Genomic DNA, 115343 nt, shown 5'->3' on the forward strand with positions numbered 1-115343 from the left:
AGGGCGACCCAGGCGTTCCAGAAGGCGCAGGGCTGGTCGGGGAGCGACGCCGACGGCATACCCGGCCGGGCCACCTGGGACTACCTGGTGAACGGCAAGGGCAAGAACATCGGCGGCTCCGGCGGGTCCGGCGGCAACCAGGGCGGGACAAAGGCGCCCGCCTACCCGGGCGCGGCTTCGTTCCGCCCCGGCCAGTCCAACCCGTACGTCGCACAGCTCGGCAAGCAGCTGGTCAAAAAGGGCTACGGCAAGCACTACTCACAGGGCCCCGGCCCCCGGTGGAGCGAGAGCGACCGCCGAAACGTCGAGGCTTTCCAGCGGGCGCAGGGCTGGAGCGGCCGCGACGCCGACGGTTATCCCGGCCCCGAGACCTGGCGGCGGCTCTTCGCATGACGGAGCGGAAAATGAAGAAGGACAGCAAGGAGCCGGGGCCCTCAGCGGGCGCGGCGAACCCCCGCAAGCAGGGGGACCACCACGACCGGCGCGGCCAGGGCGGCCAGGGGGGAGAGGACGGTGGTGCCGCCGGGCCGCACACGGGCGCGCCCGGCGGATCTCACGGGGGCGCGCGCCCCGGGCCGAACACTGGGCCGCACGCCGGGCCGCATGCCGGGCCGCACGCCGGCCCGTCCACCGGCACCCGGATGCGCGCCATCTGGCACGGCGAGGGCATCCCCATGGACATGCTCTTCCGCGATGACCGCGACGGACACGGGCACGGCCCCGCGCCCGTCGAGGACCGGGACGCGGCCGGTCCGCGCCAGGCCGACCGGCCGGGGCCCCGGGTGGCCGTCATCGAGGGCGGCCGGGGCCCGGCGGTCGAACCCGGGGAGACCGGTGGCGAGGCGACGGCGGGGGAGGGCGCGCAGCCGCCCGACGACGACACGACCGAGCAGCCGCTCATCCTCGTGCCGCTGATCGACCCCGACACCGGGAAGGAGTTCGTCTACCCGGCCGACCTCGCCGACCCGGCGCCGCCTAGGCGCTCCGGCCCCGCGACGACGGCACCGTCCGCCACCGCGTCCGGGGCCTTGCCTGACGCCCCGTCCGACGGCTCGCCCGGGCCCGCGGCCGCTCCGGTGCCTGCTCCGGCCGCCGCGAGCGGCGGCGCCCCCGCCCGTACGGAGGACACCGCCACGGCCATCGCGGGCATCGCGGCGGCCACCGCGCTCGCCGACGCCGCGGGCCGTCCGGGCTCGCGCGACACCGCTCGTACGGACCGGGGCGACCGTACGGACCGGGGCGCTCGTACGGGCCGTGGCGACCATGCCGGCCGGGGCGTGCGTACCGACGGCGGGGCGGGCGCGTTCGGTGGCCGCGACCGGCGGCGGGCCGAGCCCCGCGCCGAGACGCGCGAGGCCCCCGAGGGCGACGCCGACCTCGTCGAACGGTCCGGCCCCGCGCTCTCCGGCTGGTGGGCGATCCTCGTCGGGCTGCTGGCCCTCGGCGGCTGCGGCTGGCTGCTGTGGCGTGCGGGCGTACTGCCCGAACAGGCCCTGCGGGCCGTCCGGCTGCCGGTCCGCGAGCGCACGGAGGTGCTGCCCTGGCAGTGGGCGGCCGTCGCGGCGGGCGGCGTGGTCGCGCTGCTGGCGTTCGGCGGACTGACCCGCGGCCGGGTGGGCTGCGCCTGGGTGCTGTCGCTCTTCGGCCGGTACCGGGGGAGCGTGCGGCGCACCGGACTGGTGTGGATCAGCCCGCTGGTACTGCGCCGCCGGGTGGACGTGCGGCTGCGGCACTGGCGCAGCGAACCCATGGCCGCCGTGGACGCCAAGGGCGTCGCGCTGCGCGTCGTGGTCCTGGTGGTGTGGCGGGTGCGCGACACGGCGCGGGCCACGCTCGCGGTCGACGACTACGCCGGCTATCTGAGCGAACAGGTCGAGGCGGCCATGGCCCGCGTCCTGTCCCAGCTCCCGGCGGACGCCTTCCACGACGACGCGCCGACGCTGCGCGACGCGGAGGCCGTCGGCGACGCGCTGACCCAGGTCCTCTCCGAACAGGTCCGCTCCATCGGCGTGCAGGTCTTCTCGGCGCAGCCGACGCGCATCGAGTACGCGCCCGAGGTCGCGGTGGCGATGCAGCGCAGCCAGATCGCGGCCATCGACGCCAAGCACCGCGACTCGGTGCTGACCTCGGTCGTGGACGCGGTGGACGACACGGTCAGCCGGCTGACCGCGCGCGGGCTCGTGGAGCTGGACGACTACGAACGCAAGGCGCTGGTCAAGGACCTGACCGTCGCCTTCTACACGGCGCGCGGCAGCTCGGCCGCCAAGCACTGACGGGGCGGGCGGCCTGTAGGGGCCGCGGCACCGTCGGCTCACAGCAGCTACAGCAGCTACCGCAGCTACAGCAGCTACAGCAACTACGGCAGCCATGGCAGGCGCAGCAGCAGCAACGGCGAGCACCGCACCCACAGCGCACACAGAAGCCACAGCGCACACAAAAAGCCACAGCCCATCGCATCGCATCGCATCCAGAGACCGCAGCACCTAGAGAAAGGCGGGAAAGAGTGCGTACACCGGCATTCAGCGAGGAGATACCCACCGACTGCGCGTGCGCGTTCTGCACGGGCGCGGCGGTCGAGTCGGCACGGCGCAACGGCGGCACCCCGCAGCGGTGCACGGTGCGCGGCGCCATCGCGGCGGCGGTGGGCGCCGCGGCCCTGGTCGGCGCGGGTGCGGGCACGGCCGCGGCGGAACCGGCCCCGAGCCACGCGGGCTGGGACGGCTCCAAGTACTGGTACAAGGACGGCACCGGCTGGTGGCGCTGGACCAGCCACTACGACAAGTACAAGGCGCACGCGGGCGGTTCAGCGTCGGCGTCGTCCGGCGGGTCGTCGTCCTCTTCTTCGGCCGGGCGCTCGACGGCGGGTCACTCGGCCAACCCCACGTTCCGGGGCAAGGCGGGCTGGGACTCCACGGACCGCGTGTACTGGTACAAGAAGAACGGCAGCTGGTGGTGGACGAGCCACCAGGACAGATACGAGCGGTACGCGGGTGGTTCAGCGTCGGCGTCGTCCGGTGGGTCGTCGTCCTCTTCCTCGGCCGGGCGCTCGACGGCGGGTCACTCCACCAACCCCACGTTCCGGGGCAAGGCGGGCTGGGACTCCACCGACCGCGTGTACTGGTACCAGAGCAACGGCAGCTGGTGGTGGACGAGCCACCAGGACCGCTACGAAGCCCGCAGCGGGAAGTCCGGCGGTTCCTCCTCGCACGGCTCCAGCTCCAGCTCCAGCTCCGGTTCCAGCTCCGGTTCCGGCTCGTCCTCCTCCGGCCGCGGTACGGAGGCCGCGATCTCGTACGCCATGGCGCAGCTCGGCGACCCCTACGTCTGGGGCGGTAACGGCCCGGACGCCTGGGACTGCTCCGGCCTCGTCCAGCAGGCGTACCGCCGGGCGGGCATCAGCGTGCCGCGCGTCGCCGACGACCAGTACCGCGCGTCCAAGAAGATCTCGCGCGGCGACCTGCGCCGCGGTGACCTCGTCTTCTGGTCCAGCGACGGCACGGTCTCGGGCATCCACCACGTGGCGATCTATCTGGGCGGCGGCCAGTACTTGGAGGCGCCCCGGCCCGGGAAGACGGTCCGTATCTCTTCCTTCGCCTACTACAACCCCAACATGTACGGCCGCGTCGGCTGACGCGTGGTGTGGACCGGTTCTCATTGAGAGAAGGTTGCTCGCAGTGGCCACGACAGCGAACCGCACTCTGATGCTGGAGCTCCTCCCCGGGCCCGGGGAGGGAAGCTGCCCGCCCCTCCCGGTGCTCGGCCGCTTCAGCTATCGCAGTGACCGCCCGTACGAGGTCGCCGTCGTCTTCTCCTGCCGGGGCGAGACGGTCGCGAGCTGGCTCTTCGCCCGCGAGCTGCTGCTGCGCGGGGCGCGGGAGCGGGTCGGCGAGGGCGATGTGTCGGTGTGGCCGGTCCACCGCCGGGGGCACCCCGCGCGGGTGCACCTTCAGCTCAGTACGGATGAGGGGCGCTGCGTGCTGGCGGTGCGCGCGGCGGACCTCACCGCCTGGACGGACGCGACGACGCGGCTGGTGCGGCCGGGCACGGAGCACCGCCACCTCGATCTCGACGGCGACGTGGCGCGACTCCTGATGGGGGCCCGGCCGTGACGAGGCGGGCGGCGGTTGTGCGGCGGTGGCACGGACGGCTTTATCAGGAGCTGATGGAACGTCTGGTGCCTCTCGGACGTTTGGGGTGAGTGGGACGATAGGGATGGCTGGTACGAGAGGGATGGCCGCAATGACGACCGCGACCGAGACCGCGCCGCAGGACCCGCGCCTTCACGGGTTTCTGCCGCCACGCACACCCGTACGCACCATGATCGGCACCTGGGTGCGGCTGGACGCGCTCGCCGCCGAGGCCGCCACCGCCGCCGACAGCGGCACCGCCCGCGAACTGGTCGAACGGGCCGCCCGCGGCGGGGACCTGGCCGCCCTGCGGATCCGCGTCTCCCGGCTGTCGCCGCGCAACGCCGAGGCCGCCGGGATGCGCGTCGCGGTCATCGCGGCGGCCTGCGGCTGGGCCCACCTCGACCCCGAAGCGCCCGCGTCGGCGCAGGACGCCGACGCGGCCTTCCTCGACCTGTGGGCGGCCGTCGCGCACCGCCTGGACCGGCCGCACTTCGTGGCCCTGCCCACGCTCGCCCTCCTCAACTGGGGCCCGGCCCGCAAGCCGCGCCGCCAGATCTCCATCGACCAGCTCGCCCGCAGCGAGGAACTGGTGCCGGTCGTCCGCTGGTCGGCCGACGGGCAGCGGCTCAGCCGCCTCGACCACCTGATGCTCGCCGCCACCCGGCTGGAGGCGCACGGCATCTGGCTGTTCCGCCTCGCCGACACCCTCGCCGAGGACGGGCCGCAGGCCGCCACGGCGACGGCGCTGCGCCGCCTCACCCGCATCCAGCACACGCTCCGTGCCCAACTGCACGCCGAGCAGAGCACCTTGGAACTCGCCCCCAGTACCCCGCAGCAGCGCGCCGTACTGACCGCGCTCGCCGCCGACGGCCAGGGCCACGGCGCCATCGGCGGCCGGTCCGGCACCGGGCTGCCGGGCGCGCTGGAGCCGCCCGTACTCCAGGCCGCCGAGGCCGTACTCGGCATGGGCGCCCGCCGGCTCGGCGAAGGCGGCCGCCAACTGGTCCGCCGCCACCTGCCCGCACCGCAGCGCGCCTGGCTCACCGCGATGGACCGCCACTGCGCGCCCGTACGCACCCTGGCCCACCGCGGCGGCTCGGCCTCCATGGCGTACCGCGAGGCCCAGGAATCCCTCATCGCCCTCCGCCACGCCTACGCGGGCCTCCTCCGCACAGCGACAGAACCCCAGCCACCGGCCGCCCGCCTGGGGACCGCCGCGTAACCCGCGCCGGGGCGGGGCGTTTCGGGGCGTCGCGAAGCCAGGGTGAACCAGGTGCGTGGGCACCGGGCCGCCTTCGGCCAACTTGGCCGGTACGGGAGGGGCCCGTCGGACGTGCGGAGTGTCCGCCGGCGCGCCGTGCGCCGGTCCGGGGCCGAGGCGCGTCGGGGCGAAGCTCCGAGGGATGGGGCCGCTCATCAGGCGGTTGACGGGCGGCCGGGACGGCCCAGGTGGCCGGGTCCCGGTGGACGCCGGGGGCGCGTTCGGCGGCGGGCGGGTGAAGGGGGTGCGTACGCACTGCGACCGGATCCGGGCCTTCATTGGTCTGGACATGATGAACGGCCGGTACTAGCCTCCCACTTGGTCTAGACCGCACTTCACTCGACTCACGGAACCCCCCACGTTCTCAGGGAGCGAAGCATGCGTAAGAAGATCAGTGCCGCCGTCATCGGCCTGTCCATCACCGGCGTCTCACTGTTCGCCACCGGCAGTGCGTCCAGTCACGGCTATGTCGACTCACCCACCAGTCGGCAGTCCTACTGCGCCAAGGGCACCGTGAAGAATTGCGGAGCGATCCAGTACGAGCCGCAGAGCGTCGAGGGCCCCAAGGGCTTCCCGAAGAGCGGTCCCGCCGACGGCAAGATCTGTGCCGGCGGCAACGATACGTTCACGGAACTCGACGACCCGCGCGGTGGCAAGTGGCCCGCCACCAAGGTCACCGCCGGTCAGGGGTTCCAGTTCCGCTGGAAGCTCACCGCCCGGCACGCCACCACCGACTTCAGGTACTACATCACCAAGGACAGCTACAACCCGAACAAGCCCCTCACCCGGGCCGATCTGGAGCCGCAGCCCTTCGTGACCGTCCCCTTCGGCGGCCGGATCCCGGAAGCCACCGTCACCCACCAGGGCACCATCCCCACCCAGAAGACCGGCAAGCACCTCATCCTCGGTGTCTGGAACATCGCCGACACCGGTAACGCCTTCTACGCCTGCTCGGACGTACAGTTCTGAGCCTCAGCAGCCGCTCGCTCTGACCGCTCCACAGGGCGCACGGCACCACGAAGGGCCTCCCTCCCACCCCCGGGGAGGCCCTTCGCCCACTCGACGTTGTCGAGATTCCAACGCTCCCCGGCTTCGCGCACCCGCGGTCGTCTCGTAAGATCCACAAACACAGCAGCCAACTCTTCGCGGCCGGGGGCGAGTAGGAGGAGCCATGTCCACCATGGCCGAAAACCCCACGCAGCGTTTCGAGCAGCAACTCGTCGCTCAGCCACGGGCGTTCGCGCGCGTACGGCGCACCGTCGCGTCCCAGCTCCGGCTGTGGGGCCGTACGGACCTCGTGCCCGGCGCCGCCATGTGCGTCACCGAACTCCTCAGCAACGTCCACAAACACACCGCGACCGCCGAGTGCGTGCTGACCATCGACAACCTTCCCAGCGGCATACGGGCCGCGGTCAGCGACGCCGACGCCGGAATACCGACGGTCAAGGAGCCCGACTACTTCGCCGAGAGCGGCCGTGGCATGTTCCTGCTCTCCGAGACCGCCCACACCTGGGGCGTGGACCTCAACTCCACCGGAAAGACGGTGTGGTTCAGGCTGGACGCCGAGGTGACGTGAGGCGCGGCCGACACGGCTCATGAGCCCGTCTGCGCCCCCGCCTTCTCCTCACCGTCCCCGGCCCGGCCATCGTCCCCGGCCTTGCCGTCGACCTCGGCCCCGGCACCGTTCTCGGCCCCGCCACCGTCCCCGGCCTTGCCGTCGCCCCCGGCCTCGTCATCGTCCCCGGCCTCGGCCGTCTTCTTCCCGGGCGGCGGCTTCAGCGCGATCCGGCCCAGGACGGCGGCCACGGCCAGGGCGACGATCGCCAGCAGCACGTAGTCGGGAACGGCGTTCCCGATGCGCGAGGCGACCTCCTCCAGGTGGAACTCCTGGTCGGCGTCGAGGATTCCGGGCAGCCCGGTCGTACCGTCGAAGGCCAGGAAGAGCGCCCCGATGCCGATGAAGAACAGCCCGGAGACCAGCGACGTGGTGTGCAGCTCAAGGCGGCCCAGCCGGAACGCGCGCCCGCGCAGCCAGCCCCGCCGGCCGAGCTGGAAGCGGTCCCAGAAGAGGGCGAGCACGAAGAGCGGCAGCGCCATCCCGAGGGCGTAGACGGCCAGCATCGACGCCCCGTACACCGGGTTGCCCTGCACGGCGGTCACCGTCAGCACCGCCCCGAGGATCGGGCCCGCGCAGAACCCGGCCAGCCCGTACACGCAGCCCAGCAGGAACGTGGACGCCGCCGAACGCGGCGTGATGCGCCCCGCCGCGGCCTGCGCCCGCTTCGACGCGAAGCCGAGGCCGACGATCTGCGCCGCGCCCAGCGCGATGACCACCCAGCCGCCGACGGTGATCAGCAGATCGCGGTGGCCGTTGAAGAGCCTGCTGGCTGCGGTGGAGGCCGCGCCGAGCGGCACCAGGGTGGTGGCGAGCCCGAGGTAGAAGACCCCGGTACGGGCCAGCAGCTTGCCCGGGCTGGCGAGCGAGTACGCGAAGAACGCCGGCAGCAGCAGCGCGCTGCACGGGCTGAGCAGGGCGAGGGCGCCGCCCAGGAAGGCGGCGAGATAGCCGATGTCGTTCACTTGGCGGCCGCCTTCGCGTGGTCGCGCGCCGCCTTGATGGCCTCCTCGAAGGCGCTCATCGGCTGGGCCCCGGCGATGGGGCGACCGCCGATGACGAAGGAAGGAGTGGACTGGACGCCGAGGCTGTACGCCTCGTTCTGGTCCTTCTTGACGGCGGCAGCGGCGGCCGAGCCCTTCAGATCCTCGCGGAACCGGTCGGCGTCGCCGACGCCGCTCTTGCGCGCGAGGTCGACGAGCTTGTCCTCGGCGAGGGCGTCGCCCTTGCGGAGCTTGGCGTACAGCTCGTCGTGGAACGCCCAGAACTTGCCCTGCCGGCCCGCCGCCCAGGAGGCGCGGGCGGCCCGCTCGGAGTCCTTGCCGAAGATCGGGAAGTTGCGGAACTCGATGCGCAGCGTGCCGTCGTCCACGTACTTCTTGACCAGCTCGGGCTGCGTCTCACGGGTGAACCGGCCGCAGTACGAGCACTGGTAGTCGGCGTACTCGACGAGCACGACGGGCGCGTCCTTCTTGCCGAGGGCGAGCGCGTCGCCGTCCTCGCGGCGCACGGTCGCCTTGTCGAACTGGTCGTACATCTTCTGCTGCTCGGGGTCGGCCGCGGGGGCATCGCCCTGCTTGCCGGCGCCGGTTCCGGCCGACGCGTCGGAGGAGGCGGCCGAGTCGGACCCGCCGCCGTCGTTGATGTTCTCGCCGACGGCGATACCGGTGGCGACGAGCGCCACGATCAGCGCGAAGACCGCGCCGATGGCCGCGACGCGGCGGGAGGGGGTGGTGATACGGGAGGACATGGGTGATCGGGCTCCAGGGCTCGAAGGGCTCGATGGGTTCGTCAGGATCGTCGGACGGTGAGGACCGCCAACGCCGCAAGAATCGGCACATGCCGAAGTCCGGCCTGGTCACAGGCCGGGTGGCGTGTCGATACGGCTAGATCCGCAGAACCGGCAGGAGCTCGGCGCAGCCCGCGACGGGCAGCGGCGGGGCCCGCGGGCCACCGGCCTGGGGCAGCGGCGGCGCCGTGTACGGGAGGGGCTCGACACCCGGCCCGGGGAGCGGGTCGGAGTGCGGGTGGGCGATGGCGGCGTCGGTGCCGGGGTGCGCGGGCGCGTGGTCCGGCGCGCACTTGCCGGGGACCGAGGCCGCCGGGGCCGGCTCCTCGGCGACGACGGCGAAGGCCGTCCGCGCGGCGGGCTCGGAGTGGGCGGCCGCGAGCGCGCAGGGCTTCGGCACGAAGAGCACGGCGAGGAGAAACAGCAGCGCTGTGACGGCGAGCGGCCGGCGGGAGCGCGGCATGCGGCTTCTCCTCTCTGCTGTCCTCTACTGCCCGGGGCTCTGCTGCCGGGCCCTCGTCTGGTGTGCTGTCCGGTCCGGGCTCGGGCCCGCCCGGCAGCCACCCATGCTACGGGCCGCTCCCGCGATCAGGCGGCAGTGCGGGCGTCGTCGCGCTCGATGGCGCGCAGCGCGGTCCGCTGGGCGTACCAGAGCAGGGCGACGGTGGTGGCCGACATCAGCACGGCGAAGAGCAGATGGCCGTACGTCCCGGCGACGGCCAGCCCGAGCACCCCCAGCACCGCGTGCTCATGTCCTCCGCCTACGACCTGCTGCACGCCTACCCGCGGGCGATGTACCCGCTGATCGCCGTGGCCGTGGTCAACATCGGGATCTCGCTGACCGTGCTGCGCCCCCGGGTGCGGCTCGCCAAGCGGCTGTGGCGCGGCAAGGGGACCCGGAAGGTGGCCGTCGCGCTGGTGCTGCTGCGGGTCGGGGCGCACCTCGAAGGCGAAGAACCAGACCGGGAGCGGCTTGACGGGCCGGCTGCCGGCGGCCTTCGCCGGGGCGGCCTGCTGCGGGGCCTGCGGGATGTCGGACGTCGTCATGGTCATACGGATGAGTCTGCTGACCGGGGCCGCCGCGGAGCAGAGCCGCCGATCACCGCCTGCCGATGACATAAGTCATCGCGGACGTACGGGCAGGTCCCAGCCCGGCCCGTTCGGTCGCCCAGCTCAAAGCGTGACGAGGACGGCCCGCCGGGAAACGCCGGGCGCACGAGAAAGGGCCCCTCACCGTAAGTGAGGGGCCCTTCTCTGTCTGTGCGCCGCCAGGGACTCGAACCCCGGACCCGCTGATTAAGAGTCAGCTGCTCTAACCAACTGAGCTAGCGGCGCCTGCTGACGAAAGAAATACTACCTGCTTCCCGGGGGTGCTCCTGACACCCGGCGTCACAGCGTGAGCGACAGCAGCAGCGGAGCCGCCGAGCGGTTCAGGGTGTCGGCCGCCTGGCGCAGCCGGTGGGCGTGTTCCAGGGGGAGGGAGAGGGCCAGGCAGCCGACCGCGTGCCCGGCCGTGATGGGGACCGCGGCGCAGACGGTGCCCACCGCGTACTCCTGGAGGTCGAGGACGGGGACGGTCGCGGGCTGGCTGTCGAGCTTGGAGAAGAGGACCTTCTCGTTGGTGATCGTGCGGGACGTGAGCCGCGCGGTCTTGTGGCGCGAGAGGTGGTCGCGGCGGTCGTCGTAGTCGAGCTGGGTGAGCAGGCACTTGCCCACCGCGCTGGCGTGCGCCGCGGAGCGGAAGTCGACCCACTCGTTGACCTTGGGGGTGCACGGGCCGTCCGCGTACTGCGTGATCTTGACTTCGCCGTCGATGTAGCGGCTGATATAGACGGCCGCGCCCAGGGAGTCGCGCAGCGCGTCCAGGGACTGCTGGAGTTTGCCCTCCAGGGCCGCGCGCCGGTCGCCGTTGCCGGAGCCGAGCAGGAGCAGCGCCTCGCCGACGGCATACGTGCTGTCGGAGACCTGCTCCACATAGCCCTCGCGGCGGAGCATGCGCAGCAGGTGGGCGAGGTGGCCGATGGGGAGCCCGGTCTCGCGGGCTATCTGTGCGTCGGTGACGCCGCCGACGTGTTTGGCGACCGTTTCGAGCACGCGCAGGGCGTACTGAACCGAGTGGAACGGCGCGGTCGGCTCGGGCTTGAGCGCCACGGATTCCCCCTAGCAGTTTCCAGCAGGTTGCCGCTTGCGCCACCACGATAGCCGCCAAGAGGGGGAAATGGGGCGGTTGTTGGCGAGAATTGTGGCGCGCTCCGGGGCCCTGTTCAGGAGCGCGCCACTCTGGCATATGTCAGGGGGATAAAAGTGGGGGTCCGGGCTCCCGCGATGGCGGCCCAGGGCGGCCGGCGGCGCCCCGAAGAATGGTGCTGTTCTCGCCGCGGTCAGAGCACCGCACTCAGGAATTCCCGCGTCCGTTCGTGCTCCGGCTCGGTGAAGATCTTCTCAGGCGATCCGGTCTCGATGACCCGGCCCGAGTCGAACATCAGCACGTCGTCGGAGATGTCGCGGGCGAAGTTCATCTCGTGCGTCACGCACAGCATCGTGATGTCCGTCGTGTGCGCGATGTCGCGCAGCACGTCCAGCACGCCCGCCACCAGCTCGGGGTCGAGCGCCGACGTCACCTCGTCCAGCAGCAGCACCTGCGGCCGCATCGCCAGCGCCCGCGCGATGGCCACCCGCTGCTGCTGGCCGCCGGACAGCTGCGTCGGGTACGCGTCGCACCGGTCGCCGAGCCCCACCAGGTCCAGCAGTCCGCGCGCCCGCTCCTCGGCCGCGTCCTTGCCGAGCCCCAGTACGTGCACCGGGGCCTCCATCACATTGCGCAGCACCCGCATATTGGGGAAGAGGTTGAACTGCTGGAAGACCATGCCGATGTTCTTGCGGATCTCGCGGGTGTGCTTCTCGCCGGCCGGGACCAGCCTGCCGCCCTTCTCCTCGTGCGTGAGGTAGTCGCCGGCCACCTTGATCGTGCCCTCGTCCGGCCGCAGCAGGGTCATCAGCAGCCGCAGGATCGTGGTCTTGCCCGACCCGGACGGCCCGATGAGGGTCACGTGCTTGCCGGGCGCGACCGTGAAGTCGAGGCCGTCGAGGACCGTGTTGGCGCCGAAGCGCTTGGTGACGCCGTCGAAGCGGATGAGTTCGCGGCCCTCGGCGGGCGCCGCGTCCGGGGTGTCGGATTCAGTGGCCAAGACGTCGCTCCAGGGCTCGCATCAGTAGAGATGCCGGATAGGCGATGACGATGAAGGCGATGCCGACCATCGTGAACGGCTCCACGTACTGGAAGGTCCGGGCGCCCTCCAGGCGGGCGTTCTGCAGCATGTCCAGGACGCCGATGATCGCCAGGATCGGGGTGTCCTTGAGCATCGCGATGACGTAGTTGCCGAGCGCCGGGACCACGCGGCGGATCGCCTGCGGCAGGATCACCGCGGTCCAGGTGCGGGTCCGGGAGAGGCTGAGCGCGGTCGCGGCCTCCCACTGGCCCGCGGGCACCCCGTCGATGCCGGCCCGGTAGACCTCGGCGGTGTACGTCGAATAGTGCAGGCCGAGCGCGATCACCCCGGTGGTCAGCGCCGAGAACGTGATGTCCCAGGTCGGCAGGACGTAGAAGAAGAAGAACAGCTGCACCAGCAGCGGGGTGTTGCGCACGAACTCGACGACCCCTGTCACCGGCCAGCGCACCCAGCGCGTCGGCGAGCGGAAGGCCAGCGCCCACACCAGGCCCATGGCGAAGGCCAGCAGCGCGCCGAGCGCCGTCGCCTCCAGCGTGACGCCCAGCCCGTGCAGCAGCTCCGGCCAGAACTTCCGGGCGGCTTCCCAGTCCCAGCTCACCGCTCACCTCCGGCGGGCAGGGGCGCTGCCGGCCGCGCCCCGCGCCGCGGGAACGCGCCCTTCTCGGGGGCCCGGCCGATGCCCGCCTTGGCCTTGCGCTCCAGCATCCGCATCAGCCGGGTCAGCACGAAGGCCAGCACGAAGTAGATGGCCAGGATGATCGCGTAGATCTCCAGGCTGGCCCCGGTCGCCAGCCGGGAGAGCTGGGCGGCGAAGGCGATGTCGGCGACGCTCATCACCGACACCAGCGCCGTGCCCTTGAGCAGCTCGATCAGCAGATTGTTGAACGGCGGGATCATCTCCGGGATCGCCTGCGGCAGGATCACCCGCCGCATCCGCTGCGCGGGCGTGAAGTTCAGCGCCACGGCCGCCTCGCGCTGTGCCGGGGCGACCGCGCCCAGCGCGCCGCGCACGATCTCCGCGCCGTACGCGCCGTACGACAGGCCCAGCGCGAGGACCGCCGCCCACATCGGGACGAGCTGCAACCCGAAGGCCAGCGGCATCACGAAGAACAGCCAGAACATCAGCACCAGCGCCGAGGTGCCGCGGAAGATCTCGACGTAGACGCCGGTGGCGAACCGGACGATCCACAGCCGGGACGTACGGGCGATGCCGACGCCGAAGGCGACGACCGCCGCGAATACCGCGCTGTACACGGTCAGCTGGATGGTCACCCAGATACCGGGCAGCAGCCAGTGCTGCCAGAGTCCCGTTGTCATTTCCCGCACAACTCCTCTGCGGTCAGCTGGGTCATCTCGGTTCTGGTGAAGCCGAACGGCCGGATCACGCGGAGCAGTTCCCCGGACTTCTTCATCTTGTGCAGCTCGGCGTTGAAAGCGTCGCGGAGCTCCGTCTCGCCCGGCCGGAAGGCGAAGGCGCCCGCGCCGTGCACATCCTTGCCGTCCATTTGCGGAAGGAATGGTTCCGAGGATTCGACCCTGGCGCCGGGGTTCTGCCGAATGACGTTGCGCACGGTCAGGGTCGTACCGGCGAAGGCGTCGACCCGGCCCTGTTCGACGGCGAGCAGTCCGGCCAACTGGTCCGGATACACCTGGATATCGATGACGCCCGCGTTCTTCGCGTAGGTCAGCTCGGCATAGGCGCTGCCGCTGCCCAGCCTGGCCCCGGTCCGCTTGACGTCGGCGTAGGTGCGCAGCTTCTTCGGATTTCCCTTGCGGACGATGAACGCGTCCAGGACCTCGTAGTCGGGGTCGGCGAAGACGACCTGCGCGCAGCGGTCGGGGTTGATGAACATGCCCGCGGATATCCCGTCGAACTGCTGTGAGTTCAGGCCGGGTATCAGCGAGTTGAACTCGGTCGGCACCGGCTGGACGCGGGGCACCCCCAGGCGCGGGAATATCACCTTCGCCAGTTCCGGTGCCTCGCCGGTGAAATCGCCGTTCTTGTCGATATAGCCGAAGGGAATCTCCCCCGCGATTCCCAACCGGACCGTGCCCTGCGACTTCAGCCGCTCCAGCAGGTTCCCCCCGTCTTCGGCGTCCGCGGTCGGCACCCGGCCGCAGCCGACGGCGCCCAGCAGACCCATTGCCGTACCGCCCGCGAGGAGCGAGCGGCGGCCGATCACCATTCTCCTGTTGTTCTCCATTGATGGAGCCATAGGCGCGCGGCTACCCCGCTCCGTCGAATATATGCAGATCGTTTTCGGACCTTGATGCAGCTGTTGTGCGGCGGGTCATTGCGCCGCAATCGGCGGCTGAGTCAGGCAAGCTGAACCACAGGGAGGCTGAACCACCGGATAACTGATTCACCGTCAAACGGAACCACCGGCAAGCAGAAACACCGGCAAGAACCACCGGCAAGAACCACCGGCGAGCGGAAGCAGGAGAGGAACGGCGATGAGTGATCAATTCATTGAAGTCTCGCTCGACAAGCGAGGCGTGAGCTGCACGGCCCGGCTGCTGACCGACCGGGCCCCGCTGACCTGCGCGGCCGTGTGGGACGCGCTGCCACTGGGCGGCGACGTCTACCACGCGAAGTACGCGCGCAACGAGATCTACGCGCTGCTGCCGACGTTCGCCCTCGAAGAACCGCCGCTGGAGAACCCGACGGTCACCCCCATCCCGGGCGACCTCTGCTATTTCACCTTCTCCGAGACCGAGTTGGGTACGAAGGCGTACGGCTACGAGAGCCGGGCCAAGCACCAGGGCCGCTCCCAGGTCGTCGACCTCGCGCTCTTCTACGAGCGCAACAACCTCCTGATCAACGGCGACGCGGGATGGGTCCCGGGCATCGTCTGGGGCACGGTCGTCGACGGCCTCGACCGTATGGCCGACGCCTGCCAGGACCTGTGGCGGGCCGGGGCGTTGGGGGAGACCCTCAACTTCCGCAGGGCCTGACGCGAGCGCGGCAGGGCCTGACGCGAGTTCCGCAGGGCCTGTAACGAACGCCGCGTACGGGCCGCCGCGCGCAATCCGCTGGCGGCCCGTACGGCCCCTTCGCGGGCTCCTACCGCCCCGGCGCCACCCGCTCCGCCACCCCCGCCTCGTACAGCGCGTGCGCCGCGCGCAGCAGCAGGGCGTCCCCGTGGCGGGCCGCCACCAACTGCGCGCCGATCGGCATCCCTTCCTCCGACAGCCCGCACGGAACCGTCGCGGCGGGCTGCTGCGTGAGGTTGAAGGGGTACGTGAACGGCGTCCACCCCGTCCACCGGGTGTGCTTCGAGTCCGGCGGCACCTCGTGCCCCGCGTCGAACGCCGTGATCGGCAGCGTCGGCGTGAGCAGCAGGTCGTACGTGCTGTGGAAGCGCCCCATGGCCTGGCCGAGCACCATCCGCGCGTCCACCGCCGCGAGGTAGTCCAACGCGCTGTACGACTCGCCCAGTTCGACGACCTCCCGCAGCCCGGGGTCCAGCAGCTTCCGCTCCGCCGCGCCCAGCGGCTCCACGACGCGCGCCGCGCCGCTGAACCACAGCGTGTGGAACGCCTCCACCGGATCCGCGAACCCCGGATCGGCCTCCTCCACCCGCGCGCCCAGCCGCTCGAACAGCTCCGCCACCCGCCGTACCGCCGCCGTCACCTCCGGGTCGACCACGCCGTGCCCGTCCGGCCCGCCCGCCCCCAGGCTCGGGCTGTACGCGATCCGCAGCTCCCGCACACCGCCGCGCAGCGACTCCTGGAACGTCGTGCCGTGCGGCCCCAGCCCCGACCAGTCCCGCCAGTCCGGGCCGCTGATCACATCCATCAGCAGCGCCGCGTCCGCCGCGTCCCGCGTCATTGGCCCGACGTGCGAGAGCGTCCCGAAGGGGCTCGCCGGATACAGCGGAACCCTCCCATAGGTGGGTTTGAGACCGAAGATCCCGCAGAAGGACGCGGGAATGCGGACCGAGCCCCCGCCGTCCGTCCCCAGGCTCAGCGGCCCGGCCCCCAGCGCCACCGCCGCGGCGCTGCCGCCGCTGGAGCCGCCCGCGGTGCGCGAGGGGTTGTACGGGTTGCCGGTGACCCCGCTCAGCGGGCTGTCCGTGACGCCCTTCCATCCGAACTCCGGCGTGGTCGTCTTCGCCAGGAAGACCGCCCCGTGCTCGCGCAGCCGCGCCACCGAGGGGGCGTCCTCGTCCCAGGCCGGCCCCTCGGCCCGTACGGTCCGCGAGCCGCGCAGCGTCGGCCCGCCGCGCATCAGCAGCAGGTCCTTGACGGTCACCGGCACGCCGTCCAGCAGCCCCGACGGCTCGCCGCGCAGCCACCGCGCCGCCGACGCCTCGGCCTCCCGCAGCGCGTCCTCGGCGGCCACCCGGGTGAAGGCGTTGACGGCGGGCGGAGCCGCCTCGATACGGGCCAGGTTGGCGCGCACCACTTCCACCGGGGAGAACGCGCCCGAGCCGTATCCGGCGAGCAGCTGGAGGGCCGTGAGGTCGGCCAGTGAAGTCATACGGTCCTCCGCGAGGGATCGGTCGTGCCTGGCGTCCCGGGTGTGGCAGGGACGTAGCCGAGCTGCTTGTCCACGACGTTGAGCAGCGGTTCGCCCGCCGCCCAGCGGTCGAAGTTGTCCTGGAACTGCTCGGCGAGATCGTCCCGCCAGCCCACCGTGTCCGCGCTCATGTGCGGCGAGACGAACAGCCCCGGCACGTCCCACATCCGGCTCTCCACGCTCAGCGGCTCGCTCTCGAACACATCGAGGGCCGCGCCCGCGATCCGCCGTTCGATCAGCGCCTCCACGAGGTCCTCCTCGACGACGAGCGGGCCGCGCCCGACGTTGACGAAGCGGGCGCCGGGCTTCATCCGGGCGAACGCGTCCCGGTCGAACATCCCCCGGGTGGCCGCGGTCAGGGGCGCCGCGCACACCACCCAGTCGGCGGCCGGCAGCAGCCCGGCCAGCTCCTCCGCGCCGCGCACGCCCGCCCGGGCCGTACGCCCGACCAGCTCGGTGGCGATGCCCAGCGCCGAGAGCGTACGGGCCACGGCCTGCCCGATCGGCCCGCCGCCGACCACCACGGCGCGCGTGCCGGCCAGCCGCATCGTCTCCCGGTGGCGCCAGCGGCGCTGCCGCTGCAATTCCCAACTGCCCGGAAAATCCTTGGCCATGGCTATCACCAGTCCGGCGACGTACTCGGCGATCGGCTGCTCGAAGAGGCCGCGAGCGTTGGTCACCAGCGTCGCACAGGCGGCCAGTTCGGGGCAGAGCAGATGGTCCACCCCGGCGCTCGCGGTGTGCACCCAGCCGGGCCGCGCGCCCGCGCCGGGCCACGCCTCCCGTACGGCCCGGGTGCCGAAGTCCCAGACCAGCAGCACGTCGGCGGCCGGCAGCAGGTCGGGCAGGGAGGCTTCGTCGCAGACCACCACGGAGGCGCGGCCTTCGAGGCGGGAGAGCCGGACGGGCGGTTCGGTGCCGAGGACGAGAACGGTGCTATCGGACATAGGCGGGAAACCGTTTCGAAATGGGGGTCCGCTTGAGTGTCTGGGGACAGTCGACAAGTAGTCGTAGATATGAGGATTGACCACGCTAGGGACCTGAAACTACCGTCGTCAATAAGGCGCTGATTATGCCGACGGAACACCCTCTGTCCCGACGTCCCGGCGCAGGCCGGCCCCCTGTCTCCCCAGGCCAATGGCCCTGCTCTCCGATGTATTGGAGCGCGATATGGACGTCTCCTCCTTTCTGGGCGGCCCTCGGCCGCAGTGCGGCGTGGGGGTGGTGGCCCCCTTCGATTTCGCACTCGACCGCGAACTGTGGCGGTGGGTCCCCGACGAGGTCTCCCTGCATCTGACCCGGACCCCCTTCGTGCCCGTGGAGGTCAGTCTCGACCTCGCCCGGCTCGTCAGCGAGCACGAGACCCTGCGCCACGCCGTGCGGGCGCTGTCCGCCGTCGAACCGGACGTGGTCGCCTACGCCTGCACCTCCGGCAGCTTCGTGGGCGGCGTCGCCGGCGAGCGCGCGATGTGCGCGGCCATGACGCAGGCCGGCGAGGTGCCCGCGGTGACGACCTCCGGGGCGCTGCTCGACGCGCTGCACGAGATCGGCGCCCGGCGCATCGCCGTGGTCACCCCCTACACCAAGTCGGTGACCGACTCGCTGGAGGAGTATCTGGCGGGCGCGGGCATCACGGTCACCGGCCGCGCGTATCTCGGGCTCACCCGGCACATCTGGAAGGTGGCCTACCGGGACGTCGTCGACATGGCGCGGCAGGCGGTGGTGGGCGCGGCCGACGCGCTCTTCATCAGCTGCACGAACCTGCCGACGTACGACGTGATCCCGCAGTTGGAGGCCGAGTTGCGGATGCCGGTGCTCTCCGCCAACCAGGTGACGGTCTGGGGGGCGCTGCGCCTGATGGGGGCGCGGGCCGTGGGCCCGTACCAGGCGCTGCTGGACCCTGTCGCGAGAGCGGGCCCGGCGGGGATGTGCTCGGCGCCGCCGACGGCGGCCGTCCCGTTGGCACCGTCGGTGCCGTCCCCGCCTCCCACGCCGGCCGCCTCTTCGGCGCCGCCGGTGCCGGCCGTGTCCGAGGCCGCGTTGACGGGCCCGGCGGCCGTGCCGGACGGGGAGCCCGGCGACGGGTTCGTCCCGCCGGGGCAGGCATGGGCGGAGGACCCCGGATAGCCGCACCGCGCCACCCTCCATCCCGCTCTATCCCGCTTCAGTCAGGAGCCGCAGATGCCTCACGTGCCGCAGCCGGAGCAGCCGGAGCAGCCGAAGCACCTGCCCACGGCCGGGTTCCTCTACCCCGGGCATTCGGCGGAGGACGACTATCCGCGCCTCGCCTCACTCATCGGCGGCGTCCGGCTGCCGCTGGTCCACACCGACATCGGCGAGGACGCCCACCGGGTGGACGCGCTGCTGGAGATGGGCTCCGCGGCGCGGCTCGTGGCGGGGGCGGCCGAGCTGCGGCGGCAGGGCGCGGGCGCCGTGGTCTGGGCCTGTACGAGCGCGAGCTTCGTCTTCGGCTGGGAGGGCGCGCACGACCAGGTCCGCGAGCTGTCGGCCGCGGCGGGCCTGCCGGCGTCCAGCACCTCGTTCGCCTTCGCCCACGCGGTACGGGCCGTGGGCGCGGAGCGCGTCGCGGTGGCGGCGACGTACCCGGCGGACGTGGCCGAGTACTTCACGGCCTTCCTGAAGTCCGCGGGCGTCGAGGTCGTCGCGGCCCGCGGCAGCGGCATCATCACGGCCGCCGAGGTCGGCACATGGGGCCGCGAGGAGGTGCTGGACCTGGCGCGCGCGGGCGACCACCCCGCGGCCCAGGCGGTCCTCCTCCCGGACACGGCCCTGCACACCGCGGCCCACCTGCCCGCGCTGGAAGCGGCCCTGGGCAAGCCCGTGCTCACCGCCAACCAGGTCACGGCCTGGGAGGGGCTGCGCCTCATCCACCATTCGGCGGCCTGCCGGGACCTGGGCACGCTCTTCGGGGGCCCGGCGCGGGCGTGATCGGAGGCCGGTCCGGGTGCGGCTCCATGAGCCACCGGGAATAAACGGAGAGATTCTCCGGTTATCTCGCTGCGACAGACAGAGCGACCGGAGAGGCGGGCCACCGTGGCCGACGCAGTGGACCAGGGCAACACCGACGACACCGTCCGAGGGAGGGCCCACGGCAGCGCGCCCGTACCGCTGTCCGTACTGGACCTCGCGACGGTCGGCAGCGGGCTGACCGCGAGCCAGGCGCTGCGCACCACGGTCCGGCTGGCACAGCTGACCGAGCGGCGCGGGTTCCAGCGGTTCTGGGTGGCCGAGCACCACTCCATGCCCGGCGTCGCGTCGTCCTCCCCGGCCGTCATCCTCGCCCACCTCGCCGCGCACACGGACCGCATCCGCCTCGGCTCCGGCGGCGTGATGCTCCCCAACCACGCGCCGCTCGTCATCGCCGAGCAGTTCGGCACCCTCGAAGCCCTCGCACCGGGCCGTATCGACCTCGGCCTCGGCCGCGCCCCCGGCACGGACGGCGCGACCGCCGCCGCGCTGCGCCGCACCGACCGGCTCCACGAGGGCGCCGACGACTTCCCGCAGCAGCTGGCCGAGCTGACCCGGTTCCTGGACGACGACTTCCCCGGCGGCCACCGCTACGCCCGTATCCACGCGGTCCCCGGCCCCGTGCAGGGCAGCGTCCCGGGCGGCGTGCAGTCGCCGGACCGGCCCGTCGTCTGGCTGCTGGGCTCCTCCGGGTTCAGCGCGCGCCTCGCCGGGGCGCTCGGGCTGCCGTTCTCCTTCGCCCACCACTTCTCGGCCGCCAATACCATCCCCGCGCTCGACCTCTATCGCGAGTCCTTCCGCCCCTCGGAGGTCCTCGACCGGCCGTACGCGAAGATCGGCGTGCAGGCGTTCGCCGCCGAGGACGAGAAGGAGGCGCTCCGCCAGGTGCGGACGGGCGCGCTGTCGATGCTCCGGCTGCGCACCGGCCGGCCGGGCCTGGTGCCCTCCCCCGAGGAGGCGGCCGCGTATGAATACAGCCCGGCGGAGCGGGAGTTCGTCGACAGCTGGCTCGCCGACGTCGTGCACGGCACGCCCGACGAGGTACGCGCGGGGCTCGACGGGCTCGTCAAGCGGACCGGCGTGGACGAGCTGATGATCACGGCCAACGCGCACGGGCGGGAGGCGCGGCTGCACTCGTACGAGCTGATCGCCGACGCGTACGAGCTGCCGCACATCCCGGCCCCGGACCGCGCGCCCGACGCGGGCTAGTCCGTTTCTGATGGCTCCTGGCCGCCCGTCCGGTGACCGATCGGCCTGGCGCAAGCGCCCCGTGAGGCGCCGAACGGCTCGGTGAGCGCGTCCTCATCCGGCCCGGAGAGGGCTTCCAGAGCCGTCAGGAGCGGGCCAGGAGCGGGCCAAGAGCCGATGCCGGGCGACTGGCAGGCACGCTCGCGGCGTTGCCGAAGGTCCTGGTAGTGGAGCTGCCAGGACCTTCGGCACCTGGCCGGATCGCACGCACCGGACGCCGCGCGCCGATCCGGCCAGGGACGCGCCGACCCGGCCAGGGAGCCGGCACCGGCGCTAACCGTCGTCGGCCGGATGGCTTTCGTCGGCCGGCCGGCTGTCCTGCGCGGCCGGGTCCGCGTCGGCCGGGTGGCCCTCGGAGATCACCAGCGCGGAGATCAGCTCCGGCGTCACCGGCCTGGAGTAGAACCACCCCTGCCCGGTGTCGCAGCCGATCCGCCGCAGCCTGCGCGCCTGTTCGGCGCTCTCCACGCACTCCGCCGTGACCTTGAGCCCCAGCCGGTGCGCGAGTTCGACCAGCGCCTCGACGATCGTCTCGTCGGCCGGGTTCGGGTGCTCGTCGGTCCGGAAGCCCCGTACGAACGAGCCGTCCAGCTTGAGGGCGGAGACCGGCAGCCGGCTGAGATAGGCGAGGTTGGAGTAGCCGGTGCCGAAGTCGTCGATGGCGATGGCCACCCCCATGTCGCTGAGCTGCTGGAGCTGTTGCAGCGGCCGGCCGGCCGAGCCCATCACGGCGGACTCGGTCAGCTCCAGCTGGAGGAGGCGGGAGGGCAGCCCGGTCTCCCGCAGCACGGTCGCGACATCGGCGACCAGGTCCGAGTCCCAGACCTGGCGCACCGCCACATTGACGCTGACGGTGATCGGCGCCTCGGGGTGCGCGAGCTGCCAGCGGCGGGCCTGGCGGCAGGCGGTCGCCAGCACCCAGCGGCCCAGCGGGACGATCGCGCCATTCTCTTCAGCAAGTCCGATGAACCGATTCGGCGCCAGCGTGCCGAACTGCGGATGGCGCCAGCGCACCAGCGCCTCCACGCCGTGTACGGCACCGTCGTCCAGCCCCACCAGGGGCTGGTACTCCAGCACGAACTCGTCCCGGTCCACCGCCGGCCGCAGCGTGCTGGACAGCGCCTGGCGCGTCATCCGGTGCGCGTTGCGCTCCGGGTCGAAGAGGGTCCAGCGCGCCTTGCCGTCCTCCTTCGCCCAGTACAGCGTGGTGTCCGCGGCCTGCATCAGCTCGGTGGCGTGGGTGCCCACGGACGGCCGCTCCACGACGCCGATGGACGCCGAGACGGCGAGCCGCTGCCCCGCCACGTCGAACGGCCGCTGGAGCGCGGCCAGCACGGCCGCCGCGAGGTCCGAGACCTGATCGGTCCCGGAGGAGCCCTCCACCAGGAGCGCGAACTCGTCGCCGCCGAGCCGCGCCACCAGATGGCCGCCGGGCGCCGCGCACTCGGTCAGCCGGTGCGCGACCTCGGTCAGCAGCCGGTCGCCCACCCGGTGGCCGAGCGTGTCGTTGACGGCCTTGAAGCCGTCGAGATCGAGGTAGCAGAGCCCGATCCGGCCGCTGCCGCCGAGCTCGTACGTCGCCGCCTCCAGCGCCATGGACAGCCGCTCGAAGAAGAGGCCGCGGTTGGGCAGCAGGGTCACCGGGTCGTGCATCTGGAGGTGGCGCAGCCGGGCCCGGAGGTCGTGCCGCTCGCTGATGTCGGACACCGACAGCAGCGTGTTGCAGCTGTCGGGGAGCGGTGCGACGACGATCTCGGCCCACAGGGAGCCGCCGTCGGGCTGGGCGAGCCGCCGGGTGCAGCGCAGCCGGTCGCGGCGGCCGTGCAGCACCTCGCGGTACGCGGCCCAGGTGCGCGGGTCCGCGCGCAGGTCGGCCAGGTCCGCGGCGGGGGTGGCGGTGAGCCGGGCGGGCTCGGCGCCGAGCAGCGCGCCGAGCGCCGCGTTCGCGGTGAGGATGAAGCCGCCCCGGTCGACGACGGCCATCGCCAGGTGCGCGCCGTTGAAGGCGGCGCGGTAGTCGGCGAGACAGTCGGGCCGGTACTCGGCGCGGTAACCGGCGCGGTAGTCGCCGGAGGATGCGCTACGTTCAGTGATCGTTGGCAGCGCCGTTGAGGGCACGCTGCCCTGGCCGTCGGGGGTTCCGCTCACCGCTCGCTCCCGCGTGGCTGTGCTGGAAATGTGGCGATCATAGAGCTTCACGCGAGGGCCGTTCCAGTGACGCATCCGTGATCAACGGCACTCAGGGTGAGCGTTTGACCGGTTCCGATCGGTTGATTGAGGACTGTGTCGACTGGCTGATCGCACGTGACTGAGTGTTACTTACCCCGTAAAGGGCCGAGTCACTCGACTGGGGCAGTGGAACAGGGCGTACCACCGCGAACCGCCACAGGGTGGGTGGGTGTCCCGATTCCAGCCCGGGAGGTCGACGTGGTGCGTTCGCAGCCACCCGAGGGAGTGCACCGGTCACGGCTGCGCCGCGCCGCCGCCCTGCTCTCCTCCCTCTGCGCGGTGATCGCGTCCAATGTCGTCGCGGCCCCCGTCCAGGCGGCCACGGCCGCCGGACCGTGCGCGCTGCCGCGCAGCGAGGCCCACCACTCCGAGGGCCTGGACTCCTGGGACCCCGCCTACCCCCGCCCCCGCGGCCGCCTCAACGCCGTCATGGTCTTCCTGTCCTTCCCCGACGCGGCCCCCGCCACCAGCCCCGGCGACCTGGCCGCCGACCACTTCCCCGGCACCTCCCGGTTCTTCGAGCGCGCCTCGTACGGGAAGTTCCGGCTGAACGTGCACCCGGTGAAGCGCTGGCTGCGGATGCCGCGGAAATCGACCTCGTACCGGATACAGCGGGACTGGGACGCCCAGCACCGCTCCACCTACCTGCGCGACGCCGTCGCCGCCGCCGACCCCGCCGTGGACTTCAGCCGCTATGACGTCGTCTACCTGGTCGCCGACCCCGACGCGCCCGGCGTCGTCTCGGACGCGACCAAGGTCATAAACCTCGACGAGCCGATCTCCGTCGACGGCGCCGGGCTGAGCCGCATCGTCACGGTCTTCGAGCACCACCCGCCCGACCGCAACGTGCTCGCACACGAGACCCTGCACGTCTTCGACCTCCCCGACCTCTACCACCGGCCGGACGACGGCAAGGGGGACTGGGACACCCACGTCGGCGACTGGGACCTCATGGGCAGCCAGTTCGGACTGGCCTCCGAACCCTTCGGCTGGCACAAGTGGAAGCTCGGCTGGCTATCCGGGCGCCAGGTCGACTGCGTCCGCGGCCCCGGCACCGGCCTGCACGTCCTGGAGCCGCTGGAGGCCCCGATGCGGCCGGGCGCCGACTACCGCACCCGGCTCGTGGTGGTCCGTACGAGCTCCACCGAGGCCGTGGCCGTGGAGGCGCGCGGCGTGGGGGGCAACGACGCCGGGGCCTGCGCGGAAGGGGTGCTCGTCTACCGCGTACGCAGCGACACCGCGTCCGGCGGCGGACCGGTCCAGGTGCTGGACGGGCACCCCCGGACCGACGCGTGCGTGGGTGCCTCGGTCTACCCGCCGCTCGCCGACGCCCCGCTGGACATCGGGGAGAGCTTCGGGTCGAAGGCGGACGGGGTGCGGGTGACGGTGGAGGGCCGCACGACCTCGGGGGCGTGGACGGTGAAGGTGACCACGGGGTGAGCCCGCGCCGGCGCCCAGGGGCATGACGCAGGCTCTGATACGGGACGACGGAGGGCCCCTCGCTTCCGCGAGGGGCCCTCCGTCTGTCTGTGCGCCGCCAGGGACTCGAACCCCGGACCCGCTGATTAAGAGTCAGCTGCTCTAACCAACTGAGCTAGCGGCGCGTGCTGACGTAGAAGACCTTAGCACCCCCGCGCGGGGAAGCGAAAATCGATGGGTTTCAGCTCGGTGCAAGTGCGTGTTGGCTGGTCGCAGGGGTGTCGGCGAGGGCGGAGAGGTCCATGCGCGCCGCCCGTACGCACCCCCACAGCAGCACTTCGGGCCCCGGCAGCCAGGGGTGCCGTACGTCGGGGGCGACCAGCCAGCGGGACGGCGGCCCGGGCTTCGTGTCGGCCTCCGGGGCATCGAGGAGATCGACGGGGAACAGCGGCGGCACGGTCACCGCGTCCCCCTTGCCGTGGCACAGCGGCGGCGGCACCATCGCGCGCCACTCCTCCCAGTCCAGCAGCGCGGGCAGCCGCTGCGCCGTGCCGGTCGCGGCGAACAGCAGGACGCGCCCGCGCTGCGCGGCGATGGGCCCCGAGCCGGGCCCGTGCGACCACAGCTGGTTGGCGAGCCGGCGGCCGAAGAGCGCGGGGACGCTGATCACGTCGAAGGCGGTGCCGCAGGGCAGCACGACGGGCGCGGCCGGATCGGCGGCCCAGAGCGCGTGCACGCTGCGCGGGAACGGGCTGGACGAGGCGAGCCAGTCGGCGCCCGCGAGGGTGACGTAGGCGGCGGTGTGGCGCGGGTGGTGGGGCCGGCTCTGCTGGTGGGACTGGTGGATCTGGCGGATCTGGTGGGGTCGTCGGGGGAGGTGAGAGCGGGTGGGACGGATGGGGGACGGATCGCGGGGCCAGGTGTTCATGTCCGACAGGTTTACCGGTACATGGAGTTCCGTTTTTGTGGATTGGTGGAAATCGGGACGGGGCGGGGGGTGGTGCAGTACCGTCCGCCCTCGCATATGCCAGCGGCTCATGATCGCGGGGATCATGAGCCGGAGTGGGCGGGGGTGCGGCCTCGGGCGGTCGGCCGGGACGGCCGGGGCGGCCGGGGTGGGCGGCCGGGGCGGACGGCCCGCGGGCGTGGGCCCCGCGCCCGGCCCGTTCCCGCGGCCGGGCGCGTACGGCCGTCGGCGGGCCCGTACCGCGCGGGCCGCGCCGTCAGGCCGTGGGCGGTGTGCCGCCGCGCAGCAGGCCGCGGCCGAACTCGATCATCTTCTGCGCGTAGTCCTCGGTCCAGTCGGCGCGCTCGCCGATCGAGGACGCGGAGAGGCGGTCGAAGCGCTTGGGGTCGGCGAGGTGGGCGGCGGCCAGCGCCTGGAACTCCGTGGCCCGGTCCGCGGCCGCGCGAAAGGCCAGCGTCAGCTCCGTGGCGCGGGAGAGCAGCTCGCGCGGATCATCGATCGATTCGAGGTCGAAGAAGTGCTCGGCCTCCGCGACCGACTCCGGCGGCTCGAAGAGCAGGGGCGCGGGTTTCATGCGCCGCGGCGCGGCCTCGCGCGCTTCGGCTGCCGACTGCGGCTCGGACATGTGCCTACCTCCAGAATCGTGTGCCGCGTTCCATTGTCCCGCCCCGCGCAAGTGCGCCCTGGGGCAACGGTGCGTTTTGTACGCCTCACCGGACCGTTCAGCCCAGGCCACAGGGTTGTTCCGCTCGTATCACCGCGATGCCGGGGGAGCGCGGCCGCGCGGCGGAGGCCGCCCTCGTCACGTGTCGGCCGCGGGCTCGGAGAGCCATCGGCGCCGCTCCCGGGTGAGCAGGTCAATCCCCGTATGCGGCGGGAATGCCAGGTTCCGCAGCGGCCCGTGCCCTCCGCTCGTCTCGCGCACCGCATCGCCCTGTCGCGGCCCACGCGCGGACGACGCGCGGCCCACGCGCGGAGCGTCAGGAAGCGGAGCGGCTGCCCGCGTCGGCCCGGCTGCCCGCGTCGGCCCGGCGCCCCGCTCAAGGGCGCCAGGACACGCGGTGCCCGGACCAGTGCTCCCACGTGGCGCACATCGCCTCCCACCCGTCGGGAAACTTGACCGCCACCCCCAACTGCACCGGTTCTGCCGACGGATGCTCGTCCAGCAGCTCGGCCACCCCCGCCCGGCACACCACGATGCACGCGTGCCGGTGGCGCGAGGCCAGCACGCACAGCCGGCCGGTCTCCAGGTGGAACGCCGTGGCGTCCGGGCGGCCCGACAGCGGATGCAGCATCACCGTCACATCGAACTCGCGGCCCTGGAGCCGGTTGGCCGTGTCCACCGAGACCCCGGACACGCCCAGTTCGGCCAGCGCCGCCCGGACGGCCGCGGCCTGGTCGCGGTGGGCGGTGCCCACCGCGAGGCGGTCGGGGGTCAGCGGCACCGGGTCCGGCGAGCGCTCGCTGACCGCCGCCCCGCCGCGGTCCAGCAGCCGCCGGATCACCAGCGCCACGGCCCGTACCGCCTCCGGGTCTGTGCGCGGCGTGCTGCGCGCGGGCAGTTCCAGCAGCCCCCACCCCGACTCCGCCGCCTCGTCCAGCACCCTGTCCGGCCCCGAGCCGTCGGAGCGCACGCCGAAGGAGAGCCGCCGCTCGCCCGGGCCCGTGCCGCTGCGGAAGGGCGTGTACGGGTAGAAGGCGTCCGAGACCAGCGGCGCGGCCGAGGCGGGCAGCCGCCAGGAGACGGGGAGCCGGTGCTGGGGGAGGCCGGGGTTGTGGGCCAGCAGGGTGGACACCGCGCTCGCGGACGGGTCGTACGACAGCCCCGCCCACTGGCCCGTGCCGTCGGGGCCCACCACGCTGAACGGGTCCAGCTGCCCGGGATCGCCCACGAACAGCGCCCGCTCGAAGAGCCCGGCCACGGCCAGCAACGCGTCCGAACGCATCTGGTACGCCTCGTCCACGATCGCGTGCCGCCACGGCTCGACGCCCTTGGTGTGCGCCCACTTGGCGGCCGTGGAGATCACGATGTCGAGCCCCGCGAGCGCCGCCGCCTTCGAGGACTTCACGACGGAGGGGTAGGCGTCGAGGGCCGGATCGTAGGGGTGCGGGTCGTTGCTGTGCAGCCGGCCCACCGGCAGCTCCGGGTCCTGGCTCGCGAGCCGGTCGACCAGGTCGTCCACCTGGGCGTTGGTCTGCGCGACGATCATCAACGGGCGACCGGCGGCGGCCAGTTCGCGGGCGGCCCGTACGACGAGCGTGGACTTGCCCGCACCGGGCGGGGAGTCGACGACCACGCCACGGTGCGTGCCGTGCAGGGTGTCCCGCAAGATCGCGTCCGTCGCGGCGGCGGCCGCGGCCCCGGGGCCGGACGCGGGGTGGGAGCCGGTCACAGAAAGTCCTCCGATGTCACGGGGTCGGGCTCGGGCGCGGTGCCGGTGGCGGGCGCGCGTACGGGCGCGGCGCCCGGACCCTCGGCGTCCGCCTCCGCTCCCGGGGCGGTCGGCGGGCCGCCGTGCGTCCACGGCGTACGCTCCGGGTCCGGCAACTCCGGCCCGCCGCGCGGTGCGTGCTCGAAGAGCGTCCAGCACACGCGGTCGCCCTTGTCCGGGACCGAACCCGGCTCGGGGACCTTGCCGCGCCCCATGCCGCCGGTCACCCGCACGACCAGCGCGCCCGGTTCGTACCCCGCGAACTCGGCGGTCTGCGTCTTGCCGTCGGCCAGCGCCCGGTAGAGCTTGGCGCGCTCCTCCAGAAACGGGCGGTCCTCGGTATGGACCGTCAAGAGGGGCCGCGGGCGCGGAACCTTCGCCTCCGTATAGGCCATCAGCACGTCGGTCACCTCGCCCGCGAACGCCTCACCGGCCAGCCGCCGCCCCGCCATCACCAGCGGATCGTCCAACGCCTCCTGCGCGTCCAACTGCGCCTGCGCCGTCTCCCGCGCCGACAGCTTCTGCGCCGCCGTCACCGCGTCGTCCCGCTTGGGCTGCGGCGGCTCCCCGGCCCGTACGCGGTCCCGGTGGGCCGTGTACGACCAGCGGTCGCGCTTCCAGCGGTCGGGGACCCGGCCGCCCTCGGGCAGCGCCCGGAGCAGGTCGATCCCATGCCACATGGCGTCCCACGTCGGCCGCAGCTGGGACGCCACCAGCTCGCGCACCTCGTGCTCGGCGGCGCCCAGAGCCTCGTGCGCGGCCCGCTGCCGGGCGCGCGCCGACCCGGCACGGCCCCCATCGGGCGCCGTGCCCGCCGTCGGGTCCCCCTCGAACCGGCCGCGGGCCGCTTCCAACGCCTCCGCGCGGGCCGCGTCGTACCGCGCGATGGCCGGGGCGAGCCGCTTGTTGTCGAAGGCCGGGTCGGTGGCCGGGCCGGCGGGCGGCGTGGTCAGCAGGCCGTCCGGCCCGCGCTCCAGCTCCGCCCGCAGCGCCGCCTCCGCGCCCGTCGTCCCCCGCGGCGGGTCTATCCAGGCGAGCAGCGCGCCCAGATGCTGATCCTCCAGATTGCTCTGGCCCGTCGCCCAGTGCCGGCCCAGCACTTGAGTCATGGCCAGCAGCAACGAAGAACCGGGCACCCGCGCGCGCTCCCCGATATGCGTCAGCCAGCGGCCGAGCAGCGGTACGCGCGGGGGAGCGGGGTACGGCGTGTCAGGGTCCTGCTCGGCGGTCCGCCGGAACCGCATGGACCGGCCGAGCAGCCGTACGTACTCCACGCCGGCCGCGCTCGGCACCAGCAGCTGGGGCGCGTCCGCGCACAGCTCTACCTCGACCTTCACCTTCTTCCCGGTCTCCGGGTCCGGCTCGGCGCGCTCGGCCGCCTCGACGTCGTCGGCGTACGCCTCGAAGTGCGGCAGCACCGCGTCGGCCAGGTCGGCGAGGAACGCGAACCGCAGGTCCCGGTCGCGCGGCTGCGCCACGACCAGCAGCCGCGGCGACTCCCGGTCCGTCCCCACCAGCGCGCCCAGCGGCGCACCCGCCTCGCCCGCGGTCGTGAGCGGCACCAGCACCAGGGGCCGCTCGGCCAGATGCCGGTGGAGCACGGTCGCCCCGGGGCGCGCGTGCCCGTCCTCGGCGGCCTCCATCCGCGCCAGCGTGGTGATCAGAGACATGTGCCCTCCTCAGAACCCGGGTCAGCTCCCCGGCCGGGCGCGCGACGCCTGGGCCGCACGCGCGCGGCGTCGCCGGAACGCCCTGGTGGCTCCGCCGCGAGGACCTTCCGGCGCCTTGCGGTCGTACGCTCCGGCCGCCGCGCGCCGACCCGGCCCGGGGCATGCCCCGGGCTCTTACGGGCGGGCGGCGTCAGCCGCATCCCGCACCTCCCGCCGCCAGCGCCTCCGCCCGCAGGGCCGCCGCGCGCCGCAGCGCTCCGACGGCGGGGTCGTCGGCGTCGCCCGCCTCCCCGCGGGCGGCGGCCAGAACCGCCTCCACGGTGGTGAGATCGCCCAGTTCGCCGCGCGCCCCGCGGCCCAGGGACTCCACCGCCCCCGCCTCGCGGGTCCGCTCCCGGCAGTGGAAAGCCAGCTCGCAGACGGCCAGGCAGTCCGGCGCGTACGCCGCGTCGACCGTCTCGACGGCCGCCAGCAGCTCCTCGACGGGCCGGGTCGCGGTCCGGCCGTCGTCGGTGAGCCGCAGATCGAAGGTGGTGCCCTCCGGGAGGGCTGCGGCGAGCGCCTCGACGCGGGTCAGCCGGGACAGCTGCCGGCGCGTGGTGGCGAGCTGCTTGCGGATGTCGACGAGCTCGGCCGTCGGCACGTTGGAGAAGTCCTTGGGGCACACCAGCAGCACCTGGTGGGCCACGCGCGACGCGCCACCGGTCGGCCGGTCCGCTGCCCGTCCGCCCCCGGGCGGCTCTGCCCCGTCCCCGGGCGGCTCCACTCCGCCCCCGGGCTCTTCCGCCTCGCCGCCGGACCGCTGCGCACCGGCCTCATGCCGCTCCGCCGCCTCGCCGAGCGCCAGTGCGTACACCGCCGCCTGCCGCGCCGCCGCGCCCACCTTGGCGGCGTCGGCGGCGCCGTCCACCATGGGGAAGGACTTGATCTCGACGACGGTCCAGCCGCCGTCGGGGTGGACCACGACCGCGTCCGGTTCGAGGTAGGTGGGGGAGCCGGCGACGGGCAGGGCCAGCATCGGGTGGTCGAGGAACGCCCATGCGCCGGCGGCCGTCGCCTCTTGAAGAGCCAGCTCCGTACGGGCCGTGCGGCCCACGGGGCCCGCGGCCGTCAGGTCGGGGGCGGCGACCGGGCCGGGGCCGGGCGCGGCGGAGCCGTCTGCCAGCCGCTCGTGGAGCAGCCGGATCAGCTCCGCGCCGCCGTCGGCCTTGACCTTGGCCTCGAAGGAATTGCCGCGCGCGAGCGCGAACTGCGACTGGCCGAACGAGGCGGGCGTCCCCAGCGCGCGGGCGAGCGCGCCCTTGTCGACCCCGGCGCCGTCCAGCAGCGCACGGCGGCCGCAGCCGGGGTTGGCCGCCAGCGCCGCCAGGGCGCGGGCGTCGAGCGGGCGCGGGGCGCTGCCCGGCCCGCGCAGCTCAGCGAGCCGCTGGCGCAGCGCTGTCGGCGCGGGCGCCGCCGTGGTTGTCGGCGGCGTCGGTCCGGGCCGCCTGTCGAGGGAACCGTTCACCTGCCGAAGTCTCGCACCCGCCACTGACAACGGCTCCAGGCGCAGGCGTTTCGCCAGGTGATCCGGTGTGTGCGGCGGCTGAGCCGGTGTGCGCGGCGGTGCGGGGCGCACGCGAGAAGGGGTTCCCGATCCGTTCGGCGAGCCGCAGCGCGGGCCGGGTCAGCAGCAGCCCGACGCCCATCACGGCGACGCCGGCGACGGCGTCCAGGAGGTAGTGGTTGGCGGTGCCCATCACGACGATCGTGATGCCCAGCGGGTACGCGACGCCGGCGATCCGGGCCCAGCGCCCGCGCCCGTACCGCCACAGCACGACCCCGCACCACAGGGCCCACCCCACGTGGAGGCTCGGCATGGCCGCGTACTGGTTGGTGAGCCCGCCGAGGCCGCGCGGCGCGCTGGCGTCCCCGCCCCACCAGCCGTACGACCCGTACTGCGCCATGGTGTCGACGAACCCCTGGCCCGCCTCCAAGAGCCGCGGCGGGCTCGTGGGCAGCAGCGTGAAGCCGACGAGGCCGATGAGGGTGGCGATCATCAGCCAGGCGCGCAGGAAGTTGTAGTCGGCCGGGCGGCGCTTGAAGACCCAGATCAGGATCGCCGGCGTGATCAGGTAGTGCAGCGACGCGTACGCGAAGTCGGCGGGTATGCCGAAGGCGGCGTGGTGGGAGAAGAACCGGTTGAGCGGATGCTCCAGGTTTATCCGCAGAACCTTCTCCATATGGAGGATGGACAGCCCGTGGTCGACGGCGGAGCTCACCTCGCCCCGGGCGAGCAGCCGGCCCGCAGAGTACAGGACGTACACCACGGCAATGAGGGGGAGCTCGGTCCACCAGCGAGGCCGCTTCCCGAGTGCGGGGGTGTGGGACATCGCGACGCTCTCCTGTGTTCTGGCGGCATGACAAGCGCGCATGCAACCGTACGGTGTACGCGAAATCCCCCGCACACCGCCCTTCGACTTCCTGTCAACACCGCGTTCATCTGCGGCTACGTTCGCGGCTGTGGCGTATGAGGTAGGAGACGTCGCCACTGGCCTCACGGTTGCCTCGGCGGCCGGTACGCGATGATGGACGGTGGAGAGATCGCCCCCTGTCAGGAAATCCAGCGAAATATTCGCTGAAGTGACCGCGGAGGCGACTGTTCGAGCAACCGCCGAGATCGATTGAGAGGCCCCCTCACATGGCACCGCGCATCCTGCTGGCCAGGCACGGACAGACGCAGTGGTCGCTGTCCGGGAAGCACACCGGCCGCACGGACATCCCCCTCCTCGACGAGGGACGGCGCGGCGCCGAACTGCTCGGCCGACGACTGCGCGAGGAGCCCTGGAACGGACTACCGGACGTCGAGGTCCGTACGAGCCCCCTGGCGCGCGCCGAGGAGACCTGCCGGATCGCGGGCTTCGGCGACCGTGCGCGGGACTGGGACGCGCTGATGGAGTTCGACTACGGCGCGTACGAGGGCATGACCCCGGACGAGATCAAGGCCGACCGCCCCGGCTGGCTCATCTGGCGCGACGGCGTTCCGGAGGGGGAGTCGCTGGCGGAGATCGCCGCCCGCGCGGACGAGGTGACCGCCTGGGCCCGCTCCGCCGACCGCGACGTCCTGGTCTTCGCCCACGGCCACCTGCTGCGCGTGCTCGGCGCGCGCTGGCTGGGTCTGGAGCCGTCCTTCGCGGCCCGCATACGGCTCGACCCGACCTCCCTGTCCATCCTCGGCTGGGCCTACGGCGAGCCGGCGATCGAGCGCTGGAACGACACCGGCCACCTGGGCTGACCACGGCCACCTGGGCCGACCACAGTCACCCGGGCCGACCACGCGAGGGCGGCGACTGCGGCGGGGCGCCGTGCGGCCCGCCGCGGCCGCCCTCACACCGAAGGCACGACAGCGTCGTGACGGCAGAGGAAGGCCGCCACCGGAGCGCTGCGGTGGTGCGAGCGGAGCGTACGGGCGGTGCCGGAGAGCATGGCGCGGATACGGGCCGACTGGACGTCGGCCAGCAGGTCCAGCACGCGCCCGCCCGCCGAGGCCGCCTCCTCCAGCGCGCCGCCGCACGCGAGATCACCCGCCAGCTCCGCCGTGAAGAGCGCGATATTGCGGACGAAGTGCGGATCCTGCGCCGCGACGGCGCGACGCGCCTGCTCGGCCGCGCGCGGCCAGTCGCCCAGCGCCGACCAGCACTGCGCCTCCAGCCCCGCCAGTTCGGCCTCCCCGAAGAACGACATCCACTGGGGATCGGCGTCGCGGGCGCCCCGGCCGTAGAGCCGCTGCGCCCGCCACAGCGCCTCCTCGCAGCCCCGCCGGTCCCCGAGCACGGCCCAGCCTCCCGCCTCCCGCAGCGTCAGCAGCGACAGCAGCCGGGGCGACGCCGACTGCCGCGCCGCGCGCTGCGCCGCCTGCGCCGCCCGTACGGCCTCGCGCGGGCGGCCCGCGTCGCGGGCGAGGAAAGAGGTGTTGGCGAACGCGTGCGCCTCCAGCGCCGGGTCGTCCGCCACGCGCGCGATCGCCAACGCCTCGGAGTAGAGCGAGCGGGCGTCGGCGAACCGGCCGGAGTCATGGGCCAGCCAGCCTACCGAGAGGGCGAGCTCGCCCGCGCCCGAGTGCAGCCGGTCGGCGACGGAACCGCACCCCGTGGAGCGGTCCAGGAGCCCGTACGCGGCGCGCAGCGGCCGTGCCGCGCGCCGGTAGAGGCTGTCGGCGCCGTGGCGGTCGTCGAGCAGGCGGATGCGGCGCACGGCGGCCTCGACGGCGACGGCTTCCGACTCGCCGACTCGGTGGGGGGCACGGGCCGGAGTGGGCGTTCCGCTCGTCAGAAGCGCGTGCCGCGGCGCGTCGTGCGCCCCGCGCTCGGCAGTGGCGGGGGCCGCCGCCGGGGCTGCTGGCGGGGCCGCTGGCGGCGGTGGCCCGCCGCTCGGGCCCGGCGCCCGCCCGCGCACCGCCGCGCGCGGCGAGAAGCCCATCTCCGCCAAGGAGAGCCCCGGGAACATATGGCGGAACACTCGCTCGTAGGCGTAGTTCGGGCAGCGGATCGCACCGGACTCGACCCGTCCGACATAGCGGGCGTCACAGCAGACCTGTTCGCCGATCTCCTGGGCGGCGCGCCGCACCGCCGCCGCGAACTCGGCCTGCGAACGCCGTCCACGAAGTCTCCGGAATGCGGTGTTCAGACGGGTTTCTGCTGATGAAGCCGCTGAAGCGGGCGCGTTGCGCGGCACCATGACCGGCCCCTCTCCGGGCGGGCGCCGTCCCGCGCGCAGGGCCGGACGGCACCGTCGTGCTGGCGTGCTGGCGCAAACGACCGTACCGGTTGTGATGGTGCAACTACCCAGAGTTTGGCTACAAACCGGATATCCCATTGGCTATCCGCCATGAAATGCCATCCTTTGCGGCGACGCGGCACCGTAGCCATTGACGCGTTTCGGCGTTGAACCCCGTGTACCGGAGCAGACGCACAGCAGCGCGGCGGAGGAGGGGTTTCCCTTGACGGAAGCCGGAGTGGGCATCGGAGACTCGCAGGCGGGCCCGGTCGTACGGACGCCGGCAGGCGCCCGGGCGACGCCACGGTACGCGCCGGCGGCGCGCGTGACGCCCTCGTACGTAACATCTCCGCAGGCGATGCCGCGACCGCAGGCGACGCCCCGGCCGTCGGCGCTGCCGCAGGCCCCGGCCGCCGAGGGGGAGAACGGCCGGCGGGGCCGCGACCCGCGCCCGGTCGCCGAGACCGAGGCCGAGGCGGACCGGCGGTGCGACCTTGTCACCGTCCCGGCCCGCCAGGGGCTGGAGGCCGTGGACATCCTGCGGCTGCGCGTCGGCGTGGGCCCGGTGCTGCACGACGGCGACTACGACACCCTCGGCTTCCTCGTGCCGCCCGGCACCGCCGACGGGTGGGACCTGCCCGGCAGCGCCTGCACGCAGACGTACGGGCGCGGAGCCCGTACGGACCGCTCCGAGCCGCCCGTCACCGGCACCGGCTGGCTGGTGCCCCCGGACGCGGCCTGTACGGAGGCCACCGACCCGGCCGTGCTCCGGGCCGCGCTGGGCGAGGCGGCGCGCACGATCGAGGCCGTCGAGCGCAGCAGCCGACCCCAGTAGCCGACCCCAGTGGGCGGCCCCCGGCATCCGGCCGCGGTCCGCCCGCCCCTGTCAGCGGGGGCGCGGCGGTGCGGGCGATACTGGTGGGGTGGCGAAGGGCAGAGGGAAGCAAGGGCGCGGGCGGTCGGCGGAGCCGGTCTCCGAGGCCGTCGACGGCGGGCTCGCGGAGCTGGTGCCCGACCGGGAGCGCCCACGCGCCCGTACGCTCCTGATCGACGGCGCGCCGCAGTCCCACGTGGACCTCGACGACCCCGCCTACCTCGACTTCGCGTACCAGCGCAGGCTCGGCCACATCGCCGACTTGGCGGCCCCCAAGGGGCGGCCGATCCAAGCGGTGCACCTGGGCGGTGGTGCGTTCACCCTCGCCCGCTACGTCGCGGCGACCCGCCCCCGCTCCACCCAGCAGGTCGTCGAACTCGACGCGCCACTGGTCCAGTTCGTACGCCGTGAACTCCCTCTGGAGAGCGGCTGGCGCATCCGGGTGCGCGGCGGCGACGCGCGCGCGGGCCTCGCGAAGGTGCCGGAGGGATGGGCGGACCTGATCATCGCGGACGTCTTCAGCGGCGCCCGTACGCCCGCCCACCTGACCAGTACCGAATTCGCCGGCGAGGTGCGGCGGGCGCTGCGGCCCGGCGGCTTCTACGCCGCGAACCTCACGGACGGGCCGCCGCTCGCCCACCTGCGGTCCCAGGTCGCGACGGTGCGCACGGTCTTCCCCGAGCTGTGCCTGACCGCCGACCCGGCGGTGCTGCGCGGGCGGCGGTTCGGCAACGCCGTGCTGCTGGCCTCCGACCGCGAGCTGCCGATCGCCGAACTGACCCGGCGCGCCGCCACCGACCCGCAGGCGGGGCGGGTCGAACACGGGCGTGCGCTGCTGGACTTCACCGGCGGCGCGGCGCCGGTCGGCGACGCGGACGCGCAGCCTTCCCCGGCGCCGCCACCGGCGGTCTTCCGCTGAACCGGCCTGTGGTGCGGGTGAGGGGCGGCGGGCGGTGGGCGGTCGTGGAGCGTCGCTCAGACAGGTCTGTCCGCGACCTCGCCCGCCGCCTCTCCGGACCGTTCGCCGGCCGTCTCAGGCGCTCCGTTCGTCCCGGGGGCGTCGAGCGCGCCCGGCACCTCCGGGAGCAATTGGCTCGTACGGGCCAGCCGGGCGTACCAGTGTGCGCTGGACTTGGGCGTACGGGCCTGGGTCGCGTAGTCCACGTGGACCGCGCCGAACCGTTTGCTGTAGCCGTACGCCCACTCGAAGTTGTCCAGTAGCGACCAGAGGAAATAGCCGCGCACGTCCGCGCCGTCGCCGATCGCGCGGTGTACGGCGTTCAGGTGGCCGTGCAGATACGCGATCCGGTCCGGGTCGTGCACCGCGCCCTCGGGGTCCGGCTGGTCGTCGTAGGCGGCGCCGTTCTCGGTGACCATCAGCGGCAGGCCGGGGGCCTCGCGGGAGAAGCGCATCAGCAGGTCGTACAGGCCGCTCGGGTCGACGGACCAGTCCATGGCGGTGCGCGCGCCCGGCGGCTGGTGGAAGGCGACATCGTCGGCGCCGGGCCAGGGGTTGTGGTCGACGGCGCCGTGGCCGTCGGCTCGTGGAGCGCGATTGTCAGTGGCGGCTGATACCACTGAGGGCGTGTAGTAGTTGATGCCCAGCGCGTCGAGGGGGTGCTTGATGACGGCCGGATCGCCATCGCGTACGAACGACCAGTCCGTGAGACCCGCCGTGTCCGCGATGAGGTCCTCGGGGTACGCGCCGTGGAGCATGGGCCCGGTGAAGATACGGGTCGCGAGCGCGTCCACCCGCCGCTGAGCGTCGAGATCCTCGGCCGACTGCGAACGGGCCCTGACGGCGCTGGGGTTGAGGGCGACGGAGAGCTGGGCGTGTGCGGGCAGGGCGGCGCGCAGCGCCTCGGCGCCGAGGCCGTGCGCCAGATTGAGGTGGTGCGCGGCGCGCAGCGCGGCGACTGAGTCCGTACGGCCGGGAGCGTGCACCCCCGCGCCGTACCCCAGGAAGGCGCTGCACCAGGGTTCGTTGAGAGTCGACCACAGTTCGACGCGGTCGCCGAGCGCCTGCGCGACGAGGTGCGCGTAGTCCGCGAAGCGCTGGGCGGTCTCGCGCTCCGGCCAGCCGCCGGCCGTCTCCAGCTCCTGGGGCAGGTCCCAGTGGTAGAGGGTCAGCATCGGCCGGATGCCGTGCGCGAGCAGCTCGTCGACGAGCGCGCTGTAGAAGTCGAGGCCGCGGCGGGCCGCGGGGCCCCGCCCGGTGGGCTGCACGCGGGGCCAGGAGACGGAGAAGCGGTAGGCGGTCAGGTCCAGTTCCGCCATCAGGCGTACGTCGTCGCGCCAGCGGTGGTAGTGGTCCACGGCGATGTCCCCGGTGTCACCGCCGAGGACCTTGCCGGGGACGCGGCTGAAGGTGTCCCAGATGGAGGGCGAGCGGCCGTCCTCCTGCGCCGCGCCCTCCACTTGGTATGCGGCGGTCGCGGCGCCCCAGAGGAAGCCGTCGGGAAAACTCGCTGTCTCGGGCTCGGACGTCATGGAAGCGCTCCCATAGTCGAGATGAAGAGGTTGAGGTGAAGAGGCTGAGGTGAAGGGGTCGAGGTGGGTCGTCGAGATGAGCCGTGGTGAGTCGTGGGGAGGGGAGGGGAGGCGAGGTGAGTCGTCGTGAAGAGGCTGCGATGAGGAGAGTTCGGGCGTGAGGGGAGTTGTGAGTGGCGCGAGTCGGGAGGGGCAGACGGGGTAGCGGAAGTGGTGAGGGCAGCGAAAACGCGGGCGGTCTGGGAGGGGTCGGGTGGCGGGGGAGACGGGCTGGTCGGAGCCGGGCTGTGGGACGGGGGCAGGGCGGTGCGCTGCGCGATACCGACGCGACACGGATGCGATACCCCACAGCGCTCCGGCCATGATGACGGCTCGATCGGGTACGTACCCCGGCCGGGCCCGGTGAGTGCGGCCCGCGTCGCCGGATTCTCCTGGACCGGCGCGGATCGGCGGTGGACGGCTCGTCGCGGCGGGTGTCGGCAGGAGGAAGGGGCGCGGCGGATCGGGGAGCGTGGGCAGGGAGGACGGGGAGGGCAGGGAGCGGGCCGCCCGGGGCGCGGCGGCCTCGGGGAGCGTCGGCGCGGTGCCCCGCTGGGGCTACGGGCGTGCGACTCTGATCAACTACTGTTCCGTACCGACGCGTTGCGTGGTTCGAGGCGCGCTGGGGTATGGATGGGTCAGGTACTGTGGGAGCGCTCCCAGTCGTGACGCAGTGAGGAACCGCCGCAGCTTGGCGGGGTGACGGCAGACAGCAGCGGTGACTGCGGCGGCCGAAGCGGCAGCGGTGTCCGAACCGGCATCGATGGCTGCGGCGGCAGCGGCAGCAGCGGTTTCGATGGGGTGCGGTGCGACTTCCAGTGGAGGCAGACATGGCGGCGACCGGTGGGACCACACGGCGTGGCGCGCGGCGTCCCACGCCGACTCTGGAGGCGGTCGCGGCCCGGGCGGGCGTCGGCCGCGGCACGGTCTCCCGGGTCATCAACGGTTCCCCGCGGGTCAGCGAACGCACCCGCGCCATCGTCGAGCAGGCCGTCGCCGAGCTCGGTTACGTCCCCAACCGCGCCGCCCGCGCCCTCGCCGCGGGCAGCTCCGACGCCATCGCGCTCGTCGTCCCCGAACCCGAGACGCGGCTCTTCGCGGAGCCGTACTTCTCCGATGTGATCCGGGGCGTCGGCGCCGAACTCGCCGATACCGACATGCAACTGCTGCTCACCCTCATCCGCACGCCCAAGGAGCGGAAACGCTTCGCCGACTACCTCGCCGCGCACCGCGTCGACGGGGTGCTCCTGGTGTCCGTACACGCCGACGACCCGCTGCCCGACCTGCTCGAAGAGATCGAGATGCCCGCGGTGCTCAGCGGCCGGCGCTCCGCCCGGGAAACCGTCGCCTACGTCGACTCCGACAACGTGGACGGCGCCCGCCGGGCCGTCGCCCACCTTCACGAGCGGGGCCGCCGAGCCGTCGCGACCATCACCGGGCCGCTCGACATGTACGTCGCCCAGTGCCGCCTCGACGGCTACCGCGAAGGGCTCGCGGTAGCGGGCCACGCCCCCGACGACCTCCTCATCGCACCCGCCGACTTCACCGAGGAGGGCGGCCGCCGTGCCATGCGCGAACTCCTCGACCGCAGGCCCGGCCTCGACGCGGTCTTCGCCGCCTCCGATGTGATGGCCGCCGGCGCCCGGCAGGTGCTCCGCGAGTCCGGCCGCCGGGTCCCCGACGACGTCGCGCTCGTCGGATTCGACGACTCGGCCGTCGCCCGCCACATGGATCCGCCGCTGACCAGCGTGCAACAGCCGATCGAGGAGATGGGCCGCACCATGGCGCGCGTACTCCTGCAAGAGATCGAGGAGCGCACGTCGGACCGCCCCCAGGTGGTGCTGCCGACGACACTGACGGTGCGTGAATCGTCCTGAGTGGTGAGTGGTGAGTGGTGAGTGGTGGGTCGTGGGTGCTGAGTGCTGAGTGCTGAGTGCTGGGCCCAGAGTCCTTAGATCTGGGTTCTGGCATCCCGAGCGAGGGAGCGGGAGGCGGCGAGGTCCAGGCGCCCTTACGTGCCCTCCATGCCCCGCAGTTCCTCCACGGCCGCGCGGGCGGCGGCGCCGATGACGGCGTCGGCGCGCGGCAGCTTGCTGTCGGCGCGGGCGGCCTGGGTGAAGACCACAGCGGTGTACGCGCCGCCGTCGGACAGTTCGATCACCCCCGCCTCATGGCGCATCGACCCGAACGTGCCGGTCTTTCCCGAGACCCGTACGTCGTCGTAGGGGAAACCGGAGGCGAGCCGGTGCGTCCACGGCTGCTTGCCCATGGCATCGCGCATGAACGCGCAGCTCTCGGGGGAGGCGGCCCGGTCCGTCCATATCGCGCGCAGCAGCCGGGCCATGTCCGTAGGCGTGGCGGAGGCTTTGGACAGCGGGTTGTAGACGTCCGCGGGCACGGTCGTGTCGTTGTCCGAGAGACGTTCCATCGCGTCGCTCAGCGAATCGGTCCCGGTCTCCGCGACCAGCTGCGCGAACGTGGTGGCCACCCCGCCGTGGATACGCGTGTTCACCAGCCCGAGGTCCCGGCACACCTCGTCGACCGCCGCGGTGCCGACCCGGTGCAGTACCGCGTTGGCGGCGGTGTTGTCGGAGACGGCCATCATGAGTACGACCAGGTCACGGAGTGAGATGGAGATCGGGTCCCGCATGATGGAGATGCCGGTCGGGCCGGGCATACGGTCGGCCGGGCCGAGCGTCACGCGCTGGCGCGGGTCGACCTCCCCGGCGTCCGCCAGCCGGCAGTAGGCGACCATCAGCGGCGCCTTGTAGACGGAGCCGATGGGCACCGCCTCGTCGGGGTCGATCACGACGCGCGCGGCCGGACGGTGCAGGTCCGCTACGTGCAGCCAGCCCCGGACACCGGCGTCGGCGAACATGCCGCGGATCGTGCGCTGCGCACCCCTCTCCCGCCTGGACCCGCCTTCCCGCTTGGTTCCGTCCTCTGGCCCGGACCCGCTTTCCCGCCTGTCCCCGCTCATTCCGCTTCCTCCAGTGACTGGGCTTGCGGCGATTGGGCTCGCAGCGACTGGGTCCGCAGTGACTGGGCTTGCAAGGACAGGGCTTGCAGCGACAGGGCCTCCACCAGCAGCTGTGCCGTCCGCGCGATGGCCTCTCCGTCCGGCCGCCGGGAGCTCCACACCACGCGCAGCCGCAGCGGCAGGGGCGGGTCCGTAGCCCTGGTGCGCTCGACGCCCTCAGCGGTCAGGGTGTTGTCGGCCGTCACCATGACGGCCTGACCCGCCGCGACCAGGGCGAGCCCGGCACGTTCGTCGGATACCGCGACGGTCTCCACCCGGCGCCCGCGGCTGGCCAGATTGTCGATGAACAGGTCGTACGCCGCCGGGGCCTCCTCCCGGGGGCGTACGGCGACGGGCAGGCGCCGGGTGTTCCGCCGTCGTCCGGCATGTTCCTCGGTGGGCCCGGCGGGCTTGGCGTGATCCTCGCCGGGGTCGCCGGGGTCGCCGGGGTCGCCGGGAGCGGCGGGGTCGTCAGGGTCAGAGGGGCCGGAGGGCTCGATGGGTTCGGCGGGGGAGAGCAGCCAGGTCGGGAAGAGCACCACCTGGCCGGCGGCCAGGCCGTGCAGAACCGCCGGGTGCCGGACCACCGCGAGATCGAGCCGGCCCGCGGCGGTCTCGGACAGCAGCGTGGCGGTCGGCGCCGTCACCACGGTGAGCCGGCTCCGCTCCCCCGCTCGGCCCGGCGCGGCCGCCACGGCCGCCGCGACCCACGCGGGTACCTCGGGGGCCAGCCCCAGCCTGAGCCGGCGGCCATCGGCCTGCTCGCGAGTCCCGACCTCGCGGAGCTCCGTGAGCGCGGCGAGCGCCCGGCGGGCATGGGGCAGCAGCAACGCCCCCTCGTCGGTGAGGGTGACCCCGCGGTTGCGGTCGAAGAGGCGGACGCCCAGCAGCGCCTCCAGCCGGCGCAACCCCTGTGACAGAGGCGGTTGCGTGATGCCTACGCGCTGCGCGGCGCTGCCGAAGTGCTCCTCCTCCGCCAGTGCGACAAAGATTTCCAAGTGCCGTTCGGTAAGCAACGCGGGTCCTTTGACGTGCGCGGATATGCAGATCGAATCGCGTCAGAGCCGAGAGTGTATTCGACATGGCGGCGAACCGCGGACTTCACTGGGCTCCGTGCCGCCGGGTCTCGGCCGGGTACCGGCGGGCCTCGGCCGAGCCTCCGGCCGCGGTGACCGTACGCCGCACTCGTACGTACGCCAATCTCGTACGTACTACACCACACCCGTACATACGCCACAGAGAGCAACCCGAAGACGCGATATCGAACCCGCGACCGAACCCGCGATCGAACCGAAGCGCCGAACTGGCGCGCCGAACCAAAGCACCGAACCGGCACCCCGCCAAGGAGGACGCCTTGCCGAACCAGGAAGACGCGCCGTACGAGGCGGGCGCGCCGTACCAGGGAGACGCCCCGCACACGGGAGACGCGCCGCACCGAGGGGACCGGAAGAGACACGGGCCGGGCGGCCGGCGGAGCGGCAGACGGTGGACGTTGGGCGCTCTCGCCTTCGCCGTGCTGCTGGCGGGAGGCGGTTACGCCGGCTATCGGCTCCTGGGCGCCGACGATGCCGCCGATCCGCAGGTCACCGCCGCGCGGGCCCGTCTCCAGGAGTTCCTGGGGGCCTGGCAGAAGGGGCGGGCCGAGCAGGCCGGTACGTATACGGACACCCCGGCGGGCGCCCAGTCGCTCATCGCGTCGGTCATGACGAACCTCAAACCCTCCAGCACGGAGATCACCGCCGGGCGCGGCGAGCGGAAGGGCGACGGGGACGTACGCGTCCCCTTCACGGTGAACATGCGGGTTCCCGGAGTGGGCGCGTACGGCTGGGACTCCCAGGCACACATGCGCCAGCGGTCCGGCAAGTGGACCGTGGAGTTCACCACGTCGATGGTGCACCCGAAGATGCGGCCCGGACAGACGCTCGCCCTGACGAACGCCTCCAGGGCGAACATCCTCGACAGCCACGGCGACAAGCTGGAGGCCGCCTCGCTCGTCGGGATGGTGGACAGCGCGAGCGGGAAGGGCGTCTCGGGGCTTGAGGCCCACTACGACGACCGCTTGTCCGGGGGCAAGGGGCCGCGAAAGGCAGTGGTGGCGGCGGACCGCCGCAGCGGACAGGCCGTGAAGACGCTGTCCGCCGCGAAGCCCACTGAGGGCCGTTCGGTACGGACGACCATTGACCCGCGCGTACAGCAGGCGGCCGTCGACGCCCTGTCAGGGGTGAAGAAGACGGCGGCGATCGTCGCCGTGGACCCGCACAACGGCCACATCCTCGCCGCCGTCAACAAGCCCGGCGGCATGAACCGCGCGCTGGAGGGGCGCTACCCGCCCGGTTCCACCTTCAAGGTCGTCACCACGGCGGCGCTGCTCGACAAGGGCGTGCGCCCCTCGGACGCCGCGCCGTGCCCGAAGTTCGCGCACGTGAACGGCCAGCGCTTCGAGAACCAGAACCAGTTCGTACTGCCCGAGGGGTCGACGTTCAAGGACGCCTTCGCCCAGTCCTGCAACACCTTCTTCGTCGGCGCACGCGGCAAGCTTTCCGACGCCGCGCTGCGGGACACCGCCCAGGCGTTCGGCATCGGGGGCGGCTGGGATGTGGGGGCGAAGACGTACAACGGCAGCGTTCCGGCCAACACCAGCGACAACGACAAGGCGGCGGCCGTCATCGGGCAGGGGCGGGTGGAGGCGTCGCCGCTGGTGATGGCGTCCATCGCGGCAACCGTCAAGAACGGGAAGTTCGAACAGCCGGTGCTGGTACCGGACGCGGTACGCGAGAAGTTCCGGGCCTCCCGCGACCTCGCCCCGAAGGTGGTCGCCGACCTGCGTGACCTGATGCGCACGACGGTGACTTCGGGTTCGGGCCACGCGCTGAAGGACCTGCCGGGCCTGCCGCACGCCAAGACGGGCACCGCCGAGTTCGGAACCGAGAACCCGCCGCGCACCCACGCGTGGATGATCGGCTACCAGGGCTCTTCCGAGCTCGCCTGGTCGGTGCTCCTGGAGGACGGCGGCTCCGGCGGCTCGGACGCCGGGCCGGTGGCGGCCCGCTTCCTGCGGAATCTCGGGTGACCGCGCCGCGCACGACTTCCGCGCGTACGGCCGCTACGTGCCCCCTTTACGTACGACTGCGTACGACTTCAGCGCGCGTACGACCGCTCCACATATAGCCGACAAGGAAGGAACGAGGAGGACAACCGTGCACATCACCGAAGCTGTCCCGTCCCGCCGAACCGTACTGGGCGTGGGCGCCGGTACGGTCCTGGCGACCCTGCTGCCGGTCTCCGGCAGGTCGTACGCCTCGACGCCGCCGTCCGACAAGGACATCTCCCGGCAGCTACGGGCGCTGGAAGAGGAGTACAAGGCACGGCTGGGGGTGTTCGCCCTCGACACGGCCACGGGAGCGACGGTGTCGTACCGCGCCACCGAACGCTTCCCCATGTGCTCGGTGTTCAAGGTGCTCACGGCCGCGGCGGTCCTGCGGGACCTCGATCGCGATGGCGAATTCCTGGCCAAGCGCATCCGCTACACCGAGAAACTCCTTCAGAAATCGGGCTATACCCCGATCACCGGGAAGCCGGAGAACATCGCTCAGGGCATGACCGTCGCCCAGCTGTGCGCCGCCGCCGTCAGCGGCAGCGACAATGCCGCGGCGAATCTCCTGCTCCACGAATTGGGCGGACCGACGGCGATCACCCGTTTCTGCCGCTCGCTCGGGGACGGTACGACCAGGCTCGACCGCTGGGAGCCGGAGCTGAACTCGGCGGAGCCCTGGCGCAAGACGGACATCACCAGCCCCAGCGCCATCGGAAAGACATTCGCACGCCTCATCGTGGGCCGCGCGCTGCCGCCCGAGGACCGTAAGAGGCTGACTGGCTGGCTGGTGGCGAACACCACCGACGGCGAACGGTTCCGCGCCGGACTGCCCGCCGACTGGATCCTGGCGGACAAGACGGGCGGCGGCACGCAGTACGGCGTGGCCAACGACGTAGGTGTCGTCTGGCCGCCGGAGCGCTCGCCGCTGGTGCTGTCGGTGCTCTCGACCAAGTACGACCCGAAGGGACCGACGGACAACCCGCTGGTGTCGAGGACGGCCGCACTGGTGGCCGAGGCACTCGCCTGAACCGGCCGGCCGGAAGCCGCCGGAGGAATCGCGTCGACCGCGTTCGAGCCGGGAATTAGCCTTGCCTGCCATGAGCACCATGCAGACGATCCATGACGTATCCGTCCTGATATGCGATCCCGAGGGCGAGACTATCGGTGCTGAACGCGATGTCCTGGATCTCATCGGCAACGCCTCATACCAGGGCGCCCAATGGGTCGTTGTCCCCGCGGAACGGTTCGACGAGGCGTTCTTCCGGCTGAGTACCCGTGTGGCCGGTGAAATTGTCCAGAAGTTCGTCAATTACCGCGTGGGCCTTGTGGTCATGGGTGATATCTCCCGCCACGTGGAGGCCAGTTCGGCGCTACGGGACTTCATCCGCGAATGCGACCGCGGGCGGCAGACGTGGTTCGTCGCTGACGCGGAGGAACTGGGGGAGCGACTGAAGGGCTGACACGGGGCCGGGGCCGGGGTCGGGGGCTGGGGCTCGGGGGCCGGCTCGCCGTCCGCCGCCCGGTCCGGGCCGGTGCCGGAGAGAACTTCGCTGCTGGGTACTGCCGCACGGCAGCGCCCAGCAGCGGCGCTTCCTGAGACCTCACCCGCCGACACGGCCGATTGCCCTCACGCCCGCGGCACGGACCACTCCGCACACGCGGGGGCGCGACGGGCCGGTGGTTGCCCTTCGATCCGCTGACGGGAGCATCCCCACGTCCTCAAACGGAGTAGCTGAGATCCTTCGCGGTCAGCGAGCTGGGTCGGATGCGCAGCCAGACGGCTCCTGACACGGCCGGATCCTCGCGCAGGTAGCGCCGGAAACGGGCGTCCCACTCGGCTTCGTCCGCACCGAGGTACCGGCTGAGTTTCCGACGGCCGCGCTCCACGTCGAACGGCAGGATTTCCGCCTGCCCACGAGCGATTACTTGCCTCACCGAGCCCGTGCCGACATCACACACATCGACGACGAGAGCGATCGCGGGGTCGGTTCGAACCCGGCTCATCAGCTTCGCCCACGGGCCCGTCAGGATCCAGAAGGAACCGTCCTCCCAGAGAAACCATGTCGGCCGAACGGTCGGCCCGTTGGTCGCTACCCGAGCGGTGAGCGGCTGGGAGAGAAACGCGTCCACATCGAACTCTCGTTCTGTCATGCGTTGATCCTGTCACTCCTGCCATTTATGTCACTCCTGTGACTCGTGCCATTCCTGCGACTCGTGTCGCTCCTGCGGCTCGACCGGACGAGTCCCCCGGGGCTCCCCCGCTGCCTGAAGACGTGCACCGCGTGACCTGCCTGCTAGTAGATCGTCGAGCGCAGCCGGTCCAACTCGTTCCCGATGGCCTTGCGCAGGGGGTCGTGCTGCGGCCCGAGCGCGAATTGCCCGTCAGTCCACCTGGCGCGGGGGTAGAGCCACACCGGCATGCCCACCAAGTCGTCCGGCTCCCACTCGAACCGCGGCCATACGTGCGCGTGCAGGTACCCGTCCGTGTTGCCAAGAATCTCCAGGTTGACTCGCCGGAATGCCGTGTCCAAGCGACGGCTCGCTCGCTCGACGGCTTCGCCGAGTTGGTCCATATCGGATAAGAACGCCAGCCGCTTGCCCCTGGGTAGGTCGGACAGCCTCTCCACCTCGGGATCATCTACCAGAAGAAGCGAATAGCCCGGCAGGAACTGCACATCGCCGATGACGGCGAACCCCGCGCTCAAGCGCCGCAGCACAGCGGCATTTTCACCTCGAAGTGCGCTCCCGATCCGATCCATTCGCCAGTCATCAACCATGCCCATGGCCTTCCTGCGCACGGCCATCCGCAGATGCAGATGAGGGCGGATTCGAGAGTCGAGCGGAAATCTTCTTGCGTGCGCTCGTCGATCCGAAAATAAGGGTCAAGTCCTTGGGTGTTTTTCGGTTACTCTCGATGGAAACATTTCCCCGCTTGATGGCCTGCTTCTTGCTCGGGGAGGCGTATTCGATCACCATTGCCCTATGGCCGCAATTCAGCGAGACGAACGCGGATCCGTCTGCGAAGGGGGCCGAAGCGTAGCTGTAGGGGCCGACGGCATACGGTCTGCTGCCGGCCGAATCCGCCTTGGGCCACTCCGAAGTCAGTCGGATCAAACTCCGCTGAGAAGACTTGCTGTCGGCAACTGCAACACCGCATGAAGCGCCTTGGGTATAGGCGATGATGCGATACTTCCCCTGCTGGACCTCTCCCAGGGGTTTGGGTTCTTCTTTCACTGAAGACGACTTGATGGAGGAGAGCGAGTCCCTGCTTAAGCCTACGGGCGGGATCTCGGTCAAAGGGGTAAAAGTTCTTGTTGACGAGGCGTCGTTGGTGGGGCTTTCCCCGCTGTGTGCCGTGCACGCGGCGCACGAAAGCAAAAGGGTGGCTCCCGCTGCAAGTTTCCGGAACGTTTTCTCCATGGGCTCCAGGGTACGGAGCGGCCCAACTTGCTCACGAGGGCGCTTGCCGCGGGCGGCGGGCCTTGGCGATGTGATCGATGCGTTGCCGGTGAGGGGCCGGAAACTGATGCATCGACAGCCCCAGCGGCCGGCCCGCTGTTCGTCCGCAGCGCACTGATCTGGGCCGACGAGGTTGGATGCCAATGGGAGCCTGGTCTACTGCCCGCCGCCATGGCACCACCGACTGAGCCGCCGAACGAACTCGATCACGCTCTGATCGGGAAGACGCGCCCACGGAGATGCTGCGGATCTCGGCGCTGGTGGTCACGTTGCGGGCCGGGTCGCGCAGCATGTCGCGGGCTGTGCGGAGATCAGGTCCTCGTTGACGACGGTGGGGCGTCAGCCGGACCTGCCACGAGCGCGGGCTCAAGCACGAATACGGGGATCACACGGTCGGTCTTCTCCTGATATTCAGCGTACGGCGGATACGCGGCGATCGCGCGCTCCCACCACTCGGCCTTCTCGTCCCCGGTTAACTCACGGGCCGTCATATCCTGCCGCATGGCCCCGTCCTGGAGCTCTACGTGCGGGTCGAACTTGATATTGAAGTACCAGACCGGGTGACGCGGGAAGCCGCCCTTCGAGGCCACGGCCGCATACCGACCCTCGTGCTCCACGCGCATCAGCGGGATCTTGCGAATCTTGCCGCTCGTCGCGCCACGCATCGTGACAATGACCACGGGCAGGCCCGTATCCCAGAGCGTCGCCCCCTGCGTACCGCCCGAACTCTCGTACAGCTCGACCTGTTCGCGTATCCACTGCGCCGGACTGGGCCCGTACTCACCCTCAAGCGGCATCGCATTCACCCCATCGTCGCGTACGGGTTCTGGTGCGCAGTTCAATACAAGCACCGCGCGGATGCACAGAACGCCGAAACGGCTGGGTTCGCTGTCGAACACCTCGATTGATGACAGGAGTTCAGCAGCCCACGACGTCACAACGCGCGAACAGGGGGACTTTCGACCAGCGTTCTCCCAACTCAGGGGCTTCCCTGGAGGAGCGCGATGGTGCGCTGGATAGTGGCGGGGGCCGTTGTTCTGTGATCTGAGCCGGTAATGGGGGCTGATCCACTGTTTTCGGCAGGCATGGCGCGGTGCTCCTAGGGATGGGGCGGTACTGGCCCATGCCGGGCGGAAGCGAGGCCGGTATCGCAGTGATGCGCTCACGGTAAGTAGTCGGCCGGGTCAGGCCCAGTGGCGATGTGCCCTAGTTTCACCACCGGGTAGGACGCTGTGTCCTACCCGGTCAGTCCGAGTCGATCGGCGAGCCCGAGTACCGGGGCGTCCCTCCGGGGTGCTCGACCGCGCAATTCCTCGACGAGCCGACGCGATGTCGAGTGGTAGCGCATCCACTCCGGGGCGTCCCGTTCGGCGGAGAGCAGGGCGCGCGCTGACATGCTGTCATTCTCAAGATCGGCGTAGGCCAGAGCCCGGTCTACATGAAATCGTGCGCGCCATGTTGCGGGCAGCGAGCCCAGGTGGGGGACTGCTCGTGCGGCGTGGATCGCGGCATCGCTCTTGTCCATCTCCACCAAGAAGTTGACCTTCGCGATACCAGCGTTAGCCGGTCCGAATGGCGTGGAGTACACGAGGCGGTCATTTCCGACCAAGGCAGCGGCGGCCGTCGCTTTGTTCAACAGCTCCGCAACCATTTCGTGCTTCTCCTGCCTTACCGCTGCTGTGGCGGCGCGGAGCAGGAGGATCCCCCACAGAGAGACTTCATCTGGTGCCGACCGGAAAGTCGGCTCGATTTTCTCGGCTTGGTTCAGAGCGATACGTTCCGCGTCGGCGAGGCGACCTTGTTTCGTGAAGATCCAACTGAGCGAGGACATGGCTGCTGTTTCCAGATGCGGGTCGTCGCATTGACGGATAGCCACCAACGACCGCTCTATGGCCGTAAACGCGGCATCTTCTTTGCCGAGAGCGGTGAGCGTGGTAGCCGCTACCTGGTAGGCGACAGCGAGTACAGAGTTGGCAGCGGCGGCGTCGCCTCCGGTGAACGCGTGCGCGGCCATCCGGGCGTCTCGGATGAGCTGAGGCAGTAGCGTGCCGATCTCGTTCACTCGCCCCTCGCGCCGAATGGTGCTCGTGGATTCCAGAGAACCGCGCAACTGCTCCATGGTCGGGGGCTCTTCGACGTCTGAATCCCCGCCAAAAAGGTCATCGACTGGCGATACCGCTTGACGCAGCGCGAGGAGGGACGGGAGTTCGTCCCCGGAAGCGCGAGTCTCGAATGTGCCTGGCTGTCCGACCAGGAAGGAGGGTTCGGTATCGAGCGCCTTGGCCAGCGCGTTGATGGTGGCGAGCCGAGCGGCCTTGCGCCGTCCCTGCTCCAACTTACGCACCACGTCGACAGAGACGTTCGCGCGCTCGGCGAGCTTCTCCTGTGACAGGTGCCGTCGTCGGCGAAGTTCGCCGATGCGGTCGCCCATGCCCGATTCGAATGCCGTGCTCATTGATACCTCCGCCAGAAGGTCTTGATGCCACGGTACGCCTGCGGCCTGCCTGCGGTTGTCAGAGCAGGGTGGTCCCGGCGAGGGGCATCAAGTGGTGTGACGTCATGGTCACCAACGCCCCAACACAGGACGGAAGTCGGTTCCGTGCCCAAGCTCAGCACATGGCACCGTCACGTCCTGCCTGCTCACCACATGCTCGTCATCGGAGCGAAGGCAGCGGCCAAACTGCGGCCTTGCCGCATGCGTCGGCCTCGAAACGGCAGAGGAAGGCCACGCTGCCGACAGCGAAGGATGCCGGCGCAAGACTCGCCGAGGCACCCGACCCGAACCACCTGCTGGGCAGACTCGGGTGGCTGCCCCTCGAAGACCGCGTTCGCTGTCTCCCGCATCTCGTCCTCCCAAGCGCAGGGCCGCGCCGACGCCATCGTTCGCGGCGGGAGCGTGGAGGTCTTCTCCGACGAGGCCGGAACCAAAGGGCGGTACGACCAAGTCGTGGACTTGCTGAAACCGACGCTGCTCGTGAAGAAGTACGACTACGTGCGCGGGCCGGTGTTGCTGCGGGTGTCGGCCGTGCTCACGCCGGTGCAGGCGAAGGAGTACGAGAAGGCTCTCGCCCAAGTGGGGTAGTTGTGGACGGTGGCGATCTGGGGGCCACGGGCCATGGGCGTGAGGCAGGTGTGTGTGGCGGGTGCCGCACGAGCGGGGACCACACCACGGCGTCGGCGAGGCTCACCGTGATCCAGGGATCATCCCCGCACCCGCCGGGACTATCGCGACTATCGCGCCGACTGCGGGGACCATCCCCGTACCCGTGGGGACCGCCGTGGTCGGCAACTGGGCCTGCCACTGGTGCGGGAGGGCCCCCGCACCAGTGGCAGGCCGCGGAAGGGCCCCCGATGATGCCGCCGACGCCTTGTCCGCCCAGCACTTCACCTCCGCGTCGCGGGGGCGTAGTCACCAGCAGCACCCTTGTCGTGTACCGGGAACGGTGGGTGAGGTCGACAGCAGCCGACCGCCGCATCGGCGATGACCTACCACGCCGAGCCGGGCTCGTCGGACATGGTCGCGCCGACCCGGCTGAGAGCTGCCGCGGAGCTGCGCACCGACCGGTGGCCGGTCGGTGCGGACCCGGTCTACCGGTTCGCGGCTTCGCGGGAAGCGATCCGATTCGTGCGACCGACCGCGCGGCCCACCGCGTTGCGCACCGCGAGGCCCGGCCGGGTGCGGGGCACCATGAGCCTGGAGAGCAGCCCGACGCGTCGCTGCCGCGGACCTACCTCGCGGCGGAGCCGCGACTCGTAGGCGGCGAAGGCGCGGGCGTGATCACCGGGATGGGCGGCGAGCTCTTGTGCGAGGGCGTACGCGCCCGCCATCGCGATGCTGGACCCGTCGCCCAGCAGGGCTGTCGCCGCCGCCGCGTCCCCGAGCAGTACGACCCGTCCGCGGGACCACGAGGGCACCCGGACGGTGGTCAGGGGGTCGAAGAACGGGGCCGGGTGGTCGAGGAACGCCGCCACGAGTTCCGGTGCCCGCCACCGCACGTCGGCGTAGGCGTCGGCAACGGTCTGCTTGTGAAGGGCGGTGTTCTTGCGGTCGTGGGACGCCGGCTGTTCGGCCCGGAAGGTGAAGATCGCGAGCGGAGTGGTCCGCGAGGGGTGGACGACCAGCATCCGGTTCGGCACCGTCAGCATCGTCATCTCACTGGGGTCCTCGATGGCGTCGGGTTCCAGCGGCACGGTCGCGCCGTACAGGCCCAGGTCGCTGGCGAACTGCCGCTCGGGTCCGAATACCAGGCGCCGTACGGTGGAGTGCATCCCATCGGCACCGACTACCAGGTCGAAGCGCCGTGGCGCGGACCGCCGGAAGGTGACGTCGACCCCACCTCCGTCCTGGTCGAGAGCAATGACCGTGTCGTCGAACAAGAACTCGGCCTCGGTCTGCGCCGACCGGTGGAGCACCTCGGACAGGTCGGCTCGGGTCACCTCGACCGTCGGAGCCCCGTCTGAGGTGAGCGGGAGTTGCAGGATTCGCCTGCCATCGGGGTCGAGCAGGGTCAGTGACCGATTGCGGGTGGCGAGTCCGTGGAGCTGCGGGAGGATGCCCATGCGGTCGGCGACCGGGATCGCGGGCCCCTTCACGACGATCGCGCTACCACCGGAGCGCAACTGCCGGGCATGCTCGACGACCGTCGGCCGGTATCCATTCCGGGAGAGCCAGTACGCGAGTGCGGGCCCTGCAATTCCAGCACCGACTATCAGCACCTCGGGCTTCTTCATGACGATGACCTCTCGGAGTGTCGATGACCGGGTCCCGGCGAGTGCCGGGCCGGGTCTCAGACGGCGGCGGCACGGGGCAGCACAACCGGACCAGGTACGAAAGAATTCGTACCTCAGTGGAGCACGACCTTCAGGTACGATTCAAGTCGTACCTGAAGGGGGTGCCGCGTGACCGGGAAGAACCTGGTCGGCCCGGAGGCCGATGCGCTCGATCTGGGTGTGGTGTTTCGCGCCCTCGCCGATGAGCACCGTCGTTCGGTGATGACGCAGCTGGCCGCCGATCGCAGCGACAATGAGCGGGGCTGCAACTCGTTCGATCTTCCGATCTCGAAGCAGACCCAGACCCACCACTTCCGGGCCCTACGCGAGGCAGGTCTCATTGACGAGATCGACTACGGCAACCGCAAGGGCATCCGACTACGACGCGCGGACATCGAGAAGAGATTCCCCGGGCTGCTCACGCTCCTGGGAGCAGAGCCTCCGGGCGGTACCGCTCCTCGCTGAGCACAGGTGGGCACATGTTCGCCCTATGAGCCCTCGGCTCCGGGATCGTGTGCTTGATCCGGCGTCTTCGCGCAGACAGCGCCCGTTACGGCGACATTTATACGCTTCGCCACCGCTGACGTGAGCGGGTCGGGTGCGGGACTGCTCGTCTTACGGGCGAATACTGCAACTCTCGAATACCGACACTCCACCAGTGGACCGCCTTCCGCGACCTGCTGTTTCAGGTCGAGAGGCCCTGGGTTTTCGCTACTTGTGCAGATCCCGGCATAGGGCGCAAAACCCTACCGGAGGTTTCCGGCATAGGCAGTGGGCAGTGGCGGTGGGCCGGGGCCGTCGTGCTCGTTCTCCGGTACGTGCAGGTGCCGATCGGCCTCTTGAACTGCTCGGCCGCATCGCTGCCGTCGAACTGCTCGCTCTCCCACGAGTCGCCGCGCCCGCCGTGGAGGCCCGTCGCGGAGCCGGCGGGCTTGCCGGTTCGTAGGTCCGTAGATCCGTTGCGCCAGGTGTGCTCTCCTGCGGTGGCCATGAGGAGAGGCTGGACGCGCATCGGTGCGGAGCAAGCCCCCTGGTCCGGCTGTGGTTTGGCCGCAATGCGGAAAAGGATCAGCCCCCGACCCGTTTTCCCAGGTCAGGGGCTGATCCATCAAGGGTGAGTAACGGGACTTGAACCCGCGACATCCTGGACCACAACCAGGTGCTCTGCCAGCTGAGCTATACCCACCATGTCCGGCGCTTTTCGCACCGGCCGAGGAAAAGTGTACAGGGTCTTCAGGGGTGCTCGCTCCCGGCTTTTTGTGGGGCCGGGAGCGAGCCGGGTCACTGTTCCTGAGCAGGCAGGACGTGCTTGGCCGCGATGGCCTTCGCGGTGTCCGAGTCCGGGCCGGGCTGCGGGACGAAGACCGCCTCGCGGTAGTAGCGGAGCTCGGCGATGGACTCGCGGATGTCGGCGAGTGCCCGGTGGTTGCCGTTCTTGTCCGGGCTGTTGAAGTACGCGCGCGGGAACCAGCGGCGGGCCAGTTCCTTCACGGACGACACGTCGACGATCCGGTAGTGCAGGTAGCTCTCCAGCTCCGGCATGTCGCGCAGCAGGAAGCCGCGGTCCGTGCCGACGGAGTTTCCGCACAGCGGAGCCTTGCCCGCGTCCGGGACGTGCTTGCGGATGTACGCCAGGACCTGCTGCTGCGCGTCCTCCAGCGTGGTCCCGGCGTCCAGCTCCGCCAGCAGTCCGGAGGACGTGTGCATCCTCCGGACCACCTCGGGCATGGTGACCAGGGCCTCGGCGGGCGGGCGGATCACGATGTCCACGCCGTCTCCGAGGATGTTCAGCTCAGAGTCGGTGACCAGGGCGGCCACCTCGATGAGCGCGTCATCCGACAGCGAGAGCCCGGTCATCTCGCAGTCGATCCACACCATGCGATCGTTCATGCGTCTCACCCTACGGGGCGTTCCCGCTGGCCGGGCAGGCGTGGGGTGTACAGGTCGGACTCCGGCTTCCCCGGTTCCGGGCGGTCCGGGGCCGGGGGCGCCGCGGTGGCCGTCCCCGAGATGGCGTGCGCGGTGGCGACGGCGGTCCGGCGCATCGGCAGGGACGCCGACTCCCCGGTCCGCTGTTCCACCAGTTCCGGGCGGTCCGACCGGTCCCCCCGATCCGTACGGTCTCCCCGGTCCGTACGGTCGACGAGACCGCTCTGCGGCCTGCGAGCCCGGTACGCGGCCCGGTAGGCGGCCGGAGAAGACCCCAGCTGCCTGCGGAAATGGCCGCGCAGTGCCACGGGTGAGCGGAACCCGCAGCGTCCCGCCACCTCGTCCACCGAGTAGTCCGAAGTCTCCAGGAGCCGCTGCGCCTGAAGCACCCGCTGGGTGATCAGCCACTGCAGTGGAGCGCTCCCAGTGAGGCTACGGAAACGTCGGTCGAAGGTGCGACGGCTCATGTACGCGCGGGCGGCCAGCGTCTCCACGTCGAACTGCTCGTGAAGGTGCTCCAGCGCCCACGCGACGACCTCGGCCAGCGGGTCCGCGCCGATCTCCTCCGGTAAAGACCGATCGAGATAGCGCTCCTGACCGCCGGTGCGCCGCGGCGGTACGACGAGCCGGCGGGCCAGGGCCCCCGCGGCGTCGGCGCCGTGGTCGTTGCGGACGATGTGCAGGCACAGATCGATGCCCGCGGCTGTGCCCGCCGAGGTGAGCACGTCGCCGTCGTCCACGAACAGCTCTCGCGGATCGACGTGTACGGATGGATAGCGCTTGGCGAGCGTGGGCGCGTACATCCAGTGGGTGGTCGCCGGCCGGCCGTCGAGCAGGCCGGCCGCGGCCAGCACGAAGGCACCCGTGCACAGCCCTACGATCCGGGCGCCCTCCTCATGCGCTCGCCGCAGCGCGTCGAGCGCCGCGGTCGGTGGTGGCCCGGTGATGGAGCGCCAGGCGGGCACGACGACGGTGCCCGCCCTGGAGAGCGCCTCCAGGCCGTACGGTGCTGTCAGTTCCAGTCCGCCGGTTGTTCGCAATGGCACATCTTCGCCCGCGCAGACCAGCAGTCGGTAGCGCGGAACGCCGGCGTCCTGGCGGTCGATTCCGAACACGGAGAGCGGGATGGAGCTCTCGAAAATGGGGCCGCCGCTGAAGAGCAGTACAGCGACGATCTCCCGGCGGCGGCGTCCGGAGAGCTTGCGCGTGGTCTCCGGTACGGTCGTGGAGTCCTGGCTCATGGCGCTAAGCCCCCCTCGGCGGTCGAGTCCTCTCGGTCCTGCACGTTTCCCCTCGGTCCTGAACGGTTCCCCCGCCGGTCATGGCCAAGATCGAATCTACTGTGTCGCATGTGGTCGCGGTGACCAGTTCACCACCCGGCTCTATGTCGACATGGCAACTTGGCGTAAAGCGTTCGATCACGAAGCGTTGCACTTGCAGGCCCCGCTGAAAAGTACGCCTCTCGCCCATGCCCAATACCCGTGGGGTGCAACCGCTCCCCTCGGTCCTTTCGTTGCTGGTCGAGAGGCTGTTGGGGGCCCCGTTCGCCAAGGTATGGGCTTCAGCCTGAAGTTGGCTGAAAAGGGCCGGGCGCATAGCTGGCGATGCGTCAGTCGACCGGCGCACTACCCTCGCTGAGGCGTCCACCCCGGTGCGCCCCCACGCCCGTACGCCCATGGCGGCCGCGGTGCGGGGCCGCCCGGTCGGCGGCCGACCGGGCGGCGTTCCGTTCGGCCCGGCGCAGCAGCGCCCGGCAGGCGCAGGTGATGGCCGCGAGCCCCACCGCCGTACCGGCCGCGCCGCCGAAGGACCGGCCGCACGCCAGCAGTACGACGGGGACCAGCGCGCAACTGAAGACGGCCCAGCGCACCACGTCGCCCACCGAGTCGGAGGCGCCCCCGAAAGGGTCTTCGCGGGGGCCCGCGCCGGGGCGTCCCGGGGTGTCGTCGCGGCGCGCGTACTGCAGGATTCCCGGCACTGGAGAGCTCCCTACTGGCGGCGGTCGGCGGTACTACAACGCGGGGCCGCCCGCCGGGTCACTGCGTCGCGCGCGTCAGGGCCACCCCCAAGGCATTGCGCTACGAGCCGCCCTCGTGCATGCTCCTCGGAACCCGCCTCCGGGCGGTTCGTCCCATGGGGCGGCCTCTGGGCAGGAGGCGAGTGTCGCCGTACCCTGGTGGGTAAGGACTTGGAAAGATGAATCCCGGACGGATTTTGTGCACCATGATCCGCCCATGGTTCGCTGTCCGACGACAACTCCAACCAGCCCACCGCCGAACCCCACCGCTGATCCCTCCGCAAGAGGATTTCCTTCGCCGAGACATCGATGGCCGGTCACGAATTCCCCGAACCCGCGGACCGCAAGAGGGTTGCCGATCACGCGGCGGCCCCCGAAGCGGCGGAAGAAACACGTCACTCCTGCGACCCGGCTTTTCGGCACGGCGTCGTCGTCGGCTTCGACGGATCCACGTCGAGTGAGCGAGCGCTTGCGTACGCAATCGGCATGGCCATCCGCTCGGGCTCCGGCCTGATCATCGTCCATGTGGCGAACCGGCTGCCGACGACCGTCTGGGCAGGGTGCGAACCACCCGTCTTCGTCGATGTGCCCGACCACCGGACCGAGGTGCTCGGCCTGGAACTCGCCTGTGCGGACTATCTGTCCGAGGTGCCCTGGATTCTCGTCGAGCGCGGCGGCGACATCTGCCATGAGCTGGAGGAAGTCGGCCGGGAGTACTCGGCCGACGCCATTGTCGTCGGCTCCACGCACGGCCTGGTCGGCCGCATCTTCGGCTCGGTCGCCGGCCGTCTCGCGCGCCGGGCCCAGCGCCCCGTCGTCGTCATCCCTTAGCGGCGCCGCCCTTCCCCCTGGGGCGTAGGACCCCCGTCCGGGGGCGGTCGACGGGGCGGGAGGTGCGGGAGTGCAAACGGGGGTGCGCGCTGTCTTCCCCGTACGGGCTGTCTTTCCCATGCGCGCCGTCTTCCCCATACGGGCGGCCGTTCGCTCGGCGGTCCTCCCGGCGCGCTCCGCCCCGGGCGTCCGCACCCGTACGCAGTGGTGGCCCGCCCTGCGTCCGTACGGGCCCGGGCCTGGTCCCCGCCGGTGTGCACGCATCCCATAGGGGTGCGCCCCCAGGCGTGCCGGCACCCTCGGCGTGCGCCCGGGCGCCGCGCCGGCCCTACTACCTCGTACGCGTCCCAGCCACAAGGATCGCCGACGGTTATCGGTCGAGTTGACTTCGGTCCGCCGCCAACAGTCGACAAATCTACCCACGCGTAGGGGGTGGATTGGGTGCGGGTAGGGGGTAGACCCCGAACACGGCTTGCCGCCGACCGGGAGGTGACGGTTCCCGGGGCGGCAGTCGCCGGTGCGAGGGCAGCATCGGCGCAGGGGAGGCGGCCCCTCCGCGCGCGTGGTGGCACGCGCGGAGGGGTAGCCCCCGGCCCGGCACCCCCGTGACCGGCCCGCTCTCGTCCCCGCCCCCCGCCGAAGGGGCTGCTCCACCGCCCCGCCCCTGCCGAGGGGCTGCTCCTCCACCGTCCCCGCCCACGCGCGGGTGGCGCTCCGGCGGTTACTCGACCGTCACGGACTTCGCGAGGTTGCGCGGCTTGTCGATGTCCCGGCCCAGCGCCAACGCCGTGTGGTAGGCGAGGAGTTGCAGCGGGATGCCCATCAGGATCGGGTCCAGCTCGTTCTCGTTCTTCGGTACCACGATCGTGTGGTCGGCCTTCTCCTGCTCCCGGTGTGCGACCGCGAGGATCCTGCCGCTGCGGGCCTTGATCTCCTCCAGCGCGGCGCGGTTCTTCTCCAGCAGGTCGTCGTCCGGAACGATCGCGACCGTCGGCATCGCGGGCTCGATGAGCGCCAGCGGGCCGTGCTTCAGTTCGGAGGCCGGGTACGCCTCGGCGTGGATGTAGCTGATCTCCTTGAGCTTCAGCGATGCCTCCAGGGCTGCGGGGTAGCCCCGTACCCGGCCGATGAACATCATCGACTTTGCGTTCGCGTACTCGGCCGCGAGCTTCGCGATGTGCTCCTCGTCGCGCAGGATCTCGGCGATCTGCTCGGGCAGCTTGCGCAGGCCCGCGATGATCCGCTTGCCGTCGGCGACGGACAGGTCGCGGATGCGCCCGAGGTGCAGCGCGAGCAGGGCGAAGGCGACCACCGTGTTGGTGAAGCACTTGGTGGAGACGACGCAGACCTCGGGGCCCGCGTGGACGTACACGCCGCCGTCGGTCTCGCGGGCGATCGCCGAGCCGACCACGTTCACCACGCCGAGGACGCGGGCGCCCTTGCGCTTGAGCTCCTGCACGGCGGCGAGGGCGTCGTACGTCTCACCGGACTGCGACACCGCGATGTAGAGGGTGTCGGGGTCCACGACCGGGTTGCGGTAGCGGAACTCGGAGGCCGGCTCGGCGTCCGCGGGGATGCGCGCCAGCTCCTCGATCATCTGGGCGCCGATCAGCCCCGCGTGGTACGAGGTGCCGCAGCCGAGGATCTTCACCCGGCGCACCGCGCGCGCCTCGCGGGCGTCGAGGTTGAGCCCGCCGAGGTGCACGGTGGAGAAGCGGTCGTCGATCCGGCCGCGCAGCACGCGGTCCACCGAGTCGACCTGCTCGGTGATCTCCTTGTGCATGTACGTGTCGTGGCCGCCCATGTCGTACGACTCGGCCTCCCACTCCACGGTGGTCGGCTGGGCGGAGGTGGTCGAGCCCTCGGTGGTGTACGTGCGGTAGTCGTCGGCCTTCAGGGTGGCCATCTCGCCGTCGTCGAGGGTGACGACCTGGCGCGTGTGGCTGACGAGCGCGGCGACGTCCGAGGAGACGAACATTTCCTTCTCGCCGATGCCCAGCACGACGGGGGAGCCGTTGCGGGCGACGACGATGCGGTCCGGGAAGTCCGCGTGCAGCACGGCGATGCCGTACGTGCCCTCGACCAGTCGGAGTGCCTCGCGGACCTTCTCCTCCAGGGTGGGGGCCTGCGAGCGGCCGATGAGGTGGGCGAGCACCTCGGTGTCGGTGTCGGAGAGGAACGTGACGCCCTCGGCGGTCAGCTTGGCGCGCAGGTCGGAGGCGTTGTCGATGATGCCGTTGTGGACGACGGCGACCTTCTCGTCGACGTCCAGGTGCGGGTGCGCGTTGATGTCGTTGGGCGCGCCGTGGGTGGCCCAGCGGGTGTGCGCGATGCCGGTGGTGCCCGCGAAGCGCTTGGGCAGCCGCGCCTCCAGCTCGCGGACGCGCCCCTTGGCCTTCGCGGACTTCAGGCCACCGGTCTTGCCGCTCGCGTGCAGGGCGATGCCCGCGGAGTCGTAGCCCCGGTACTCCAGCCGCTGCAAGCCCTCCAGCAGCAGTGGTGCGACGTCACGCTTGCCGATGTATCCGACGATCCCGCACATAGTGTTCTGGCCCTCCCGGGTCGGTGGTCGTGGGTCGCCGAGCCGCTGCCCGGCCGGGGCCGCGCGACGGCGCGCCCGGGGCCCGGCGGGCGGCTCAGCCGTAGACGATGCGGCGCAGCTGCCGCAGTGAGAGTTCGGGCGGCGCCACCGCGCGGTGCGGCAGCTCGGCCGCGATCCGTTCGAAGATGTCCGGGTTGGTCAGCCCGCCGGACTGCAGTTCCCGGTGGCGGCGGCGTACGAACTCCTCGGCCGTCTCATCGAAGTACGCGAGCACGTCCAGTACCACCCGGGCGGCCTCGCCGCGTTGCAGCGGAGTGCTGCGCACCAGGTGGTCGACGAGGTCGTCATGGGACGTACGGCGTTCGAGCACCCGTTGATACTGATGACTCTTGGGGACATACGCAAGAATCCTGCCCGATATCGGGCAGGATTCTTGTTGGAGAGCGTGAGGGGTGGTGGGGGAGTGGTTCAGAAGCGCTTCATCACGGCCTGCTTGGCCGCCGCGAACTCCTCGGCCGTCAGTATCCCCTCCCGGTGCAGCTCGCCCAGCTCGCGGAGCCTGCGCAACAGCGTGTCGTGATCATTCCCGTCGCCGCCCGGATCCTTGCCGGTGCCCTTTCCGGGCGCGGTGCCGGCTGGTTCGGCCGGCGTCACGGGGGTCTGATCCGCAGCGGAGGGGTGCGGCATACGGGCCGTCACCGCCGCCGCGATCAACGCCATCAAGGGGTCCTTCTTGAAGCCGTACAGCTCGACGGCGTACGGGTCATACTTCGGCGGGGCCTGGGTGGACGCGTTCGCCAGGACGAAGCGGAGGTAACCGTTCTCCAGCCCCGCCGACGGCTGCCACACCACCGACACCACATCCGACACCGAGAACAGGCGGGTCCCCGCGGACTTCTTGGCGTCCTCCGTCTTCCAGTTCCACTCCAGGCGCACCTGCTCCCCGTCGAAAGCGGCGATGCCGTCCCCGGCCCCCACCGACAAGGGCACCGCGGGGCCCGGCAGCAGATAGCGATCGCTGGGACCGCTGTCGATCTGCTCCAGCAGCAGCGCGGTACGCACCTCGGTGACGAAGTACTCCGCCACGCCCGTACGGTCCGTCTCCACCGAGAGCTGGTACGGATCAGCCGAGTCCGGCAGCCGCCCCCGAACGGCCTGGAGCAGCGGATCGGCGCCCTCGCGCAGCCGCAGCCGCAGCCGACCGCTCTTGCGTCCCGCTTCGAAGGCGACCCCCGCCACCGCGGCGAGCGGCACGGCCAGCTCGCCCAGCGTCTGGCGCATGAGGTGCACCCCGCGCTCGCGGCCCGGAACGATGCGTATCGTCTCGCCGTCGAACGTCCACACGCCATCCTTCTGCATGATTTCCGCCATACAAGGAATTCTTTCAGGCGAAAGCGGCCCACGCGGGCCCCGTCCTGACCCTCTTGACCGTGCGCGGGGCAGTTGGTACCCAGGTGGACGTTCGTGCGCGCCACTTTCCGTACACAGCCCGCGAAGGGATCTCCTGTGAGACGCAGCGCCCGGCACCTCCCCCACGCCCGCCCCGCCAGGCCCCTGTCCCGACTGCTCTGGTCACTGCTGCTGGTCGTCACCGCCGGAGCCGCGACGACCGGAACGGGCGCCGCCGCCGAGCCCCCGGGCCGGACGCCCGCCGCGACCCCGCTCGGCAGCGTCATACCCGTGCCCGCGTCCGTACGGCCCCACGGCCGCCCGTACGCGCTCAGCGCCGGAACCCGCGTCCGGATACCCGCCGGTTCGCGCGAGGCCCGGCAGGTCGGCGAGTACCTGGCCCGCATGCTGCGCCCCGCCACCGGGTACGCCCTCGCCGTCACCACGCGCGACGGCGACGACGGCATCCGGCTGCGGCTCGTCGGCGAGGGCGGCCAGGGCGGTCAGGGCGGCGAGGGAGACGAGAGCGACGGGGACGACGAGACGCGCGGGCTCGGCGCGGAGGGGTACCGGCTCTCGGTCACCCACCGCTCCGTCACCATCAGCGCCCGCACGGCGGCCGGGCTCTTCCACGGGGCGCAGACCCTGCGGCAACTGCTGCCCGCCGACATCGAGAGGCACCGACGGCAGGCCGGACCGTGGCAGGTGTCCGGCGGCACCATCGTCGACGTGCCGCGCTACGGCTACCGCGGCGCGATGCTCGACGTCGGCCGCCACTTCTTCACCGTCGACCAGGTCAAGCGCTACATCGATCAGCTGGCGCTCTACAAGCTCAACAGACTGCATCTGCACCTCTCCGACGACCAGGGGTGGCGCATCGCCGTCGACTCCTGGCCCCGGCTGGCCACGCACGGCGGCAGCACCCAGGTCGGCGGCGGGCCGGGCGGCTACTACACCAAGGCCGACTACCGGGAGATCGTCCGCTACGCGCAGAGCCGCTATCTGACCGTGATCCCCGAGATCGACCTGCCGAGCCACACCAATTCGGCGCTCGCCTCGTACGCGCCGCTCAACTGCGACGGCATCGCGCCGCCGCTGTACACCGGCACGGAGGTCGGCTTCAGCTCGCTGTGCGCGCGGAAGCAGATCACCTACGACTTCGTGGACGACGTGCTCCGCGAGCTGGCGGCCCTGACGCCCGGCCCGTATCTGCACATCGGCGGCGACGAGGCGTACTCCACGAACCACGAGGACTACGTCACCATCATGGACAGGGCGCAGCCGATCGTCGCCAAGTACGGGAAGACGGTGATCGGCTGGCACCAGCTGACCGGAGCGCACCCGGTCAAGGGCGCGATCGCGGAGTACTGGGGCTACGACAAGACGCCTCCCGCGGAGCGGGCCCAGGTCGCCGAGGCCGCGAAGAACGGCACCGGCCTGATCCTGTCACCCGCCGACCGGTCCTTCCTCGACATGAAGTACACCAAGGACACCCCGCTGGGGCTGCACTGGGCCGGACTCGTCGAGGTGAAGCGGGCCTACGACTGGGACCCCGGCGACTACCTGGCGGGCGTGCCGGCGTCGTCGGTCCTGGGCGTCGAGGCGGCGCTGTGGACGGAGACCCTCGCCACGACCGAGCAGCTCGACTTCATGGCGTTCCCGCGGCTGCCGGGCATCGCGGAGCTCGGCTGGTCCCCGGCGAGCACGCACGACTGGGGCTCGTACCGCGTACGGCTGGCCGCGCAGGCAGAGCGCTGGGACGCGCTGGGCATCGACTACTACCGCTCGCCCCAGGTCCCTTGGCCGTCGGCGCGGTAGCAGGGACCCGCGCCCATGTCCGCGGGGCGTCCTCAAGCGCCGGGCGGGCTGGAGGGCGGGGGCTCCTGTTCCTGCCAGGTGCTGCCCTCTCCGATGCCCCCGCCACCCCTGCCGCGCCGCCGGGCGGTCTGTCGACCGGTGCGCGCCTGCCCGGTGCTTGAGGAGCCAGTGCCAGTGTCTGCCGGGCGGTTGAGGGGTCGGCGTCGGTGTCTGCCCGGTGCTTGAGGGGCCAGCGTCAGCGTCGGCCCGGCGCTTGGGAGGTCGGCGTCGGCATCCGCCCGGCGCTTGTGGGTCAGCTTCAGCGTGAGGGTCAGCCGGCCAGGCCCAGCTCGCGCGCGATGAGCATGCGCTGGACCTCGCTCGTGCCCTCGCCGATCTCCAGGATCTTCGAGTCGCGCCACATCCGGGCCACCGGGTACTCATTCATGAAGCCGTACCCGCCGTGAATCTGCGTGGCCTCGCGCGCGTTCGTCACGGCGATCTCCGAGGAGTAGAGCTTCGCGAGCGCCGCCTCCTTCTTGAACGGCTCGCCGTGCAGCAGCCGGGAGGCGGCGTCGCGCCAGGCGAGACGGGCCGTGTGGGCCCGCATGTCCATGTCCGCGATCTTGAACTGGATGGCCTGGTTCGCCCCGATCGGCTTCCCGAACGCCTGCCGCGTACCGGCGTACTTCACCGACTCGTCCACGCAGCCCTGGGCCAGCCCGGTGGCGAGCGCCGAGATTGCGATCCGGCCCTCGTCGAGGATGCGCAGGAACTGCGCGTACCCCCGCCCCTCCTCGCCCAGCAGATTGGCCGCCGGGACCCGGACGTCGGAGAAGGACAGCTCGCGGGTGTCCGAGGCGTTCCAGCCGACCTTGGAGTACGCGGGCGCGACTGTGAAGCCGGGGGTGCCGGACGGCACGATGACCGTGGAGATCCGCGGGCGGCCGTCCTCCTTGCGCCCCGTGACGGCGGTGACCGTGACGAGGCCGGTGATGTCCGTGCCGGAGTTGGTGATGAAGCACTTGGAGCCGTTGATCACCCACTCGCCCGTGGCCTCGTCGAGCCGCGCGGTGGTGCGGGTGCCGCCCGCGTCCGAGCCGCACTCCGGCTCGGTCAGGCCGAACGCGCCCAGTACCTCGCCCGCGCACATCCGGGGCAGCCACTCCCGCTTCTGCTCCTCGGTACCGAAGCGGAAGATGGGCATCGCGCCGAGTGAGACGCCCGCTTCGAGGGTGATCGCCACGGAGGAGTCGACGCGCGCCAGCTCTTCGAGGGCGATGCCGAGGGCGAGGTAGTCGCCGCCCATGCCGCCGTACTCCTCGGGGAAGGGCAGCCCGAACAGCCCCATGCGCCCCATCTCGCGGACGATCTCGTACGGGAACTCGTGCCGCTCGTAGAAGTCGCCGATCTTCGGCGCGACGACGTCGTGAGCGAACGCCTCCACCGTGCGGCGGAGTTCTTCGTGCTCGGAGCTGAGGCGGTGGTCGATCGGCATCGTTTTCACTGCTCCTTGTGGGAGAGGGCGCGGACGGTGCGGGACGGGCTGGGGCGTCCCAGATGGGCGGCCATCCACACGCTGGTGGCGGTGAGCAGGCCGAGGTCGACTCCGGTTTCGATGCCGAGGCCGTTGAGCATCCACACCAGGTCCTCGGTGGCGAGGTTGCCGGTGGCGCTCTTCGCGTACGGGCAGCCGCCGAGGCCGCCCGCCGAGGCGTCGACGACGGCGACGCCGTGCCGCAGCGCGGCGAGGGTGTTGGCGAGGGCCTGGCCGTAGGTGTCGTGGAAGTGCACGGCCAGCCGGTCCGTCGTGACCCCGGCCTCGCCCAGGGCGGTCAGCAGCGCGCCGATGTGACCGGGGGTGGCCACGCCGATCGTGTCGCCGAGGCTCAGTTCGTCGCAGCCGAGGTCGAGGAGCGCGCGGCTGACGCGCACGACCTGGGCGATGGGGACCGGCCCCTCCCAGGGGTCGCCGAAGCACATGGAGAGGTAGCCGCGCACCCGGACGCCGGCGTCCCCGGCCTTGGCGACGACGGGCGCGAACATGGCCAGCGCCTCGTCCACGGTGCGGTTGAGGTTCGCCTTGGCGAAGGATTCGGTCGCGCTGCCGAACACGGCGATCTCCCGCACGCCGAGCGCCAGGGCGCGGTCCAGGCCGCGTTCGTTCGGCACGAGGACCGGGAGCCGGATGTCGGAACCGGCGGGGCCGCTCAGGGCCGCGGGGGAGCCCAGCATCTCCATGAGCTGCTCGGCGTCGGCGAGTTGGGGCACCCACTTGGGGTGCACGAAACTGGTCGCCTCGATGGTCGTCAGCCCCGCCGCGGCGAGTCGGCGGATGAAATCCGCCTTCACCTCGACGGGTACGACCGCCTGCTCGTTCTGGAGCCCGTCCCTGGCGCCCACCTCGTGGATACGGACGCGGGCGGGCAGGCCGGCGGATGGCACGGCCATCGGCAGCCCGGGGGGCGGTTGACCGGTCATGATTCCTCCCGCGGTGTCACTACGGCGAGCACTTGGTCCATGGCGACCGTGCTGCCCGCCGTCACATCCAGCTCCGTGACGGTCCCGTCGTGCGGGGCGGCGATCACGTGCTCCATCTTCATCGCCTCCACCACCAACAGGCTCTGCCCGGCGGTCACTTCGTCGCCCACGGCGGCCTTGACGACGGTCACCGTGCCGGGCATCGGCGCGGTGAGCGCCCCGGCGTGCGCGCCCGCCGCCGCGCCGCCGGCCTCGACAGGGTCGTGGTCCTGTACGTGCCAGGCGTCGCCGTCGCGCCCCAGCCAGGTGCCCTCCGGGCCGGGGGCATGGGTGAAGGCGTGGGTGACGGCGGCGTACTCGACGGTGACGCGGCGGGCGCCGGTGGTGTGTATCCCCGCCCCTTCCTTCCCCGGAACCGAAGGCAGCGGTCCCCGAGCAGTCAGCCTCGCGGCGACCGCGGTCCCGGTGGGCCGGTCCGCCGGGGCCTGGGCGCCGCCCGTGTCGCCGGGTGCCGTGCGGGCCGCCTCCGGGCCTGTCTGCTCCGGGCCTGTCTGCTCCGGGCCGGTCGACTCCGCGCCTGCCGGCTCCGGACTCGCCGTCTCCGGGGCGTCGATCAGGACTTCCGCCCCGTCGGCGAGGCCCCGGACGCGGACCGCGACCGGGGCGTGGCCCGGGACGCGCATGTGGTGCACGGTCCACGCGGCCTCGCCGCCGAGCCGCCAGCCGCTCGGCACCGAGAACGGATCGGTCCAGCCGGCGGGCGGGCCGTCGTCCCCGGCCCCTGCCGGGTCCCGCGCCGGGTGCAGCGCGGCCTGGCGCAGCAGCGCCGCCGTCGCGTACACCTCGTCCGGCACGCCGCGCGGCACCAGCGTGTGCGCGTCGCGGTCGACCAGGCCCGTGTCCATCGTGCCCGCGGCCACCTCGGGGTGGGCGAGGAGCCTGCGCAGGAAGCCGGTGTTCGTGTCGACGCCGAGGATCGTCGTCTCGGCCAGGGCGGCGCGCAGCCGGCGCAGCGCGGTGGGGCGGTCGGGGCCGTACGCGATGACCTTGGCGAGCATCGGGTCGTACGCGGTGCCGACCTCGGTGCCCCGGGAGAGGCCGGAGTCCACGCGCACGTCGTCCCGGTGGGGCTCGGACAGCGCGCGGACGGTCCCGGCCGAGGGCAGGAAAGTCACCTGGCCGTCGTCGGCACGGGCGGTCTCCGCGCAGATCCGGGCCTCCACCGCGTGGCCGGTGAGGGAGATGTCCGGCTGCCCGAAGGGCAGCCGCTCGCCGGCGGCGACCCTCAGCTGCCACTCCACCAGATCGAGGCCGGTGATCAGCTCCGTGACGGGGTGCTCGACCTGGAGCCGGGTGTTCATCTCCATGAAGAAGTACGAGGCGGGGTCGTCGCCGGGCACGATGAACTCGACGGTGCCCGCGCCCGTATAGCCGCAGGAGCGGGCCGCCGAGGCCGCGGCCTCGCCCATCGCGGCGCGGGTGGCCGCGTCGAGCAGGGGGGACGGCGCCTCCTCGATGATCTTCTGGTGGCGGCGCTGGAGGGAGCACTCGCGCTCGCCGAGGTGGACCACGTTGCCGTGCGCGTCCGCCAGGATCTGGATCTCGATATGGCGGGGCCGCTCGACCCACCGCTCCACCAGGAGCGTGTCGTCGCCGAAGGCGCCGCGCGCCACCCGCCGCGCGGCGGCGATCTCCTCGGCGAGCGCCGACTCCTCGTGGACCAGGCGCATCCCCTTGCCACCACCTCCCGCCGAGGGCTTGAGCAGCACGGGCATGCCGATCTCGCGGGCGGCGGCGGCCAGTTCGGCGTCGCCGAGGCCGCTGCCCGAGGAGCCGGGGACGACGGGCACGCCTGCCGCCCGCACGGTCTCCTTGGCGCGGATCTTGTCGCCCATCAGCTCGATGGCGTCGGCCGGCGGGCCGATGAAGACGAGCCCGGCGTCCGAGCAGGCGCGGGCGAAGGCGGCGTTCTCGGCGAGGAAGCCGTAGCCGGGGTGGACGGCCTGGGCGCCGGAGCGGGCGGCGGCCGCCAGCAGGCGCTCGATGGACAGATAGCTCTCGGCGGCGGCCGTCGGGCCGATCCGCACGGCGGTGTCGGCCTCCCGCACATGCCGGGCGTCCGCGTCCGCGTCGCTGAAGACGGCGACCGAGCGGACGCCCTGGGCGCGCAGCGTGCGGATGACGCGGACCGCGATCTCGCCGCGGTTGGCCACCAGGACGGTGTCGAACATGCTCATCCCCCCATCACATCCGGAAGACGCCGTAGCCCGGCGCCGCGCTGTCCCGCTGGGGGAGTGGTGCGTTGGCGCAGGCGGTGAGGGCGAGCCCCAGCACCTGCCGGGTCTCCAACGGGTCGATGACCCCGTCGTCCCACAGCCGCGCCGTCGCGTAGTAGGCGTTGCCCTGGGTCTCGTACTGCTCGCGCACCGGGGCCTTGAAGGACTCCTCGTCCTCGGCGCTCCACTCCTCGCCGCGCGCTTCGAGCTGGTCGCGCTTGACGGTCGCGAGCACGGAGGCGGCCTGCTCGCCGCCCATCACCGAGATCTTCGCGTTCGGCCACATCCACAGGAAGCGCGGCGAATACGCGCGCCCGCACATGGAGTAGTTGCCCGCCCCGTACGAGCCGCCGACCACGACCGTCAGCTTCGGCACGCGCGTGCAGGCGACGGCCGTCACCATCTTCGCGCCGTGCTTGGCGATGCCGCCCGCCTCATAGCTGCGGCCGACCATGAAGCCGGAGATGTTCTGGAGGAAGACCAGGGGGATGCCGCGCTGGTCGCACAACTCGATGAAGTGCGCGCCCTTCTGGGCGGACTCGGAGAAGAGGATGCCGTTGTTGGCGACGATGCCGACCGGGTGGCCGTGGATGTGCGCGAAGCCGGTGACCAGCGTCTGCCCGAACTCGGCCTTGAACTCCGCGAACCGGGAGCCGTCCACTACCCGCGCGATCACCTCCCGCACGTCGTACGGCGTGCGGGAGTCGACCGGGACCGCCCCGCGCAGCCCCGCCGGATCGGCCTTCGGCTCCTCCACGGGCCGCACGGTCCACGGCAGCGCGCCGCGCGCGGGCAGGGTGGAGACGATGGTCCGTACGATCCGCAGAGCGTGCGCGTCGTCCTCGGCGAGGTGGTCGGTGACGCCCGAGACCTTGGAGTGCACCTCGCCGCCGCCCAGCTCCTCGGCGGTGACGACCTCGCCCGTGGCGGCCTTCACCAGCGGCGGCCCGCCCAGGAAGATCGTGCCCTGGCCGCGCACGATGACGGCCTCGTCGCTCATGGCCGGTACGTACGCGCCGCCGGCCGTGCAGGAGCCGAGCACCGCCGCGATCTGCGGGATGCCGGCGCCGGACATCCGCGCCTGGTTGTAGAAGATCCGGCCGAAGTGCTCGCGGTCGGGGAAGACCTCGTCCTGCATGGGCAGGAACGCGCCGCCGGAGTCCACGAGATACACGCACGGCAGCCGGTTCTCCAGCGCGATCTCCTGGGCCCGCAGGTGCTTCTTGACGGTCACCGGGTAATACGTGCCGCCCTTGACGGTGGCGTCGTTGGCGACGATCACCACCTCGCGGCCGGCCACCCGCCCGATCCCGGCGATCACCCCGGCGGCCGGGGCGGCGCCTCCGTACATCCCGTCGGCGGCCAGTGGTGCCAGCTCCAGGAACGGCGACCCGGGGTCGAGGAGCGCGTCCACCCGCTCGCGGGGCAGCAGCTTGCCGCGCGCGGTGTGCCGCGCGCGGGCGCGCTCGCCGCCGCCCAGCCGCGCGGCGGCCAGTTTCTCCGCGAGGTGGTCCGAGAGCTCGCGGTGTCCGGCCTCATTGGCCCGCCAGGCGTCGGACGCCGGATCGGCGGAGCTGGTCAGCACCGGCGCCTCGGCCAGGGCCCCGGGGTCGGCCCCCGGCGGGGATGCGGTCATCCGTACGAGCTCCCTTGCTCGGTGATGATCTTAGTTAGTGGTCGTTAACGCATTGCGTCCAGGTTAACGACCACTAACGCCGCTGTCTACAATTGATTTCATGACGACGCACGCCGCCGCCCCCACCCGCCGCGACCAGATCCTGAAGGAGGCCGCGCGCCTCTTCGCCGAGCGCGGTTTCCATGGTGTCGGGGTCGACGAGATAGGAGCGGCGGTCGGCATCAGCGGCCCCGGCCTCTACCGCCACTTCGCCGGCAAGGACGCCATGCTCGCCGAACTGCTCGTCGGCATCAGCGGACGGCTCTACGCCGGGGGCCGGAAGCGCGTGGACGCGGCGGCGGGGGACCCGGCGGCGCTGCTGGACCTGCTCATCGACGGACACATCGACTTCGCCCTGGACGACCGGGACCTGATCATCCTCCACGACCGCGAGCTGGACCGGCTGCGGGACAGCGACCGCAAGCTGGTGCGCCAGCTCCAGCGGCAGTACGTCGAACTGTGGGTCGACGCCGTGCGCGAGCTGCACCCGGAGGCCCCCGAGCCGCAGGTGCGCACCGCCGTCCACGCCGTCTTCGGCCTGCTCAACTCCACTCCGCACCTGAGCCGCCGGGCCTCGCTGCCCGGCCGCGCCTCCATGGCCGCGCTGCTGCGCCGCCTGGCGCATGGCGCGCTCGCGGCCGTGACGCCGTACTGATTCCGCCCCTGCCCCGGCCGCTGCCCCCACCCCCACTTCCGCCCTCTCTCCGCCCCCACCCCTGTCTCCGTCTCCGCGCCGATGGCCGCCGTGCCGTTCGACTCCGGACGGTCCTCTCACCTCTGGACAGCTTCGTGACCGGCGGGTAGCTTTTTCTGAGCAAGCGCTTAGCCAGTCCTGGCCGGCGCTACAGGCTCAGCAAGCCGATCCAGGGAGGCGTGCAGTGCGTCGCACGGTGTTCAACGAGGATCACGAGGCGTTCCGCGAGACCATTCGCGACTTCATCGCCGCCGAGGTCGTGCCCTACTACGACGAGTGGCGGGAGGCCGGCTGCGTCCCGCGTGACCTGTACAAGAAACTCGGCGAGCTGGGCATCTTCGGTATCGAGGTCCCCGAGGAGTACGGCGGCGCGGGCGAGACCAGCTTCAAGTTCACCGCGATCATCTCCGAGGAGTGCGCCCGCGCGGGCGTCAGCTTCGGCGGCTCCAGCGTGCACTCCGCGCTCTGCCTCCCGTACATCCTCAAGTACGGCACCGAGGAGCAGAAGCGGCGCTGGCTGCCCTCCTTCGTCTCCGGCGACCTGATGACCGCGATCGCCATGACCGAGCCCGGCACCGGCTCCGACCTGGCCGGTATGAAGACCACCGCCAAGCTCTCCGAGGACGGCACGCACTACGTCCTCAACGGCGCGAAGACGTTCATCACCGGCGGCGTACTGGCCGACCGGGTGCTGGTCTGCGCTCGTACCGCCCCGCCCACCCCCGAGGACCGGCGCGGCGGCATCTCCATCCTCGTCGTCGACACCGCCTCCGAGGGGTACGCGGTCGGCCGGAAGCTGGAGAAGCTGGGCCTGAAGACCTCCGACACCGCCGAACTGTCCTTCACCGACGTCAAGGTCCCGGTCGAGGACCTGCTCGGCGAGGAAGGCAAGGCGTTCGGCTACCTCGGCCAGAACCTGCCGCAGGAGCGGCTGAGCATCGCGGTGGGCGCGTACGCGCAGTCCGCTGCGGCCGTCGCCTTCGCCAAGGCGTACGTCGAGGACCGCACCGTCTTCGGCAAGTCGGTCGCGTCCTTCCAGAACACCAAGTTCGTCCTCGCCGACTGCAAGTCCGAGGTCGACGCGATGGAGGCCGTCGTCGACCGCGCCCTGGAGGCGCACGACGCGGGCGAGCTGACCCCGGCGGACGCCGCCTCGGCGAAGCTCTTCACCACCGAGCGCGCCGCCGTCGTCATCGACAAGTGCCTCCAACTGCACGGCGGCTACGGCTACATGATGGAGTACCCCATCGCCCGGCTGTACGCGGACACCCGCGTCAGCCGCATCTACGGCGGTACCAGCGAGGTCATGCGCTCCATCATCGCCAAGTCGATGGGGCTGTAGGCCGGGACGCGGACCGCTCGGCGGCCCCACGGCACGTCAACGGATACTCCAATGATGAACGAAGCACTGGAGTCCCTGCTCGAACTGCTCGACCTGGAGCGGATCGAGCAGGACATCTTCCGCGGCCGCAGCCGCTCCTCCGTGGTGCCGCGCGTCTTCGGCGGCCAGGTCGCGGCCCAGGCGCTGGTCGCCGCGGGCCGCACGGTCCCGGACGACCGCGCGGCCCACTCCCTGCACGCATACTTCCTGCGCCCCGGGGACCCCGGCGCGCCCATCGTCTACACCGTCGACCGCATACGCGACGGCCGCTCCTTCACCACCCGAAGAGTGGTGGCGGTGCAGCACGGGCAGCCGATCTTCCACCTCTCCGCGTCGTTCCAGGCGTACGAGGAGGGGCTGGAGCACCAGGTGCCGATGCCGAAGGCGCCCGACCCGCTCACTCTGCCGACGGCCGCCGAGATGCTGCCCCGGTACGCGGGCAGGGTCCTCAGTGAGGACGTCGTCGAGCGCCTGCTGGAGGCGCGGGCGGCCGTGGACCTGCGGTACGTGGACGCCCCGCCGTTCGCCAGCGTGGGCGAGCCGCGTGAGCCGAAGTCGCAGGTTTGGTTCCGTACGCACGGCAAACTGGACGGCGTCATCGACCAGCCCCTGCTCCACGTCTGCCTGGTCACCTACGTCTCCGACATGACGCTCCTCGACTCCGTGCTGCTCGCCCATGGGCGGGGCGGCTGGGCCGTCGGCGACGTCGTGGGCGCGAGCCTCGACCACGCGATGTGGTTCCACCGCCCCTTCCGGGCCGACGAGTGGCTGCTGTACGACCAGGAGAGCCCCACCGCGCAGGGCGGCCGCGGGCTCGGCAAGGGCAGCATCTACACGGCGGACGGGCAGTTGGCCGTCTCTGTCATCCAGGAGGGCGTGATCCGCGTTCCTCGTGGCCGGCGGTAGGTGCGCTGAAACGATTCCCCTGGTGGTGCGGCACGGGTCGCCCCCGGGCTTGCCCTGGGCCCGGACCCGGCTCCGGGTGCGTACCGGCCGCGCCCGGAGAGACCGAGGCGACGGCAGGCGGGGACGTGCTGCGAAGGCGGCGCGCGGCGGCGGACGGCGAGCCGCGCCGCCGCGGTCACGGCGGGCACACCGCGGTGACCGCAGGTCCGCCGCGGTCACGGCAGGTCGGCCGAGGTCACGGCCGGGTGGTCAGGACAGGCCCGCCGCGTGCAGCAGATACGCCGTCATCGGGTCGTAGAACCGCGGGCTGGTCACATGGTCGTCGAGCGGCACCGTCACCTGGAGCGTGCCCTCCGCCTCGCCGAGGAAGAGCGCCGGATCGTTGCAGTCCGCGTAGCCCACCGCGTCGATGCCGCGCTGGCCCGCGCAGCCCGCCCAGCCGTGGTCGGCGATCACCAGGTCCGGCAGTGGCCGGCCCTCGCGCGCGAGGCCGTCCAGGATCGCGGCCATCGGCTCGGGGGAGTGCGTGTGCCACAGCGTCGCGCCGCGCTCCAGCATGGCGACGTCCGCGAACTGGAAGACGAAGCCCTCGTCCGCCCGGAGCCCCTCCGGGATCACGACGATCTCGCAGCCCACGGCGCGCAGCGCGGCGGCCGTCGCCCGGTGCACGTCCAGCAGCCCGCCCGGGTGACCGGTCGCGAACAGCACCCGCTTCCGGTCCTCCGCGGCCTTCGCCAGCACGACCGCGGCCCGGTCCAGCGCGGCGACCGTCAGCTCCGGGTCGATGGTGTCCTGTCCGGCGCGGTGGTCCAGATCGTCGCTGACGCCGCACCGCTCCGCCATGACGGCCAGTACGTCCTGCTCGTCGCTCCAGCGGTCGCCGAGCTCCAGCCCCAGCCAGTAATGGCGGTCGCCGTTGGAGAGCTTGCGGTAGTGGTCGAGATTGTTCTCCCGAGGGGTCGCGACGTCGCCCGCGATGCGCGTACGGACGAGGTGGTCGATCAGTTCGCTGCGGCTGGGTATCGGCATGGGACCCATTGTCCCCCGTACCGGTTTCAGCTGGACGTGATGTCCATATGCGGTGGCCGGATCCACGGATACGTACATGTGCGGAATCCGTGCCGCTGCCTACGCTCGGTACGTTCCAGGCAGCGGCACCATCGTGCGCGCCCGCGCCCGTACCGTCGCGACCCCGGTCCGCCCCGACCCTGTACGAGAGGCCATCGCATGACCAGCCCCGCCCCCCGTGTCCCTCGCGGCCCCGTCGACTCCTCCCGCGTCCCGCGCTACGCCGGGCCCGCGACCTTCGCCCGGCTGCCCCGCCTGGACGAGGTCGGCACCGCCGACGTCGCCGTGGTCGGCGTGCCCTTCGACACCGGCGTCTCCTACCGGCCCGGCGCGCGGTTCGGCGGCAACGCGATCCGCGAGGCGTCGCGGCTGCTGCGCCCGTACAACCCGGCCCAGGACGCCTCCCCCTTCGCCCTCGCGCAGGTCGCCGACGCCGGCGACATCGCCGCCAACCCCTTCAACATCGAAGAGGCGGTCGAGTCGATCCAGGCGGCCGCCGACGACCTCCTGGACACCGGCGCCCGGCTGATGACCCTGGGAGGCGACCACACCATCGCCCTTCCCCTTCTGCGCTCCATGGCCCGTAAACACGGTCCGGTCGCCCTTTTGCACTTCGACGCGCACCTGGACACCTGGGACACCTACTTCGGCGCGGAGTACACCCACGGCACGCCCTTCCGGCGCGCCGTGGAGGAGGGCATCCTCGACACCTCGGCCCTCGCCCACGTCGGCACGCGCGGCCCGCTGTACGGCAAGAAGGACCTCGACGACGACGAGAAGATGGGCTTCGGCATCGTCACGTCGGCGGACGTCATGCGGCGCGGCGTGGACGAGGTCGCCGACCAGCTCCGCCAGCGCATCGGCGACCGCCCGCTGTACATCTCCATCGACATCGACGTCCTCGACCCCGCCCACGCCCCCGGCACCGGCACCCCGGAGGCGGGCGGCCTCACCTCGCGCGAGCTCCTGGAGATCCTGCGCGGCCTCTCCGACTGCCACCTCGTCTCGGCCGACCTGGTCGAGGTCGCCCCGGCGTACGACCACGCGGAGATCACCTCCGTGGCGGCGTCGCACACGGCGTACGAGCTGACGACGCTGATGTCCCGGCAGATCGCGGCGGCCCGTTCGTAGGGGTCTGACCTGCCTTGATCGCCCCGTAGGGGGAGCGGATGTCAGAGCCTGCGACTAGCCTGTGCCGCGTGAGGTGGACAGCATGCTGCTGAGGTTCCGAGTCGCGAATGTGCGCTCCCTGCGCGAGGAGCAGGAGCTGTCATTCGTCGTGCCGCCGGGAGAGGACGCTTCGGGCACGCGCGAGGTGATGCTGGCCGACGGCCCCCTCCGGGTGTTTCCGCTCATCGGAATCTTCGGCGCCAACGCGTCCGGCAAGTCCAACGTCCTGACATCGATGGCCCGGATGCGCGAAGCGGTGCTCAACTCGTATGCCCAGTGGGCGTCTTACGAGGGCACGCCGCGGGAGGTGTTCGCGCTCGACCCGGAGAGCAGGGACGAGCCGTCGTTCTTCGAGGTGGACGTCGTCATCGACGGGGTGCGCTGGACGTACGGGTTCGAGCTGGGGCCGGAGCGGGTGGAATCCGAGTGGGTGCACAGCTATCCGCACGGCAGGCGCCAGGAGTGGCTGGACCGGGACGCCTCCCGAGCCGAGCCCTATCGATGGCCGGGCAGCCGGGTCAAAGACCGGGCTCAGCTGGCCCGGCGCACCCGTCCCAACGCCCTGCTGCTCTCCACGGCCGGCACGGACAACCACCCCCAGCTGTCCCCGCTCTTCCACTGGTTCCGACGCAACCTCTGGGAGATCGGCCCGGAGACCGAGCGGCCGGAGCGCGAGGCGTTCACCGCTCAGCGGCTCACGGGTGAGCAGGGCGAACGGATCAGGGAGCTCCTGCGCGTCGCCGACCTCGGGATCACCGGCGCCGAGGTCCGGCAGGGAGACGGGGTCGCGTCGGTCCGGTTGACGCACCGGGCGGCCGACGGCGAGGTGCCGTTCGACTGGGCGCTGGAGTCCTTCGGCACCCGCTCGTGGTTCGCGATGCTGGGGCCGATGCTGCTGGCCTTGGACGGGGGCGCGGTCCTCCTCGTCGACGAGCTGGACGCCAGTCTCCATTCGCGTTTCGCCGCCGAGGTCATCCGGATCTTCCAGGACCCGGACTCCAACCCTCACGACGCCCAGCTCGTGTTCACCTCCCACGACGCGACGGTCCTGAGCAGCCCCAGCGGTGAACGGCTGCTGGAGCCGGCCCAAGCCTGGCTGACCGAGAAGGACGAGGCCGGAGCGACTGAGCTGTACCCGCTCAGCGCCGCCTCCCCCGGCGAACAGGAAGACCTGATGACGTCCTATCTGGCGGGGGTGTTCGGCGGCGTTCCCTCGCTCCTGGAGGGGCAGATCGCCCGTCGGCTGATGACCGACGAGCGCGGGAGCGGCACGGGATCGGCAAAGGGGGCGCGGGCCTGATGGCGCGTACAAGGGGGAAGCCGGATTTCTCGTCGTCCCCGACGTCCCGCCGCAAGCGCAGCCGAGCCGTGTACGTCTTCACCGAGGGCAAGGTGACGGAGCCGGAGTACATCAGGTACGTCTGGAAGCAAGGCACCCCCAAGGACCCGGCGCTCACGGTCGAGGTGCATATCGCCAACGCCAAGGACGACGGCTCGCGCAGAATGCCGCTCGACCTGGTGGACCGGGCCATCGCCCTCCAGCGGGAAAAGGCAAGGGAGGACAAGAAGGCCGAACTGCCGTCCAAACTGCGGACACAGGTCTGGTGCCTCTTCGACCACGACAACCACCCTGGCGTGGACGCGGCTCTGGCCCGCGCGGAGAGCCAAAATCTTCCGGTCGCCTTCTCGCACCCGTGTTTCGAGCTCTGGCGTGTCCTACATCTGAAGGCGGCCAGCGGAAGCTTCGGCGGCGTGTGCGGCTTGGCGGAACAGCGGCTGCCCGCCGACTGGCACAAGGCGCCCGGCGGGATCAAGGCCGTGCTGCCGGAGCAGGTCAAGGGGCATTACGAGGACGCCAAGGCGCGCGCTCTGAAGATGAACGCCGAGCACCCCGGCCACGCGCCGCGCCACAAGCGGGACCCCTACACCGACGTCTACGAATTCGTCGAGAAGGGTCTGGGAATCACCTCGTACTGACCGAAGTGCCCAGTCCCTGGCAGCGGTTCCTCGTGCCATCTGTCCGGCGGCGTTCCGGGTGAGAATGGCCCTCCGCCATACTGATTCATTTCTTCACACCAATGCGAGCTTCATTGACGTGAAGCATCCACAACTTTATGTTCGCTGCGGTGACGACCCCCTCACGCGCCACCCAATGGATCGCCCCCCTCCTCGCGGGCGTTCTCGTGGCCGCGCTCCCCCCGGCGGCCTCCGCCGCTCCGGCCGGCCCCGCCGTGTCCGCTCGCACTGCCGCTACCCCCCACGCCGATCCCTGGAAACTGACAGCCACGCATATCGACCCGAAAGACAGCCACCACGCCTACGTCGGCAACGGCTATCTCGGCCAGCGCGTGCCGCCCGCCGGAGTCGGTTATGCGGCGAGTGGCGACAAGACGGGGTGGCCGTTGTTCACTCCGCGCTATGACGGCTCGTTCGTCTCCGGGCTGTACGCGCACAACCGGGCCACCACAGAGGACCGGCAGGTCATCGCCGCCATCCCGACCTGGACGCCGCTCACCGTCAGCACTGGCGGGGGCCGTGGCGAGACGTTCACCGCCGCTACGCCCATCGGCCGGATCTCCCACTACCGTCAGGATCTCGACCTGCGGCGCGGGCTGGTCACCACCTCGCTGACATGGACCGCGGCCGACGGCAGGGCCACCGACCTGGTGTACGACGTCATCGCCGACCGGACCGACCCGCACGTCGGTGCCGTCCGGCTGCGGATGACGCCGCGGTGGAGCGGTGAGGCCACCGTCACCGACCTCGTCGACGGGCGCGGGGCGCGGCGCGTCTCGCAGACCGGTGGCGGGGCCCGTTCCGGGGGCGGTGTGCGTACGGGGGACCGGCGGTCCATGGCCGTGACGTTCCGTACGGACGGGACGCGCACCGACGGAGCCGTCGCCTCCACCTTGCGGGCGGGGGCGGAGGTTCGTACAACACATGAACAGACGGCCGATGAGGCGCGGGATCTGAGCGTGCGTCAGGCCCGTACTTTCCCCGTCCACGACGGACACGGCTACGAGTTCGTCAAGTACGTCGGCGTCGACACCGCCCTCACCTCGCGCGCCCCCGAGCGCGCCGCCCTCGACGCCTCACGGCGCGCCGCCGACCGCGGCTGGCACGCGCTGTTCGCCCGGCACGAGGCCGCCTGGCGCGAACTGTGGCGCAGCGACATCGAGGTGGCGGGCAGGCCCGCGCTCCAGTCGTGGGTGCGGTCCGCCGAGTACGGGCTGCTCGCCAGTACGCGGCCCGGTTCGGCCGACAGCATCGCCCCCGCCGGGCTGTCCAGCGACAACTACGGCGGGCTGGTCTTCTGGGACGCCGAGACCTGGATGTACCCCGCCCTCCTCGCCGCCCACCCCGAACTCGCCAAGTCCGTCGTCGACTACCGCTACCGCACCCGCGCCGGGGCCCGCGCCAACGCCAAGAAGCTCGGCTACCCCGGCCTCTTCTACCCCTGGACCAGCGGCAGCCGGGGCGGCCTGTGGACCGAGTGTCACAGCTGGGAGCCGCCGCACTGCCGGACCCAGAACCACCTTCAGAGCGATGTGGCCCTCGCCGCCTGGCAGTACTACCTCGCCACCAAGGACACCCACTGGCTGCGCGAACGCGGCTGGCCCGTGATCGAGGGCGTCGCCCGGTTCTGGGCCGGGCGCGCCACGCGCAACGCGGACGGCACCTACTCCGTCAAAAACGTCGCCGGGCCGGACGAGTACAGCAACGGCGTCGACGACGGCGTCTTCACCAACGCGGGCGCGGCCACCACCCTGCGCACCGCCACCCGCGTGGCCGCGCTCCTCGGCCGGAAAGCCCCCGCGAGCTGGAATTCCATCGCCGGCAAGCTGCGCATCCCCTACGACGCGAAGAAGCAGGTCTTCCAGCAGTACGACGGCTACCGCGGCTCGGTCATCAAGCAGGCGGACACCGTGCTGCTGATGTATCCGCTGGAGTGGCCGATGACCAAGCGGGCCGCGGCCGCCACCCTCGACTACTACGCCGCCCGCACCGACCCCGACGGCCCCGCCATGACCGATTCGGTGCACGCCGTCGACGCCGCCGCGATCGGCGAGCCCGGCTGCTCGACGTTCACCTATCTGCGGCGTTCCATCGAGCCGTTCGTACGCGGCCCCTTCAAGCTGTTCTCCGAGGCGCGCGGCGAAAAGGCCGGCGCCACGGACCCGCTGTCCGGCTCCCCGGCCCAGGACTTCGTCACGGGCAAGGGCGGCTTCCTCCAGGTGTTCACGCACGGCCTGACCGGGCAGCGGCCGCGCGAGGACCGGCTGCACCTCGACCCGATGCTGCCGCCGCAGCTCGCCCGGGGCGTCACCCTGCGCGGGCAGCGCTGGCAGGGCCGTACGTACGATCTCGCGCTCGGCGCGCACCGCACCACCGTGACGCTGACCCACGGCGCGCCCTTCGAGATCGAGAGCCCGCACGGCACGCGGACCGTACGGGCGGGCGCCCCGGCGGTGCTGGAGACCCGGCGGCCCGACCTCGCGCCGACCGGCAACGCGGCCAGGTGCCGGGCGGCTTCGGCGAGTTCGGAGCAGCCGGGGCAGTACGCGGCCGCCGCCCTCGACGGCAACCCGGCCACGGCCTGGGTCCCGAACGCCGCGACCGGCACTCTCACCGCCGACCTCGGCCGCGCCGTGCGCCTCTCGGCGGTCACGCCGCGCTGGACGGCCGTACGGCCTGCCTCGTACGAGGTCCGTACGTCGCCGGACGGGCGGCACTGGAGCGCTGCCGGGCGGGGTGCGGCGCCCGGCGCTGTCCGCTACATCAAGGTGACGGTCCACTCCGCGGACGTCAAGAAGCCGGCGGGGATCGCCGAGTTGGAGGCGGAGAAGTAGCGGGGGCGGCCCTCGTGGGGCACGGTCCTTGAGCTACACCATGGTGTTCTCCTCCACCAAGCTGTACACAATTCTTATACCGGTATTAGTATCGCGGGCATGGTGCGCACCCCTCTCACCGAACTCGAACACGAACGCGGCCGTCACCTCGGTGCCCTGCTCCGGCAGGCCCGTGGCGGACGCAGCATGGCCGAGATCGCCGCCCTCGCCGGAATCTCCGCCGAGACCCTCCGCAAGATCGAGACCGGCCGGGCCCCGACCCCCGCCTTCTTCACCGTCACGGCGCTGGCCACCGCGCTCGGGCTGCGCCTGGACGAGCTCGCGGCGCAGTGCGCGGCCGTCACGCTGCCGGACCCGCCGGGGCTGTCGGAACTGCCCGGCCCGCCGGGAGTCGCCGGCCGGCCGGTCGCTGCTTGAGACGGGCGTCCCGCCGAGTGTGCGGTCGCGCCTGAACCGGGTGCTCCGCCGGGTGTGCGGTCGCGCCTGAACCGGGTGCTCCGCCGGGCGTGCGCCCACGCCTGGACCGGGCGTCCCACAGGACGTGCGCTCACGCCCGAAACGGGTGTTCCGCCGGGTGTGCGGTCAGTCGGGCCGCGCGCGGTCCCCGGCTGACCGCGCGATCCCTCGCACCCCTTGCGGCACACGGCGCACACGCCCCCGCCCCCTGCCGCCGTGTCGACTTGTTGCCACGGATTGTTGCCGCAGGATGAAATCCGCACGCCAGAGTGTTGCAGCCTTCCGGAAGTGGACGCCGGTGGGAGGACTCGGGTGACGGCACAGGACACAGAGCAAGGCTGGGCGCGGCGGCTCACGCGTCACTGCTGGCGGTACCGGCGCAACGTACTGCTGGCCCTCGGCTCCTCGCTCGGCGGGATGGCCGTCACCGCGCTCGTACCGCTCGTTCCCAAACTGATCATCGACGACGTGATCGGTTCGCACAGCCGGCCGCTCGCCCCCTGGGCGACGCTGCTGGTCGTCGCCGCGGTCGCCGTCTACGCCCTCACCTACATCCGCCGCTTCTACGGCGGGCGGCTCGCGCTCGACGTCCAGCACGACCTGCGCACCGAGATGTACGAGTCCATAGCCCGGCTCGACGGCAGACGCCAGGACGAGCTGTCCACCGGCCAGGTCGTCGGCCGCGCCACCAGCGACCTCCAGCTGATCCAGGGCCTGCTCTTCATGGTGCCGATGATGATCGGCAACATCCTGCTCTTCATCATCTCGCTCATCGTGATGGCCACACTCTCCCCGCTGCTGACCGTCGTCGCCCTCGCCGTAGCCCCCGCCCTCTGGTTCCTCGCCAACCGCAGCCGCACCCGGCTCTTCCCCGCCACCTGGTACGCGCAGGGGCAGGCCGCCGCGGTCGCGGGCGTCGTGGACGGCGCCGTCACCGGCGTCCGCGTCGTCAAGGGCTTCGGCCAGGAGGAGCAGGAGGCCGGCAAGCTCCGCGAGGTCAGCCGCCGCCTCTTCGCGGGCCGGCTGCGCACCGTACGGCTGAACTCCCGCTACACCCCGGCCCTCCAGGCCGTGCCCGCGCTCGGCCAGGTCGCCATGCTCGCGCTCGGCGGCTGGATGGCCACCCGGGGACAGGTCACGCTCGGCACGTTCGTCGCCTTCTCCACGTACCTCGCGCAGCTCGTCGGGCCCGTGCGGATGCTCACCATGATGCTGACCGTCGGGCAGCAGGCGCGGGCCGGCGTGGAGCGCGTCTACGAGCTCATCGACACGGAACCGGTCATCAAGGAGCGCCCCGACGCCATCGAGCTGCCGCACGACGCGCCCGCCACGGTCGAGTTCGACGACGTGTCCTTCGGTTACGCGAAGGCGTCCCAGGAAACGGCCGAAGGAGGAGCGGAAGACGGGCCCGTCGCCGTCGAGCACCCCGTGCTCGACGGGTTCTCGCTGCGCATCGAGGAAGGCGAGACCGTCGCCCTCGTCGGCGCCTCCGGCAGCGGCAAGTCCACCGTCTCGCTGCTCCTGCCCCGCTTCTACGACGTCACCGGCGGCGCCGTGCGCGTCGGCGGCCACGACGTACGCGACCTGACGGCGGCCTCGCTGCGCGGGGTGATCGGGATGGTGCCCGAGGACAGCTTCCTGTTCTCCGACAGCATCCGCGACAACATCGCGTACGGGCACCCGGACGCCACCGACGAGCAGGTGCGCGCCGCCGCGCGCGCCGCGCAGGCCGACGGCTTCATCAGCGCCCTGCCGCAGGGCTACGACACCGAGGTCGGCGAACAGGGCCTGACCCTCTCCGGCGGCCAGCGCCAGCGCGTCGCCCTGGCCCGCGCGATCCTCACCGACCCCCGGCTGCTGCTCCTCGACGACGCCACCTCGGCGGTCGACGCGCGGGTCGAGCACGAGATCCACGAGGCGCTGCGCTCCATCATGGCGGGCCGCACCACGCTCCTCATCGCCCACCGCGCCTCCACCCTCGCCCTCGCCGACCGCGTCGCGGTCCTGGACGCGGGCGTCCTCGTGGACATCGGCACGCGGGAGGAGCTGGAGGAGCGCTGCGAGCTGTACCGCAGGCTGCTCACGGACCCGGAGGAGCTGGGCGCGGGGGACCGGGCCCGTACGAGCGCCGCCGCCGCGTCCGATGACGGCCCGGGGACCCTCGCGGCCGCCGGCGGTTTCGGCGGCGAGGCGTCGGCCACGGGCCTCATCGACGCGCCTGACGTGACCGCTGCGGCCGCCCCTCCGATGGAAGCGGAAACCACGGCCGACGCCGACCGGGAGGCCCCCGGCCCCGTCACCCCCGAACTGTGGGTGCGCCCCGACGCCGCCGCATCCTCCTCATCTGGTCCTGCCTCCGCCGACAGCGCCCTCGCCGGAATGCCCGCCACGCCCGACCTCCTCGCGAAGGTGGCCGCGCTGCCGCCCGCCGACGATGTGCCCGACGTGGACGAAGCGAGGGCCGCACGTCCCGAGGAGTCGTACGGGCTGCGCCGGCTGCTGCGCGGTTTCGGCAAGCCGCTCGCCGTCAGCCTGGCGCTCGTGGCTGTCGACGCGGTGGCCGGGCTGCTGCTGCCCGTACTGATCCGGCACGGCATCGACCAGGGCGTACAGCGCCTGGCGCTCGGCGCGGTGTGGGTGGCGGCCGGGCTCGCCCTGCTGGTGGTGCTGGTGCAGTGGGCGGCCCAGGTCGGCGAGACGCGGATGACGGGACGCACCGGTGAGCGGGTGCTCTACGCGCTGCGCGTGAAGATCTTCGCGCAGCTCCAGCGGCTCGGACTCGACTACTACGAGCGCGAGCTGACCGGCAAGATCATGACGCGGATGACGACCGACGTCGACGCCCTGTCGTCGTTCCTCCAGACCGGTCTGATCACCGCCGTCGTCTCCGTGCTGACCTTCTTCGGCATCCTCGTCGCCCTCCTCGTCATCGATGCCGAGCTCGCGCTCGTCGTCTTCGCGACACTCCCGCCGCTCATCGTCGGCACGGTCTTCTTCCGCCGCCAGAGCGTCAAGGCGTACGAGCTGGCGCGCGAGCGCGTCAGCGCCGTCAACGGCGACCTCCAGGAGAGCGTGGCGGGGCTGCGCGTCATGCAGGCGTTCCGGCGGGAGGGGATGGGCGCCCGGCGTTTCGCGGAGCGCAGTGACGGGTATCGGCGGGCCCGAGTGCGCGGTCAGTTCCTGATATCGGTGTACTTCCCCTTCGTGCAGCTGCTCTCCTCCGTGGCCGCCGCGCTCGTGCTGATCGTCGGCGCGGGACGGGTCGGCGCGGGCACCCTGACGGCGGGCGCGCTCGTCGCCTACCTCCTCTACATCGATCTGTTCTTCGCCCCCGTGCAGCAGCTCTCGCAGGTCTTCGACGGCTACCAGCAGGCGAGCGTCTCGCTCGGCCGCATCCAGGAGCTGCTGCGCGAGCCGACGACGACGCCGCTGGCACGGGAGCCGCGCGATGTCCGGGGGCTGCGCGGTGAGATCGTCTTCGACGGCGTGCGCTTCCACTACGGATCGGGCGAGGAGGCGGAGGAGGCGCTGTCCGGGATCGATCTGACGATCCCCGCCGGGCAGACGGTGGCGTTCGTCGGCGAGACGGGCGCGGGCAAGTCGACGCTCGTCAAGCTCGTCGCCCGGTTCTACGACCCCACCGCGGGCGCCGTCCTGGCCGACGGCGACGACCTGCGCGACCTGGACCCGACCGCCTACCGGCACCGGCTCGGCGTGGTGCCGCAGGAGCCGTACCTCTTCCCCGGTACGGTCCGCGACGCCATCGCGTACGGGCGTCCCGACGCGAGCGACGCCGAGGTCGAGGCCGCCGCGCGGGCGGTCGGCGCGCACGGCATGATCGCCACGCTGGACGGCGGCTATCTGCACGCGGTCACCGAGCGCGGCCGCAACCTCTCCGCCGGCCAGCGGCAGTTGATCGCCCTGGCCCGCGCCGAACTCGTCGACCCGGACATCCTGCTGCTCGACGAGGCCACGGCCGCCCTCGACCTGCACAGCGAGGCGCTGGTCAACCAGGCCACGGACCGGCTCGCGGGCAAGCGCACCACCCTGGTCGTCGCCCACCGGCTGACCACGGCGGCGCGCGCGGACCGGGTGGTGGTCATGGACCACGGGCGCGTCGTGGAGGACGGCACGCACGACGAACTCCTCGCGGCGGACGGCCGGTACGCGCACCTGTGGCGGACCTTCACGGGTGAGGCGATCCCGGTGTGAACTCCGGCGAGTCCTGCCGGTGGGGACTCCGGCGCGGTCCTACCGCTGTGAACGGCGCGGTCCTACCGCTGTGAACGCGGGCGAGCCCTCACCGGTGCGCGTACCGGCAAGCCCTCACCAGTGCGCGTACCGGCGAGCCCTCCCCGGCGTGACCGAGCGCCCTCCCCGGTGTGACCGAGCGCCCCTCGTCCCATGATCCCGCCCCCGCCAGGGGTAGTCGGGGCGGGTGGTGTCCCGATAGGTTCACGGCGATCTCTGTGAACCCAGGGGACCCCAGGGGAGGGCGAATGCGCAAGGCACTCAGATGGCTGCCGGTGTTCGCGGTGCTCATAGGCACCGTGGGCGCCGGCACCGCACCGGCGGGAGCGGCCACCGCCGCGGAGCCGGACATCAAGGAACGCGTCCTGAAGGTACCCGGGATGAGTTTCGTCGAGGAGAAGCCCTACGCGGGCTACCGCTATCTCGTGTTCACCTATGACCAGCCGATCGACCACCGCCACCCGTCCAAGGGGACGTTCAAGCAGCGCTTCACCCTGCTGAACAAGTCCACGGACCGGCCGACGGTCTTCTTCACCTCCGGCTACAACGTCTCCACGACGCCCAGCCGCAGCGAGCCGACCCGCATCGTCGACGGCAACCAAGTCTCGCTGGAGTACCGCTACTTCACGCCGTCCCGGCCGCAGCCCGCCGACTGGTCGAAGCTCGACATCAAGCAGGCCGCCGACGACCAGCACCGCCTCTACAAGGCGCTCAAGCCGATCTACACCAAGAACTGGCTGGCCACGGGCGGCAGCAAGGGCGGCATGACGGCCACCTACTTCCGCCGCTTCCACCCCGACGACATGGACGGCACCGTCGCCTACGTCGCGCCCAACGACGTGGTGAACAAGGAGGACTCGGCGTACGACCGGTTCCTCGCCACCGTCGGCGACAAGGCGTGCCGCGCGCAGTTGAACTCCGTCCAGCGCGAGGCGCTGGTGCGCCGCGGCGAGATCGTGGCCCGCTACCAGAAGTGGGCCGGCGCGAACGGCAAGACCTTCCAGGTCGTGGGCAGCGCCGACAAGGCGTACGAGAACGTCGTGCTCGACCTGATCTGGGCGTTCTGGCAGTACCACCTGCAGAGCGACTGCGCGAGCGTCCCCGCGACCGGCGCCTCCACCGATGAGCTCTACAAGTTCATCGACACGATCTCGGGCTTCGACGCCTACACCGACCAGGGCCTGGAGAAGTACACGCCGTACTACTACCAGGCGGGCACCCAGCTCGGCTCGCCCAGCTTCAAGTCCCCGCACCTCAAGGGGTTGCTGCGGTATCCCGGGAGCTACCAGCCGCGCTCGTACGTGCCGCGGGACATCCCCATGAAGTTCAAGCCCGGCGCGATGCGCGACGTCGACCGCTGGGTGCGCAACGACAGCGAGCGGATGCTGTTCGTGTACGGGCAGAACGACCCGTGGGGCGCGGAGCCGTTCCGGCTCGGCAGGGACGCGGCGGAGCGCCACGACTACCGCTTCTACGCCCCAGGCGGCAACCACGGCTCGAACATCGCCCAGCTCGTCGCCGACCAGCGGGCCAAGGCCACGGCCGAGGTCCTCGACTGGGCGGGCGTCGCCCCGGCCGCGGTCAAGAAGAACGAGAAGCTGGCGAAGCCGCTCGCGCCGTACGACGCGAAGCTGGACCGGCAGACGCTCGACCGGGAGCAGACCCTGCGCCCGTGACACCGTGAGGTGTGGCGTCGTACGGCCGCCCGCCGCCCCTACCGGCGGCGGGCGCAGCCGACCGGGTCCTCGCCGCCCACCCGCACGTACAGCGCGGTGGACGGCGGGCACGCGGCGCGGGCGCGGACCGTGTGCGTCACCCGGTACTCGGGGGCCCGCGCCCCCGACCCGTCGCAGGCCGTCTCCTTCACCACGCCGGGCCGCTCCGCGTAGACGCAGTCACCGGCGACGGTCAGCGGTCCGCCGCCCATGCCGGGGTCGCCCGGGTGCGGCGGCTGAAGGCCGCGCATGCAGGCGTAGCCCTCCGGAACGCTCCGCTCCTCCGAAGCGCCCCTGTTCAGCGCGGTGATGTGCAGAACGAAGTCGGTGGCGTCCGGACAGCGCGGCCCGCTCTCCCGGGGGCCGTTGTGCCGGGCGAGCACCCGCGCCGCGGCCCGTTCGCTGGTGCACGGCACCTCCGTGAAGGACGTACGTCCGCGGGTGCTGCACTCGCCCCGGCCCAGGAAGAGCGCGCCGTAGCCCGAGGGCTGCCGGGCGGAGGCACTGCCGGTCCCCGCCCCGGACCGTCCGGGCTGCTGCTGACAAGCCGTCAGTATCCCGGCCGCCAGCGGCAGCAGCAGCGCCAGCACCGCGAACGGCGGCATGCGGCGGCCCATGATGTCCCCCATCCCCCGACCTGTACGCCGCCAGCGTGGCCCGCCGGGCGGGGCGCACGCCAGGCGTGCGGGGAGCTTCGCACCCCGGAGCGGGGTGCGGGACGGGGCGGGGCGTACGGTCCGTACGGCCGGTTCAGTACCGCAGGCCGTGCCCGATCGGGTAGAGGACGCGGCCCGGATCGTCCGCGCGCGGTACGGACACCGGGAGCCTGCCGTACGGACGGGTCTTCCCGGCGATGACCCGGGCGGCGGCCCGCAGCTCCACATCGGTCCAGCCGTAGGCGGCCACCGACGCGCCGACGCCGCTCAGCCGCGCGATGTCATAGGGGTTGCGGATGGCCACCTGGACGACCGGCCGGCCCGTGGCCGCCAGCTCCGACACCAGCGCACGCTGCGAGGACCCGGCGGTGACGTTGTACGTGGCCACGATCACCGCGTCCTTGGTACGGGCCGCCGCGACCGCCGCGTCGATCTGCGCCCGGCTCGGGTCGGGCTTGGTGCCGGTGCCCGTGGACAGCGCGGTGGCCGTGAAGCCCAGCTCGTTCAGGGCCGTGGCGAGGACGGAGGTGGGCGGGCCGCCGGTGCCGGAGGGGGCGGCCGGGTCGACTCCGACGACGAGAAGTGAACGCCGTCGTCTCCGGGAGAGTGGCAGCAGCTTGTCCTTGTTGACGACAAGGGTGGTGGTGCGGTCCGCGATCCGGTCGGCCTCGGCCAGATGGGAGCGGACCCCGACGGCGCGGTCCACGTCGTGGCGGCCGGCGTACGGGTCCTTGAACAGCCCCCTGCGCATCTTGAGTTCGAGGATGCGGCGCAGTGAGGCGTTCAGCCGCTCCCCGCTGATCTCGCCGCCGCGCACGGCGTCGAGCACCGCGTTCCAGGCGACCGGGAGGTTCGGCGGGTTGAGCAACTGGTCCACGCCCGCCTTGAGCGCGAGGACCGCCACCCGCGCGTCGCCGTACTTCTTGCGCACGCCCTCCATGGCGAGCGAGTCGGTGATCACGACGCCGTCGTAGCCCAGCCGCTCGCGCAGCAGACCGGTGAGGATGGGGTGGGAGAGCGTGGCGGGGTCGCCGCTGGGGTCGAAGGCCGGGAAGACGATGTGCGCCGTCATGACCGAGTCGACTCCGGCGGCGATCGCGGCCTTGAACGGCGGCGCGTCCAGCCGCTCCCACTCGGCCTCCGTATGGGTGATCACGGGCAGGTCCACATGGCTGTCGGTGCCGGTGTCCCCGTGGCCCGGGAAGTGCTTGACGGTGGCGGCGACCCCGGCCGACCGGAAGCCCCGGACCTGCGCCGCGACCAGGCCCGCGACGGCCTGCGGGGAGCTGCCGAAGGACCGTACGCCGATGACGGGGTTGGCCGGGTCGACATTGACGTCGGCGTCCGGCGCGTAGTCCTGCCGGATGCCCATGGCGGCGAGCTCGGCCCCGGAGATCCTCGCGGCGTCGCGGGCGTCGGCGCGCGAGCCGTTCGCGCCGAGTGCCATGGCGCCGGGCAGCAGCGTGGCGGGGGCGCCGATGCGGGCGACGGCGCCGTGCTCCTGGTCCGTGGAGATGAGGAGTGGGACGGGCGTGCGCTGGGCCAGGCCCGCCCGCTGGATGCCGTTGGAGAGGGCGGCGATCTGGTGCGGGTCGTGGGTGTTGTGCGCCCAGGCGAAGTAGATGATGCCGCCGACGTGGTACTTGGCGATGAGTTCGGCGGCGCTGGAGACGCCGATCTCCTTGCGGTTGGCGGCGGCGTCGGCGGGGGCGGGGTCGGTCGCCGAGGCCCCGTAGATCCGCATGACGAAGAGCTGGCCGACCTTCTCCGGCAGGGACATCCGGGAGATGAGCGCGTCCGCGCGGGCGCGTCTGCCGCGTTGCGCGGCGGTGGTCATCTCAGGGGCCTCGGCGGCCGCGGTGCTCCCCGTGCCGAGGGTCAGGGCGGCGAGGGCGGTGGTCGCGGAGGCGGTGAGCAGCGAGCGGCGGGAGGTGGGGTGGGACACGTGTGCTCCTTCCGGAGGCCAAGTGGCGCGCGCCGCCGCGGGGGTGGTCCGCGGGCGGCGCCCGGGTTTCCTCGGGTGGTCGGAGAAGGGCTGGCTGGGGGCGCTCGGGCGGGAAGAACTCAGGAGGACACGGATAGCGGGAGAGTCGCTGTCGGTCAATAGTTCGGGTGGCGGCGGGTGCGGTTCCGGATGAGCGGAAGCGGTCGGTCTCGGTCACTTGGCGGCAAAGCGTGGTTGCCACGTGATCCGATCCTTGGGCACTTCGAAGACCGCCACCACCTGGAACGCCGCCAGGCACTCGGGCGGCGGCTCGGCGTGCGGGGGCACCCGCATCGTCAGCGTGTGTCCGTACCGGATCAGCGACGCCGACGGCCAGTGGTCGCAGCCCGTCGTCCGCGACCAGCCCACCAGCGCGGTCCGGGAGAAGTCCGTGCCCGTGGCCCCCGCGCGGATGTCCTGGCCGCGCCGTCCGAACCGCGCGGCGAAGGCGTCGAGCCCCGCGCGGTCGCGGATGACGGAGTGCAGGTCGGGCCCCGCGCCGGGGGCGCTCGCGAAGTAGGCGAGCCCGGTGTCGACACGGCCCGCGGGGGAGCGGCCGTCGTCTCGGGAAGACGACGCGCCGGGGGCCGTGGAATGGCCCGTGGCCGAGCCCGAGCCCGTGGCCGTGCCCGTGGACGGGCCGGGGGCGGTGGGATGGCTTGGGGCTGTGGGTGGGCCCGTGGACGGGCCGGGGGCCGTGGCCGCGGAGGGCGAACCGCCACCGGCGCTAGTGGAGGGGGGCGCGCCGGCGGCGGTGTGCTGCTGGCCGCAGGCGGCGGAGAGGGAGGTCAGCGACGCAGCCAGCAGCGAGGCCGACACCGCTCTGCGGAGACTCACCAACAGCACGCCACTTTGACGAACGGAGCCGCGGCCCGGTTCCGCCTCAGGTGTGCGAGCCGTGAGACGGCGGCTGGATCGGTAACTACGGTGACGCATGGGCCCATCGTGCGCGCCGGGGCGGCGTCAATCAGCGGCTCGCCGTACTCCGTTACGCCGTTTGGGCAGACGCACCGTCAGCAATTTGGCGCGCGGAGCCAGCCGCCGCACCATCGCGAACACCGAATCGGTACGCGACCGGTCGGTGTCCAGCACCGTGAAGAGGTTCACCCCGAGATAGAAGGCGATGGCGGCGTTCGCCAGCTCCCGCGGCGGCATCAGCCGGGCCAGCGGCGTCCCGCCGATGACGCGCTCCAGGGTCTCCTCGACGAACACGAGCCACGGCTGCGCCCGCTCGCCGACCGGACCGCGCAGCTCCGGTTTGGCCACGGCGGCGGCGACGAGCTCGCAGAAGACGGTGATGTGGCCGCCTTCGAGGTCGTCGCGGTAGATGCGGGTGGCGGCGTCGGCCAGCTCCTCGATGGTGCGGATCGGCGCGACGGTGGCGGAGTGCAGCGCCATCCGTTCGGCGGACGAGCGGTCCAGCGCGGCCAGCAGCAGCTGGTCGACGCCGCCGAAGTGGTAGAAGACCAGCGCCGAATTGGCGCCGGCCGCCTTCGCGATCGTACGGGCGCTGGCGCCGGCGTAGCCGTGCGTCTTGAGCACGGAGGACGCCGCCTCGATCAGCCGGTCCTTCGTATCCGTCGTCATGCGCCCCCGCCTCTCGCCGAACCTTAATCATACGGTTCAACCAGGTGATTAAACCCCCTGGTCAGCAGGGGCGGGGTGCGTTACGGGAGGCCGTCGGCCGGCGCGTCCACCAGCCGTTGGAGGTGTTCCCGGCCCGGGCCGAGCAGCCCCTCCAGCGGCTCCGCCCGCGGATACCACCGCTTCTCGTACTCCCAGCACAGCCACCCGTCCCAGCCCTCGGCCCCGAGCAGGCCGACGCACCGCTCCAGCGGCACCGCGCCCGCGCCGAGCGGCAGCGGCGTGGTGTCCTCCGCCGAGGCCACGTCCTTGACCTGCACGTATCCGAGGTGCGGGGAGAGCGCGGGGAAGGTCGTGGACGGGCTCTCCCCGGCCAGCCAGGGGTGCAGTACATCCCAGAGCGCGCCGACGTTCTTGTGTCCCACCGGACCGAGCACCCGGGCCGCGTCCGCGCCCCGGGCGTGCGAGTCGTGGGTCTCCAGGAGGATGCGCACGTCGCGGTCGGCGGCGTCCGGGGCGGCGGCCCCCAGCCGCCGGGCGGCCGTCGCGTCCGCCTCCTGCGGGGACTGCTCGTCCCCGCCGCCGGGGAAGACCCGCACGAAGGGCGCGCCCAACTCCTCGGCCAGCCGCGTCAGCTCGGCCAGCTCCGCCAGGACCGGCCCGTCGTCGCCGGGCGCGGCGACGCGTACGTAGCCGGCGACGGCCAGGACCGCCACGCCCGCCGCCGCGAACTCCTCGGCGACCGCCGCGCGTTCCCGCGCCCCGATGCCGGGGTGCACGGCCTCTTCTGGGTGGGCGCGCAGCTCGACGCCGTCGTAACCGTGGTCGACGGCGAGCCGCACCGCGTCGCGTACGGACGTGCCGGGCACGCCGAGAGTGGAGAAGGCGAACTTCATGCGGGCTCCAGGATGGTGGTCGACGGTCCCCCCGCCGGACGCTAGGCAGCCGCGCCGCGCCGGTCAACCACGTCGTGTGCGGCGCGGCGGGCGGGGGCGCCGGCAGGCCGCGCCGCGGGCAAGCGGACGGTGCGGGTTGGCTGCGCGGTGGACGGGCTGCGCCGGTCGGACCGCGCCCGCCGCCCCCGCCGTCTGCCGCGCGGCGCGCGATCACTACCCAGAGGCCGTTCTTGTGGACGCCGCCGCCCGCGCGCTAGCTTCTCGATCGGCGGAGGGCGCCTGCCACACACGTGGCGGCCGGCTCCGGAAGGAGGGCACCGCGATGACGCGCAGGACGGTGCGGATCGCCATGAACGGCGTCACCGGCCGCATGGGGCACCACCAGCACCTCGTACGATCCCTCCTCGCCCTCCGCGAAGAGGGCGGCCTCGACCTCGGCGACGGCTCCACGCTCTGGCCCGAACCGGTCCTCGTCGGCCGCTCCGCACCCCGGCTGGAGGCCCTCGCCCGCCGCTACGGCCTCGACGCGTGGACCACCGACCTCGACGCCGTGCTCGCCGACCCCGCCGTGGACATCTACTTCGACGCCCAGGTCACCGCCGCCCGCGAGGACGCCGTGCGGAAGGCCGTCGCCGCCGGGAAGCACGTCTACTGCGAGAAACCCACCGCCGCCACCTTGGACGGCGCCCTGGACCTCGCCCGCCTCGCGCGCGGCGCGGGCGTCAAGACCGGCGTGGTCCAGGACAAGCTCTTCCTCCCCGGCCTGCGCAAACTGAAGCGGCTCCTCGACGGCGGCTTCTTCGGCCGCGTCCTGTCCGTACGCGGCGAGTTCGGCTACTGGGTCTTCGAAGGCGACTGGCAGCCCGCCCAACGCCCCTCGTGGAACTACCGCGCCGAGGACGGCGGCGGCATCGCCGCCGACATGTTCCCGCACTGGGAGTACGTCCTGCACGAGCTCTTCGGCCCCGTACGGACCGTACAAACACAGATCACCACGCATATCCCGCGCCGCTGGGACGAGCACGGCGAGCGGTACGAGGCGAGCGCCGACGACGCCGCGTACGGCATCTTCGAGCTGGCCGGCGGGGTCGTCGCGCAGATCAACTCCTCCTGGGCGGTGCGCGTGGCCCGCGACGAACTGGTCGAGTTCCAGGTCGACGGCGTCGAGGGCTCGGCCGTCGCCGGGCTGCGCCGCTGCCGCGCCCAGCACCGCTCGGGCACCCCGCGGCCCGTCTGGAACCCCGACCTCCCCGCCACCGAGGACTTCCGCGCGCAGTGGCAGGAGATCCCGGACAACGGCGAGTTCGACAACGGCTTCAAGGCGCAGTGGGAACTGTTCCTGCGCCATGTCGTCCTGGACGAGCCCTGGCGCTGGGACCTCCTCGCGGGCGCGCGCGGCGTGCAACTCGCCGAACTGGGCTTGCGCTCCTCCGCGGAAGGGCGCCGCCTGGACGTACCGGAGCTGTCCCTGTGACCATCGAACTCCCCGGCGAGGACGGCGGGACGCGCACGTACGAGCCGCGCGTCGAACCAGCCGCGCCCGCCCCGGCCGGCGGGCCGCCGCCCACCTCCCGTACGGTCTTCGCCGCCGCCCATGTGGTCGCGGCCTCTTCCGCCGACCCCCGCACCGGGGCCGCCGCCCTCGACTGGGCCGCCACCCTCGCCTTCCGCCGCCACCTGTGGGCGCACGGCCTCGGCGTCGCCGAGGCGATGGACACCGCGCAGCGCGGGGCGGGCCTGGACTGGCCGACGGCCGCCGAGCTGATCCGCCGCTCGGCCGCCGAGGCGAAGGCCGTCGGCGGCCGGATCGCCTGCGGCGTCGGAACGGACCAGCTCGGCCCGCCTGACGCGGGGGCGGGCCGACTCGATGCCCCCACCGCGGGAACGGGCCGACGAGCCGCCCCCGCCTTGGGCGGGATCACGGCCGCGTACGAGGAGCAGCTCGCCCTCGTGGAGGAGAGCGGCGCGCAGGCCGTCATCATGGCCTCCCGCGCCCTGGCCGCCCGCGCCGCCTCGGCGGACGACTACCACGAGGTCTACGGACGCCTGCTGCGCCAAGCCGCGGAACCCGTCATCCTGCACTGGCTCGGCCCCATGTTCGACCCCGCCCTCGACGGCTACTGGGGCAGCTCCGATCTCGACGCCGCCACCGGCACCTTCCTCGACATCATCGCCGCCCACCCCGACAAGGTCGACGGCGTCAAGATCTCCCTCCTCGACGCCGGCCGCGAGGTCGCGCTGCGCCGCCGCCTGCCGCGCGGCGTGCGCTGCTACACCGGCGACGACTTCCACTACCCGGAGCTGATCGCGGGCGACGACCGCGGCTTCAGCCACGCCCTGCTCGGCGTCTTCGACCCGCTGGGCCCGCTCGCCGCCGAGGCCGTACGCGTCCTCGACACGGGGGACACCCAGCGCTTCCACGCCCTCCTCGACCCGACTGCCGAACTGGCCCGCCACCTGTTCCAGCCCCCGACCCGCCACTACAAGACGGGCATCGTCCTCCTCGCCTGGCTGGCCGGGCACCAGGAGCACTTCACGATGGCCGGCGGCGCGCAGACCGCCCGCTCGCTGCCGCACCTCGCCCGCGCCTACGAACTCGCCGACACACTCGGCCTGTTCCCGGACCCCGTACGCGCCGAGGCCCGCATGAAAGCGCTCCTCGCCGACCACGGGGGGCCGGGGTGAGCGGCCCGGACCGCTTCAGCGTCAACCAGGAGACCGTCAAGCAGTGGTCGCTGCCCGAGCTGGCGGCGGGCTGCGCGGCGGCCGGTGTCCGGCACGTCGGGCTGTGGCGCGGACCGGTCCAGGAGTACGGTCCGGCCGCCGCCGCCCGCCTCGTGCGGGACGCGGGGCTCACCGTCAGCAGCCTCTGCCGGGGCGGGTTCCTCACCGCGGCCGACCCCGCCGCGCGCGCCGCCGCCCTGGCCGACAACCGGGCCGCCGTCGAGGAGGCCGCCGCCCTGTCCGCCGGCGTCCTGGTCCTCGTCGCAGGCGGTCTGCCGCCCGGCAGCCGCGACCTGGCCGCCGCCCGGGAGCGGGTCGCGGACGCGCTCGCGGAGCTCGGCCCGTACGCCGCCGAGCGCGGGGTGCGGCTCGCGATCGAGCCGCTGCACCCCATGTACGCCGCCGACCGCTGCGTCGTCTCCACTCTCGCCCAGGCCCTGGACCTCGCGGAACGGTTCCCCGCCGAGCAGGTGGGCGTCGTCATCGACACGTACCACCTGTGGTGGGACGACACGGTGGCCGAGGGCATCGCCCGCGCCGGGCGCGGCGGCCGGATCGCGGCCTTCCAGCTCGCCGACTGGGTGACGCCGCTGCCCGAAGGGGTCCTGCTGGGCCGGGGGCAGCTCGGCGACGGCTGCGTCGACCTGCGCCGCTTCCGCGCGATGGTGGACGCGGCGGGCTACGGCGGCCCCATCGAGGTGGAGATCTTCAACCCGGCGCTATGGGCGCGCGACGGCGCCGCGGTCCTCGCCGAGACCGCGGAGCGCTACCGCGCCCATGTGCTCTGAGACCGCCCGGGGACCGTTCTTGAGACGCCCTCGCCCTGCCGCGGTCAGCGCCGCGCGGACCGCCGGGCGAGCACGGTCACCAGCACCGGGGCGATCACCCGCAGCGCGGCCGAGACCTCGGTCTCGGGCCGGCCGATCCTGTTCGCGAGGGCCCTCGCGACCGGCCCGATGGCCCTCGCGAGCCCGTCGGCGGCCGTCCCGCCGCCGGTGCCTTCGCCGAACCCGCCGAAGGTGACCTGCCCGACCAGCGGCTGCTCGTCGGCCGCCGCCACTTCGGCCGCCGGCATCTTGAGGGCGGTCGCCGCGGCACGTACGACGGACGCGGCCTCCTTGGTGTCCGTACCGAGGAGACCCGCGACGGCCTTGAGCCGCTGATCGCCCAGCGCGTCGATGACGTCGTTGTGCAGCGCATCCTCTGTCATGGTCGCAACGCTACTTTTGTGCCGATATCCCGGCACCTTGAGTAACGGATGAATAACTCTGGGAAATCGGTGCAACCCTCGGGGGCCTCGGCGGGTCGTAGTTTGCATCAGGCTTCCTGGGGAGGGATTCGGGGGAATCGAGGAAGCCGGCCTTGAGGGGGGCCGAGGGGGTCGGACCGGTGCACTCTGCTCAGCAGACGCCCGGTCGGGCCCCCTCGTAGTACGTGCGCGGGGGCCATGCGCGGGGGCAGGCGGGCCCGCTCGTACGGACTCGTACGGATCGGAGCGGCGCCGACCTCGCCCGTATGGATCGGGAGCGGTCCCAGCCTCGCCCGTATGGATCGGGAGCGGTGTCAGTCTCGCTCGTACGGACCGGGAGTGGTGTCAGCCGTGCACCGATGCCCGCGCCCGCGCGTACGCCGCTCGGACCCGGCGGCCCGACGCGCCGTCGGCGGGGGCCGGGATCAGCCGGGAGCCGGAGAGCGGCCAGGAGGGCGGCTCGGGGGTGCCGGCCAGCGCCCAGGCGGCCTGGCGGGCCGCGCCCAGCGCCACGTACTCCTCGGGCTCGGGCACCGTGACCGGCGCCCCGAAGATCTCGGCGGCGATCTCACCCACCACGGGGGCCTTCGCGGCCCCTCCGATGATCAGCATCCGGCGCGCGCCGACGCCCCGGGCGCGCAGCTCGTCCAGCGCCTCGGCCATATTGCACAGCATCCCCTCCACGGCCGCCCGCGCGAGCTGCGGCGGCCGCATGTTGTCGGTGCGCAGGCCCAGCAGACTGCCCGTGGCGTCCGGCAGGTTGGGCGTGCGCTCACCACCCAGATAGGGGAGGAAGACCAGACCGCCCGAGCCCGGTTCGGCCGTACGGGCCAGGAGGTCGATGTCGCCGAGGCCGGTACCGATCATGCGAGCGGTCGAACTGAGCACCCGGGCGGCGTTCAGCGTGCACACCAGCGGCAGGAAGCGACCGGTGGCGTCGGCGAAACCGGCGACCGCGCCGGACGGGTCGGCCGTGGGCTCCTCGGTGACCGCGAAGACCGTGCCGCTGGTACCCAGCGAAAGGACCACGTCGCCCGGCCCGATGCCGAGTCCGAGCGCCGCGGCCATGTTGTCGCCGGTGCCGGGCGCGACGAGCGCGCCCCGCGGGGTGCGGCCCGCGCTCTCGTACGGGCCCAGGACGCGCGGCAGCGCGGGGGCGCGGCCGCCGAAGGCCAGGGCGAGGAGGTCGCGGCGGTAGTCGCCGGCGGCCGGCGACCAGTAGCCCGTACCGGAGGCGTCGCCGCGGTCGGTGACCGGTTCGGCGGCCGACCCGGGGCCGCCGCGCAGCCGCCACGTCAACCAGTCGTGCGGCAGCATCACCCGCGCGGTGCGGTCCGCGAGCGCGCTCTCGTGCTCGGCCATCCAGCGCAGCTTGGACACGGTGATGGCCGCGAGCGGCACGGTGCCGACCGCCTCGGCCCACCGCTCCGGGCCGCCGAGTTCGGCCACGAGGTCGGCCGCGGCCCGCGCGGAGCGGGTGTCGTTCCACAGCAGCGCGTCGCGCACCGGCGCCCCCTCGTCGTCCACGGTGACCAGCCCGTGCTGCTGGCCCGCGACCGCGATGGCGTCCACGTCCCCGAGCAGCCCGTCGCCCGCTTCGAGGAGCGCCCGCCACCAGGCGTCGGGCGCGACCTCCGTGCCGTCCGGATGCGAGGCCCGGCCCCGGCGCAGCACCTCTCCGGTGTCGGCGTCGCAGACGACGACCTTGCAGGACTGAGTGGAGGAGTCCACTCCGGCGACTGTCGGCATGGCGGATCCACTTCCGTACGGGAATGACGCCTGGTCAGGCGCAGGGACGCCATTGGATCCTAGGGCCGGGTGTCAAGAGTCGGAGCCGGGGGCCGGGCCTGAGGCCGGGGGCCCGGGGCCCGTCCCCGGGCCCCGTCAGAACGGCACGCCGCAGTGCAGCAGCACATTCGCGTACGGGCGCGCCTCGCCCGTACGGACCACCAGCCGGGCCCGTGGCGTGTGCGACTTGAGTTCCTCATGGGGGATCAGCCGCAGGGCTGGGCCCGGGAAGAAGCCGTCCAGCAGTGCCGTGGCCCCGGGGTTCGCGGCGCGCACCTCGCGGGCGGCCGTCGCCGACTCCACCACCAGCTCGTCGAGCAGCCCGGTCAGCACCTCGGCGAAGGACGGCACCCCGGCCCGGAAGGCGAGATCGACGACGACGGGGCCGTCCGGGATCGGCATGCCCGCGTCGCAGACCAGCACCGTGTCGGTGTGGCCCAACAGGGCGATCGCGCCCGCGAGATGGCGGTTGAGGATGCCGGCCTTCTTCACTCGCGGCCCTCTCGCCCGGACGCGGCGTTCGGGCCGCCGGTCTCGGCCGGCTGGCCGTTCGGCGCTCCGTCGTCCTCGGCTCCGGCCGTTCGGCCGGGCAGCGCCTTGTCGCCCTCAGCCTCGCCCTCGTCCGCGCCCTCGTCCGCGCCCTCGCCCTCGCCCTCAGCCTCAGTCTCGGCTTCGGCCGTCCGACCGGGCAGTGTCTCGTCCGCCGCCGGGTAGGACTCCTGTGCGCCGGGCCGCGTCACGGCCGCCGCCGCGACCCGCGTGGCGTAGCGGACCGCCGTTTCCAGATCGTCGCCGACGCCCAGCCGCCAGGCCAGCGCCGCCGTGAAGGCGTCGCCCGCGCCGGTGGTGTCCACCGCCGCCACCTTGATGCCCGGCACGCGGACCGCCGGCCCCTCCCCGTCCGCGAGGAGCGCGCCGGCCGCGCCCAGGGTGACCACCACCGAGCGCGGGCCGCGCTCCAGCAGGGCCGCGGCCCACGCCTCGGGGTCGTCGGAGGCGCCCGCCGGATGGCCGTCGAGCAGATAGCGGGCCTCGTGTTCGTTGACGATGAGCGGGTCGCAGGCCGCCAGCACATCGTCGGGCAGCGGGGCGGGCGGCGACGGGTTGAGCACGACGCGGGTGTCGGGGTCCGCGGCCCGTACGGTCTCGGCGACCGTGTCCAGCGGGATCTCCAGCTGCAAGGAGACGGCCCGCGCCGCCGCGAGCAGGCCGCCCGCCGCCCGTACGTCCTCGGGGGAGAGCCGGGCGTTGGCGCCGGGGGAGACGACGATGCTGTTGTCGCCGGACGGGTCGACGGTGATCAGCGCGACGCCGGTGGGCGCACCGCCGACGAGGACGCCGGAGGTGTCGACGCCCGCCGCGCGCTGCGCGTCCAGCAGCAGCCTGCCGTGCGCGTCGTCGCCGACCCGGGCGAGCAGGGCCGTACGGGCGCCGAGCCGGGCGGCGGCCACAGCCTGGTTCGCGCCCTTGCCACCCGGATGGGTGACCAGATCCGAGCCGAGTACCGTCTCACCGGCCTGGGGGCGGCGTTCGACGCCGACCACCAGGTCGGCGTTGGCCGAGCCGACGACCAGCAGGTCGTAGCGGTGCGCGCCGTGCATGTTGATGTGTTCCTCTCGAAAGGCAGCGGGTCGAAGGACAGCGGGTTGAAGGACAGCGGGTTGAAGGACCGCGGGGCCGAGGGCAGCGGGTTGAAGGACAGCAGGGGGCGGGGTCGGGGGCGGCTTCAGGAGAAGTGCGCGACGTTCTTCGCGGTGACGACCTTCACCGGCACCTTCACCGTCTCGCCGACCTTCTCTCCCTTGGTCAGTTTGACGGCGTTCCGCACGGCCAGCCTGCCCAGCTCCTTCGGCTGCTGCGCGACGGTCGCCGCCAGCGAGCCGTCCCTGACCGCCTTGAGCCCGTCCGGCGTGCCGTCGAAGGCGACGACCTTCACGGACTTGCCGGCCTTGGACCCCAGAGCCTTGACCGCGCCCAGCCCCATCTCGTCGTTCTCGGCGAAGACGCCGTTCACGTCCGAGTGTGCCTGGAGGAGGTTGGTCGTCACGTCCAGCCCCTTGGTGCGGTCGAAGTCCGCCGGCTGCTGGGCGGCGATCTTGATGCCGGGGTACGCCTTCAGCCCCTCCCGGAAGCCCTGGCCGCGCTCGCGCGAGGCCGAGGTGCCGGCCGTTCCCTGGAGGACCAGGATGGTGCCCTTGCCGTCCAGCTGCTCCGCGAGCGTCTTGGCGGCGAGCCTGCCGCCCGCGACGTTGTCGGAGGCCACGAGGGTGTCGATGGATGCCTTGTTGACGCCCCGGTCGGCGGCGACGACGGGGATGTCCGCCTTGCCCGCGGCCTTGACGGACGGGCCCGCGGCGTCCGAGTCCACCGGGTTCACGATCATGGCCTTGACGCCCTGACTGGTGAAGTTCTGAATCTGGTTGGCCTGCTGGGAGGCGTCGTTCTGGGCGTCGGTGACGGTCAGTTCGACCCCGGACTTCTCGGCCTCGGCCTGCGCGCCCTCCTTCATCTGCACGAAGAAGGGGTTGTTGAGGGTCGACACCGAGAGCCCGATCTTGGTGGTGCCGCCCGAGTCGCCGGGCCGCAGGAACACCGCGGCCAGCGCCACCGCCGCCACGGCCACCGCGCCGATCGCGATCTTCACCGGCCGGCCGCCCGGCGACCCGCCGCCCGGCCCGGACGCGCCCGCGGGGGCCGGGGAGGACCCGGCGCGGCGGCGCAGCGTGTCGAGGAGCACGGCCAGCGCGATGACGACCCCGATGACGACCTGCTGCCAGAAGGCCGACACGGACAGCAGGTTGAGACCGTTGCGGAGCACGGCGAGGATCAGCGCGCCGACGAACGTACCGGACGCCTTGCCGACGCCGCCCGAGAGGCTGGCCCCGCCGATGACGACGGCCGCGATGGCGTCGAGTTCGTAGCCGTACGCCGCCTGCGGCTGCGCGGAGGAGAGCCGGGAGGCGAGGACGATGCCCGCGATGGCCGCGAAGGCCCCCGACAGGGCGTAGACGACGAGCTTCTGGCGCTTGACGCGGATGCCGGAGAGCCGGGCCGCCTCCTCGTTGCCGCCGATCGCGTACATGGTGCGGCCGATGTACGTACGGGCCAGGATCACCGCGGTGACGACGCCGACCGCCACCATCACGATGACCGGCACGGGCAGCCAGCCGCCGAGCGTGTCACCGAGGCCGGAAATGGAGTCGGGGACGGGCAGCGGGCTGCCCTGGGAGACGACCAGGGCGAGGCCGCGGCCTATGGAGAGCATCGCCAGCGTCGCGATGAACGGCGGTAGTTTGCCGAACGCGATCAGCGCGCCGTTGACCAGGCCGCAGGCGATCCCGGTGCCGATCGCGAGCACGGCCGCCAGCCATACGGGCAGCCCCTCGGAGGTCGCCGTCCAGGCCAGCACGGTCGCGGACAGCGCGGCCACCGAGCCGACCGACAGGTCGATGCCCGCCGAGACGATGACGAAGGTGACGCCGAACGCGAGGATCGCGGTGACGGCCGCCTGCACGCCGACGTTGAGCAGGTTCTGAGTGGTCAGGAAGTCGCCGGACAGCAGCGACATCGCCACCACCAGCACCACCAGGGCGCTCAGTGCGCCGTTGTCGAGCAGCACCCGGCGCAGCACCGGGGCCGCGCCCGACGGGCGGTCGCCCTTGCGAGTGTCAGTGGCCACGGGAGCCCTCCCCATCCTTCTCGGCGTTCGTGTCTGTCGTCGCGGCCGGCCGGGTCCGTACGGCCAGGGCCATCACGGCGTCCTGCGTGGCGTCCTGTGCGGCGAGTTCGCCCGCGATCCGGCCCTGGGCCATGACCAGGACCCGGTCGCTCATGCCCAGTACCTCGGGGAGGTCGCTGGAGACCATCAGGACCGCGTGGCCCGAGGCCGTGAGCTCGTTGATGAGCTGGTAGATCTCGACCTTGGCGCCGACGTCGATGCCGCGCGTCGGCTCGTCGAGGATCAGCAGCCTGGAGTCGGCCAGCAGCCACTTGCCGATGACGACCTTCTGCTGATTGCCGCCGGACAGGGTCCGTACGTGCTGGTCGAGGGAGGCCATCCGGACCGCGAGCCGCTCGGCGATCCGGGCGGCGGCCCGCCGCTGCCCGGCCCGGTCCACGAGGCCCGCGCGGGTGGCGTGGCCGAGGGTGACCAGGCCGAGGTTCTCCTGCACGGAGGCGTCCAGGAGCAGGCCCTGGCCCTTGCGGTCCTCCGGTACGAGGCCGATCCCGGCCTCCAGCGCGGCGTTGACGTCGTGCCGGGGCAGCGGCCGGCCGGCCATCTCGACGGTGCCCGTGTCGTACGGGTCGGCGCCGAACACGGCCCGTACGACCTCGGTGCGGCCCGCGCCGACCAGCCCGGCCAGGCCCACGACCTCACCGGCCCGCACCTCGAAGGCGATGTCCTGGAAGCTGTCGCCGCGGGTGAGGCCCTCGACGCGCAGCAGGGGGGCCGCGGCCCGTTCGACGCCGGTGCTCTCGCGCGGGTACTGCGCCTCGATGGAGCGGCCGACCATCAGCCGCACCAGTTCGTCCTCGGGGGTGTCGGCCGGGGCCTGGGTGATGCTGCGGCCGTCGCGCAGGACGGTGACGCGGTCGCCGAGGGCGGCGATCTCCTCCAGGTGGTGGGTGATGAAGACGATGCCGACGCCGTTCCCGCGCAGCGCCCGGACGATCCGGAAGAGTCTGTCCACCTCTTCGGTGGTGAGCACGGCGGTCGGCTCGTCCATGATCAGGACGCGGGCGTCGAGGGAGAGCGCCTTGGCGATCTCGACCATCTGGAGCCGGGCGATGCCCAGTTCGCGCACGCGGGTGCGGGGGGAGACGTCGACGCCGACCCGGTCGAGGAGCTCGGCGGCGGCGCTCTCCATCGCCTTGCGGTCGACGAAGCCGAGGCGGCGGGGCTGGCGGCCGAGGAAGATGTTCTCGGCGACGCTCAGGTCCGGTACGAGGTTGAACTCCTGGTAGATGGTGGCGATGCCGAGCCGCTCCGCGTCCTGCGCGCCGTGGATGCGTACGGGCTCGCCGCCGACGAGGATGCGGCCGGCGTCCGGGCGGTGGGCTCCGGAGAGCATCTTGATGAGCGTGGACTTGCCCGCGCCGTTCTCGCCGAGCAGGACGTGCACCTCACCGGCGCGCAGGTCGAAGTCGACGCTGTCGAGCGCGACCACGCCGGGGAAGGTCTTGCGGACGCCTTCCATGCGGAGCAGTTCGACGGGTTCCGGGGGCGTCGGGTCGGTACGGTCCTGCGACGGGTTTGTACGGTCCTTCAACGGTCACTCACTCCCTTCGGGCTCGCCGCAGGAGCGGCGCTTGACGAGGCGGGCGGACAGGGTGACGGACTCGGCGCCGCGGCCCTCGACGACGTCGATCAGGGCCCGGACGGCGGCGCGGCCCAGCTCGCCGGTGGGCTGGGCGACGGCGGTGACCGGCGGGTCGGTGTGCACGAACCAGGGGATGTCGTCGAACGCGGCGAGGGCGAGGTCGCGGGGCACCCGCAGGCCGCGGGCGCGGATCTCGTCCATCGCGCCGAGCGCCATCAAGTTGTCGGCGGCGAAGACGGCTTCGGGCGGCCGGGGCAGGTCGAGGAAGCGCGCCGTGGCGCGCCGCCCGCTGTCCGCCTGGAAGTCGCCCTGGCCGATGTACTCGGGCGGCAGGGCGAGCCCGTACGCGCGCAGGGCGTCCCGGAACGCGCCGACGCGCTCGCTGCCCGTGGTGGTCGCGGCGGGCCCGGCGATGATGGCGAGGCGGCGGTGGCCGAGGGCGTGGAGGTGGGCGACGAGGTCGCGTACGGCGGCGTGGCCGTCGGTGCGGACCACGGGCACGCCGACGCCCGCGATCCAGCGGTCCACGAAGACCATGGGGGTGCCGGCGCGGGCCGCCTGGAGCATCAGGGGGGAGCCGCCGTCGGTGGGGCTGACCAGCAGGCCGTCGATGCGGCGGTCCAGGAGCGTACGGACGTGGTGGTCCTGGAGGTCGGGCCGCTCGTCGGCGTTGCCGATGATCACGCTGTAGCCGAGGGCGCGGGCGGCGTCCTCGACGGAGCGGGCCAGTTCGGTGAAGAAGGGGTTGAGGACGTCGCTGATGACGAGGCCGAGGGTGCGGGTCTGGTCGGTGCGCAGGGAGCGGGCCACGGCGTTGGGGCGGTAGCCGAGTTCGGCGACGGCCGCGAGGACGCGGGCGCGGGTGTCCGGGCGTACGGAGGGGTGGTCGTTGAGCACCCGGGAGACCGTGGCTGCGGAGACTCCGGCGCGGCCGGCCACGTCTTTGATGCCGATGCCCGCCATGGGCGCACCACCTCATTGTGGAATCGATTGCACGGGTGATTGGAAACGATTACATCGGGGTGGGTCAAGGGGTGGGCGAGGGGTCGACATCTGATCGTGACTGTCGGGTGGCGGTGGCGGTGGCGGTGGCGGTGGCGGTGGAGGGGGAGGGGGAGCTTGGCGGACGGGGCCTGGTCGGGCTGGACCGGACCGGGCCGGGTCGGGCCGGGTCGGGCCGGGTCGGGCTGGACTGGGGTGGGTAGCCGGTCGCCGGGTCGGGGGCTCGGGCGGTGGGGCCGGGGTGGGGCGATCCGGCTCGGGTGGCGGGGCCGGGTGGCGGTGTCGGGGCAGGCCGATCGGGATCGGTCGGCGGGCCCGGGGCGGGTCGATCCGGCCCGGAACGATCGGCGGAAGGGCAGATGGAAGGGCTGGTCGGAGGGCTGGTCGGAGGGGGCGGGCGGGTAAGCGGAAGGGGGCTGTTCAGAAGTTATCCACAGGCTCACGCGGGTGTCCGGGCCCGGCGGTACCGTCGTGCCATGTCCCAGCAAGCGGTCCTTGAAGCGGTACTGGAACGGATCACCTACGCCAACGAGGAGAACGGCTACACGGTCGCCCGTGTCGACACCGGACGCGGCGGCGGCGATCTCCTCACGGTGGTCGGCTCGCTGCTCGGCGCGCAGCCGGGGGAGTCGCTGCGCATGGAGGGCCGTTGGGGCTCGCACCCGCAGTTCGGCCGCCAGTTCACCGTGGAGAACTACACCACCGTGCTGCCCGCCACCATCCAGGGCATCCGCCGCTATCTGGGCTCCGGCCTGATCAAGGGCATCGGGCCGAGGATCGCCGACCGGATCACCGAGCACTTCGGCACGGACACCCTCGATGTCATCGAGCAGCAGCCGGGACGCCTCGTCGAGGTGCCCGGACTCGGCCCGAAGCGCACGAAGATGATCGCGGCGGCCTGGGAGGAGCAGAAGGCCATCAAGGAGGTCATGGTCTTCCTCCAGGGAGTCGGCGTCTCCACCTCCATCGCGGTGCGCATCTACAAGAAGTACGGTGACGCCTCCATCTCCGTGGTGCGCAATGAGCCCTATCGGCTCGCGGCCGATGTGTGGGGCATCGGCTTCCTGACCGCCGACCGGATCGCCCAGTCGGTCGGCATCCCGCACGACAGCCCCGAGCGGGTCAAGGCCGGTCTCCAGTACGCCCTTTCGCAGTCCACCGATCAAGGGCACTGCTATCTCCCCGAGGAGCGGCTGATCGCCGACGCGGTCAAGCTGCTCCAGGTCGACACCGGTCTGGTCATCGACTGTCTCGGCGAACTGGCCGCGGACGAGGAGGGGGTGGTCCGCGAGAGCGTGCCCGGTCCCGACGGGCAGCCCGTCACCGCGGTCTATCTCGTCCCCTTCCACCGGGCCGAGCTGTCCCTGGCGGCCCAACTGCGGCGGCTGCTGCGGGCGGAGGAGGACCGGCTGCCCGCTTTCCGCACCGTCGAGTGGGACAAGGCGCTGGCCTGGCTCGCGGACCGTACGGGGGCTGAGCTGGCCCCCGAGCAGCGGGCGGCGGTGCGGCTCGCGCTCACGGAGAAGGTCGCGGTGCTGACCGGCGGCCCGGGCTGCGGCAAGTCCTTCACCGTGCGGTCGGTGGTGGAGCTGGCCCGCGCCAAGAAGGCCAAGGTGGTGCTGGCCGCGCCGACCGGCCGGGCCGCCAAGCGGCTCTCGGAGCTGACCGGGGCCGAGGCCGGCACCGTGCACCGGCTGCTGGAGCTGAGGCCCGGCGGCGACGCCGCGTATGACAAGGACCGGCCGCTGGAGGCCGATCTGGTGGTGGTCGACGAGGCGTCGATGCTCGATCTGCTCCTCGCCAACAAGCTGATCAAGGCCGTGGCGCCGGGCGCGCATCTGCTGCTCGTCGGGGATGTGGACCAGCTCCCGTCGGTCGGCGCGGGGGAGGTGCTGCGGGACCTGCTCGCGGAGGGGGGGCCGGTCCCGGCCGTCCGGCTGACCCGGATCTTCCGGCAGGCGCAGCAGTCCGGCGTGGTGACCAACGCGCACCGCATCAACTCCGGCGCGCCGCCCATCACCCAGGGGCTGGCGGACTTCTTCCTCTTCGCCGAGGACGACACCGAGGAGGCGGGGCGGCTGACCGTGGACGTGGCGGCGCGGCGCATCCCCGCCAAGTTCGGCCTCGACCCGCGCCGGGACGTGCAGGTGCTGGCCCCCATGCACCGCGGTCCGGCCGGTGCGGGGACGCTCAACGGGCTGCTTCAGCAGGCGATCACGCCCGCCCGGCCGGAGGTGCCGGAGCGGCGGTTCGGCGGCCGGGTCTTCCGGGTCGGCGACAAGGTCACCCAGATCCGCAACAACTACGAGAAGGGCGAGAACGGCGTCTTCAACGGCACGGTCGGCGTCGTCACCGGTCTGAACGTGGAGGAGCAGCGGCTGACCGTGCGCACGGACGAGGACGAGGAGGTGCCGTACGACTTCGACGAGCTGGACGAACTGGCACACGCGTACGCGGTGACGATCCACCGCTCGCAGGGCAGCGAGTACCCGGCGGTGGTGATCCCCGTCACCACCGGGGCGTGGATGATGCTCCAGCGCAATCTGCTGTATACCGCCGTGACCCGGGCGAAGCGGCTCGTGGTGCTGGTGGGCTCCAGAAAGGCGCTGGGGCAGGCGGTGCGGACGGTCTCAGCGGGTAGGCGGTGCACCGCGCTGGATTATCGCCTCGGCGGCGGCATACGTGATGCATAAATATTCAACATGCTCCGGAGGGTCCCCAGGTTTCCCCAAGTGGGGCGAAGGGGGCAGTATGGGCAGGCTAGGCGGCACTGAGTGCCGCGCATAGGCCCTTTGGCCGACCCCGAGTGCACGTGCATGGTCCAAATGGGGGAAGGTAGAGGGAGTCAGGGCACCTCGAAGAAGAGGCACAACGTCGGTGAGGGATGACGTGAGCGACAACTCTGTAGTACTGCGGTACGGGGACGGCGAATACAGCTACCCGGTGGTCGACAGCACCGTCGGCGACCAGGGCTTCGATATCGGCAAGCTTCGCGCCCAGACCGGTCTGGTGACCCTGGACAGCGGTTACGGCAACACTGCCGCGTACAAATCCGCGATCACCTACCTCGACGGCGAGCAGGGCATCCTGCGCTACCGCGGGTACCCGATCGAGCAGCTGGCGGAGCACAGCACGTTCCTGGAGACGGCGTTCCTGCTGATAAACGGTGAGCTGCCGACCGTCGACGAGCTGTCGACGTTCAAGGGCGAGATCACCCAGCACACGCTGCTGCACGAGGATGTGAAGCGGTTCTTCGACGGCTTCCCGCGTGACGCGCACCCGATGGCGATGCTGTCGTCCGTGGTCAGCGCGCTGTCCACGTTCTACCAGGACAGCCACAACCCGTTCGACGAGAAGCAGCGCCACCTCTCCACGATCCGGCTGCTGGCCAAGCTGCCCACGATCGCGGCGTACGCGTTCAAGAAGTCGGTCGGCCAGCCCGTCGTCTACCCGCGCAACGACCTCGGGTATGTCGAGAACTTCCTGCGCATGACCTTCTCGGTGCCCGCCGCCGACTATGACCTGGACCCGGTCGTCGCCGGCGCGCTGGACAAGCTGCTGATCCTGCACGCCGACCACGAGCAGAACTGCTCCACCTCGACCGTGCGGCTCGTCGGCTCCTCGCAGGCCAATCTGTTCGCCTCCATCTCGGCGGGCATCAACGCGCTGTGGGGCCCGCTGCACGGCGGTGCCAACCAGTCGGTGCTGGAGATGCTGGAAGGCATCAAGCAGTCCGGCGGCGACGTCGACACCTTCATCCGCAAGGTGAAGAACAAGGAAGACGGCGTGAAGCTCATGGGCTTCGGGCACCGCGTCTACAAGAACTTCGACCCCAGGGCGAAGATCATCAAGGCCGCGGCGCACGATGTCCTCTCTGCCCTGGGCAAGGACGACGAGCTGCTCGACATCGCGCTCAAGCTCGAAGAGCACGCGCTGGCCGACGACTACTTCGTGGAGCGCAAGCTCTACCCGAACGTCGACTTCTACACCGGCCTCATCTACCGGGCCATGGGCTTCCCGACCGAGATGTTCACCGTGCTCTTCGCGCTCGGTCGGCTCCCCGGCTGGATCGCCCAGTGGCACGAGATGATCAAGGAGCCCGGTTCCCGCATCGGCCGCCCGCGCCAGATCTACACGGGCATCGTCGAGCGCGACTTCATCCCGGTGGAGCAGCGCTGACGGCTGTCCGCGAGCCGCACGGCGCCGCTGCGCGCGATGCTGTTGTACGAAGCGGCGCCGCTGTGCGAAGCGGCGCCGCTGCTGTGCGCGGCGCCGTGCGCCGTATCGCCCGTATGTAGCGCCGTGCGCCGTGCGGGCCGTACGCCATGTCGCCCGTACGTGGCGCCGCGTCGAGCGCCTCCATGCGGAGCGCCGAGCGCGGCGCGTGCGGCGCGTTATAGGGAAAGCGCCCCGCTACCGATCCCCCCACGGGTCGGAGCGGGGCGCTTCCCGTTTCCCGGTTCGGATTCCCCCCACGGGATCCGGCCGGGAGCCTGGACGCCGGTTCGCACCGGCGTACGCCTTGACGCGATCTGCCGGGACGCGTACATACGGGAGGGCCGCTCAAAGCTCCCCGGGCACGTCGCCCCGGCCACGCGTGGCCACCATCGTCCCCCAAGACGATGCAGCACTACCCGGTTAGACCAGCGACCCCCCGCAATGGTTACCCCCCGATCGTTGTGATCTGCGTCTCTTGCCATAAGGGACGTAAAAGGGCAAGAGCCTCGATCTGAAGATCAAGGCTCTCGGGTGTGGGTGTTGTGTCACTTATGTGGATTAGGTGAAGGAACGGAGTCTCAGGCTGTTTGTCACCACGAAGACCGAGGAGAAGGCCATCGCGGCCCCCGCGATCATCGGGTTGAGCAGTCCGGCCGCCGCGAGCGGCAGCGCCGCCACGTTGTAGCCGAAGGCCCAGAAGAGGTTGCCCTTGATGGTGGCCAGGGTCCGGCGGGAGAGCCGGATCGCGTCCGCGGCCACCCGCAGATCGCCGCGTACGAGCGTCAGATCGCCCGCCTCGATCGCCGCGTCCGTCCCCGTGCCCATGGCGAGCCCCAGGTCGGCCGTGGCCAGGGCGGCGGCGTCGTTGACGCCGTCACCGACCATCGCGACCGTACGGCCCTCGCCCTGGAGCCGCTTGACCACGTCCACCTTGTCCTGCGGCAGCACCTCCGCGAAGACCATGTCGTCCGGGGAGTCCATGCCGATCTCCCGGGCCACCGATTCGGCCACCGCCCTGTTGTCGCCGGTCAGCAGCACCGGGGCGAGCCCCAGCGCCCGCAGCCGCGCCACCGCCTCGGCGCTGGACTCCTTCACGGTGTCGGCCACCGCGAGGACACCCCGTGCCACGCCGTCCCAGGCCACGGCCACCGCCGTACGCCCCTCGGCCTCGGCAGCGGCCTTCGCCGAGGCCAGCCCGTCGGGCAGCTCGATCGACCAGTCGCTCAGCAGCTTCTCGCGCCCCACCAGCACCGCGTGTCCGTCGACCACGCCCTGGACGCCGAGCCCGGCCACGTTCTCGAAGTTCTCCGGTACCGGCAGGGCGCCCGTCCGCTCGACCGCGCCGTCCGCGATGGCGCGGGCGATCGGGTGCTCGGAGGCGTGCTCCAGCGCACCGGCCAGCCGCAGCAGCTCCCGCTCGCTCACGCCCGGCGCGGCGATGACGTCGTGCAGCCCCATCCGGCCCGTGGTCACGGTGCCCGTCTTGTCCAGCACCACGGTGTCCACCCGGCGCGTGGACTCCAGCACCTCGGGGCCCTTGATGAGGATGCCGAGCTGCGCGCCCCGGCCCGTACCGACCATGAGGGCGGTCGGCGTGGCGAGCCCCAGGGCGCACGGGCAGGCGATGATCAGGACGGCCACGGCGGCCGTGAACGCGGCGGTCGCGTCGCCCGTCGCCAGCAGCCAGCCGGCCAGTGTGCCCAGCGCGATCACCAGCACGACGGGGACGAAGACGCCGGAGATGCGGTCCGCGAGGCGCTGCACCTCCGCCTTGCCGTTCTGCGCGTCCTCCACCAGCCGCGCCATCCGCGCCAGCTGGGTGTCCGAGCCGACGCGCGTCGCCTCGACGACGAGCCGGCCCGAGGTGTTCACGGTCGCGCCGGTCACGGTGTCGCCGACGCCCACGTCCACCGGCACCGACTCGCCCGTCAGCATTGACGCGTCGACCGCCGAACCGCCCTCGACGACCGTGCCGTCGGTGGCGATCGTCTCCCCGGGCCGTACGACGAAGCGGTCGCCGACCGCGAGCCGGGAGACCGGTACGCGCTCCTCGCGCCCGTCCCGCAGCACCGCGACGTCCCGCGCGCCCAGTTCCAGCAGGGCGCGCAGCGCCGCGCCCGCCTTCCGCTTGGACTTCGCCTCCAGATAGCGGCCGATGAGGATGAACGTGGTCACCCCGGCCGCGGCCTCCAGGTAGATGGACGAGGACCCGCCGGTCCGGGAGACGGTGAGGTCGAAGCCGTGCCGCATCCCGGGCATCCCGGCGTCGCCGAAGAACAGCGCCCACAGTGACCAGCCGAGGGCCGCGAGGGTGCCGATGGAGACGAGGGTGTCCATGGTGGCCGCGCCGTGCCGGGCGTTGGTCCAGGCGGCCCGGTGGAAGGGCAGCGCGCCCCAGACCACGACGGGGGCCGCCAGCGTCAGGGAGAGCCACTGCCAGTTGTCGAACTGGAGGGCGGGCACCATCGCCAGCAGTACGACGGGCACGGAGAGCGTGAGCGAGACGAGCAGCCGCTGCCGCAGCGCGGCCGTTTCGCCGTCGCCCCGTTCCGCCCCGGCCTGTCCGGCCTCGCCCTGTCCGTCCGCTGCCCGGTCCGGCCCGGAGCCGGCGGTCTCGGGCTCGTTCCCGGGCTCGCTCTTGGGCTCGGCGGAGTAGCCCGTCTTCTCCACGGTGGCGACGAGGTCGCCGACCTCGACTCCGTCGGCGTAGGCGACGCGCGCTTTCTCGGTGGCGAAGTTGACGGTGGCGGCGACGCCTTCCATCCGGTTGAGCTTCTTCTCGACGCGCGCGGCGCAGGACGCGCAGGTCATGCCGCCGATCGAGAGTTCGACCCGGTTGCTGTGCTCCACCGTGGTTTCGGGGGCCGTGCTGGTCATGACGGTTCTCCTGGGAGGAGGGCCGGGCCGTGCGGCGGCAGTATCAGCTGAGCGGTACGGCCCGGCGGGGGAGGGTGCCTCGGGGGCGGACGGTCAGGCCAGACCCACGAGCTCGTAACCGGCCTCGTCGATCGCGGCGCGGACGGCCGCCTCGTCGAGCGGGGCGGCGGAGACCACGGTCACCAGGCCGGTGGCGGCGACGGCCTCGACGGAGGCGACGCCGTCGAGGGCGGAGAGCTCCTCGCGCACCGCGCCCTCGCAGTGGCCGCAGGTCATTCCGGTCACCTTGTAGACGGTGGTGGCGGTGTTCGTCTCGGCGGTCATGGTCTCTCCTCGGCTCGTTCGGGCGGTCACTCCAGGCGCGCCCATCGCTTCTGACAGTGTCAACACTATACCCCCTAGGGGTATTCCGTGCGGGGAAACCGAAGGGGTGGCGGGGGTGTACGCACCGGTGGACGCGAAGGGCCCCGCGCCGCACGGGGTCGCGCGATACGGGGCCGGAGGGGGCTACGGGCTGGTCAGGCTGGTCGGTGGGTCAGTTCTTCGGGTCGCGACGAGCGCGATTGCCCGGGCGGCGGGCCACCCAGGCGCGGACGGTGTCGGCGAACCAGAACGGCTTGCCGCCCTCCACCTGGTCGGGCGGCGGCAGCAGCCCGTGCTTCCGGTAGGACCGCACGGTGTCCGTCTGTACGCCGATGTGGGCGGCGATCTCCCTGTAGGACCAAAGCCTCCGGTCGGTCATCTTCGCGCCTCTCCGCGGTGCCGCAGCCACGGATGGGGGTCCGTCGGGGGAGCTGCGGCGCGGCCGCTCGTGATCAGTCAGCCTGTGCCCAATGAGCGACGCTGAGTAATGAACTGAGGGGTCCTGTTGACGGCCTGTGACGGAAGACCCGCGTAAGCGTGACGGCTGTGACCATGTGGGGACGGCTGTGACAATCCGGGCGCGGCTGTCCGAGGACCGCAGGCCACCGCCCTCTTCCCCCTCCCCATGTCCCTCGGCCGCCGGCCCGGGAGCGGTGGCCATGACCGCGAGCCCCGGCGCCCCACAGAGACCATCCGCCCTCGGAGAGCCGCCCCTCAGAGCCTCCCCCGAGCGGCCGCCGCCTCCTCGGTGATCTCCGCCAGCGCCACCGGGCGCCCCGTCAGCCGGGAGCGCTCGCACGCCTCGGCGACCAGCAGCGCGTGCAGCGCCTCCTGGCCGGAGCACGGATTCGGGGCCTCGCCCGCGGCCGCCCGTACGAAGGCCGCGAGCTCCGCCCGGTACGCGGCCTCGAACCGTTCCAGGAAGCCGGCCCAGGGCCGCTCCGGCGCCGCGGGTCCGCCCGGTTCGGCGGAGGCGAAGGGCGTACGGGCGTCCAGCCCGACCACCAGCTGGCCGCGCTCGCCCGCCAGTTCCATCCGTACGTCGTACCCCGCGCCGTTGTAGCGGGTGGCGGTCGCCGTGACCAGCGTGCCGTCGTCCAGGGTGAGCAGCGCCGCCGCCGTGTCCACGTCGCCCGCCGCGCGGAAGAACTCCGCGCCGTTCGCCGAGCCGCGCGCGAAGACCTCCACCACCTCACGCCCCGTCAGCCAGCGCACGGCGTCGAAGTCGTGCACCAGGCAGTCCCGGATCAGCCCGCCGGACAGCGGCAGGAACTCGGCAGGCGGGGGCGCGGCGTCCGAGGTGACGGCCCGGATGGTGTGCAGCCGGCCGAGCCGCCCGGACCGCAGCGCCTCGCGCGCCGCCCGGTACCCGGCGTCGAAGCGGCGCTGAAAGCCCATCTGGAGCATGGTGCCCGCCGCCTCGACCTCGTGCAGCGCGCGGAGCGTGCCCGGCAGGTCGAGGGCGATGGGCTTCTCGCAGTAGGCGGGCAGCCCGGCGCGGGCCGCCCGGGCGATCAGGCCGGCGTGCGCGGCGGTCGCGGTGGCGATCACCACGGCGTCCACGCCCGCGGCGAAGACCGCGTCGACCGACTCGGCCGCCCGCGCGCCGACCCGGTCCGCGAGCGCGGCGGCGCGGGCCGCGTCGGTGTCGCCGATCAGCAGTTCGCCGACACCGTCCGTACCGGCGAGGGCCGCGGCGTGGAAGGAGCCGATCCGGCCCGCGCCGAGAAAACCGATGCGCATGAGGGGAGCTCCTGACGTTGGCTGTCGTGGCGGGCGGGGCCGGTCAGCGGCGCGCCGTCGGTGACCGGCCCCCACTTGAGGGGCCCGAAGCGCCGCTCCATGAAGGGCTCTCAGCGGTAGAGCGCCGGACGTTCGACGAGGTCCACGGCCACCCGCTCGCCGGTCGCCTGGGCGCGTACGCCCGCCTCGCAGACGGCGGCCGCCGCGTAGCCGTCCCAGCAGCTGGGGCCCTCGACCTCGCCGCGCCGGGTCGCGTCCACCCAGCGCCGCACCTGCCGGTCGTACGCCTCCTCGAAGCGCTCCACGAAGCCGGGGGCGATCCCGGTGCCCCAGCGGCCGGCGGCGTTGGTGAACACGCCGTGCTCGTCGCCGATCCGGGCGGTGCCGCTCTCGCCGACCGCCTCGCACGTCACCTGGTAGCCGAAGCCGCAGTTGACGAACAGTTCGGTGTCCACGACCCGGCCCCCGGCGGTCTCGAAGACGATGAGCTGGGGATCGCTGAGCCCCTCGGGGGCCTTGCCGGAGGCCGTCGGGCGCAGCACGCGGACGGCGGTGATCTCCTCGTCCAGCAGCCAGCGGGTGACGTCGATCTCGTGCACGGCCGAGTCGTGGATCATCATCGCGTCGGTGAAGCCGGGCGGTGTGTCGGCGTTGCGGTGTTTGTTGTGCAGCATCAGCGTGCGGCCGAAGGCGCGTTCGTCGATGAGCCGCTTGAGCTTCAGATAGTCGGCGTCGTAGCGGCGCATGAAGCCGACCTGTACGCGCCGGTGGCCGAGCCGCTGTTCCGCCGCCAGGACGCGCAGCGCGGAGGCCGGGTCCGGGGTGAGCGGCTTCTCGCACAGGACGGGCAGGTCGCGCTCGAACGCAGCCAGCAGCGCCGCCTCGTGGGCCGCGCCGGGCGAGGCGATGAGGACGGCGTCGACGTCCGGGGCGGCCATGGCGGCGGTCGGGTCGGTGTAGGCCGTACAGCCCTCGATGCCGTCCGCCGCGGCCTCGGCCCGGGCCCGGTCGATGTCGACGACGGCCGCGACGCGCGCGCCGCTGATGACGCCGTCGAGCCGGCGCACGTGGTCCGCGCCCATCCGGCCGGTGCCGATGACGGCTACGCCGAGGGTTCCCAGCAAAGTCATGTCGTCCCTTGGGTGGTGTGGTGCGGGCGTCGGTGGCCGGACCGCGCTCCGGGCCGGTCCGGCGGTTCTCGGGCTGAGGCGGTCACGCCCCGCAGGACCGCAGGAAGCGCCTGGTGCGCTCGGCGATCGGGAGCGGCGCGTCCGGCGCGCAGGGGTACATGTCCTGCTCGACGATGGCGAACAGGTCGACGCCGAGGCGCTGCGCCGCCGCCAGTACGGGCTCCAGCGCGGGCTCGCCGCGCGGCGGTTCGCACATCACGCCCTGTGCGACGGCCGGACCGAACGGCGTCTTGTTCCTGACGACGTCGGCGAGGATCTCCGGGGCCACCTGCTTGAGGTGGAGGTAGCCGATCCGCTCGCCGTAGGTCTCGATGAGTTTGACGCTGTCGCCGCCGCAGTACGCGTAGTGGCCGGTGTCCAGGCAGAGGTTCACCAGGTCCGGGTCGGTGGCGTCGAGGAACCGCTCGACGTGCTCCTCGGAGTCGATGTGGGTGTCGGCGTGCGGATGGACGACGATGTCGAGCCCGTAGCGGTCGCGCACCTCGCGGCCCAGCCGCTCCATGCCGCGCGCGAGGTCGTTCCACTGCTCGGCGGTGAGTTCGGAGTCCTCGATGATCTCGGCGGTCTTGTCGTCGCGCCAGAAGGACGGGATGACGACGAGGTGCCGCGCGCCCATCGCCCGGGTCAGCCCGGCGACCTTCGCCACGTGCGCCCAGGTCGCGTCCCAGGTGGCCGGGCCGCGGTGCAGCGAGGTGAAGACCGTACCGGCGGAGACCCGGAGCCCGCGCCGGCCGGTCTCCTCGCGGAGCCGCTCCGCCTCGCTGGGCAGATAGCCGTACGGGCCCAGCTCGATCCACTCGTAGCCGGCCCCGGAGACCTCGTCCAGGAACCGCTGCCAGGGGACTTGCCGCTCGTCGTCGGGGAACCAGACCCCCCATGAATCGGGTGCCGAACCGACCCGAATCCGGTCCAGGACGGCTGTTTCGGGGCGAGGTGCGGACATGCTGCGGCTCTCCTTTCACCGGTCGGCGGTGACCGGGAAGGCAAAGGTCGGGTCGCGGGTCAGCCTCTATGGAGGTCCGGCGACTGTCAAGACTTCGTCCTGACATACGGACTTAAGGACTTTGTAACCCGGAGGTCGTTCCAGGGGGGTGCGCGAGGAAGGTAAGAATGTAAGGACAAATTGTTGACAGGGTGCGAATCCGCCCGTTAGACCTGTGCCAGGCAAGAGCCCGTGACGGGGCGAGAGCCTGATCCGGAGCAGGGGTTCGAGCCGGCGCGGAAGCCGGAGCAGCGGCCTGAGCCTGAGCCGGAGCCGGAAGGCCGAGGATCACGAAGGGGCGCCGAGGACCGCGACGGGCCGCCGAGGACCGCGTCGAGTCGCCGAGGTGCGCCAAGCGCCACCGAGAACTGCCAGGGACCACCGAGGAAGGCCGAAGAACACCGAAGAACGCCATGGACCGTGACGGAACGCGAAGGGGCACCCATGACCGAGCCGTACGACCTGATCACGATGGGACGCATCGGGGTCGACATCTACCCGCTCCAGACCGGCGTGCCGCTGGCGCGGGTGGAGACCTTCGGCAAGTTCCTCGGCGGCTCCGCCACCAACGTCGCCGTCGCCGCGGCCCGCCTCGGCCGCCGCTCCGCCGTTATCAGCCGCACCGGCGCGGACCCTTTCGGGGACTACGTCCACCAGGCGCTGCGCGACTTCGGCGTGGACGACCGGTGGGTCACCCCCGTCGACCGGTACCCCACCCCCGTCACCTTCTGCGAGATCTTCCCGCCCGACGACTTCCCGCTGTACTTCTACCGCCTCCCCAAGGCCCCCGACCTGGACATCCGCCCGGACGAAGTGGACTTGGACGCCGTCCGCGCCGCCCGCGTCTTCTGGATGACCGGCACCGGGCTGTGCGAGGAGCCCAGCCGCTCCGCCACCCTCACCGCCCTCGAAGCCCGCGCCGCCGCCCCCGGCCGCCACACCGTCTTCGACCTCGACTGGCGCCCCATGTTCTGGGGTGGCGAGGGCGGCGCGTCCGGCTCCGGCGGCGCGGGCGGTCCCGCCGCGCGCGCCGCCGCACGCCCCTACTACGAGGCGGCGCTCGCCCACGCCACCGTCGCGGTCGGCAACCTCGACGAGGCCGAAGTCGCCACCGGCGTACGGGATCCGTGGGACTGCGCCCGCGCCCTGCTGGAGACCGGCGTCGAACTCGCCGTCATCAAGCAGGGGCCCAAGGGCGTGCTCGCCGTCCACCGCGACGGCCGCACCGCCGAGGTGCCGCCCACCCCCGTCGACGTCGTCAACGGCCTCGGCGCGGGCGACTCCTTCGGCGGCGCCCTCTGCCACGGACTGCTCAGCGGCTGGGAGCTGAAGCCGGCG

The 115343-nt window shown here is 72.1% G+C and carries 96 protein-coding genes, 3 tRNA genes and 1 pseudogene (2 of these 100 only partly in view); 40 read left to right on the top strand and 60 right to left on the bottom strand.

What is annotated here, in order from left to right; all coding sequences use genetic code 11:
* From AC07AB_RS17865 to AC07AB_RS17895, 7 genes are all read left to right on the top strand, one after another.
* Positions 1–393, top strand: partial view of a peptidoglycan-binding protein gene (locus tag AC07AB_RS17865; RefSeq protein ID WP_478567321.1) — the 3' end only. It extends 963 nt beyond the left edge of the window; 393 of the gene's 1356 nt are visible here — the last part of the coding sequence; its start codon lies off the left edge, out of view; its stop codon occupies positions 391–393.
* A gap of 11 nt (positions 394–404) precedes the next feature.
* Positions 405–2273, top strand: a complete 1869-nt coding sequence (locus AC07AB_RS17870) for an SPFH domain-containing protein (RefSeq protein WP_478567324.1) — start codon at positions 405–407, stop codon at positions 2271–2273.
* 230 nt (positions 2274–2503) lie between these two features.
* Positions 2504–3631 (top strand): C40 family peptidase, encoded by a 1128-nt coding sequence (locus AC07AB_RS17875; protein WP_478567327.1) that lies wholly within the window; start codon positions 2504–2506, stop codon positions 3629–3631.
* A gap of 43 nt (positions 3632–3674) precedes the next feature.
* Positions 3675–4109, top strand: coding sequence for an SsgA family sporulation/cell division regulator (locus AC07AB_RS17880; RefSeq protein WP_478567330.1), 435 nt, complete (start codon positions 3675–3677; stop codon positions 4107–4109).
* Between the two features lie 130 nt (positions 4110–4239).
* A complete protein-coding gene (locus AC07AB_RS17885; RefSeq protein WP_478567333.1) occupies positions 4240–5352 on the top strand; it encodes a hypothetical protein in 1113 nt (370 codons plus the stop codon).
* Between the two features lie 417 nt (positions 5353–5769).
* Entirely contained in the window at positions 5770–6360 is a 591-nt protein-coding gene (locus AC07AB_RS17890) for a lytic polysaccharide monooxygenase auxiliary activity family 9 protein (RefSeq protein ID WP_478567335.1), read from the top strand.
* A gap of 202 nt (positions 6361–6562) precedes the next feature.
* A complete protein-coding gene (locus tag AC07AB_RS17895; protein ID WP_478567338.1) occupies positions 6563–6967 on the top strand; it encodes an ATP-binding protein in 405 nt (134 codons plus the stop codon).
* A 17-nt stretch (positions 6968–6984) separates the two neighbouring features.
* On the opposite strand, the gene AC07AB_RS17900 is transcribed toward AC07AB_RS17895, so the two are convergent.
* The 4 genes from AC07AB_RS17900 to AC07AB_RS17915 all read right to left on the bottom strand — a co-directional run bounded on the left by AC07AB_RS17900 (position 6985) and on the right by AC07AB_RS17915 (position 9536).
* Positions 6985–7971 carry a cytochrome c biogenesis CcdA family protein gene (locus tag AC07AB_RS17900; protein ID WP_478567341.1) on the bottom strand — a complete coding sequence of 329 codons (987 nt, stop codon included), beginning with the start codon at positions 7969–7971 and terminating at the stop codon, positions 6985–6987.
* Positions 7968–8756: a DsbA family protein gene (locus AC07AB_RS17905; RefSeq protein WP_478567344.1), complete on the bottom strand. Its 789-nt coding sequence runs from the start codon at positions 8754–8756 to the stop codon at positions 7968–7970. Before AC07AB_RS17905 ends, AC07AB_RS17900 begins: the two co-directional genes overlap by 4 nt.
* A gap of 136 nt (positions 8757–8892) precedes the next feature.
* The gene (locus AC07AB_RS17910) at positions 8893–9258 is read right to left on the bottom strand and encodes a hypothetical protein (RefSeq protein ID WP_478567347.1); all 366 of its coding nucleotides are present in this window, start codon (positions 9256–9258) and stop codon (positions 8893–8895) included.
* A gap of 125 nt (positions 9259–9383) precedes the next feature.
* Positions 9384–9536 (bottom strand): hypothetical protein, encoded by a 153-nt coding sequence (locus tag AC07AB_RS17915; RefSeq protein WP_478567350.1) that lies wholly within the window; start codon positions 9534–9536, stop codon positions 9384–9386.
* 9 nt (positions 9537–9545) lie between these two features.
* Between AC07AB_RS17915 and AC07AB_RS17920 the strand changes: the two genes are divergently transcribed.
* Complete coding sequence (locus AC07AB_RS17920) at positions 9546–9911, top strand: hypothetical protein (protein ID WP_478567353.1); 366 nt, start codon at positions 9546–9548, stop codon at positions 9909–9911.
* A 145-nt stretch (positions 9912–10056) separates the two neighbouring features.
* Here the strand turns inward: AC07AB_RS17920 and AC07AB_RS17925 are convergent.
* From AC07AB_RS17925 to ehuB, 6 genes are all read right to left on the bottom strand, one after another.
* Positions 10057–10130 (bottom strand) — tRNA-Lys (locus tag AC07AB_RS17925).
* Between the two features lie 54 nt (positions 10131–10184).
* Positions 10185–10946 (bottom strand): IclR family transcriptional regulator, encoded by a 762-nt coding sequence (locus AC07AB_RS17930; protein WP_478567356.1) that lies wholly within the window; start codon positions 10944–10946, stop codon positions 10185–10187.
* A 230-nt stretch (positions 10947–11176) separates the two neighbouring features.
* Positions 11177–11983 (bottom strand): ectoine/hydroxyectoine ABC transporter ATP-binding protein EhuA, encoded by an 807-nt coding sequence (ehuA, locus tag AC07AB_RS17935; protein ID WP_478567358.1) that lies wholly within the window; start codon positions 11981–11983, stop codon positions 11177–11179.
* Positions 11973–12623, bottom strand: a complete 651-nt coding sequence (gene ehuD, locus AC07AB_RS17940) for an ectoine/hydroxyectoine ABC transporter permease subunit EhuD (RefSeq protein WP_478567361.1) — start codon at positions 12621–12623, stop codon at positions 11973–11975. The genes ehuA and ehuD overlap by 11 nt, the downstream gene beginning before the upstream one ends.
* On the bottom strand, positions 12620–13342 hold the full coding sequence (ehuC, locus tag AC07AB_RS17945; RefSeq protein WP_478567364.1) for an ectoine/hydroxyectoine ABC transporter permease subunit EhuC: 723 nt from the start codon (positions 13340–13342) through the stop codon (positions 12620–12622). The genes ehuD and ehuC overlap by 4 nt, the downstream gene beginning before the upstream one ends.
* The gene (gene ehuB / locus AC07AB_RS17950; protein ID WP_478567367.1) at positions 13339–14241 is read right to left on the bottom strand and encodes an ectoine/hydroxyectoine ABC transporter substrate-binding protein EhuB; all 903 of its coding nucleotides are present in this window, start codon (positions 14239–14241) and stop codon (positions 13339–13341) included. The genes ehuC and ehuB overlap by 4 nt, the downstream gene beginning before the upstream one ends.
* Before the next feature lie 238 nt (positions 14242–14479).
* On the opposite strand from ehuB, the gene AC07AB_RS17955 reads away from it, so the two are divergent.
* A complete protein-coding gene (locus tag AC07AB_RS17955) occupies positions 14480–14980 on the top strand; it encodes a DUF3830 family protein (RefSeq protein WP_363130775.1) in 501 nt (166 codons plus the stop codon).
* A 109-nt stretch (positions 14981–15089) separates the two neighbouring features.
* On the opposite strand, the gene AC07AB_RS17960 is transcribed toward AC07AB_RS17955, so the two are convergent.
* Both AC07AB_RS17960 and AC07AB_RS17965 read right to left on the bottom strand, forming a co-directional pair.
* Positions 15090–16508: an amidase gene (locus AC07AB_RS17960; protein WP_478567370.1), complete on the bottom strand. Its 1419-nt coding sequence runs from the start codon at positions 16506–16508 to the stop codon at positions 15090–15092.
* Positions 16505–17494, bottom strand: coding sequence for a D-2-hydroxyacid dehydrogenase (locus tag AC07AB_RS17965; RefSeq protein ID WP_478567373.1), 990 nt, complete (start codon positions 17492–17494; stop codon positions 16505–16507). Before AC07AB_RS17965 ends, AC07AB_RS17960 begins: the two co-directional genes overlap by 4 nt.
* Positions 17495–17717: 223 nt before the next feature.
* Between AC07AB_RS17965 and AC07AB_RS17970 the strand changes: the two genes are divergently transcribed.
* The 3 genes from AC07AB_RS17970 (at position 17718) to AC07AB_RS17980 (ending at position 20744) form a co-directional block, all read left to right on the top strand.
* Complete coding sequence (locus tag AC07AB_RS17970; protein WP_478567861.1) at positions 17718–18674, top strand: maleate cis-trans isomerase family protein; 957 nt, start codon at positions 17718–17720, stop codon at positions 18672–18674.
* A 54-nt stretch (positions 18675–18728) separates the two neighbouring features.
* Complete coding sequence (locus tag AC07AB_RS17975) at positions 18729–19496, top strand: maleate cis-trans isomerase family protein (protein WP_478567376.1); 768 nt, start codon at positions 18729–18731, stop codon at positions 19494–19496.
* A gap of 105 nt (positions 19497–19601) precedes the next feature.
* On the top strand, positions 19602–20744 hold the full coding sequence (locus tag AC07AB_RS17980; RefSeq protein ID WP_478567379.1) for an LLM class flavin-dependent oxidoreductase: 1143 nt from the start codon (positions 19602–19604) through the stop codon (positions 20742–20744).
* A gap of 312 nt (positions 20745–21056) precedes the next feature.
* On the opposite strand, the gene AC07AB_RS17985 is transcribed toward AC07AB_RS17980, so the two are convergent.
* Entirely contained in the window at positions 21057–22766 is a 1710-nt protein-coding gene (locus tag AC07AB_RS17985) for a putative bifunctional diguanylate cyclase/phosphodiesterase (protein WP_478567864.1), read from the bottom strand.
* 444 nt (positions 22767–23210) lie between these two features.
* Here AC07AB_RS17985 and AC07AB_RS17990 point away from each other — a divergent pair, with 444 nt between their 5' ends.
* Positions 23211–24452, top strand: a complete 1242-nt coding sequence (locus AC07AB_RS17990) for a M6 family metalloprotease domain-containing protein (protein WP_478567382.1) — start codon at positions 23211–23213, stop codon at positions 24450–24452.
* 90 nt (positions 24453–24542) lie between these two features.
* Here the strand turns inward: AC07AB_RS17990 and AC07AB_RS17995 are convergent.
* The 7 genes from AC07AB_RS17995 to AC07AB_RS18025 all read right to left on the bottom strand — a co-directional run bounded on the left by AC07AB_RS17995 (position 24543) and on the right by AC07AB_RS18025 (position 31872).
* Positions 24543–24616 (bottom strand) — tRNA-Lys (locus AC07AB_RS17995).
* Positions 24617–24672: 56 nt separating this feature from the next.
* Positions 24673–25359 (bottom strand): bifunctional DNA primase/polymerase, encoded by a 687-nt coding sequence (locus AC07AB_RS18000; protein WP_478567385.1) that lies wholly within the window; start codon positions 25357–25359, stop codon positions 24673–24675.
* Between the two features lie 295 nt (positions 25360–25654).
* Positions 25655–26023 (bottom strand): hypothetical protein, encoded by a 369-nt coding sequence (locus AC07AB_RS18005; protein WP_478567388.1) that lies wholly within the window; start codon positions 26021–26023, stop codon positions 25655–25657.
* A 415-nt stretch (positions 26024–26438) separates the two neighbouring features.
* Entirely contained in the window at positions 26439–27791 is a 1353-nt protein-coding gene (locus AC07AB_RS18010; protein WP_478567391.1) for an AAA domain-containing protein, read from the bottom strand.
* Positions 27788–29500: a hypothetical protein gene (locus AC07AB_RS18015; protein ID WP_478567394.1), complete on the bottom strand. Its 1713-nt coding sequence runs from the start codon at positions 29498–29500 to the stop codon at positions 27788–27790. Before AC07AB_RS18015 ends, AC07AB_RS18010 begins: the two co-directional genes overlap by 4 nt.
* A 190-nt stretch (positions 29501–29690) precedes the next feature.
* Positions 29691–31007, bottom strand: coding sequence for a hypothetical protein (locus AC07AB_RS18020; RefSeq protein ID WP_478567397.1), 1317 nt, complete (start codon positions 31005–31007; stop codon positions 29691–29693).
* A complete protein-coding gene (locus tag AC07AB_RS18025; protein WP_478567400.1) occupies positions 30916–31872 on the bottom strand; it encodes a phosphatase PAP2 family protein in 957 nt (318 codons plus the stop codon). The genes AC07AB_RS18020 and AC07AB_RS18025 overlap by 92 nt, the downstream gene beginning before the upstream one ends.
* A gap of 308 nt (positions 31873–32180) precedes the next feature.
* Here AC07AB_RS18025 and AC07AB_RS18030 point away from each other — a divergent pair, with 308 nt between their 5' ends.
* Positions 32181–32774, top strand: a complete 594-nt coding sequence (locus tag AC07AB_RS18030) for a histidine phosphatase family protein (RefSeq protein WP_478567403.1) — start codon at positions 32181–32183, stop codon at positions 32772–32774.
* Between the two features lie 92 nt (positions 32775–32866).
* Here AC07AB_RS18030 and AC07AB_RS18035 read toward each other — a convergent pair whose 3' ends face one another.
* Positions 32867–34216 (bottom strand): tetratricopeptide repeat protein, encoded by a 1350-nt coding sequence (locus tag AC07AB_RS18035; RefSeq protein ID WP_478567406.1) that lies wholly within the window; start codon positions 34214–34216, stop codon positions 32867–32869.
* 397 nt (positions 34217–34613) lie between these two features.
* On the opposite strand from AC07AB_RS18035, the gene AC07AB_RS18040 reads away from it, so the two are divergent.
* Positions 34614–35090, top strand: coding sequence for a hypothetical protein (locus tag AC07AB_RS18040; protein ID WP_478567409.1), 477 nt, complete (start codon positions 34614–34616; stop codon positions 35088–35090).
* 88 nt (positions 35091–35178) lie between these two features.
* Entirely contained in the window at positions 35179–36048 is an 870-nt protein-coding gene (locus tag AC07AB_RS18045; RefSeq protein ID WP_478567412.1) for a spermidine synthase, read from the top strand.
* Between the two features lie 56 nt (positions 36049–36104).
* On the opposite strand, the gene AC07AB_RS18050 is transcribed toward AC07AB_RS18045, so the two are convergent.
* Entirely contained in the window at positions 36105–37619 is a 1515-nt protein-coding gene (locus tag AC07AB_RS18050) for a GH1 family beta-glucosidase (protein WP_478567415.1), read from the bottom strand.
* Positions 37620–38488: 869 nt separating this feature from the next.
* On the opposite strand from AC07AB_RS18050, the gene AC07AB_RS18055 reads away from it, so the two are divergent.
* On the top strand, positions 38489–39535 hold the full coding sequence (locus tag AC07AB_RS18055) for a LacI family DNA-binding transcriptional regulator (RefSeq protein WP_478567418.1): 1047 nt from the start codon (positions 38489–38491) through the stop codon (positions 39533–39535).
* A 134-nt stretch (positions 39536–39669) separates the two neighbouring features.
* On the opposite strand, the gene AC07AB_RS18060 is transcribed toward AC07AB_RS18055, so the two are convergent.
* Positions 39670–40536 carry a serine hydrolase gene (locus AC07AB_RS18060; protein WP_478567421.1) on the bottom strand — a complete coding sequence of 289 codons (867 nt, stop codon included), beginning with the start codon at positions 40534–40536 and terminating at the stop codon, positions 39670–39672.
* 98 nt (positions 40537–40634) lie between these two features.
* Positions 40635–41693 (bottom strand): LysR family transcriptional regulator, encoded by a 1059-nt coding sequence (locus AC07AB_RS18065; RefSeq protein ID WP_478567424.1) that lies wholly within the window; start codon positions 41691–41693, stop codon positions 40635–40637.
* 338 nt (positions 41694–42031) lie between these two features.
* On the opposite strand from AC07AB_RS18065, the gene AC07AB_RS18070 reads away from it, so the two are divergent.
* The 3 genes from AC07AB_RS18070 (at position 42032) to AC07AB_RS18080 (ending at position 45231) form a co-directional block, all read left to right on the top strand.
* Positions 42032–43747 (top strand): penicillin-binding transpeptidase domain-containing protein, encoded by a 1716-nt coding sequence (locus AC07AB_RS18070; protein ID WP_478567427.1) that lies wholly within the window; start codon positions 42032–42034, stop codon positions 43745–43747.
* A gap of 127 nt (positions 43748–43874) precedes the next feature.
* The gene (gene bla, locus AC07AB_RS18075) at positions 43875–44798 is read left to right on the top strand and encodes a class A beta-lactamase (protein WP_478567430.1); all 924 of its coding nucleotides are present in this window, start codon (positions 43875–43877) and stop codon (positions 44796–44798) included.
* A 70-nt stretch (positions 44799–44868) separates the two neighbouring features.
* Positions 44869–45231, top strand: coding sequence for a DUF4180 domain-containing protein (locus AC07AB_RS18080; protein ID WP_478567433.1), 363 nt, complete (start codon positions 44869–44871; stop codon positions 45229–45231).
* Positions 45232–45490: 259 nt separating this feature from the next.
* On the opposite strand, the gene AC07AB_RS18085 is transcribed toward AC07AB_RS18080, so the two are convergent.
* The 5 genes from AC07AB_RS18085 to AC07AB_RS18105 form a co-directional block, all read right to left on the bottom strand.
* Positions 45491–45922, bottom strand: a complete 432-nt coding sequence (locus AC07AB_RS18085) for a pyridoxamine 5'-phosphate oxidase family protein (protein WP_478567436.1) — start codon at positions 45920–45922, stop codon at positions 45491–45493.
* A gap of 143 nt (positions 45923–46065) precedes the next feature.
* Positions 46066–46548, bottom strand: coding sequence for a diadenosine tetraphosphate hydrolase (locus tag AC07AB_RS18090; protein WP_478567439.1), 483 nt, complete (start codon positions 46546–46548; stop codon positions 46066–46068).
* Complete coding sequence (locus AC07AB_RS18095) at positions 46541–47191, bottom strand: hypothetical protein (protein ID WP_478567442.1); 651 nt, start codon at positions 47189–47191, stop codon at positions 46541–46543. Before AC07AB_RS18095 ends, AC07AB_RS18090 begins: the two co-directional genes overlap by 8 nt.
* A gap of 350 nt (positions 47192–47541) precedes the next feature.
* Complete coding sequence (locus AC07AB_RS18100) at positions 47542–48027, bottom strand: nitroreductase family deazaflavin-dependent oxidoreductase (RefSeq protein WP_478567867.1); 486 nt, start codon at positions 48025–48027, stop codon at positions 47542–47544.
* Positions 48028–48467: 440 nt separating this feature from the next.
* Positions 48468–49685, bottom strand: coding sequence for a helix-turn-helix domain-containing protein (locus AC07AB_RS18105; RefSeq protein ID WP_478567445.1), 1218 nt, complete (start codon positions 49683–49685; stop codon positions 48468–48470).
* Positions 49686–50177: 492 nt separating this feature from the next.
* Here AC07AB_RS18105 and AC07AB_RS18110 point away from each other — a divergent pair, with 492 nt between their 5' ends.
* Positions 50178–50312 carry a hypothetical protein gene (locus tag AC07AB_RS18110; RefSeq protein WP_478567448.1) on the top strand — a complete coding sequence of 45 codons (135 nt, stop codon included), beginning with the start codon at positions 50178–50180 and terminating at the stop codon, positions 50310–50312.
* A gap of 506 nt (positions 50313–50818) precedes the next feature.
* Here AC07AB_RS18110 and AC07AB_RS18115 read toward each other — a convergent pair.
* Positions 50819–51961, bottom strand: a complete 1143-nt coding sequence (locus AC07AB_RS18115; protein ID WP_478567451.1) for an FAD-dependent monooxygenase — start codon at positions 51959–51961, stop codon at positions 50819–50821.
* A gap of 168 nt (positions 51962–52129) precedes the next feature.
* Here AC07AB_RS18115 and AC07AB_RS18120 point away from each other — a divergent pair, with 168 nt between their 5' ends.
* Positions 52130–52465 carry an ArsR/SmtB family transcription factor gene (locus tag AC07AB_RS18120; protein ID WP_478567454.1) on the top strand — a complete coding sequence of 112 codons (336 nt, stop codon included), beginning with the start codon at positions 52130–52132 and terminating at the stop codon, positions 52463–52465.
* Positions 52466–53113: 648 nt separating this feature from the next.
* On the opposite strand, the gene AC07AB_RS18125 is transcribed toward AC07AB_RS18120, so the two are convergent.
* The 4 genes from AC07AB_RS18125 to AC07AB_RS18140 form a co-directional block, all read right to left on the bottom strand.
* Positions 53114–53186 (bottom strand) — tRNA-His (locus tag AC07AB_RS18125).
* 95 nt (positions 53187–53281) lie between these two features.
* The gene (orn, locus tag AC07AB_RS18130; RefSeq protein WP_478567457.1) at positions 53282–53890 is read right to left on the bottom strand and encodes an oligoribonuclease; all 609 of its coding nucleotides are present in this window, start codon (positions 53888–53890) and stop codon (positions 53282–53284) included.
* Between the two features lie 5 nt (positions 53891–53895).
* Entirely contained in the window at positions 53896–55170 is a 1275-nt protein-coding gene (locus tag AC07AB_RS18135) for a helix-turn-helix domain-containing protein (protein WP_478567460.1), read from the bottom strand.
* A gap of 368 nt (positions 55171–55538) precedes the next feature.
* Positions 55539–55907, bottom strand: a complete 369-nt coding sequence (locus tag AC07AB_RS18140) for a hypothetical protein (RefSeq protein WP_478567463.1) — start codon at positions 55905–55907, stop codon at positions 55539–55541.
* 348 nt (positions 55908–56255) lie between these two features.
* Here AC07AB_RS18140 and AC07AB_RS18145 point away from each other — a divergent pair, with 348 nt between their 5' ends.
* Positions 56256–56777, top strand: a complete 522-nt coding sequence (locus AC07AB_RS18145) for a universal stress protein (RefSeq protein ID WP_478567466.1) — start codon at positions 56256–56258, stop codon at positions 56775–56777.
* 721 nt (positions 56778–57498) lie between these two features.
* Here AC07AB_RS18145 and glmS read toward each other — a convergent pair.
* The 3 genes from glmS to AC07AB_RS18160 form a co-directional block, all read right to left on the bottom strand.
* Positions 57499–59319 carry a glutamine--fructose-6-phosphate transaminase (isomerizing) gene (glmS, locus tag AC07AB_RS18150; RefSeq protein WP_478567469.1) on the bottom strand — a complete coding sequence of 607 codons (1821 nt, stop codon included), beginning with the start codon at positions 59317–59319 and terminating at the stop codon, positions 57499–57501.
* A gap of 94 nt (positions 59320–59413) precedes the next feature.
* Positions 59414–59689, bottom strand: a complete 276-nt coding sequence (locus AC07AB_RS18155) for a hypothetical protein (protein WP_030875438.1) — start codon at positions 59687–59689, stop codon at positions 59414–59416.
* 98 nt (positions 59690–59787) lie between these two features.
* A complete protein-coding gene (locus tag AC07AB_RS18160; protein WP_478567472.1) occupies positions 59788–60690 on the bottom strand; it encodes a DUF4429 domain-containing protein in 903 nt (300 codons plus the stop codon).
* Positions 60691–60825: 135 nt separating this feature from the next.
* Between AC07AB_RS18160 and AC07AB_RS18165 the strand changes: the two genes are divergently transcribed.
* On the top strand, positions 60826–62526 hold the full coding sequence (locus AC07AB_RS18165) for a beta-N-acetylhexosaminidase (protein ID WP_478567475.1): 1701 nt from the start codon (positions 60826–60828) through the stop codon (positions 62524–62526).
* Between the two features lie 310 nt (positions 62527–62836).
* Here AC07AB_RS18165 and AC07AB_RS18170 read toward each other — a convergent pair whose 3' ends face one another.
* From AC07AB_RS18170 to AC07AB_RS18185, 4 genes are read right to left on the bottom strand one after another with little or no spacing between them, the layout of a single operon-like run.
* On the bottom strand, positions 62837–64003 hold the full coding sequence (locus AC07AB_RS18170) for an acyl-CoA dehydrogenase family protein (RefSeq protein ID WP_478567478.1): 1167 nt from the start codon (positions 64001–64003) through the stop codon (positions 62837–62839).
* 5 nt (positions 64004–64008) lie between these two features.
* Positions 64009–64986: a hydroxymethylglutaryl-CoA lyase gene (locus AC07AB_RS18175; protein WP_478567480.1), complete on the bottom strand. Its 978-nt coding sequence runs from the start codon at positions 64984–64986 to the stop codon at positions 64009–64011.
* Entirely contained in the window at positions 64983–67217 is a 2235-nt protein-coding gene (locus AC07AB_RS18180; protein WP_478567870.1) for an acetyl/propionyl/methylcrotonyl-CoA carboxylase subunit alpha, read from the bottom strand. The genes AC07AB_RS18175 and AC07AB_RS18180 overlap by 4 nt, the downstream gene beginning before the upstream one ends.
* Before the next feature lie 13 nt (positions 67218–67230).
* On the bottom strand, positions 67231–68862 hold the full coding sequence (locus AC07AB_RS18185) for a carboxyl transferase domain-containing protein (RefSeq protein WP_478567873.1): 1632 nt from the start codon (positions 68860–68862) through the stop codon (positions 67231–67233).
* A 136-nt stretch (positions 68863–68998) separates the two neighbouring features.
* On the opposite strand from AC07AB_RS18185, the gene AC07AB_RS18190 reads away from it, so the two are divergent.
* The 3 genes from AC07AB_RS18190 to AC07AB_RS18200 all read left to right on the top strand — a co-directional run bounded on the left by AC07AB_RS18190 (position 68999) and on the right by AC07AB_RS18200 (position 71918).
* On the top strand, positions 68999–69592 hold the full coding sequence (locus AC07AB_RS18190) for an SACE_7040 family transcriptional regulator (protein ID WP_478567482.1): 594 nt from the start codon (positions 68999–69001) through the stop codon (positions 69590–69592).
* Positions 69593–69815: 223 nt separating this feature from the next.
* A complete protein-coding gene (locus AC07AB_RS18195; RefSeq protein WP_478567484.1) occupies positions 69816–70973 on the top strand; it encodes an acyl-CoA dehydrogenase family protein in 1158 nt (385 codons plus the stop codon).
* A 54-nt stretch (positions 70974–71027) separates the two neighbouring features.
* A complete protein-coding gene (locus AC07AB_RS18200) occupies positions 71028–71918 on the top strand; it encodes an acyl-CoA thioesterase (RefSeq protein ID WP_478567486.1) in 891 nt (296 codons plus the stop codon).
* A gap of 249 nt (positions 71919–72167) precedes the next feature.
* Here the strand turns inward: AC07AB_RS18200 and AC07AB_RS18205 are convergent, their stop codons facing one another.
* Positions 72168–72947 carry a phosphatase gene (locus AC07AB_RS18205; protein WP_478567488.1) on the bottom strand — a complete coding sequence of 260 codons (780 nt, stop codon included), beginning with the start codon at positions 72945–72947 and terminating at the stop codon, positions 72168–72170.
* Between the two features lie 198 nt (positions 72948–73145).
* Between AC07AB_RS18205 and speB the strand changes: the two genes are divergently transcribed.
* The 7 genes from speB to AC07AB_RS18240 all read left to right on the top strand — a co-directional run bounded on the left by speB (position 73146) and on the right by AC07AB_RS18240 (position 85389).
* Positions 73146–74117 carry an agmatinase gene (gene speB / locus AC07AB_RS18210; protein WP_478567490.1) on the top strand — a complete coding sequence of 324 codons (972 nt, stop codon included), beginning with the start codon at positions 73146–73148 and terminating at the stop codon, positions 74115–74117.
* Positions 74118–74199: 82 nt separating this feature from the next.
* Entirely contained in the window at positions 74200–75456 is a 1257-nt protein-coding gene (locus AC07AB_RS18215) for an AAA family ATPase (RefSeq protein ID WP_478567492.1), read from the top strand.
* Positions 75456–76133, top strand: coding sequence for an RloB family protein (locus AC07AB_RS18220; protein WP_478567494.1), 678 nt, complete (start codon positions 75456–75458; stop codon positions 76131–76133). Before AC07AB_RS18215 ends, AC07AB_RS18220 begins: the two co-directional genes overlap by 1 nt.
* A 137-nt stretch (positions 76134–76270) precedes the next feature.
* A complete protein-coding gene (locus AC07AB_RS18225) occupies positions 76271–79006 on the top strand; it encodes a discoidin domain-containing protein (protein ID WP_478567496.1) in 2736 nt (911 codons plus the stop codon).
* A 99-nt stretch (positions 79007–79105) separates the two neighbouring features.
* Positions 79106–79423 (top strand): helix-turn-helix domain-containing protein, encoded by a 318-nt coding sequence (locus tag AC07AB_RS18230; protein WP_478567498.1) that lies wholly within the window; start codon positions 79106–79108, stop codon positions 79421–79423.
* Between the two features lie 351 nt (positions 79424–79774).
* Positions 79775–83674, top strand: coding sequence for an ABC transporter ATP-binding protein (locus tag AC07AB_RS18235; RefSeq protein ID WP_478567501.1), 3900 nt, complete (start codon positions 79775–79777; stop codon positions 83672–83674).
* Positions 83675–83961: 287 nt separating this feature from the next.
* Entirely contained in the window at positions 83962–85389 is a 1428-nt protein-coding gene (locus tag AC07AB_RS18240) for a S28 family serine protease (protein ID WP_478567504.1), read from the top strand.
* A 38-nt stretch (positions 85390–85427) separates the two neighbouring features.
* On the opposite strand, the gene AC07AB_RS18245 is transcribed toward AC07AB_RS18240, so the two are convergent.
* The 5 genes from AC07AB_RS18245 to AC07AB_RS18265 all read right to left on the bottom strand — a co-directional run bounded on the left by AC07AB_RS18245 (position 85428) and on the right by AC07AB_RS18265 (position 90548).
* Positions 85428–86057 carry a hypothetical protein gene (locus AC07AB_RS18245; protein WP_478567507.1) on the bottom strand — a complete coding sequence of 210 codons (630 nt, stop codon included), beginning with the start codon at positions 86055–86057 and terminating at the stop codon, positions 85428–85430.
* A gap of 121 nt (positions 86058–86178) precedes the next feature.
* Complete coding sequence (locus AC07AB_RS18250) at positions 86179–88029, bottom strand: glycoside hydrolase family 3 protein (RefSeq protein ID WP_478567510.1); 1851 nt, start codon at positions 88027–88029, stop codon at positions 86179–86181.
* A gap of 213 nt (positions 88030–88242) precedes the next feature.
* On the bottom strand, positions 88243–88905 hold the full coding sequence (locus tag AC07AB_RS18255) for a hypothetical protein (RefSeq protein WP_478567513.1): 663 nt from the start codon (positions 88903–88905) through the stop codon (positions 88243–88245).
* A gap of 126 nt (positions 88906–89031) precedes the next feature.
* Positions 89032–89655, bottom strand: coding sequence for a TetR/AcrR family transcriptional regulator (locus AC07AB_RS18260; RefSeq protein ID WP_478567516.1), 624 nt, complete (start codon positions 89653–89655; stop codon positions 89032–89034).
* A gap of 80 nt (positions 89656–89735) precedes the next feature.
* Positions 89736–90548 (bottom strand): sugar phosphate isomerase/epimerase family protein, encoded by an 813-nt coding sequence (locus AC07AB_RS18265; protein WP_478567519.1) that lies wholly within the window; start codon positions 90546–90548, stop codon positions 89736–89738.
* A gap of 322 nt (positions 90549–90870) precedes the next feature.
* On the opposite strand from AC07AB_RS18265, the gene AC07AB_RS18270 reads away from it, so the two are divergent.
* The 3 genes from AC07AB_RS18270 to AC07AB_RS18280 are packed head-to-tail and all read left to right on the top strand — an operon-like array spanning position 90871 to position 94060.
* Positions 90871–92022: a Gfo/Idh/MocA family protein gene (locus AC07AB_RS18270; RefSeq protein ID WP_478567522.1), complete on the top strand. Its 1152-nt coding sequence runs from the start codon at positions 90871–90873 to the stop codon at positions 92020–92022.
* Complete coding sequence (locus tag AC07AB_RS18275) at positions 92019–93233, top strand: dihydrodipicolinate synthase family protein (RefSeq protein ID WP_478567525.1); 1215 nt, start codon at positions 92019–92021, stop codon at positions 93231–93233. Before AC07AB_RS18270 ends, AC07AB_RS18275 begins: the two co-directional genes overlap by 4 nt.
* Positions 93230–94060: a sugar phosphate isomerase/epimerase family protein gene (locus tag AC07AB_RS18280; RefSeq protein ID WP_478567526.1), complete on the top strand. Its 831-nt coding sequence runs from the start codon at positions 93230–93232 to the stop codon at positions 94058–94060. Before AC07AB_RS18275 ends, AC07AB_RS18280 begins: the two co-directional genes overlap by 4 nt.
* Positions 94061–94104: 44 nt before the next feature.
* Here AC07AB_RS18280 and AC07AB_RS18285 read toward each other — a convergent pair whose 3' ends face one another.
* The 7 genes and pseudogenes from AC07AB_RS18285 to AC07AB_RS18315 all read right to left on the bottom strand — a co-directional run bounded on the left by AC07AB_RS18285 (position 94105) and on the right by AC07AB_RS18315 (position 102593).
* Positions 94105–94482 (bottom strand): DUF937 domain-containing protein, encoded by a 378-nt coding sequence (locus AC07AB_RS18285; RefSeq protein ID WP_478567529.1) that lies wholly within the window; start codon positions 94480–94482, stop codon positions 94105–94107.
* Between the two features lie 384 nt (positions 94483–94866).
* Entirely contained in the window at positions 94867–96270 is a 1404-nt protein-coding gene (gene xylB, locus AC07AB_RS18290) for a xylulokinase (protein WP_478567532.1), read from the bottom strand.
* A 135-nt stretch (positions 96271–96405) separates the two neighbouring features.
* Positions 96406–96801, bottom strand: a complete 396-nt coding sequence (gene rbsD / locus AC07AB_RS18295) for a D-ribose pyranase (RefSeq protein WP_478567535.1) — start codon at positions 96799–96801, stop codon at positions 96406–96408.
* Between the two features lie 203 nt (positions 96802–97004).
* Positions 97005–97910 (bottom strand): annotated as a pseudogene (locus tag AC07AB_RS18300) (ribokinase); the annotation flags it as partial.
* Between the two features lie 125 nt (positions 97911–98035).
* Complete coding sequence (locus tag AC07AB_RS18305; RefSeq protein WP_478567538.1) at positions 98036–99988, bottom strand: ABC transporter permease/substrate-binding protein; 1953 nt, start codon at positions 99986–99988, stop codon at positions 98036–98038.
* Positions 99978–101507 (bottom strand): sugar ABC transporter ATP-binding protein, encoded by a 1530-nt coding sequence (locus AC07AB_RS18310; RefSeq protein ID WP_478567876.1) that lies wholly within the window; start codon positions 101505–101507, stop codon positions 99978–99980. The genes AC07AB_RS18305 and AC07AB_RS18310 overlap by 11 nt, the downstream gene beginning before the upstream one ends.
* A gap of 75 nt (positions 101508–101582) precedes the next feature.
* Entirely contained in the window at positions 101583–102593 is a 1011-nt protein-coding gene (locus AC07AB_RS18315) for a LacI family DNA-binding transcriptional regulator (RefSeq protein WP_478567541.1), read from the bottom strand.
* Between the two features lie 515 nt (positions 102594–103108).
* On the opposite strand from AC07AB_RS18315, the gene recD2 reads away from it, so the two are divergent.
* Together recD2 and AC07AB_RS18325 are read left to right on the top strand one after the other, a co-directional pair.
* Complete coding sequence (gene recD2, locus AC07AB_RS18320; RefSeq protein ID WP_478567544.1) at positions 103109–105325, top strand: SF1B family DNA helicase RecD2; 2217 nt, start codon at positions 103109–103111, stop codon at positions 105323–105325.
* 196 nt (positions 105326–105521) lie between these two features.
* Positions 105522–106811, top strand: coding sequence for a citrate synthase (locus AC07AB_RS18325; RefSeq protein ID WP_478567547.1), 1290 nt, complete (start codon positions 105522–105524; stop codon positions 106809–106811).
* 597 nt (positions 106812–107408) lie between these two features.
* Here AC07AB_RS18325 and AC07AB_RS18330 read toward each other — a convergent pair.
* The 6 genes from AC07AB_RS18330 to AC07AB_RS18355 all read right to left on the bottom strand — a co-directional run bounded on the left by AC07AB_RS18330 (position 107409) and on the right by AC07AB_RS18355 (position 113966).
* On the bottom strand, positions 107409–109727 hold the full coding sequence (locus tag AC07AB_RS18330; protein WP_478567550.1) for a heavy metal translocating P-type ATPase: 2319 nt from the start codon (positions 109725–109727) through the stop codon (positions 107409–107411).
* 93 nt (positions 109728–109820) lie between these two features.
* On the bottom strand, positions 109821–110051 hold the full coding sequence (locus AC07AB_RS18335) for a heavy-metal-associated domain-containing protein (protein ID WP_478567552.1): 231 nt from the start codon (positions 110049–110051) through the stop codon (positions 109821–109823).
* Positions 110052–110262: 211 nt separating this feature from the next.
* The gene (locus tag AC07AB_RS18340) at positions 110263–110469 is read right to left on the bottom strand and encodes a helix-turn-helix transcriptional regulator (RefSeq protein WP_478567555.1); all 207 of its coding nucleotides are present in this window, start codon (positions 110467–110469) and stop codon (positions 110263–110265) included.
* 335 nt (positions 110470–110804) lie between these two features.
* The gene (locus AC07AB_RS18345) at positions 110805–111833 is read right to left on the bottom strand and encodes a Gfo/Idh/MocA family protein (RefSeq protein ID WP_478567558.1); all 1029 of its coding nucleotides are present in this window, start codon (positions 111831–111833) and stop codon (positions 110805–110807) included.
* A gap of 110 nt (positions 111834–111943) precedes the next feature.
* The gene (locus AC07AB_RS18350; protein ID WP_478567561.1) at positions 111944–112963 is read right to left on the bottom strand and encodes a Gfo/Idh/MocA family protein; all 1020 of its coding nucleotides are present in this window, start codon (positions 112961–112963) and stop codon (positions 111944–111946) included.
* An 82-nt stretch (positions 112964–113045) separates the two neighbouring features.
* Positions 113046–113966, bottom strand: coding sequence for a sugar phosphate isomerase/epimerase family protein (locus AC07AB_RS18355; RefSeq protein ID WP_478567564.1), 921 nt, complete (start codon positions 113964–113966; stop codon positions 113046–113048).
* A 483-nt stretch (positions 113967–114449) separates the two neighbouring features.
* On the opposite strand from AC07AB_RS18355, the gene iolC reads away from it, so the two are divergent.
* Positions 114450–115343, top strand: partial view of a 5-dehydro-2-deoxygluconokinase gene (iolC, locus tag AC07AB_RS18360; RefSeq protein WP_478567567.1) — the 5' portion only. The gene runs 108 nt beyond the window's last position; only the first 894 of its 1002 coding nucleotides appear in the window; the start codon lies at positions 114450–114452; its stop codon lies off the right edge, out of view.

This window comes from Streptomyces sp. NPDC044033, from assembly GCF_056434425.1.

Excerpts from the sequence above, each read along its gene's own strand:
- AC07AB_RS18050 (WP_478567415.1), bottom strand. The coding sequence starts at position 37,619 with ATGACGTCCGAGCCCGAGACAGCGAGTTTTCCCGACGGCTTCCTCTGG.
- AC07AB_RS17905 (WP_478567344.1), bottom strand. The coding sequence starts at position 8,756 with ATGTCCTCCCGTATCACCACCCCCTCCCGCCGCGTCGCGGCCATCGGC.
- AC07AB_RS17960 (WP_478567370.1), bottom strand. The coding sequence starts at position 16,508 with ATGACTTCACTGGCCGACCTCACGGCCCTCCAGCTGCTCGCCGGATAC.
- AC07AB_RS18240 (WP_478567504.1), top strand. The coding sequence starts at position 83,962 with ATGCGCAAGGCACTCAGATGGCTGCCGGTGTTCGCGGTGCTCATAGGC.
- AC07AB_RS18335 (WP_478567552.1), bottom strand. The coding sequence starts at position 110,051 with ATGACCGCCGAGACGAACACCGCCACCACCGTCTACAAGGTGACCGGA.
- AC07AB_RS18170 (WP_478567478.1), bottom strand. The coding sequence starts at position 64,003 with ATGCCGATCGACCACCGCCTCAGCTCCGAGCACGAAGAACTCCGCCGC.
- orn (WP_478567457.1), bottom strand. The coding sequence starts at position 53,890 with ATGAACGATCGCATGGTGTGGATCGACTGCGAGATGACCGGGCTCTCG.
- AC07AB_RS17890 (WP_478567335.1), top strand. The coding sequence starts at position 5,770 with ATGCGTAAGAAGATCAGTGCCGCCGTCATCGGCCTGTCCATCACCGGC.
- AC07AB_RS18015 (WP_478567394.1), bottom strand. The coding sequence starts at position 29,500 with ATGTCTCTGATCACCACGCTGGCGCGGATGGAGGCCGCCGAGGACGGG.
- AC07AB_RS18270 (WP_478567522.1), top strand. The coding sequence starts at position 90,871 with ATGACGCGCAGGACGGTGCGGATCGCCATGAACGGCGTCACCGGCCGC.
- AC07AB_RS17870 (WP_478567324.1), top strand. The coding sequence starts at position 405 with ATGAAGAAGGACAGCAAGGAGCCGGGGCCCTCAGCGGGCGCGGCGAAC.
- ehuB (WP_478567367.1), bottom strand. The coding sequence starts at position 14,241 with ATGGCTCCATCAATGGAGAACAACAGGAGAATGGTGATCGGCCGCCGC.
- AC07AB_RS18160 (WP_478567472.1), bottom strand. The coding sequence starts at position 60,690 with ATGGCGGAAATCATGCAGAAGGATGGCGTGTGGACGTTCGACGGCGAG.
- AC07AB_RS18040 (WP_478567409.1), top strand. The coding sequence starts at position 34,614 with ATGCCGCGACCGCAGGCGACGCCCCGGCCGTCGGCGCTGCCGCAGGCC.
- AC07AB_RS18025 (WP_478567400.1), bottom strand. The coding sequence starts at position 31,872 with ATGTCCCACACCCCCGCACTCGGGAAGCGGCCTCGCTGGTGGACCGAG.
- AC07AB_RS18005 (WP_478567388.1), bottom strand. The coding sequence starts at position 26,023 with ATGTCCGAGCCGCAGTCGGCAGCCGAAGCGCGCGAGGCCGCGCCGCGG.
- AC07AB_RS18000 (WP_478567385.1), bottom strand. The coding sequence starts at position 25,359 with ATGAACACCTGGCCCCGCGATCCGTCCCCCATCCGTCCCACCCGCTCT.
- AC07AB_RS18225 (WP_478567496.1), top strand. The coding sequence starts at position 76,271 with ATGTTCGCTGCGGTGACGACCCCCTCACGCGCCACCCAATGGATCGCC.
- AC07AB_RS17985 (WP_478567864.1), bottom strand. The coding sequence starts at position 22,766 with ATGGCCGTCGTCGACCGGGGCGGCTTCATCCTCACCGCGAACGCGGCG.
- AC07AB_RS18030 (WP_478567403.1), top strand. The coding sequence starts at position 32,181 with ATGGCACCGCGCATCCTGCTGGCCAGGCACGGACAGACGCAGTGGTCG.
- AC07AB_RS18090 (WP_478567439.1), bottom strand. The coding sequence starts at position 46,548 with ATGGTTGATGACTGGCGAATGGATCGGATCGGGAGCGCACTTCGAGGT.
- AC07AB_RS18180 (WP_478567870.1), bottom strand. The coding sequence starts at position 67,217 with ATGTTCGACACCGTCCTGGTGGCCAACCGCGGCGAGATCGCGGTCCGC.
- speB (WP_478567490.1), top strand. The coding sequence starts at position 73,146 with ATGACCAGCCCCGCCCCCCGTGTCCCTCGCGGCCCCGTCGACTCCTCC.
- AC07AB_RS18345 (WP_478567558.1), bottom strand. The coding sequence starts at position 111,833 with ATGCGCATCGGTTTTCTCGGCGCGGGCCGGATCGGCTCCTTCCACGCC.
- AC07AB_RS17885 (WP_478567333.1), top strand. The coding sequence starts at position 4,240 with ATGACGACCGCGACCGAGACCGCGCCGCAGGACCCGCGCCTTCACGGG.
- ehuC (WP_478567364.1), bottom strand. The coding sequence starts at position 13,342 with ATGACAACGGGACTCTGGCAGCACTGGCTGCTGCCCGGTATCTGGGTG.
- AC07AB_RS18260 (WP_478567516.1), bottom strand. The coding sequence starts at position 89,655 with ATGACGACGGATACGAAGGACCGGCTGATCGAGGCGGCGTCCTCCGTG.
- AC07AB_RS18085 (WP_478567436.1), bottom strand. The coding sequence starts at position 45,922 with ATGACAGAACGAGAGTTCGATGTGGACGCGTTTCTCTCCCAGCCGCTC.
- AC07AB_RS18060 (WP_478567421.1), bottom strand. The coding sequence starts at position 40,536 with ATGTTCGCCGACGCCGGTGTCCGGGGCTGGCTGCACGTAGCGGACCTG.
- AC07AB_RS17910 (WP_478567347.1), bottom strand. The coding sequence starts at position 9,258 with ATGCCGCGCTCCCGCCGGCCGCTCGCCGTCACAGCGCTGCTGTTTCTC.
- glmS (WP_478567469.1), bottom strand. The coding sequence starts at position 59,319 with ATGTGCGGGATCGTCGGATACATCGGCAAGCGTGACGTCGCACCACTG.
- AC07AB_RS18230 (WP_478567498.1), top strand. The coding sequence starts at position 79,106 with ATGGTGCGCACCCCTCTCACCGAACTCGAACACGAACGCGGCCGTCAC.
- AC07AB_RS17920 (WP_478567353.1), top strand. The coding sequence starts at position 9,546 with ATGTCCTCCGCCTACGACCTGCTGCACGCCTACCCGCGGGCGATGTAC.
- AC07AB_RS18080 (WP_478567433.1), top strand. The coding sequence starts at position 44,869 with ATGAGCACCATGCAGACGATCCATGACGTATCCGTCCTGATATGCGAT.
- AC07AB_RS18245 (WP_478567507.1), bottom strand. The coding sequence starts at position 86,057 with ATGGGGGACATCATGGGCCGCCGCATGCCGCCGTTCGCGGTGCTGGCG.
- AC07AB_RS17970 (WP_478567861.1), top strand. The coding sequence starts at position 17,718 with ATGGACGTCTCCTCCTTTCTGGGCGGCCCTCGGCCGCAGTGCGGCGTG.
- AC07AB_RS17955 (WP_363130775.1), top strand. The coding sequence starts at position 14,480 with ATGAGTGATCAATTCATTGAAGTCTCGCTCGACAAGCGAGGCGTGAGC.
- AC07AB_RS18100 (WP_478567867.1), bottom strand. The coding sequence starts at position 48,027 with ATGCCGCTTGAGGGTGAGTACGGGCCCAGTCCGGCGCAGTGGATACGC.
- AC07AB_RS18035 (WP_478567406.1), bottom strand. The coding sequence starts at position 34,216 with ATGGTGCCGCGCAACGCGCCCGCTTCAGCGGCTTCATCAGCAGAAACC.
- AC07AB_RS18310 (WP_478567876.1), bottom strand. The coding sequence starts at position 101,507 with ATGGAAGGCGTCCGCAAGACCTTCCCCGGCGTGGTCGCGCTCGACAGC.
- AC07AB_RS18330 (WP_478567550.1), bottom strand. The coding sequence starts at position 109,727 with ATGACCAGCACGGCCCCCGAAACCACGGTGGAGCACAGCAACCGGGTC.
- AC07AB_RS18340 (WP_478567555.1), bottom strand. The coding sequence starts at position 110,469 with ATGACCGACCGGAGGCTTTGGTCCTACAGGGAGATCGCCGCCCACATC.
- AC07AB_RS18220 (WP_478567494.1), top strand. The coding sequence starts at position 75,456 with ATGGCGCGTACAAGGGGGAAGCCGGATTTCTCGTCGTCCCCGACGTCC.
- AC07AB_RS18145 (WP_478567466.1), top strand. The coding sequence starts at position 56,256 with ATGGCCGGTCACGAATTCCCCGAACCCGCGGACCGCAAGAGGGTTGCC.
- AC07AB_RS18105 (WP_478567445.1), bottom strand. The coding sequence starts at position 49,685 with ATGAGCACGGCATTCGAATCGGGCATGGGCGACCGCATCGGCGAACTT.
- AC07AB_RS18315 (WP_478567541.1), bottom strand. The coding sequence starts at position 102,593 with ATGGCGGGCATCGGCATCAAAGACGTGGCCGGCCGCGCCGGAGTCTCC.
- AC07AB_RS18200 (WP_478567486.1), top strand. The coding sequence starts at position 71,028 with ATGAACGAAGCACTGGAGTCCCTGCTCGAACTGCTCGACCTGGAGCGG.
- AC07AB_RS18355 (WP_478567564.1), bottom strand. The coding sequence starts at position 113,966 with ATGTCCGCACCTCGCCCCGAAACAGCCGTCCTGGACCGGATTCGGGTC.
- AC07AB_RS18135 (WP_478567460.1), bottom strand. The coding sequence starts at position 55,170 with ATGAGCCAGGACTCCACGACCGTACCGGAGACCACGCGCAAGCTCTCC.
- AC07AB_RS18095 (WP_478567442.1), bottom strand. The coding sequence starts at position 47,191 with ATGGAGAAAACGTTCCGGAAACTTGCAGCGGGAGCCACCCTTTTGCTT.
- AC07AB_RS17965 (WP_478567373.1), bottom strand. The coding sequence starts at position 17,494 with ATGTCCGATAGCACCGTTCTCGTCCTCGGCACCGAACCGCCCGTCCGG.
- AC07AB_RS18285 (WP_478567529.1), bottom strand. The coding sequence starts at position 94,482 with ATGACAGAGGATGCGCTGCACAACGACGTCATCGACGCGCTGGGCGAT.
- AC07AB_RS18205 (WP_478567488.1), bottom strand. The coding sequence starts at position 72,947 with ATGCCGATACCCAGCCGCAGCGAACTGATCGACCACCTCGTCCGTACG.
- AC07AB_RS18055 (WP_478567418.1), top strand. The coding sequence starts at position 38,489 with ATGGCGGCGACCGGTGGGACCACACGGCGTGGCGCGCGGCGTCCCACG.
- AC07AB_RS18215 (WP_478567492.1), top strand. The coding sequence starts at position 74,200 with ATGCTGCTGAGGTTCCGAGTCGCGAATGTGCGCTCCCTGCGCGAGGAG.
- xylB (WP_478567532.1), bottom strand. The coding sequence starts at position 96,270 with ATGCCGACAGTCGCCGGAGTGGACTCCTCCACTCAGTCCTGCAAGGTC.
- AC07AB_RS18265 (WP_478567519.1), bottom strand. The coding sequence starts at position 90,548 with ATGAAGTTCGCCTTCTCCACTCTCGGCGTGCCCGGCACGTCCGTACGC.
- AC07AB_RS18115 (WP_478567451.1), bottom strand. The coding sequence starts at position 51,961 with ATGAAGAAGCCCGAGGTGCTGATAGTCGGTGCTGGAATTGCAGGGCCC.
- recD2 (WP_478567544.1), top strand. The coding sequence starts at position 103,109 with ATGTCCCAGCAAGCGGTCCTTGAAGCGGTACTGGAACGGATCACCTAC.
- AC07AB_RS18350 (WP_478567561.1), bottom strand. The coding sequence starts at position 112,963 with ATGACTTTGCTGGGAACCCTCGGCGTAGCCGTCATCGGCACCGGCCGG.
- AC07AB_RS18175 (WP_478567480.1), bottom strand. The coding sequence starts at position 64,986 with ATGACCGGTCAACCGCCCCCCGGGCTGCCGATGGCCGTGCCATCCGCC.
- AC07AB_RS17895 (WP_478567338.1), top strand. The coding sequence starts at position 6,563 with ATGTCCACCATGGCCGAAAACCCCACGCAGCGTTTCGAGCAGCAACTC.
- AC07AB_RS18190 (WP_478567482.1), top strand. The coding sequence starts at position 68,999 with ATGACGACGCACGCCGCCGCCCCCACCCGCCGCGACCAGATCCTGAAG.
- AC07AB_RS17975 (WP_478567376.1), top strand. The coding sequence starts at position 18,729 with ATGCCTCACGTGCCGCAGCCGGAGCAGCCGGAGCAGCCGAAGCACCTG.